The following is a 115,343-nucleotide window of genomic DNA, read 5'->3' on the forward strand; positions in this document are numbered from 1 at the left end:
TCCTGAGGTACGCGACCCCGACCGCAGGAGCTGACGGCGACCACTTGCTGATGGTGGTCACGCCCTGGGCCCAGGGCCCGCACAGCGGCATGGCGGTGTGGATCGCGCTCGTCCCGGAGACCGCTCCACCCGAGACCACCGACGCACTGCTGACCCGGGAGCCGGGGATCACACTGGCGGATTGACCAGGTCGCAGGAAGCCTGCAGGTGACCGGTCCGGCGCTAGCCTGTCGCGGAGGTGTCGATGATCTGGCGCGGTCGGATCGGTCAGGAGGGGCCATGCTTCGGGTCGAGGTGCGCTGCGCCGGACTGTCCACCGTGGTGCTCGGCTCCCAGGAGACGTTGGTGTTCGGGCGCGCGCCGCACGCGATCCTGCCGGAGGAGGAACCCGACACGACGCTGCAGGTCACCACGTTGTCGCTGCCGCACAGCACCCCGCACACCTCCCGAATGTTGGGCGAGCTCATCGTCGGCGACGACATCGTCCGGTTGCGCTGGCACGGTGGCATCGAGGCGCAGTTGGCCAGCCTGTTCGAAGCGCCCGGAGGGGCGCGCCGGGTGACCCTGGTGAAGGGCATGACCGCGCTGCTCGACGAGGGTGAGAACACGGTCACGGTCCTCCGCGGGCGACAGGGGCTCATGCCCGACCAGTTCGACGACCTGACACTCGAGGTCACCGTCCGCCCGATGCAGGCCGAACCCGCCTATGTGCCGGTGCCGGCGGCCGAGGAACCGAGCGACGGGGATGAGGACCTCACCGCGCCTGCGCCGACGCTGAAGCCGGGCTGCAAGGAGTGGTTCGTCGCCCTCGCGCTCGCAGAGCCCTGGCTCGTGGGTCACGACTCCTATCCGCGGCCGCCGTCCAACCGGGAGATCTATGAACGTGTCCTGGCATGGCATGGCTATGCCTGGAACCTCGTCCGGCCCCAGCGCGTGGACGACGCCATCCGGGTCATCTCCCGCATTGCGTTCGGCCCTCGCGACGATCCGTTCGCCGAGATGAGCGGGCGCCGTGTGCAGAACGTGCGGTTCGCGATCGGGCGTCGGGCGGCTGAAGTGCGATTGGTCACCGCGGAGGATCTCGCCGACGCCTATTCCGGCGCGCACGAGCTCAGATGATGGGTGGAGGCCGCGGGCGTACCGCACCCCGTCCCCGACCCCGCCGGTTTCCGATCCCTGAAACGGGATTCACAAATTACGATTTGGTCAACAATGATGCAGTCAGGCGCCATATGCCCCCCAACTCATGGCGCCGAGGAGAGTCACAGTGCAGAGCCCTTTGACGCACCTCGCCCATTTGGTGAGTCGCGCGCAGCCGAAGAAGATCGCCAACGCTTCGGCTGTTTCGGTCATTGCACTGGGGCTGGTCGGGGTGGTGATCGGCTCCGGCGTCGCCAGCACGGCGATCGGCGTGAGTGACGGGGTCACTTGGCTGTCGGATGTGGCGCGCGGTGAGACCTTGCAGTACAACCCGAGCACCAAGCGGGTGGAGCGCGCCTATCAGGTGGGGCAGCCGGGCGAAGGACTTGATGTCGCTCAGGGGAATGGCGTCGTGGCGCTGCGCAATGAGCGCACCGGCGGGATCATGACTGTCGACATGAGCCGCATGCTCGCCAGCGGTTCCCGCTCCGCACGGGGCCAGTCCAAGGTCGTCGTTGCCCGCGGGATGATGCTGGTCCTCGACGGTGAACGGAACACGCTGACACGCGTCGACCCCGTGCGGGCGAGCGACGTGGGGGAGTCCTGGGTGACTCCGAAGAACGTGCCGATCGCCGACGTCGCGGCGGATGAGCAGGGCACGGTTTGGGTGTTCGATGCGAGCGGCCTCCTGCGGGCCTTGGACTGGGACGTTCAGGGCGGCCGTTTCGTGGAGCGGTCGGCCAAGCGTGTGGACTTGGTCGGGGAGGACGCGATCCTCAGCGCACATGAGGCGGGGGTGACGGTGTTCGGTCCCCGCGCCGGCGTCATCGCGCAGGTCGGGACCAAGAACGACGGCTATCGGCACGACCCCCTCCTCGTCGGTCTCGACCCCGCCCATGTGAGTGGGCCCGCCGACCTTGTGCCAGGTGCGCTGCCCGATCGTGCCGCCGTCGTGATCCTCGACCGCGGCGAGGCACGTGAGGTGTCCACCGGAGCTCTCGGTTGTCCGCGACCCGTCCGGCCGGTTGCGTTCAACGACACCATCTATGTCGTGTGCGAGGGCAGCAGCCGGGTGATCCAGCTGACCCGGGACGGGCAGGTCGCCGGACCCGCCATCACCACACCGGGCGATGCCGACCCCGAGCCCGTCACCGATGAGGGTCGGCTGCTGTTCAACGTCAGCGGTGCCCCCGAGGGCATCGAGATTGACCGCGGTGGCCGCGCTGAGCGGTTCGATCGAGTTCCGTTGGGCGGGGCACAGCCGATCCGACTCGACTCGGAGACCAATTCGGCGGGCGCGCTGCTCGCCGGGCGTGACCAAGCGCGTGAGGATCTTGCTTCGGCACCGGCTCCGGACCCCGGCGCTGTCCAGGAGCCCGCCCGCACCAGCGTGGGTGAGAGTGTCGTCCGCGAAGAGGCCGCGCCGACCAGCGGCCAAGAGCCGGTCAGCGGGCCGTCGGAACCCGTCGTGCCGCCGGCTGACCCCGTGATCGCGCCCACTTTGCCGGAAACGCAGCCGACCGAACGCTCCCCCGAATCCGCCCAAGAGCCCTGGTCACCGGTTCAGCCGCAGGCGCCTGTTCAGCCTCAGGCGCCGGTGCAGCCGACGTCGGCACCGCCCGCCGAGCCTGCCCCGAGCGAGCAGCCACCCGCTCCTCGTCCGGAACCGCCCCCTCCGCTGGTGGTCACACCGAGCGAGCCGCAGGCTCCCGCTGAACCCCCGCGGACGAGTGCTCCGGGCCCCGAGCCCACCCGCGCTGAGCCGCCGGTTATCGAGGGCACCGACCCGCAGCCCGTGCCGACGCGCGACCCGCAGCCCGTGCCCACGCGCGCACCGGCTCCGCCTGTGGACCCGCGTCCGACCCAGGACCCGGAGCCGACCAGCGATCCGCGGCCGACCGAAGACCCGCGTCCGACGCAGGAGCCGGCGCCCACCCAGCTTCCGACGCGGGATCCGCGTCCGACTGAGGGCCCGCGTCCGTCGCAGGATCCGCGTCCGACTGAGGACCCGGTCCCGACGCAAGAGCCGACTCGGGACCCGCGTCCCACTGAGGATCCGCGTCCGACCGACGACCCGGCGCCGACCCAGGAACCGACTCGGGACCCGCGGCCCACGCAGGATCCGCGTCCGACCGAGGACCCGGTGCCGACCCAGGAGCCGACTCGGGATCCGCGCCCGACGGAGGATCCGCGCCCGACGGAGGACCCGCGCCCGACCGAGGATCCGCGTCCGACCGACGATCCGGTGCCGACCCAGGATCCGACTCGGGATCCGCGTCCCACTGAGGATCCGCGTCCGACGGAGGACCCGCGCCCGACGCAGGATCCGCGCCCGACGCAGGATCCGCGTCCGACCGACGATCCGGTGCCGACGCAAGAGCCGACTCGGGACCCGCGTCCTACGCAAGAGCCGGCGCCGACCCAGGAACCGACTCTGGATCCGCGTCCCACTGAGGACCCGCGCCCGTCGCAGGATCCGCGTCCGACCGACGATCCGGTGCCGACGCAAGAGCCGACTCGGGATCCGCGCCCTACGCAAGAGCCCACCCAGGATCCGGCGCCGACCCAGGAGCCGACTAGGGATCCGCGGCCGACCGAGGACCCGCGTCCTACGCAAGAGCCCACCCAGGATCCGGCGCCGACCCAGGAACCGACTCGGGATCCGCAGCCGACCGAGGATCCGCGGCCGACGCAGGAACCGACTCGGGAACCGCAGCCGACGCAGGAACCGACCCGCACCACTCAACCGCCGACGCAGAATCCTCCGCCACGTGTGGACCTTCAGCCACCGGTGATCGTGGGCGCGAGCCAGGACGGCACGACGGGCACCCTCTCCTGGCTGGCGGTTGACGGGGCGACGGACTACACGGTCCTGTGCGAAGGCGGCGGACAAACATCGACGACCGCGCTGAGCGCGAGCGTCGCCTGCGGTGGCCAGGGCGGCGAGGTGGCCCGCATCGGGGTCCGCGCCAACGGAGCGCATGGAAGCTCCAGTGTCGCGTGGGCAGTTCTCGGCCGAGGCTGACGAACATCCTGCCGGTGCTGTCGCACCCGGCTGAATCAATGAGGAGACGAGCTTGAGTCACGTCGTGAGCCAGCATGCGCCCGCACCTCCGACGGAAGCGGTGATCAGCGACTTCCGGGGCCTGCACGGCCGGTTGGGTGATGCGGTCGAGTCGGTTCTGCATGGGAAGCGGGCGGTGATCGATCTCGTGTTGGTCGCCCTGTTCGCCGGCGGACACGTGTTGCTGGAGGACGTCCCGGGCACGGGCAAGACCACGTTGGCGCGGGCCCTCGCGCGGGCCCTGGGCGGCGAGTCCCGCCGAGTCCAGTTCACGCCCGACCTGCTGCCCGCCGACGTGACCGGGACGGCGGTGTTCAATCCCGGCGACGGCCGGATCTCGTTCCGGCAGGGACCGGTGTTCACCAACATCATGTTGGCCGACGAGATCAACCGCGCCGCCGCGAAGACGCAATCCGCGCTGCTCGAGGTGATGGAGGAGCGGACGGTCACCGTCGACGGGACGACCCACCGTGTGCCCGAGCCCATGCTCGTGGTCGCGACCCAGAACCCCATTGACCTGGACGGCACCTATCGCCTCCCCGAGGCCCAACTCGACCGGTTCCTGATCCGCATCGCGATCGGCTACCCGGACGTTGAGCACGAGTTGGCGATCCTGCGCCCCGGATCCCGGGCCGGTCACACCGATGAGATCGAGCCCGTGACGAGACCGGGGCAGATCGTGGAATTCTCGCGGCACCTGGCCGGCGTACATGTCGCCGAACCCATCCTCCGCTATGCCCACGCGATCGGGGCCACGGCTCGCGCCGACGAACGGCTGCGGCTGGGCGCCTCCACCCGCGGCCTGCGGGCTCTCGTGCGGTGTGCGCAGGTGTTCGCGGCGACCCACGGGCGCAACTTCGTCATGCCGGCGGACATCCAGTTCCTCGCCGGTCCCGTGCTGACCCACCGCCTGATCCTGACCAGGGAGGCGGCGATGGCGGGTGACACCCCGGCGTCGGTGCTGGCGGACATCGTGGGTGGGGTCGAGGTACCTCAGCCGGGCCGCTGACATGCCCACCACCCTTGACCTGCGCCGCGGCATCGGCCCCGTGAGCCGATGGGGCCTCGTGATTGGCCTGACGGGTGCGGTGTTGCTGGTGTTGGGTCTGTGGTGGCAGTACGCCACCCTGCTCGGCATCGGCGTAGCGCTCCTTGCTGCTCTGGCGCTGGACGTGGCGATGGTGGTCCGGCGGCCGGATCTGGAAGTGCACCGATCGGTCGAGCCGAAGATCGTCGAACGCCACGGCGACTGCTGGACCACGTTGCAGGTCGCCGGTCGACGCCCGAAAGGGGCCCGCATCGCGCTGTCCGACCGGGTCGGCTCGCACACCGAGCAGGTGGCCGTGACCGGCGACATGGTCCGCTACCGCGTCCCGACCGCCCATCGCGGTCTGCTCACCGTCGGCCCGCTGTCGGTCCATCGCGTGGGCTGGTTCGGGCTTGCGGTGGCCACGGTTACCCAGGGCGCGACCGATCACGTCCGTGTCCTGCCACGCCTGGTTCCGGTGCACCACCTGCCCCGGGGGCGCCGGCGTTCGGCGGTCGGCGCCGATGAATCGGCCGAGCACGGCGGAACGGATCTGGTGGGCCTGCACGAATATGTCGCGGGCGACGATCTCCGCCGCCTGCACGGCCCCACCTCTGCCCGCACCGGGCAGCTGATGGTCCGTGACGATGCCGAACCCGCCATGCCACACCTGACGATCGTTCTGGACGACACGGCCGCCCACTATGTCGACCACGGCGCCGGGGACCACCACTTCGAGGACGCCGTCGAGGTCGCGTTCGCGTTGTGTCGTCTCGCCGAGGAACTCGACCAGCCTGTGCACCTGGTGACGATGTCCGGCGTCGTCGACGAATCGGTCGCCGAAACCGTTCACGCCGGCCCGGACCGGCAACGCGTTCGCATCGCGCTCGCCGAGGTCCGCCCGAGCACGGGCGACGCCGAGGTTGCGGACGAGGCCGTCCGGGGGCTGCGCCTCGCCCGTGGGCTCGACACAGTGGCGGTCATCAGCGGTGCCGAGGCTCCCGTCGAGGTGTTCGCCGGCATCGCTGCGCGCGGGACGACCGGCGTGCTCCTCCTGCTCCATCCCCACCCGCCGACCGCCGCCACCGTCGGCGCGGTGTCGATCCTCCGCGCGCCGGGGTCCGTCGACCTCACCCGGCTTTGGGATCGGGCGGTCGGATGAGTACGCAGCCGGTCCGGCTTCCGCCCACGGCGCGGGTGGCGGGGCGAGAACGTGGGGGCTTCGCGGCCGGCCGGGTCGGCGTGGCCGTCGCGCTGTTGGTCCTCGGGACGCTCGCGCTTCGCAGCGCCTGGGTCGGGTTCGCCGCGTGGCCGTTCCTGCTGGCTGCCGGAATCCTCGGTCTGGGCGTCCTGTGGCTCGCTCGACGGAGCGGTGTCTCGTTCGCGATCGCGGTGCTCCTCGCAGTCGCCGTGCCGCTGGTTGCGCTCGTTGTTCTGGGCCGTCGCGACGGCCTCACGTTGGTCGCATCCGTTGCTGACAGCGTGCCCATCCTGCTCACGTCCACCTATCCGGCGCCGGTGACCGGGATGCTGTTGGGGCCCGGCCTGGTCATTGCGTGGGCGGCCGGCGCCGTGCTCGGCTTCGGCCTGCACAGCCGCCGATTCCTCGGGCATCCGCTGGTCGCCGCACTGGTGCTGTTGGTGAGCGCCGCGCTTCTCACCGCAGGCCGTGCGGACCCGTGGGGCCTGATCGCGTTGGCGGTCGTCCTGGTGCTTCTCCTGCAATGGGCCTGGGTTGCGCGGGTCGGTGGTGGCATGGGCTCGGCCGGTCAGCCGGCCCGGGCCGGAGGTGTGCCCAGGGCAGCGGTGCCTGCCGCCGCGTTGGCAGTCCTGGCGCTGCTGTTCGCGTACCTTCCTCTCGGCGCCCCCTTCCAGCCCCGCGAACTCGTGCAGCCCCCGGTCACGCATCTCGAGGAACCCAACCCACTGCCGATGCTGGGGCACTGGGCGCGCAACCCGGAACTCGAGGTGCTGCGCCGGACCGGTGACAACGCCCCGCTGCGCCTGGTCGTGTTGCCGGATTATGACGGGGTCAGTTTCGGCTCCCGGTCGTCCTATCTCCCGCTGGGCACCACCGAACAGCCGGTCCTGCCCCCGGGCCGCTTCCAGGTCACCGTCGATGCAGGGGTGACGTGGACAACGACCACGCGGTGGCTCCCCAGCCCGGGCCAACCCGTGGCGGTCTCAGTGCCCGAGGCCCTCGGCGAACCGGTGGTCGACATCGACAACGGATCGATGCTCGTGCGGAACCTGCCGGCGGATGGTGTGGTCAGCTATGCGGTCACGGGTCGCATCGATGCGGCCCGAATGGCGGAGGTCGAGGGGGCCGGCGTCGCCGAGGAACCCCGCTATCTCGCGCTGCCGGCGCTGCCGCCGGAGTTCGTCGGGTACGCCCGCGAGGTCACCGCCGGCTCCGAGAGCTATCTGCAGATGGCGCAGGCACTCGAACGTGCCGTCTCGAGCGGCCGGGTGTTCGACGCGAACGCTCCTGGGGGCTCGTCCCTGGGCCGGCTGTCCGAGTTCCTCTTCGCGCCGCGGGAGCGGGGCGGGCGGGCGGGGACCTCGGAGCAGTTCGCGACCGCGTACGCACTCCTCGCCCGTTCCGTCGGCCTGCCCACCCGTGTCGTGGTCGGTTTCGGTGACGGCCAACCGCTGCCGGGTGACCCGGACACCCGCGTCGTGCGCGGCAGTGATGCGCTGGCGTGGCCGGAGGTGTACTTCGTCGGCCACGGCTGGGTCGCCTTCGATCCCACGCCCAGTCCGGACGGCGCCCAGACGCCGCGACCGGGCCGCGTCGCACCACCCACGCCGCGAGCGGACCGCACCGTCCAGCCGACCCCGCCCCCGTCGGCGGCCACCGATCGTCCGGACGGGGGAGCGGTCTCCCCGGCCGCGTGGTCGCTGTTGGCGCTCCTCCTCGTCCTCGTGCCCGTGGCCGGGCTTCTCATCGCGCGGCGACGCCGGACGCGCGCACAGCGTGATCTGGGCACAGTGGGCGCCTGGTTGCGGGTGGAAGACGCGATGACGCTGGCCGGATGGCCACCCGACCGCACCCGCAGCGCGACCGAACGGGCAGCCGCCCTCGGCGTACCACCCGCCGTCACCCTCGCCACCCACGCCGAAACCGCCGCCTTCGCGCCCGGTCCCGTCCCTGCCGCGCAGGAGTCTTCGGAGTTGGCGGACGAGGTGGTACGCCGGCTCCGTGCCGCCGCCAGCCCGTGGCGGCGAGCGGTCTGGGCGATCAGCCCGGAAGTGTGGTGGCGCCGTGACCGCTGATCGATCTGCGGGCTGATTTGGTGTTTGGCCCACGGTGCCGGGGCATGGCGCGTACGATCGCACAGAAGATGCATCGCTGATGCGGATCGCCGCTGGCGGTTCGCACTCGATAACGGCGCAAAGGAGCACCGAATGCGCATCGTGATCATCGGCGGCCACGGCAGGGTAGCCCGGCTGTTGGCTCCACTTCTCGTCAATGCAGGTCATGAGGTCGAGGCGCTCGTGCGCAGTGCGGATCACATCGACGAGGTCGAGGCCGCCGGGGCCGCGGCCCGGTTGGCGGATCTTGAACGGCACGACACCGCCGGATTGGTCGAACTCCTGCGCGGCAGGGACGCCGTCGTGTGGTGCGTCGGGCCCGCCATCGACGACCCGGAGCGAAACAAGTCGGTCGACCGCGACGCTGCGATCCGATCGATCGACGCGGCGGCGGCCGCCGGGATCGGGCGATATGTCATGGTGTCCCACTCGCGCACCGGCAGGGTCCCGGGCGGGCCGGGCGACCCCGACGGCCCGTATGCCGAGGCACTCGCGGCAGCCGATGCACACCTGCGCTCGTCGACGCTGAACTGGACCATTCTCGGACCCGGCGTGCTGACCGACAATCCCGGCACCGGGATGCTCGAGGTCGGCGACCACGTCACCTGCGGCGACACCTCGCGCGCCAACGTCGCGCGGGTCATCCGGCAGGTCGTCTGCAGCACCGATCTCGGTGGGGTGACGCTCAACTTCCGGGACGGTCACATGCCGATCGCCGAGGCCCTCCAGGTCGCCACGATGGTGTCCAGCGGCTGACGCGTCGCGATCAGCGCGGCACGCACTCCTGCGTGCCGCCCAACTGCCCGTCCCGCATGCCGACGACGGTGAAACACACTTGGACCCACTCCGGATCGACGCTGGTCTGCGCCCGTCGCTCGCTGGGGAGGTTCAGCCGGGCGATCGACACGTCGTCCTCGGGTTGAGCGGTCACCCCCCACCCATAGGTCTCCGGCTCCTCGGCTGCACGCTGCCACGTGGCGGTCGCGGTGTTTCCCGAGATCGTGACCTGCAGGTTGCGCGGCGCCAGATTCGGGTTGTGGCTGCCGGCTGCGGGTTCGGTGGGCGCAGAAGTGGGCGCGACCGTCGGCGGCACCGCGAGCGTCCGTTCCGGATCGGAATTGGCCAGCGCGAGCGCCCCCACCACGACGAGCAGCGCCCCGGCGGCGATGCCGGCCAGCATCACCCCGAGCCGAGACGGTCCGGACCATCGCGTTCTGGCGCCCAGCCCCGCTGTGGCGACGACCGGTGGCTCGGAGGTCGAGTCCGCCGAGTCTGCCGACCGTGCCGAACCCAGCCGCACGGCCGTCAGGTCCTCGGTGCCGCGCACCTGGCCACGGGCGATGCCCCACTGAGGACCGGACTCCTGGCGGGCTGGGGCGAAAGTCGGCTGCGCGGGGCGGTTCGGGCTCTCGGGCCAATGAGTCGGAAGCATCGCGAGGTGATCCCTGACTTCGCCGGCGCTGCGGAAGCGCTCGGCGGGATCCTTGCGGAGGCACTTCGCGATCAACGCGCTGAGCTCCGGCGGCACGTCGGGTCGGTTCAAGGGGCGTGGCTCTTCGAGGCGGACCCGCTTGATGTACGCCAGCGCCGAGTCGGGTTCCTTTGTCGTGGTAGTGAAGGGCGGCTTGCCGTCGAGCAGGTGGAACATCGTGGCGCCGAGGGAGAAAATGTCGTCGCTCTCGCTCGCCTGGAAACCATCCAGCACCTGAGGTGAGGCGTGCCGATAGGAGAATCGGTCGGCACTGGAGGTGTTGGCCGAGTCGATCAGCCGTGCGATGCCGAAATCGGCCAGCACATAGGACGTGGGCAGGATCAGGATGTTCTGAGGCTTCACGTCCCTGTGGAGCACCCCGTTGTCATGGGCGAAATCGAGCGCATCGGCGATCACCGTGCCGACGCGGATGACCTCGTCGGCGCTGAGCGGGCCGCTGCGGGACAGGCGCTGGTCCAGGGAGCCGAGCTCGTAGTACTCCATCACGATGCAGGGCCGGCCCAGACTGCTCGTCCCGATCTGGATCACCTTGGCGATGTTCGGATGCCGGCGGCCGAGCGAGACCATGAGCCGGACTTCCCGTTTGAAGCGACGCACCGACTCGTCGTCGTCCAACGTGAGGACCTTGACCGCAACCTCGCGACCGAGGGAGTCCTGGATCGCGCGATAGACGTTCGCGTCGCCGCCGCGGCCGATCTGATGCCAGTTGGAGAATCCGTCCAGCGTTTCCCCGGTGTGCGCGCGCTCGCGGGACTCCTGGGCGGACTCCCAGCTCTCGGTCACGCGGCACCTGCTCTCATCTTGTGCTGTGACCAGTCTGCCCCACATTCTCAGGGGCCGTTTCGTGAACATCCGCGACGCAGGGGCGGGCCCGCCATGGAATCAGTTCGACGCGAGGGAAAAAAGGACCTACACTTCCTGTCTTGGTGGCAACGCCGCGCTTGGGGCGTGTCCACCGGACGGCAATAGCTCAACTGGCAGAGCATCGGTCTCCAAAACCGAAGGTTGGGGGTTCAAGTCCCTCTTGCCGTGCGACACGACCTGACCGCGTTCGCCATCGGTCCCCGAGCAGCGAGCAGCAGGCCGGAGAACGCCGGACGAGACGACGAGGCGACGACGAAGGATCCAAACCAGTGGCAGATGAGAAGCTCCCCGATTCGGCCGACGAGTCGGACGAGACGACCCCCACTGAGCTGAACCAAACTCCCGATCCGTCCGCCGAGGTTCCTGCCGAGCTCACGGCCGATGCCGAGATCGACGACCCGCGGGACACGGCGGATGACGATTACGTCGATGACCCGAGCACACCCGACATCAACGAGGCAAAGCTTGATCGGGCCACCGATGAGGTTGCCGATGCGGACGATGCTGTCGCGGTTGATCCCGCGCCGCGGCGTCGGCCGCGGGCGAACCGGCCCGTGCGGCGCAGCCGGACCGTCGAGTCCGAGGCCCACACCGATCAGGACCTCGCCGCTGACGACGAGACCGCAGAACGTGCTGAACCCGCGGAATCGGTCCGAGTCGGGGCCGGGCGCGTGCGGAGCACGGCGCCGGTGCGGCGGGAACGATCGGCCGCAGCCGACAGCGACACCGACCGGCGGACGACGCCGGGCAAGTTCGTGGCCCAGTCGGTCGGCGAACTGCGCAAGGTCGTGTGGCCCACCGGCAACCAGGTCCAGCAATATTTCGTTGTGGTGCTGGTCTTCGTCCTGTTCATCATGACCATCGTCAGCCTCTTGGATCTCGGCTTCGGCTGGTTGATCCTTAAGATGTTCGGCTGACAACGACTGGAGGCACCCTGTGAGCGACAATGACTTCGACCCCGCCGAGGAGAACGACGTCACCGTCGAGAGCCTGCTGGCCGGTCTCGAGGCCGACATGGCGGACGATGACGACATCGAGATCGACTTCGGCGCCGACGAAACCGTTGCAGCCGACGAGGACGACACCGAGCTGAACCTGGACTTCGGTGGCGATGCCGACGACGCCGATCAGGCCGAGGACGACGTAGCACTGAACTTCGGTCCGGATGCCGAGGCGGAGACCTCTGCCGGCGAAGAACTCGACGTCGAGGCCGAGGAAGCCGACGAGACCGCGGACGAAGCGGTGGAGAAGGCGCTCGAGGAGCTTCGCGCCGAGCTGCGCGCCAAGCCTGGGGAGTGGTATGTGGTGCATACCTATTCCGGCATGGAGAAGCGCGTCAAGCAGAACCTCGAGTCCCGGGCGCAGTCGCTCAACATGGAGGACTACATCTTCGAGGTCCGGGTGCCGACGGAAGAGGCCGTCGAGATCCGCAACGGCAACAAGAAAACCGTGACCAGGACCGTGCTCCCCGGCTATGTCCTGGTCTGCATGGAGATGACCGACGAATCCTGGGCGACCGTGCGGCACACGCCGTCGGTGACCGGCTTCGTCGGCCACGCGACCCAGCCGGTGCCGCTCAGCATGGAAGAAGTCGAGCAGATGCTTGCACCGGCGGTCATCGCCGCCGCCGCGGCCAAGGTGGAGGGCACGCCCAAGCAGGCCCGCCGCAAGAAGATCGAGGTCGCGGACTTCGCCGAGGGCGATTCGGTTCTCATTACCGACGGCCCGTTCGCCGGCGTCCATGCCTCCATCACCGAGATCAACGCCAACAGCCAGCGGCTCAAGGCGCTCGTCGACTTCATGGGTCGCGAGACCCCCGTCGATCTCACCTTCGCCCAGGTGGAGAAGGTCTGACACGACGCTCCCCGGACGGGAGCGTCCGCCCGCGGACCCGGTTCCGCGCCCCGGCTGTCCGGCCGATCCGGCGGCACCGATTTGGTCTCTGACCGCTCGCGGGTGAAAATGTCATCTTGGGCTCAGCCAGCCCTGGGTGCGCCTTTGTGCGTGCCCATCACAACCACAACCCAACAGAGGACCCGAACATGCCTCCCAAGAAGAAAGTAGCGGCGCTCGTCAAGGTCGCCCTCAATGCCGGCGCTGCCACCCCGGCGCCCCCGGTCGGCACCGCGCTCGGCCCGCACGGCGTCAACATCATGGACTTCTGCAAGCAATACAACGCTGCGACCGAAGCCATGCGCGGCAACGTGATCCCGGTCGAGATCACGATCTATGAGGACCGCACCTTCAGCTTCATCACGAAGACCCCGCCCGCCGCGGAGCTGATCAAGAAGGCCGCCGGCGTGAAGTCCGGTTCTGCCGCTCCCCACAAGGACAAGATCGGCAAGATCACCCGTGACCAGGTCAAGGAAATCGCCGAGACCAAGATGCCGGACCTCAACGCGAACGATGTCGAGGCCGCCATGAAGATCGTCGAGGGCACCGCCCGCTCGATGGGTGTCACCGTCGAGGGCTGATGCTCGCCGAGGAGAACTCCTCGAACGCGGACGGTGACTGACCGCCGCACCCCGTGGGAGGGGAGCGCTAGCCCCGCACCACGACTGACACACACAAACAGATCGCAAAGGAAGTCAGACATGCAGCGCAGCAAGGCCTATCGCGCGGCCGCTGAGAAGCAGACCGCCGACAAGCTGTACGCCCCGACCGAGGCACTCGGTCTCATCAAGGAAAACGTTTCGGCCAAGTTCGACGAGACCGTCGACGTGGCCATGCGCCTCGGGGTCGACCCCCGCAAGGCGGACCAGATGGTGCGCGGCACCGTGAACCTTCCGCACGGCACTGGCAAGACGGCACGGGTCCTCGTCTTCGCCACCGGTGAGAAGGCAGAGCAGGCGCTCGCGGCCGGTGCCGACGAGGTCGGTTCCGATGAGCTCATCGCCAAGGTCCAGGGTGGCTACCTGGACTTCGACGCAGTCGTCGCCACGCCGGATCTGATGGGCAAGGTCGGTCGCCTGGGCCGCGTGCTCGGCCCGCGCGGTCTGATGCCGAACCCGAAGACCGGCACGGTCACCCCGGACGTGGCGAAGGCCGTGACCGACATCAAGGGCGGCAAGATCGAGTTTCGCGTGGACCGGCACGCCAACCTGCACTTCATCATCGGCAAGGCCTCGTTCACCGATCAGCAGTTGCAGGACAACTACTTCGCCGCACTCGACGAGGTGCTGCGACTCAAGCCGTCCAGCTCGAAGGGTCGCTACATCAAGAAGATCACCTTCTCCTCGACGATGGGTCCCGGCGTGTCCGTCGACCCCGGCAAGCTGAAGGCGGAAGCCGCGGAGTGACCTCCTTGGGCTCCGCGCGCAGCGGAGTCACGAACGCATTCGCGCCCGGCCGTTCAGGATCTTGGATCCGACGGCCGGGCGCGGCCGTTTCGGCGTCCTGGCGGTGCGCCCAGGTGCGGATGGCTCGTGAACGAGCTGCTGCCTGCGCGCTCCACCCGGCGCGTTGCGAGATCAGCCTCATCGATGATGAGGAGCCTCAATTCCTTGCGGTCGTTCCCTGCCCCTAGGGTGGTTAACCGTTCATCTCGACTGCTGGGATCAGCAGGCGGTCAGATTTGTTCGGAATGCCTATCAGGGCTGCCGAATCTCGTATTCCATGACACGCATCGGCAAGGCGGGTTCCGGCTGGGGCAGTTCTTCGGCCGTGTCCCCGGGAGCGATCCCGGCGGTCGCTCGGGGCAGGATTTTGCCGAGGCGGGAGCCATGCCTTAGAGTTGCCCGAGCCGAAGACCGCTGGTTGATCGGGCTTGTCCCGATCCGAAGTTCCGCCGCAGGCGGAGGCCCGCGCAGGTGACACGCAAGCTGACTTGAGCGCCTTCGCGCGCGCTCCTCGCCAGCCCCGTGCGCCCTGCGCATGGGGCTTTTTTCATGCCCGCGGGACTCGGCGGGCCACCACTGTGGTGGTCACCAGGAGAAGTGGGAAGGAGCACCATGGCAAGGCCGGACAAGGCAGCCGCGGTGGCTGAGTTGGCGGACAGGTTCACCAACTCGCAGGCCGCTGTGCTGACCGAGTATCGCGGACTTTCCGTGGCGGCACTCAAGGAGCTGCGCCGCAGCCTCGGTGAGGACGCCACCTATGCCGTGACGAAGAACACTCTGACCCAGATTGCAGCCAAGAATGCCGGCATCGAGGGGCTCGATGAGCAGCTCGCCGGTCCGACTGCGATCGCGTTCATCACCGGCGACATCGCGGCGGTGGCGAAGGGTCTGAAGAACTTCAGCAAGGACAACCCGCTTCTGGTCATCAAGGGCGGCGTCATGGAGGGCAAGCTCCTCGACGCCGACGGCGTGAAGAAGCTCGCGGACCTCGAATCCCGCGAGGTGCTCCTGGCCAAGCTGGCCGGTGGCATGAAGGCCAACCTCAACAAGGCCGCGTATGTCTTCGCAGCGCCCGCGTCCAAGCTCGCTCGTGCTCTGGGCGCGCTGGAGCAGGCCGCGCAGGAGGACCCCAGCAAGATCGGCGGCGCCGGTGTTGCGGACCAGAAGCCTGAGAACGTGTCGGCCGAGGCCGGCGAACCCGAGGCAGCGCCCGCTGCGGAGGACACCGAGGAATCCGCGGCCACGGCTGCCGGGACCGACTCTGCAGCCGGCGCTGCAGAGGAGAACTGAGAAAGGACGCCCATCATGGCGAAGCTGAGCAACGACGAGCTCCTTGACGCTTTCAAGGAGATGACCCTGATCGAGCTCTCCGAGTTCGTGAAGCTGTTCGAGGAGACCTTCGACGTCACCGCTGCCGCTCCGGTGGCCGTGGCCGGCGTGGCTGCTCCGGGTGCTGCCGGTGGCGACGCCGGTGGCGACGCCGCGGAGGAGAAGGACGAGTTCGACGTCATCCTCGAGTCCGCGGGTGACAAGAAGATCCAGGTCATCAAGGAGGTGCGCGCTCTCACCTCGCTCGGCCTGAAGGAAGCCAAGGAGCTGGTGGAGTCCGCTCCGAAGGCGATCCTGGAGAAGGCCAAGAAGGACGAGGCCGACGCCGCCAAGGAGAAGCTCGAGGCTGCGGGTGCCACCGTCAGCGTCAAGTGATCGCATTGTTTGACTAGGTCGTAAGGTGGGCTCCATGCGCCACCTAGGATCTGTTGCAGCCGGGCTCCCGTGGGAGCCCGGCTGCGGCAATTCCGGCACCTTTGCAGGCAACCGTCCGAACCCTGAGCACCCTGGGTCAATCCTAGGGTATTGCCCGGTGTGGCCAGGGTGGGTTACCGGCAGAGTGTGAGCGTATATCCGGCCGCAATCCGGCGTGTCGGACAGTGACAGAGTCGCCACTGGAGGGCTACATGACTGCGCACACCGATCTGGACCAGCTCCTCATTGAGGATCATGAGAACGGCGTCTTCCGCGCCAATCGTTCGATCTTCACCAATGAAGAGCTCTACGAGCTCGAGATGAAGCACATCTTCGAAGGCAACTGGATCTACCTGGCCCACGAGAGCCAGATCCCCAACCCCGGCGACTACTTCACCACGTGGATGGGACGTCAGCCGGTCGTCATCACGCGGTCCAAGGACGGCACGCTGAACGCGATCATCAACTCGTGCTCGCACCGCGCCGCCATGCTGTGCCGTCGCAAGACGGACAACCGCATGACCTTCACCTGCCCGTTCCACGGCTGGACCTTCCGCAACGACGGCAAGCTCCTCAAGGTCAAGGATCCGGACGGCGCCGGCTACCCGGACAGCTTCAACGTCGAGGGCTCGCACGACCTCACCCATGTCGCGAAGTTCGATTCCTATCGCGGCTTCCTCTTCGGCTCGCTCAACCCCGACGTCCTGACGCTCGAAGAGCACCTCGGTGACGCGACCAAGGTCATCGACCTCCTCGTCGACCAGTCGCCGGAGGGCCTCGAGGTGCTCCGTGGCGCGTCGACCTACACCTACGACGGCAACTGGAAGGTGCAGGCCGAGAACGGTGCCGACGGTTACCACGTGACCGCGGTTCACTGGAACTACGCCGCCACCACCGCCCGCCGTGGCATGGGCGAGTCCAAGAACACCACCAAGACCCTCAACGCCGGCTCCTGGGGCAAGCAGGGTGGCGGCTACTGGTCCTTCCCGCACGGTCACCTGTGCCTGTGGACCTATGCGGCCAACCCGGAGGACCGTCCGCTGTGGCCGGTCGTCGACGAGCTCGTCGAGAAGCACGGCAAGGCCAAGGGTGAGTTCATGGTCAAGGGCTCGCGCAACCTGTGCCTCTATCCGAACGTGTATCTGATGGACCAGTTCTCCACCCAGATCCGTCACTTCCGTCCGATCTCCCAGGACCAGACCGAGGTCACCATCTACTGCATCGCCCCCAAGGGCGAGAGCGACGAGGCACGCGCCAATCGCATCCGTCAGTACGAGGACTTCTTCAACGCCTCCGGCATGGCTACCCCGGACGACCTGGAAGAGTTCCGCGCCTGCCAGTTCACCTTCAAGGCTGCCGCTGCTCCGTGGAACGACATGTCGCGCGGCTCCACCCAGTGGATCGACGGCCCGGACCAGCTCGCCAAGGACCTCGGCATGGACGGTGTCATCTCCTCCGGATCCACCAACGAGGACGAGGGTCTCTACCCGGTTCAGCACGCCTACTGGCTGCAGGTCATGAAGGCTGCCCAGGCCGGCAAGAACCCGGCGACGACGGTGCGCGGCGCCGAGCATGTCCTGCCCCAGGACATGTGATCCGAAATATCCAGAGCCGACACAACGACGTCAAGGACTCATAAACAATGACCAATACCGCTGTTGACACCCAGGTGAACATCGACCAGACCACCATCGAGCAGTTCCTCTATCGCGAGGCTCGTTATCTCGACGATCGCGAGTTCGAGACCTGGCTGGAGTGCTACTCCGAAGATGTTGTCTTCTGGATGCCCACCTGGGCCGACGACGACAAGCTGACCAGCGATCCCAACCGTGAGGTCTCGCTCCTCTACTACCCCAACCGGGGTGGCCTCGAGGACCGCGTCTTCCGAATCCGGACCGAGCGCTCGAGCGCGACCTCCATCCCGGAGCCGCGCACGTCGCACAACATCTCGAACGTCGAGATCATCGAGCGCCGGGGCAACATGATCGATGTGCGCTTCAACTGGCACACGATGTACTACCGGTACAACAATGTTGACCCGTACTACGGCACCTCGTTCTACACGATCGACTTCGGCGGCGAGCAGCCGGTCATTCGACGCAAGACGGTGATCCTGAAGAACGACTACATCCACCACGTGGTGGACATCTACCACATCTGATCCCCGGACAGCTCACCCAAAGGAGAGAGGTCCAATGGCGGACTACAAAGTGGCACTGTCCTTCGAGGACGGTGTGACGCGATTCATTCGGGTCAAGGAAAATCAGACCATCGCGAATGCGTCGTACCAGCAGAAGATCAACATCCCGATCGACTGCAACGACGGCGCATGTGGTGCCTGCAAGTGCTTCAACGAGTCGGGCGAGTACGACATGCCCGAGAGCAGCTATGTCGAGGACGCGCTGAGCGCGGCCGAGCGTGCGGATGGCTATATCCTGACCTGTCAGGCGAAGCCCCGTTCCGACATGGTGATCCAGGTGCCGACCTCGTCGGCAGTCGCCAAGACCACGTCGGCGAACTACACCGCCACCGTCACCGAGATCCACAAGTTCCCCGGTGACCTGGTGGTGCGGATGAAGGTCAAGATCCCCAACCGGGAGGATCTTGCCTTTCTGCCGGGTCAGTATGTGAATATCGCGGTTCCGGGTTCCGATGACACCCGTGCCTACTCGTTCTCGAGTGGCCCGGACGACGAGGAACTGGAGTTCCAGATCAAGATCGTCCCTGGTGGTCTGATGTCGACTTGGCTCGACAAGACCGCCAAGGTCGGCGACACGTTCGAGTTCAACGGCCCGCACGGCTCGTTCTTCCTGCGCGAAGCGATGCGTCCGGTCCTCTTGGTCGCCGGTGGCACCGGCTTGGCCCCGATCATGTCGATGCTGCGGCATGTGAAGGCCACCGGCAGCGCCCGTGTCTTCCATCTTGTCTACGGTGCCAACACCGACGAGGACATCGTGGAGACCGACCTGTTGGATCAGTGGGCCAAGGAACTGCCGAACTTCTCCTGGGACTACTGCGTCGCCGATCCCAATGCGAAGGCCGCCAACAAGGGCTTCGTCATGGGGATCATCGAACCCGAGCACCTGCACGCGGGTGACGCCTCCATCTATCTCTGCGGTCCGCCGCCGATGGTGGAAGCTGTTCGCGAGCATGTGAAGGGCATCGGCGTCGAGCCGAACGGCTTCTTCTACGAGAAGTTCACCTCCTCCACCCCGGCCAAGACGGCCGTGGACGTCGCCGCTACCGGCGAGCCCGCGGTCCCCGCTCTGGCTCCGGAGGAGACCGTTCGCAAGGTCGCGGCGAACATGGCCCGAGGCGCCAAGCGGGAGCTCATCCTCGCCGGCGAGGGCGGCCGTTCGATCATGGGCCAGGAGATGTTCGACTCCACCGAGATCGGCGCTGCCCCCGGCGGCGCCCCCGCGGTGGCGGCTCCCGGACTTGTCCGCACCGTCATGGGTCAGTTGATTCTGGCCGATGAGGGCGAGGCGACCGGGACTGTCGAGGCCGATGCGTCGATCGCGCCGGTGCAGGCGACCCGCACCATCATGGGTCAGGAGATCTTCGGTGAGTCCGACATCGAGTCGCTCGCCGGTGCCGAGATCTCGGGCATCGCGGCAACGTTCCTGCCGGATCAGACCGATGAATACGAGATCGGTGAGGAGCACCCGGCGATTCAGAAGTCCGATGCGATCTTCGAGGCCCGCCAGGCTCTCGAGCTGGGTGCGATCGAGCTGGTGCTCGGCCGCCTGAACTCCCAGCAGATCGCGGCTTATCGGATGCTGGCCGAGGCGACTGTGCCGTATGTCAAGGGTGATCAGTTCACCGATCCGTTGGGCTTCACCGAGACCAACGCGGCGTTCCACGATTACCTGTTCAGCATGACCAACAACCAGCACCTGCTGCAGGCCTATCAGCGCCTGGGCGTCAAGGGTGAAATGGAAGAGGTCCTGAAGAACGCGCACTGGTGCCACCCGTTGATCGCCAAGGACCATCTCGACATGGTCGACGCGATCGAGGCGGGCGACCGCCAGCGGGCTCGCGACCTGTTCATCGCTCACGCCGACCGGTCCAAGCTGACCATGCGGCGTGCGATGCGGGATGCGCAGACCACCCCGTTCGTCAGCCCCGGCCGGTTCGCCGGCAAGGTTGTCGTCATCACGGGTGCGGCCCAGGGCATTGGCGAAGCGGTGGCCAAGCGGATCCACGCCGAGGGCGGCAAGCTCGTGCTCGCCGACCGCTCGGACCTCGTGGAAAGCGTGGCGAACAACCTGGCTCAGACCGGCAGCGAAGCGATTTCCACCCTGGTGGATCTCGAGACGATGGCTGGTGCCCAGCAGGTTGTCGATGCCGCGATCGCTAAGTTCGGTCGGATCGACGTGGCCATCCACGTCGTCGGTGGCACCATCTGGCGCAAGCCGTTCGATGAATACACCGAGGACGAGATCGTCAAGGAGATCAATCGCTCTCTGTATCCGACGATGTGGTCCTGCCGCGCGGTGCTCCCGCACCTCTATGAGCGTGGCAAGGGCACCATCGTCAACGTGTCGTCGGTGGCGACCACCGGTCTCAACCGTCTGCCCTATGCGGCGGCGAAGGGTGGCGTCAACGCGCTCACCCGCTCGCTCGCCTGGGAGGCGGCGGAGCACGGTGTCCGCGTCGTCGCGACTGCGCCGGGTGGGACCGACGCACCTCCGCGGAAGATTCCGCGGGGTGGCGAGCCCCAGAACGAACGCGAGCAGGGCTGGCACCAGACGACGGTCGATCAGACCATCGAGTCGTCTCTGCTGAAGCGTTACGGCTCGCTCGACGAGCAGGCCGCAGCGATCTGCTTCCTGGCATCCGATGAGGCTTCCTACATCACCGGCACCACCCTGCCGGTTGCTGGCGGAGACCTCGGCTGACCCTCAACCCTCCAGTGGGATGCGCCCTGTCACCTGTGGTGGCAGGGCGCATCCTCGTTTCGGCCCCGAAAGGTATCCTCCCCGGACATGGAGCGTTTCGAGCACAACGGTGAGCCGCACAACGATGGTGCGACACGGTCAGTGCCCCAATTGGTGGACGCCGCGCTCGGCGGCCGACCCACCGTCCTTCTCCTGCTCGGACGCAACGGCGACGACGTCCACTCCGTCATCGACACTCTGGTCCGACCCGTGGCTGCCGCTCGAGGTGTCCGGGACGCCGATGTCCTCGAGGTGACTGGCCTGTCCTGGGAACAGGGTCTGGAATTCGGGATCCTCGATCGACTGGGCTTCGACCGCGACGAGCCGGCCAAGTCGCTGATGAAGCTGGCCTCGTCGCCGACCGTCATTCTGATCACCGAGGCCGCCGACGCCGACTCGGCCTCCCTCCGCGCTCTCTCGTCCGCGGTTCATCGGTTGCATGATCAGCCGCTGCTGGTCCTCATGGCCGGCACGGTGGACGACCCGACGCAGGAGGACCAGGCGCCCCTGAGCGAGATCCGGCGAGCGCATCGGCGGACTACCTCCATCGTCGAAGCCCTGGATGCCCACGGCGTCCGGGAGTTCGTGTCCCGGATGGGCGTCGCCCTCGACGAGGGCGTGGCCCGGCGCCTGGCCCGGCACACGGATGGGTCTCCCTCGGCGATCGCGGAATTGCTGGCCCACCACGATCCCGCGGCCTGGAAGGCTCCCGATTTCCAGTTGCCTCCGACCCGCTCCGCGCTCGCTCGCATGCGCGCCACGCTCGCTGCGACGACACCCGACGTCGCGGCCCTGGTCGAGGCCTGCGCGATCATCGGCCGCTGGGTGCCGATCGAGGAAGTCGGTGAGGTCGCGGGTCTGGCCGAGCCACTGGCGGTGCTCGATGCAGCGATCGAGCAGAACCTGCTGCGTGTTCGGCGGGCGAGCCTCCGCCTGCTCGTGGGCTTTCCGAGTCGCATGGCGCGCGCGGCGGCGTACGAATCGATGGGCGTTGCCCGCCAACGACTGCTCCACGAACGCGCCGCGACGCTCATGTCCGACGAGGGCTTGGCCCTGCGGCAGAAGTCGATGGCCGCCGGTGGTCCCGACGAGGAGGTGGCCGCGCTGATCGACGCCTATGCCGAGAAGTGCGCCGCCGACGGCGTCTGGGACACCGCGGGCGAAGCCTGGCTGGCCGCCAGCAGGCTCTCCGTCACCCCCAGCGACCAGACCCGGCGGCTGGTTGCCTGCGTCGACGCGAAGGTCAGTGCCGGCAACCTCTATGACGCGCTCGCCCTGATCCCGGAACTCGAGCGGACCGAGGTGTCGGCTCAGCGCGACGGGGTGCTCGGCTACCACCAACTGCTGTTGGGGCACCGCGACGAGGCGGACATGCTGCTGAAACGGGCGTGGGCCGGAGCCCAGCACCTGGAAGATCGCGACACCGGAGCCGTGATCGCGCACCGACTCGCGCTGCATGCCCTCGTCGACTGGAACTCGGAAGGTCTCGTGCACTGGTGCGAGGCCGCAATGGCCGACCCAGAAAGCGTTCCGGGTCTGGAAGCACTGACGATGCTCGGGCTCGGGCTGGGTGGCTGCGGCCGCGTCGAAGAGGCACTGCAGGTGTGTGCCGAGGCCACCGGGCGAATGCGCACCGGAGCGCAGGGACAACGTGCGCTCATGGGCCAGGGCTGGCTGCACCTAGCGCTCGACCGCGTGCCGCTCGCCGCGCACGAGCTGGAGACCGCAGCCCCGACCTCCACCTGGCGGGGCTCGTCCCGCATCTCGCTGTGGTCGAACGCCTGGCTCGCCCAGGCCCGGATCGCGCTCGGTGACCTGCGCGCAGCCCAGTCGGCAGTCGACAGGGCGATCCCGATGATGGAGGAATCGGGCCAGAACATCATGATGCCGCTCGTGCACTGGGCGGGTGCCCAGATCGCGTCCCTGCGCGGTGACCTGGACACTGCCGAACACCATGCCGCGAAGGCCTCCTCGGTGCGCACCGACTATCAGAGCATGCAGATCGCGGCCGCGATGGCGCGGGTGGCGGTGGCCATGGCGCGCAGCGACTACACGGGGGTGCTGCGGGCGTTCGAGCAGTTGCGGATCGACGAGCTCTATCCCGGGATCAACGAGCCGGGATTCTGGCCGTGGCACGATTCGTACGCGATCGCTCTCGTCGCCACCGGTGAACGCGACGCGGCCGATGCGTTCCTCCGGCCGCACGAAGAGCGCGCCGCGCAACGGCAGCACCGCTCGACCATGGCCCGACTCGGAGGCGCTCGGGGTCGGCTCAGGTTCTCCCAGGGCGACACCAACGGTGGCCGCGAGGCCTTCGAAACCGCGCTCGGCCAGATCAGCGATCTCCCGCTGCCGCTGGTCCGGGCGAGGCTGCACTTCGAATACGGTCAGGCCCTGCGCCGCATCGGCAAGCGCCGGGACGCCGAGGCCGAGCTCTATCGGGCACGGCGCGGATTCGCGGCGATGGGCGCGACCGGTTACGTCGACCGCTGCAACCGGGAGCTCAAGGCCGGCAGCCGGACCCGGGACGCCGACTCGTTGACCGACCTGACCCCGCAGGAACAGGCGGTCGTGGACCTGGTGCTGCAGGGGATGACCAACCGCGAGGTCGCAGCCACGCTGTTCATCTCGGTGAAGACGGTGCAGTACCACCTGACCCGCGTCTATTCCCGCCTCGGCGTGCGATCCCGCGCCGAGCTCGCGGCGCTGCGGATGAACAACTGAACCGACCGGCGGGGACGACGCACGATGACGCAGATGACGCGGCACAACCGCTGGCCGGACGTGCTCCCGCTGCTGGGGCTGGCGCCCGTGGTGATTCCGGCAGGCCTGGCGCTCGGCAACAAGCCGTTGGGCTTGTTGCTGGCGGTGGCCGCGCTCGTGCCCCTGTGGTGGAGGCGCAGGCACGCTGACACCGTCCTCGCCTGGCTGACGGTGCTGGCCGGGGCACAACTCCTTGCGACGGACTCACCGTCCGCGATCAACCTCACCTATCTCGTCGGGCTGTATTCAGTGGCCCGACACGGGGCCCAGCGGTTCCGGTGGGTGTGGCCGACGGTCGCGGTGCTTGGGGCTCTCGCCGGCGCGCTCGATTGGACCAAGGACGAGATCGGCCACGTCTCGAGGGCCGTCTATGCCGGGGATCTGGCGATCGCCTTTGTGCTGGCGGCCGCGTTGGCGTTGCTGGCGTGGGGCGCAGGCCGCTATGTGGGTCAGTGGCGCAGCCTGCAACGCAGCCGGGCCGACGCCGAGAGCCAGCGACTCCGACTGGCAGTGGCCGCCGAACGGTCCGACCTCGCCCGCGACGTGCACGACGTCATCGGCCATTCGCTGGCCCTGATCGCGGTTCGGGCGGAGAGCGCCCGCTATCTCGCCGAGGCGGGGGATGAGGTCGAGCTGACCCCGGAGGAGAAGCTCGCGGAAGCGAGTCGCGCGCTGGCCGACATCCGGGTGACCGCGCGTGCGGCGCTCGACGACACGCGATCGCTCGCGGCCATGTTCCGCAGCGCTGCGCGAGCCGATGAGGCGCCGGACGAGCCCGCCCACGCCCCGGCGCCCTCGCTGGCAGACATCCCGGCGCTCGTGGAGCGCTGGCAGGCCACCGCTCACCGTGTCGATTTCGCCCAGTCCGACGACCTGCCCGCCCTCTCCGGACCCGCCGGGGTGGCCGCCTATCGGGTCGTGCAAGAGGGCCTCACCAAAATCGCCAAGCACGCGCCGGGCGCCACCTCGGTCACGGTCACCGTGCTCGCGGCCGGCGACGCGGTCGAGATCCGCGTCGCCAATGACGGTGCGACCGCGCCGCGGGACGGGGTCGGCACCGGCCTGGCCGGGTTGCGCGAGCGGGTGGAGGCGGTGGGCGGCCGTTTTAGTGCCGGGCCGTCGGCGAGCGATCGGTTCGAGGTGTACGCCCACCTCCCGGCGCGAACGGAGATCCTCTCATGACGATCCGTGTGGTCATTGCCGACGACCAAGCCCTCGTGCGCACGGGCTTCGGAGCAATCATCCGTGCCCAGCGCGACATGACGCTCGTCGGGGAAGCCGCCGACGGCGCAGCGGCCGTCGACCTTGCTCTGCTGTTGCGCCCCGACATCGTGCTGATGGACGTCCGGATGCCCCGCATGGACGGCATCGCCGCCACGCGGGCAATCGTCGCCCGGGCCCCGGAGACCCGCGTGCTCGTTCTCACCACGTTTGACCTCGACGAATACGTCTTCCGGGCGCTGTCCGCGGGGGCGGGCGGATTCCTGCTGAAGGACGCCGACGCGGGGGAGTTGCTGCGGGCGATCCGGGCCGTGTGCGCGGGCGACGCCGTGGTGGCCCCGTCCGCGACGCGACGACTGCTCGACCGCTACGTCACGGGGACGCCGGATGCCGCGCCCGGGGGCGCCGCCGACCAACTCACCGAGCGCGAACGTCAGGTCGTTGTCCGGGTCGCGCAGGGACTGACGAACGGCGAGATCGCGAACGCCCTCCACCTCGCGGAGTCGACGGTGAAGACGCACATCAACAGGATCCTCGCCAAGCTGGAACTTCGTGACCGGGTCGCCCTGGTGGTGTTCGCGTACGACGCCGGTCTCGTCGCTGCCCGCACCGATCCGGAGCGCGACTGACGCGTTCGTTCCACCCACGGGTGGAACCTCGGGCGGACCATTCCACCCGGCGTACCCTCCCGGCCGCCACCGCTGGCCCGCACCATCGGGCCTCGGCAGGGTGGAGGACATGAACACCCGTTACCACTTCCTCGATGTGCTCCGCGGCTTCGCGATCGCCGGCATCCTGCTGGTCAACACGGCGGACATCACCCGATTGGGCTACGACGTACCCTTCGGCAGCGGCGCCAGTGCCGGTCCCGCCGAACCGTGGCTGCACTATCTCGTGTCCGGCCGGTTCGTGCCGATCTTCGAGTTGCTCTTCGGCGTGAGCCTGGCGCTCGTGATCGCTTCCGTCCGCAACCGTGGCGCGCAACCGGCATGGGTGCTGGTGCGCCGGTTCGGCGCGCTGTTCGTGATCGGGCTCGCCCATGCGCTCGTTTATCCGGGGGAGATCCTGCGGATCTATGCGGTCGCGGGGTTGGTCTGCCTGCCTGTGGTGCTGCTGGTTCCCAGGGCGATCGTGCTGGGCCTCGGCGTCGTGGGGACGGCGGTGGGGTTCGGGGTGTTCGGGGGCGGTATTCCGGCCACCCCGGGGCTCTTCCTCCTGGGAGCGGCTGCGGTCGCGTACGGCCTCCTCGACCGACTCGAACACCCGACCCGCGGCATCCGGATCGCGGTCGCCGTCGTCGCGCTGGCCGCCGTGCCGGCGCTCTGGTGGCAGAGCCAGCACCCGGGCGACCCCCGCTTCACGACGGCCGGCGGGGTGGCCGGCGGGGTGGCCGGCGGGGTGCTCGCGCTGCTGTATATCGGCCTGCTCGCCCTGCTCACCGCCAGCCCGGTCGGTCGCGTGCTGCGGGCAGCGTTCGAGCCGCTGGGTCGGATGGCGCTCACCAACTACGTGACCGCCAGCCTGATCGTGGCGCCGCTGGGGCTGTGGCTCGGGTTCACACGCACCCGGGATCTCGCTCCCGGGCTGGTGATCGCGGTCGCGGTGCTCCTGGTCCAATCGCTGGTGTCGAGGTTGTGGCTGCACCACTTCCGCTATGGCCCCATCGAGTGGCTGTGGCGCATGGTGACGTGGCTGCGCCCGGTGCCCCTGCGCAGGAGTTCACCAGCCGTTCACGGGGGTGTTGCGCAGCATGCACCGGCGATTGGGGAGACTCAGGCGTGCGCGTGTGGAACCGATGGTGGCGATGGATCAGTTGGTCGGCGCTCGTTGTCGCGCTGACCGTGCTCGTCCAGGTCGGTGGCAAACGGTTGCTGACCCGGCAGGCCGCTGCGGCTCGTGAAGTGATCTTCGCCCACGACATCGGTGAGGAGACGCCCAACGGCGAGAAGATCTATCGCCGCAAGGCGTCGGGTCGGCTCGAACTGCTGGTCGTCGGGGACTCGATCGCCGCCGGCCTGGGGGCAGAGCGGCGCCGGGACACCATCGGCGGTCGCCTGGCGAAGGAGGTCGCGAGGCGCACGGACACCTCGGTCCACCTCTTCACGGCCGCCGTGGTGGGCGCTCAGACCAGCGAGGTGCTGGATCAGATCGACGGGCTGCCCGGCGAATACCGCCCCGATCTGGCGATCGTCATCGTCGGCGGCAACGATGTCACCCACCGGGTCCCGATCTCCCGTTCCGTCTCCGCTCTGGTCGAGGTGATCACCCGGCTGCAGGACCGCGGAGCCGATGTCGTCGTGGCCACGTGTCCGAATCTGGGAGCGATCCGCCCGCTCCGACAGCCCCTGCGGACGATCGCCGCCCGCCGCAGCGCGCTGCTCGCCACGGCCCAGCGCAAGGCGGCACTGGCCCACGGGGCCCGCACGGTTTCACTCGGCCGGGTTGTCGGCCGCATTTTTCTCGCCGAACCCGAGACCATGCTCGGGCTGGACATGTTCCACCCGTCGCCCGGTGGCTATCGGCGGATCGCCCAGGCGATGCTGCCGTCGGTGCTCGCCGCGGTGGGGGAGACGCAGGATCTGCCGCGCGGGCACTATGTCCCCCGGTCGGTCCGTCGGGCGGAGCGTGAGGACTCTGCAGGAGTACGCGAGTTGGCCGGTCGGTCCGGTTAGCCGTTCAGCCGGGCCTGGCGATTCAGCCGGCCTGCCGGTCAGCTGGTCCGGTGGTTCAGCCCGTCACCTCGACCGACGGCGCTGCGCGCCAGGCATCGGCGCGACGTGTCAGCTCGACGAGCACCGTCTGCGCGGACAATCCGCGGCCGGCGGCGAGACCGGCCACGAACGCGGTGACCGGCACGCCGGGCCGGAGCACACCGTGCGCCACCGCCTTGGCAAGGTCCAGGATCTCGCCGACGGGGACGTCGTCGGGATCGACACCGACCTCCGGCGCGATGGCAGCGACCCAGTCGTCGAGCTCGCTCAGGTCCTGGCTGCGGTCGTGGGGCATGGTTCCTCCATCACTGGTCGAGGCGGGGACTGGGGACGGCGATCCCGAGGCGCGCCGCCGTGGCCGGGTCGTCGACATCGTCGAGCAGGTCGTCGGGGAGCGTGACCGACCGGGTGCGCAGCCCGGAGACGAGTCGCCGGACCGAGACATCGCGGCCACCATCGCACGCGGCCAGGGCGGCCGCCAGCGCGGCCCGACGATAAAGCGCGAACAGGGTCTGCCGGTGCCCGGTCGAGTCGGTCGGGGTGATGAGGTCGACGTCGTTGCGATCTGACCCGTCCTGCGGGTCAGAACACGAGCGCTCCGATTCTGATCCGCTGGGCGGGTCAGAACACAAGGACGCGAACAACTCCACCACGGCCTCCGCGGCGCGCGGGTGATCGCACGCGGTGATCAGCAGCCACTCCGCGTCACAACCGATTCGGTCGAGCTCCGCGAGACCGGCCGCGATGCCGGCAACGGGGCCCCCGAACGGCGGGTCCTCGCGCACGAGGCTGCGTACTCCCGCATCCCCACCGACCGCCAAGTCCGGCGGCCCGACGACGACCTGGTGGCACGCGTCGCGCCCGGCCACCATCGCGTGGGCCAAGAGGGTCCGGTCCTCGAACACGAGGTCACATTTGGGGACCTTTCCTAGGCGGCGCGATCGCCCGCCTGCAAGGATGACATGGGAATGCGTGAGCTTGACCACAGCGGCAGCCTAGGCGGCGGCGCAGGATAGCGATAAAAGACTCGGAACAATAGGGTGAATGTCATGACGGAGAAGTCCACGCCCACCCGTCCGATCGGTCCGGACGGACCCTTCACCGATGCCCTCCTCGGGCTCGGCCGGTTTTTCAGCAGGGCTGAAACCACGGACGACAAGCGCGCGGTGTTCCACCACGGCGGCCGCGAAGGCGATGTGTTCTATCGCGATCGCTGGAGCCACGACAAGGTGGTGCGCTCGACCCACGGCGTGAACTGCACCGGTTCGTGCTCCTGGAAGGTCTATGTCCGGGACGGCATCATCACCTGGGAGGCGCAGCAGACCGACTATCCGTCGACGGGTGCCGACCGCCCGGAGTACGAGCCGCGCGGCTGCCCGCGAGGCGCTGCCTTCTCCTGGTACACCTATTCGCCGACGCGGGTGAAATATCCCTATGGCCGTGGCGTGCTCGTCGACATGTATCGCGAGGCCCGCAAGCAGTTCGCCGATCCCGTCGAGGCCTGGCAGTCGATCGTCAACGACCCGGAGAAGCGCCGGACCTATCAGCGGGCCCGCGGCAAGGGCGGTCTGGTCCGCCTGAGCTGGGACGAGGCACTCGAGCTCACCGCCGCCTCCTATGTCCACACGATCAAGACGTGGGGCCCGGACCGGCTCGTCTCCTTCTCGCCGATCCCGGCCATGAGCCAGGTCTCCCACGCGATCGGCACCCGCTTCACCCACCTGCTGGGTGGGGCGATGACGAGCTTCTATGACTGGTACGCAGACCTGCCCGTTGCCTCGCCCCAGGTGTTCGGCGACCAGACCGATGTGCCCGAGTCCGGCGACTGGTGGGACGCGACCTATCTGATGATGTGGGGCTCCAACGTCCCCATGACCCGGACCCCCGACGCGCACTGGATGACCGAGGTCCGTTATCGCGGCACCAAGGTCGTCACGGTAAGCCCCGACTATGCGGAGAACACCAAGTTCGCCGACGAGTGGATGCCCGCCCAAGCGGGGACCGACGCAGCCCTGGCGATGGCGATGGGCCATGTCATGCTCAAGGAGTTCTTCGTCGACCGCAAGGTGGACTTCTTCCGGGACTACGTCACGACCTACACGGACCTGCCGCACCTCGTCCGCCTCGAGGAGCGCCACGGGCAACTGTGCGCCGGCAAGTTCCTGACGGGCGCCGATCTCGGCAACGACTCCGAGGACCCGGCCTTCAAGACCGTCGTGTTCGATGTCGGCACCGACGATGTCGCGATCCCCAACGGCTCGATGGGTTTCCGCTATGCGGAGACCGGCCAGGGCAAGTGGAACCTCGACCTCGGCGACGTGCAGCCCGCGCTGTCCTTGGCCGATGTCGACCACGAGGTCGCGGAGATCGCGATGCCGGCGTTCGTCGACCCGCGCGGCGAGGGTTCGGTGATCACCCGCGGCGTCCCCGTGCGCCGGGTCGGTGACCATCTGGTCACGACGGTGTTCGACCTGATGCTCGCCCAGTACGGCGTGCACAGGGACGGGCTCCCGGGCGAGTGGCCGGCGGGTTATCACGACGCGGAGTCGCCGTACACGCCGGCGTGGCAGGAGTCGATCACCTCGGTTTCGGCCGAGCAGTGCATCCGGATCGCCCGCGAGTTCGCGACCAACTCGGAGCAGTCGAAGGGCCGCACGATGATCATCATCGGCGCCGGCATCTGCCACTGGTTCCACGCCGACGTCACCTATCGCTCGATCATGGCGCTGCTCATGCTGACCGGTTGCATCGGCCGCAACGGCGGCGGCTGGGCGCACTATGTGGGCCAGGAGAAGTGTCGGCCGATGATCGGCTGGTTCAACCTCGCGAACGCCCTCGATTGGTCGCGCCCGCCGCGGACGATGATCGGCACGGGCTATTGGTATATGCACACCGACCAGTGGCGCACCGACGGCTATTCAGCCGACGTGCTCACGTCGCCGTTGTCGACCGGTTCGCTCGACGGCACCCATGCGGCGGACGCCATGGTCAAGTCCGCGCGGCTCGGCTGGATGCCGTTCTATCCCCAGTTCGATCGCAACCCGCTCGACCTTGCGGACGAAGCCAAGGCTGCGGTCGAGGCGGGTGAGGCCGACTCGGTCGGCGAGTGGATCGCGAACGAGCTCAAGGAAGGCCGGCTCAAGTCGGCGATCGAGGACATCGACGCGGAGCACAACTGGCCGCGCAACCTCATCCTGTGGCGCTCGAACCTGTTCGGCTCGTCGGCCAAGGGCAACGAATATTTCCTGAAGCACCTCCTCGGCACCCACAACAACGTGATGGAGAACAACCACGGAGCCGACCTGCGGCCCCAGGAAATCACGTGGCACGAGGAAGCGCCCGAGGGCAAGCTCGACCTGTTGGTGTCCGCGGACTTCCGCATGACCTCCACGACGCTGCTGTCGGACATCGTGCTGCCGGCAGCGACCTGGTACGAGAAGTACGACCTGTCCTCCACCGACATGCACCCCTATGTGCACGCGTTCACGCCGGCGATCACGCCGCCGTGGGAATGCAAGTCGGACTTCGAGATCTTCCGTCTGTTGGCGGAGCGGATCTCGGCGTACGCCCGAACCCACCTGGGCACCCGGTCGGACATCGTCGCCGTCCCGCTCCAGCACGACACCCCGGGCCAGATCGCCCAGCCCGGCGGTCACGTCTATGACTGGAAGGGCACCCAGCTCCCCGCCAGGCCCGGCAAGAACATGCCGAATCTGATGGTGGTCGAACGGGACTACACGGCCATTGCCGAGAAGCTGCTCTCGGTGGGTCCGCTCGCCGACCGGCTCGGGTTCACGATCAAGAACATCACCTATGACGTCACCCACCAGGTCAACCAGCTCGGGCAACTGCACGGGGTGTTCGACCGGGGTGTCGCCGCGGGCCGGCCGGTGATCAACACCGACGAACGCTTCGCCGAGGCGATCCTCATGTTCTCGGGCACGACGAACGGAGAGCTCGCGACGCAGGGCTTCCGGACGCTCGAGAAGATGACCGGCCGCCGGCTCGCGGACCTGTCCGAGGGCTCGGAGGAGCGGCGGATCTCGTTCGTGGAGACCCAGAACGCACCCCAGCCGGTGATCACGTCGCCGGAGTGGTCGGGCTCGGAGACCGGCGGGAGGCGCTATGCGGCGTTCACGGTCAACACCGAACGGCTCAAGCCGTGGCACACCCTGTCGGGGCGGATGCACTTCTTCCTCGACCACGACTGGATGATCGACTCCGGGGAGCAGCTGCCGATCTATCGTCCGCCGCTGAACATGACGCGGATGTATGGCGAGCCCGAGCTGGGCGACGTCACCGGTGTGAACGGCGGCCGCGAGGTCGCGGTCCGCTATCTGACCGTCCACAACAAGTGGTCGATCCACTCCGAATATCAGGACAACCTGTTCATGCTGTCGTTGAGTCGCGGCGGGCCGGCGTGCTGGATGAGCCCGGGTGACGCCGCCGCGATCGATGTCAACGACAACGACTGGGTCGAGTTGGTCAACGCGAACGGCGTGTTCGTCGCCCGCGCGATCGTCACCCACCGGCTCCCGGACGGGATCGTGTTCGTCCCGCACGCCCAGGAGCGGACGGTCGACACCCCGAAGTCGGAGGCGACCGGCCGTCGCGGCGGCATCCACAACTCCGTCACCCGGATCCTGCTGAAACCCACGCACCTGATCGGTGGCTACGCCCACCAGGCGTACGCCTTCAACTATCTCGGCCCGACCGGCGTCCAGCGCGACATCGTGTCGGTGGTCCGCAAGCGCTCCCAGGAGGTCCAGTACTGATGCGCATCATGTGTCAGGCCGCCATGGTCATGAACCTCGACAAGTGCATCGGTTGCCATACCTGCTCGGTCACCTGCAAGCAGGCGTGGACCAACCGGGCCGGCACCGAGTATGTCTGGTTCAACAACGTCGAAACCCGGCCCGGCCAGGGCTACCCGCGCCGTTATGAGGACCAGGAGAAGTGGAAGGGCGGCTGGACCCTCAACCGGCGCGGCCGGCTGCAGCTCAAGTCCGGTGGCCGGCTGTCGAAGCTTCTCGGCATCTTCGCCTCCCCGGTCCAGCCGGAGCTGGACGACTATTACCAGCCGTGGACCTATGACTACGCGACGCTCATCGACGCGCCGCTCGGTGACGACTTCCCGGTCGCCCGGCCGAAGTCGCTGATCACCGGCAAGGACATGAAGATCGAGTGGTCGGCCAACTGGGACGACGACCTCGGCGGTGCGACGCAGCATGCCCAGGAGGACCCGATCGTCGCGAAGCTCCGCGAAGAGGCGAACATCGAGATCCAGCACGCCTATGAGCAGACGTTCATGTTCTATGTGCCGCGCATCTGCGAGCACTGCCTCAACCCGTCGTGCATGGCGTCGTGCCCGTCCGGCGCGATCTACAAGCGCGCCGAGGACGGCATCGTGCTCGTCGACCAGGACCGCTGCCGCGGCTGGCGCCAATGCGTGACCGGCTGTCCCTACAAGAAAATCTATTTCAACCACCGCACCGGCAAGGCCGAGAAGTGCACGTTCTGTTATCCGCGGCTCGAGGTCGGGCTGCCGACCGTCTGCGCGGAGACCTGCGTCGGGCGCCTGCGCTATATCGGCGTCATCCTCTATGACGCGGACGCGGTGACGGCCGCGGCCTCGGTGCCGGATCCGCAGGATCTGTACGCCAGCCAGCTCGACCTCATGCTCGACCCCAACGACCCCGAGGTGATCGCCGCTGCGCGCCGCGAGGGCATCCCGGAGGACTGGCTCGAGGCGGCCCGGCGTTCGCCGATCTATGCGCTCGCCAAGGAGTTCAAGGTCGCGCTGCCGTTGCATCCGGAATATCGGACGATGCCGATGGTGTGGTATATCCCGCCGCTCTCCCCGGTCGTCGACATGCTGTCCCGCCAGGGCCACGACGCGGAGGACGCCGGGGTGCTGTTCGGTGCCCTCGATGCGCTGCGGATCCCGGCCGAATATCTCGCTGAGCTCTTCACCGCCGGAGATGTCGGGGAGATCGACCGCGTTCTGCGCACGCTGGCCGGGATGCGGTCCTATATGCGCGGGGTGACCCTCGGGACCGGCGCCGACGAGTCCATCGCCGAGTCGATCGGGATGAGCGGTGACGCTCTGCGCCGGCTCTATCGCCTGCTGGCGATCGCGAAATACAACGAGCGCTATGTGATCCCGAAGGCTCACTGGGAGCAGGCCCACGACCTCGAGGAACTGGGTTGTTCCCTGGACTACGAGGGTGGCGAGGGCATGTTCGAGTCCGGTCCGTTCGGCGAGGCTTCCGGCCGGCCGGTGCCGGTCGCGGTCGAGAACTTCATGGCGCTCAAGGAACGGCAGACCAGCACCCATGCCGCCAGCGACGACCAGATGTCCAAGCGCGTCAACCTCCTCAACTGGGACGGGCAGGGTTCACCGATCCAGAAGGAGCACACATGAGGTGGCCCGGACGAAAACGGTCGGGCGCTGCCGAGGGGGCGCGGAGGCGGCCCGACGAGCAGGCGACGAGTGTGTACGCCGCAGCCGCGCTGGTGCTCGCGTACCCCGATCAGGCGCTGGTGGACCGACTCGACGCGATCGCCGAAACCGCCGCCCGGGCGGGCGTGGGGGAGGAGTTCGCACCGCTGCTGGCGCACCTGCGCGGTGAGCTCACCGAGATCCAGGCCCAGCACGCGCAGGAGTTCGACTATTCCCGGCGTCATGCGCTGAACCTGACCTACTGGATCGACGGCGACACCCGTCGCCGCGGGGAATCGTTGCTGCGCTACAAGCAGGCGTACCGCGACTCCGGCCTCTTCGTCGACCTGGGCGGCGAGCTGCCGGACTATCTGCCGATGGTGCTGGAGTTCGCCGTCCACGACCCGGAGCGCGGGCGGGAACTGCTCAGCGCATCCCGCCCCGCGCTGGAGTTGCTGCGGTTCGCGCTGCGCGATGACGAGCTGCCGCATGCGGGCGTCATCGCGGCGATCTGCGCCACGCTGCCGGGCGACTCGCCCACCGACCGGCTGTCGGTCACCCGCATGCAGGGCTGGCAGCCCCCGACCGAGACCGTCGGGGTCGGCGGCCCGGTCGACATTGCCCTCGCGCCCTATTCGATGACCTCATCCGGGTCAGCGCCCTCGGTTCCCCATGGCGTACGCCTGCCCATCCTCAACTCCCAGGAGCTGTGATGACACCCCGCGACTACGGTGCCCTCGACATCATTCTCTGGGGCATCCTTCCCTACGTCTCCCTCGCCCTGCTGATCGGCGGCACCATCTGGCGGTGGCGCTATGACCAGTTCGGTTGGACCACCCGCTCGTCGCAGCTCTATGAGGGCCGCCTGCTGCGGATCGCCTCACCGCTGTTCCACTTCGGCATCCTGGTCGTGGTCGGTGGCCACGCGATGGGTCTGCTGATCCCCAAGCGGTGGACCGATGCGATCGGCATCAGCCAGCACAACTATCACCTGCTGGCGCTGAGCCTCGGTGCGCTCGCCGGCATCTGCACGCTCATCGGCGTGACGCTGCTGGTGGTCCGGCGCCGCCTGACCGGGCCGGTGTTCCAGGCGACGACCGCGAACGACAAGTTCATGTACATCTTCCTGGTCGGCGCCATCGTCCTCGGTCTCATCGCGACGTTCTTCGGCACCATCACCCCGGAGGGCCAGCCCGAGCACAACTATCGCGAGACCGTGTCGATCTGGTTCCGCTCGATCTTCATGCTCCAGCCCAACGTCGGAGTGATGACCGCGGCCACGCTGGTGTTCAAGATCCACGTGCTCGTCGGCATGCTGCTGTTCGCGATCTGGCCGTTCACGCGGCTGGTGCACGCGTTCAGCGCGCCCGTGACCTATCTGTTCCGTCCCTACGTCGTCTATCGCTCCGCCGACAAGAAGCGTCCCAGCGGCAGCTCCGGTGGGCGTCGGGGTTGGGAACCGATCGGTACGCCTGACCGCGAGCGGAAGCGCACTCGCACCTGACCCACCGCCCTCGGTCGAACCTCATCCGCCACCCCAAGCCACCCCGAAGCAGGATCCGCATGTCGAGCATGTCCGAAACAGTTCCTCCGACTACCCGTGAAGTGAAGGGCGCGGGCCGCGTCCTCGCACTGTCCAGCATCGCCTTCACCGTCATGTTCGCCGTGTGGCTCATGTTCGGCATCCTCGGCAAACCCATCCAGGAGGAGTTCGGGCTCACGGACGTCCAACTCTCCTGGATTTCCGCGGTCGCGATCCTCAACGGTTCGATGTGGCGGCTCCCGGCAGGCATGCTGGCGGACCGCTTCGGCGGCCGGAAGGTGATGCTCGTCATCCTGGCCTTCTCCGCGCTTGCGTCGGTGGCGGTGTCGTTCGCCCAGAGCTATCCGATGCTGCTCGTCCTCGCGTTCCTCGTCGGGTTCGCGGGCAACTCGTTCTCCGTCGGCGTCGCCTGGAACTCCGCCTGGTTCTCGAAGGACCGCCAGGGCCTGGCCCTCGGCATCTTCGGCGCCGGCAACGTCGGTGCCTCGGTGACGAAGTTCATCGGTCCGCCGGTCATCGCCGCCACCGCGGGGACGTTGGTGTTCGGCTTCATCCCCGGCGGCTGGCGGTTCATCCCGATCATCTATACGGTCCTGCTGCTGATCCTGTTCATCGCGATTCTCGTCGGCACCCCCGCGCAGGACCGGATGGCGGGCGCGAACAAGACGCTGGGGGAGATGCTGGCGCCGCTGAAGCAAGTGCGCGTGTGGCGGTTCAGCCTCTATTACGTGGCCGTGTTCGGCGCCTATGTGGCGTTGTCGGCGTGGCTGCCGAAGTACTACATGGACAACTTCGACGTGAACCTCACCGTCGCGGGTCTGCTGACCGCGACGTTCATCTTCCCGGCGTCCCTGCTGCGGCCCGTGGGTGGGTGGTTGTCGGACAGGTTCGGTGCACGCAAGGGGATGTACATCACCTTCGGCGTCATGCTCTTCACCACCGGCGTGCTGATGATGCCCAACGGCCACATCACGATCAATCACGCGGACGGGACGCAGAGCGAGCACCTGGCGTACACGATGGGGCTGGTGCCCTTCGTCATCCTCGTGTTCCTGCTCGGCTGCGCGATGGGCATTGGGAAGGCGGCGGTGTACAAGCACATCCCGGAGTATTTCCCCGGTCTCGTCGGACCCGTGGGCGGCCTCGTCGGCATGCTCGGGGGGCTCGGGGGGTTCTTCCTGCCGCCGCTGTTCGCGTACACCAAGGAATGGTCCGGCTTCCCGACCAGCACGTTCTTCGTGCTCTTCCTGCTGACCGCGATCTGCACCATCTGGATGCACCTGACGGTGGTCCGCATGCTGCACACCAGTTCGCCGGAGCTCGCCGATCACTTCGAGGAGCCGAAGCGTGAGGAGGCCCACGCATGACCACGACCCGACAGATTTCGTTTCATGAGCGCGCAATGGTGAAGGAGCGTGACCGATGAGCACAGACACGACGAAACCCCGCTCGAAGGAATGGCTGACCGAGTGGGACGCGAACGACCCCGAGAAGTGGGACAAGTCGCTGGCCAACCGGACCCTGGCGATCACGACGTTCTCCCTCACCCTGTGCTTCGTGGCCTGGTTCCTGCCGTCGGCGATCGCGCCGAAACTGACCAACCTCGGCTTCGACCTGACCAATGCCCAGCTCTATTGGCTGACCTCGATGCCCGGCCTGGCGGGCGGTCTGCTGCGGCTGATCTGGATGGTGCTGCCGCCGATCATGGGGACGCGCAAGATGGTCGCGGTCACCTCCGGCCTGCTGCTCATCCCGCTGATCGGCTGGGGTGTCGCAGTGCAGAACCCCAGCACGCCGTATTGGCAGCTGCTGGTCCTCGCCTTCATGGCCGGCATCGGTGGCGGCGCGTTCTCCGGCTTCATGCCGTCGACGGCGTACTTCTTCCCGAAGTCCAAATCCGGCACCGCGCTCGGCATCCAGGCGGGCGTCGGCAACTTCGGTGTGTCGCTGGTCCAGCTGGCCACCCCGTGGCTCATCGGTTTCGGCATGATCGGGTTCCTCGGCAGCTCGCAGTCGATGCTGGGTCTGCCCGGTCAGCCCGCCAAGGAAGTCTGGTATCAGAACGCAGGGTTCTTCTATGTGCCCTTCGTGATCCTGGCGGCGATCCTGGCCTGGACGATGCTGAAGTCGGTCCCGATCAAGGCCAACATCAAGCAGCAGTTCGACATCTTCGGCAACGTTGACACGTGGCTGATGACGTTGCTGTACATCATGACCTTCGGCACCTTCTCCGGCCTGTCCGCGCAGTTCGGCCTGCTGATGAAGAACCTCTATGGTGCCGGGAACCCCGAGATCGTCCAGGGCGCCGGGGCCGCCGCGACGGTCCTGGTCGCCGGCTATCAGGTCCCGGACCCGGTCAGCTATGTGTTCCTCGGTGCTCTGGTTGGCGCGGGCGCCCGCGTGTTGTTCTCCCCGCTGACCGACCGGATGGGGGGCGCGATCTGGACATTGATCTCCGGCATCGGGCTTCTCGGGTCGATCATCGTGACGATGTTCTTCCTGCGGCCCGACCCGGGCGCAGGGGCCGAGGCGCTGCAGGGGCAGTTCACCGGCTTCCTCTGGGGCATGCTCGCGATCTTCCTGTTCTCGGGCATCGGCAACGCCTCGACGTTCAAGCAGATGCCGATGATCTTCGAGCCCCGGCAGGCCGGCGGCGTCATCGGCTGGACCGCCGCGATCGCGGCCTTCGGTCCGTTCCTCTTCGGTGTCGGCCTCACCCTCATGAGCGCGTGGACGTTCTATCTCATCGGCGCGATCTGGGCGGTCATGTGCATCGTCATCACGTGGATTCGGTATGCACGACCCGGAGCCCCCAAGCCCAGCTGATTGTGGTTTCTCGTTCAGTCGACCCGGGTGCCCTGTGCGCCCGGGTCGACTTGTTGGCTCTGCCTCTTGGGTTTGTCTGCCGCCTGGGCCTCGCCCTGTGTGTCTGCACCAAGTGCTGTGTCGGACCGGCGTGTCAGCCGGCCCTGTGCCGCTGGGTCCTGTCGTGTCGCTCGGGCTCTGTGCCGCTTGACCCTTGTCGTGTCACTGGCCTGTGTGCCGCTCGGGGGCTCGTGCCACTTGGTCACTTTCCGTTTGTCCATCGTGCCTCTGCCACTTTTGGCCTCGTGGTCCTCTGCGCTTTGGCAGTGCGTGTCACTCAGCCCTGCATGTCACTCGGCCCTGCATGGCACTCAGCCCTGCGAGCCCCTTGGCTCTGTCCACTGGGACCTGCGTCTCTGCTACTTGACTGCGTCCCCGCTAGGTGACCTGACCCGCGTCCCCGCTACGTGACCTGTGCCTCTGCCAGCTGGACTGTGTGACGGGGTGGCCGTTCGTCCGAGCCGCTAGTTGCATCTCCCACAGGGCCGACCTCCTCCACGACACGCCGGCGCCAACCTGCACTTGTGCCATATGGCACAACAGCAGCCGACGACACGCGTGTCGCACCTGCACTCCTGCCATATGGCACAAGTGCAGACCGCTCTCGGCGTGTCGGCGGCCCTGGCTGGCGCTCCGACGGCTCGGCGGACGTGTCGGTGGTCGCTCGCGGCCGTGGCGTGGCACTGCTTGGCGGACGTGTCGGTGGCCGCTCGCGGCCGTGTCGTGTGGCACTGCTCGGCGGCGCTGTCGGTGCCGCTGGCCCGCGTCAGCGCTCGTTCGCTGCCTCGGTGGCTTCTGCGGAGCATCCACCCTGTGGAGAACGCCCCGCCCGGGCCGATCTGTGCATAACCGTGAACCGTTTCGGCCACAACCACGCAGCGTGCGGACATGACAGATTTCAGGGGTCCTTTCACACTCGCCCAGGCCCGCACGGCCGGGCTCACGCGAGGCCAGCTGCAGAGCTCGGCATATCAACGGTTGCAGCACGGCGTCTATGCACCCGCCGGCCCGGTGGATCTCGCCACCCGTGTCGCGGCCGCCCGCCTGGTGCTGCCGCCCGACGCCATTGCGACCGGGCAAACTGCATTGGCTCTCCGCGGCATCGACCTCGCGTCGGGGATCCCGTTGACGTTTGTGACCGAGCAGCGCGTTCGCGTACGCAGGGCCGGTCTGCGACTGCTGGTCATCGACGAACTGCCGAAGCACGCGGATCGCACCGCCCTGCTGGCCGACGCGTGTGCCTTCGTGCTCGACGACGAGCCGCTGTTGGCAGCCGTGACATTGGTCGACCACGTCTTGCAGCGGCGGCGACTGACTCGCGACCACCTGCTGACTGCTCCGCTCACACCGACCGCTCGCCGGGCGTACTCGCATGTCGATCCCGGCGCGCAGTCACCCCGCGAGACCCTGCTCCGTCTCGCGCTCACCCAGGCGGGCCTGCCGCGCCCGGTGACGCAGGCGCGCATCGTCGCGGACGGCCGACTGATTGGGCAGGTCGATCTGTTCTATGCCGAATACGGCGTGGTGATCGAGTACGAGGGCGGCCAGCACCTCACAGACCCGACGCAGTGGAGTTCCGACATCGATCGATATGCCGAGTTGACGCGCCGGGGCTACACGGTCATCCGCGTGACCGCCGCGCGAATGCGAAGGCCGGATGCTGTGGTCGCTGAGGTCCTCGCGGCTCTCCGCGCGCGTGGCTATCGCGGATCGGCGCCCCGGATCACCGCTGCCTGGCTCGCGGCCTTCTCCTGATGGCCTGGTGTGATTCCGCCAGGGCGAGTCACCGGGGCGAGTCACCAGGGCGAGTCACCCGGGCGAGTCACTAGGGCGAGTCACCGGCCGGCAGGCGGAGATGACCCGCGCGTGGAAACTTCACGCAACGGTGCTTGCCACCAACCCCGTGGTGAGTATGCTTCTGATCAAGCGATCAACCGCTGGGCTTCGGCCACGGGGATTTGACCGTGTTGCTTCTTGCTGCGCGCTTTGGCTTGCGTGATCCTTCATCTATGTGTATCGTCGGGCTTTGCCCCGCGTAGTTTTTCGACCCGTCGTCCCGATCTGAGGCCCAGATCTTGACATGGGTCGTTCAGCATGCACTGAACGCCTTCTCGGAAGGACCAAGCTGTTGGCCGCCTCGCGCACTGCCTCGAAGAACACGAACGTTATTTCTCCCACCGGGCGGATTTCCTTCGCCAAGATTGCCGAGCCGATGGAGGTGCCCGACCTGCTGGATCTGCAGGTGGATTCCTTCGACTGGCTGATGGGCAACCAGGTCTGGCGCGATCGGGTCGATACCGCGCTGGCCGAGGGTCGGACGGACATCAACACGAAGTCCGGCCTGGAGGAGATCTTCGAGGAAATTTCCCCCATCGAGGACTTCTCGCAGACGATGTCGCTGTCCTTCCGCGACCATCGCTTCGAGGACCCGAAGTTCACCGTTGACGAGTGCAAGGACCGGGACGTCACGTACGCAGCGCCGCTGTTCGTGACCGCCGAGTTCATGAACAACGAAACCGGTGAGATCAAGTCCCAGACTGTCTTCATGGGCGACTTCCCGCTCATGACCGACAAGGGCACCTTCGTCATCAACGGCACCGAGCGCGTGGTCGTCTCCCAGCTGGTCCGGTCCCCGGGTGTCTATTTCGAGCAGACGCCGGACAAGACCTCCGACAAGGACATCTTCACCTGCAAGATCATCCCGTCGCGGGGCGCGTGGCTGGAGTTCGAGGTCGACAAGCGCGACATGGTCGGCGTGCGGCTGGACCGCAAGCGCAAGCAGAACGTCACCGTGCTGCTCAAGGCGCTCGGCTGGACCACCGAGCAGATCCTCGAGGAATTCGGCCAGTTCGAGTCGATCCGGCTGACCCTGGAGAAGGACACCACGACCGGCACCGACGACGCGCTGCTGGACATCTATCGCAAGCTGCGCCCGGGCGAGCCGCCGACGCGCGAGGCCGCGCAGACGCTGTTGGAGAACTACTACTTCAACCCCAAGCGCTATGACCTGGCCAAGGTTGGTCGCTACAAGATCAACAAGAAGCTCGGGCTGGACGAGCCGTTCGACCAGCAGGTGCTGACCAAGGAAGACATCGTCGCGGCGATCCGTTTCGTCGTGGCGCTGCACGAGGGCCTGGAGACGCTGCCCGCGCCCAATGGTGGTGCCGACATCATTGTCGAAGAGGACGACATCGACCACTTCGGCAACCGGCGTCTGCGTACCGTCGGCGAACTCATCCAGAACCAGCTCCGCACCGGCCTCGGCCGCATGGAGCGGGTCGTGCGCGACCGGATGACCACCCAGGACATCGAGGCGATCACGCCCCAGACCCTGATCAACATCCGCCCGGTCGTCGCGGCGCTGAAGGAATTCTTCGGCACCTCACAGCTGTCGCAGTTCATGGACCAGACCAACCCGGTCGCCGGCCTGACCCACAAGCGTCGCCTGTCGGCGCTCGGCCCCGGCGGCCTGTCCCGTGATCGCGCGGGCATGGAGGTCCGCGACGTCCACCACAGCCACTACGGCCGCATGTGCCCCATCGAGACCCCTGAAGGCCCGAACATCGGCCTGATCGGTTCGCTCGCGTCGTTCGCGCGTGTCAACGCGTTCGGGTTCGTCGAGACTCCCTACCGCAAGGTTGTCGACGGTGTCGTGACCAACCAGATCGACTATCTGACCGCGGATGAGGAGGATCGCTACGACGTCGCCCAGGCGAACGCGATCCTCAACGACGACGGTTCGTTCGCCGAGGAGCGGGTGCTCGTGCGCAAACGTCACGGCGAGGTCGACACGATCCCGCCGGAGGAAGTGGAATACATGGACGTCTCGCCGCGCCAGATGGTGTCGGTCGCGACGGCTCTCATTCCGTTCCTCGAGCACGACGACGCCTCCCGCGCTCTGATGGGCTCGAACATGCAGCGTCAGGCTGTTCCGCTGCTGCGCAGCGAAGCCCCGTTCGTCGGCACTGGCATGGAATACCGCGGCGCGGTCGACGCCGGTGACGTGACCGTCAGCTCCGCTGGTGGCGTGGTGACCTCGGTCTCGGCCGATCTCGTCGAGATCGCTTGCGACGACGGCACCTATCAGACCTATCGGCTGCAGAAGTTCCGCCGCTCCAACCAGGGCACCTGCATCAACCAGCGTCCGCTGGTCGAGGCCGGACAGCGCGTCGAGATCGGGACGCCGCTGGCCGACGGGCCCTGCACCGACGGCGCGGAGATCGCGCTCGGCCGCAACCTGCTCGTGGCGTTCATGCCGTGGGAGGGCCACAACTACGAGGACGCGATCATTCTGTCCCAGCGTCTGGTGCAGGACGACGTGCTCACCTCGATCCACATCGAGGAGCACGAGGTCGATGCCCGCGACACCAAGCTCGGTGCCGAGGAGATCACCCGCGACATCCCCAACGTCTCCGAGGAGATGCTGGCCAACCTCGACGAGCGCGGCATCATCCGCATCGGCGCCGAGGTCGGCACCGGCGACATCCTGGTCGGCAAGGTCACCCCGAAGGGCGAGACCGAGCTCACCCCCGAGGAGCGGCTGCTCCGTGCGATCTTCGGCGAGAAGGCCCGCGAGGTGCGCGACACCTCGATGAAGGTCCCGCACGGCGAGTCCGGCACCGTCATCGGCGTCCGGGTGTTCGACCGTGAGGACGGCGACGAGCTTGCCCCCGGCGTGAACCAGCTGGTCCGGGTTTATGTGGCCCAGAAGCGCAAGATCTCCGACGGCGACAAGCTCGCCGGCCGCCACGGCAACAAGGGCGTCATCGCCAAGATTCTGCCCATCGAGGACATGCCGTTCCTTGAGGACGGGACCCCGGTCGACATCGTCCTCAACCCGCTCGGCGTGCCCTCGCGCATGAACGTCGGCCAGGTTCTCGAGCTCCACCTCGGCTGGATCGCCAAGACCGGCTGGGACGTGAACGAGGTCGACGAGCCGTGGGCCGAGCGTCTGCGCGACGTCGGGCTGGGCCTGGTCGGTGGCGATCAGCGGCTGGCGACCCCGGTGTTCGACGGCGCCAACTCCGCCGAGATCGCCGGTCTGTTGGAGAACGGACTGCCGAACCGCGACGGCGACCAGTTGGTCGACGGCACGGGCAAGGCGCAGCTGTTCGACGGCCGGTCGGGTGAGCCTTATCCGGATCCGATCGGCGTGGGCTACATGTACATGCTGAAGCTCCACCACCTGGTCGACGACAAGATCCACGCGCGCTCGACGGGTCCGTACTCGATGATCACCCAGCAGCCGCTGGGCGGCAAGGCGCAGTTCGGTGGCCAGCGCTTCGGCGAGATGGAGGTGTGGGCCCTCGAGGCCTATGGCGCCGCTTGGGCCCTCCAGGAACTGCTCACCATCAAGTCCGATGACGTGCACGGCCGCGTGAAGGTCTATGAGGCGATCGTCAAGGGCGAGAACATCCCCGAGCCGGGCATCCCCGAGTCGTTCAAGGTGCTCGTGAAGGAAATGAAGTCGCTGTGCCTGAACGTGGAGGTTCTCTCCGCCGACGGCACGGTCGTCGAGCTGAAGGAATCCGAAGAGGACAACTATCGCGCGTCCGACGAGTTCGGCATCGACCTCTCCCGTCGTCCGGGTGAGGGCTTCGCTGGAGTCGAGGAAGTCTAGTCAGTACGCAGGGTTGCGCGACCCGGGGCTTTCCCGGGCGCGCGCCTTCCCCCCGGGCGTACGCCGGCCCACCGCCGGCCACGCCAACCGATCAGCGCCAAAGGATTGGGAAACACACACATATGCTCGACGTGAACTTCTATGACGAACTCCGCATCGGTCTCGCCACTGCCGACGAGATCCGTGAGTGGTCGCACGGTGAGGTCAAGAAGCCGGAGACGATCAACTACCGCACGCTCAAGCCGGAGCGTGACGGTCTCTTCTGCGAGAAGATCTTCGGTCCCACCCGGGACTGGGAGTGCTACTGCGGAAAATACAAGCGGGTGCGCTTCAAGGGCATCATCTGCGAGCGCTGCGGCGTCGAGGTGACCCGCTCCGGCGTCCGCCGTGAGCGCATGGGCCACATCGAGCTCGCGGCTCCGGTGACGCACATCTGGTATTTCAAGGGCGTCCCCTCCCGCCTCGGCTATCTGCTCGACCTGGCGCCGAAGGACCTCGAGAAGGTCATCTATTTCGCGGCGTACATGATCACCTCCGTCGACGAGGAGGCCCGCCACCGCGACCTCTCCTCGCTCGAGGCGAAGGTCGACGTCGAGCGTCGCCAGCGGGAAGCTCAGCGCGACTCCGACCTCGACAACCGCATGAAGAAGCTCGAGGAGGACCTCGAGACCCTGGAGGCCGAGGGCGCCAAGGCCGACATCAAGAAGCGCACCAAGGACGCTGGCGAGAAGGAGCTCAAGCAGATCCGCGACCGCGCGACGCGTGAGCTGGACCGCCTGTCGGCGGTCTGGGACCGGTTCAAGTCGCTCAAGGTCCAGGACCTCGAGGGCGACGAGATCCTCTATCGCGAGATGAAGCAGCGGTTCGGGAAATACTTCGAAGGTTCCATGGGCGCGGCGGCGATCCAGAAGCGCCTCGAGGACTTCGACCTGGACGCGGAGGCCGAGTCCCTGCGCCAGACCATCCAGACCGGCAAGGGCCAGCGCAAGACCCGTGCCCTGAAGCGTCTGAAGGTCGTCTCGGCGTTCCTGAACACGAACAACTCGCCGACCGGCATGGTGCTCGACTGCGTTCCGGTGATCCCGCCGGACCTGCGTCCGATGGTCCAGTTGGACGGTGGCCGCTTCGCGACCTCCGACCTCAACGACCTCTATCGCCGCGTGATCAACCGCAACAACCGCCTCAAGCGACTGCTCGACCTCGGCGCGCCCGAGATCATCGTCAACAACGAGAAGCGGATGCTGCAGGAGGCCGTGGACTCGCTGTTCGACAACGGTCGCCGCGGCCGCCCGGTCACGGGCCCCGGCAATCGTCCGCTGAAGTCGATCTCCGACATGCTCAAGGGCAAGCAGGGCCGGTTCCGCCAGAACCTGCTCGGCAAGCGCGTCGACTATTCCGGCCGTTCGGTGATCGTCGTCGGCCCGCAGCTCAAGTTGCACCAGTGCGGTCTGCCGAAGGCGATGGCGCTCGAGCTGTTCAAGCCGTTCGTCATGAAGCGGCTCGACGACCTCAACCACGCCCAGAACATCAAGTCCGCCAAGCGCATGGTCGAGCGCCAGCGCCCGGTCGTGTGGGACGTCCTCGAAGAGGTCATCTCCGAGCACCCGGTGCTGCTCAACCGTGCACCGACGCTGCACCGCCTCGGCATCCAGGCCTTCGAGCCGCAGCTGATCGAGGGCAAGGCCATCCAGATTCACCCGCTCGTCTGCACCGCGTTCAACGCGGACTTTGACGGTGACCAGATGGCCGTGCACCTCCCGCTGTCCGCGGAGGCGCAGGCCGAGGCCCGCATCCTGATGCTGTCGACCAACAACATCCTCAAGCCCGCCGACGGCCGGCCGGTGACCATGCCCACGCAGGACATGATCATCGGGCACTACTTCCTGACGCAGGAGCGCGAGGACGGCGTGGGCGCGGGTCGGGTGTTCGGCTCGGCGGCCGAGGCGACGATGGCGTATGACCGCGGCGAGCTCTCGATCGGCGCGCCGATCAAGATCCGCTTCCGCAGCATCGTCCCGCCGGAGGGCCACGAGCTGCGCGCCAACGGCACGATCATGCTCGAGACCACCCTGGGCCGCGCGATCTTCAACGAGGCGCTTCCGGAGGACTATCCGTATGTGAACGCCGAGGTCGGCAAGCGTCGCCTGGGCGTGATCATCAACGACCTCGCGGAGCGCTATCCGAAGGTCGAGGTCGCGACCTGTCTCGACCTGCTCAAGGAGCTCGGTTTCCGCTGGGCCACCCGGTCCGGTGTCACCGTCTCGGTGTCCGACGTGCAGACCCCGCCGAACAAGCCGGAGATTCTCGCCGGCTATGAGGCACGGTCGTCGAAGATCGACAAGCAGTACGAGCGCGGTCTCATCACCGAGGAGGAGCGTCGCCAGGAACTCATCGAGATCTGGACCGACGCGACGGCGGTGCTGACGGCGGAGATGGAGAAGAACTTCACCCGCACGAACCCGATCTTCATGATGGTCCACTCGGGTGCCCGAGGGAACATGACGCAGATGCGTCAGATCGCCGCTATGCGAGGCCTGGTGGCCAACCCGAAGGGCGAGATCATCCCGCGGCCGATCAAGTCGAACTTCCGCGAGGGCCTGACCGTGGTCGAGTACTTCATCTCGACCCACGGTGGCCGCAAGGGCCAGGCCGACACCGCGCTGCGGACCGCCGACTCGGGCTATCTGACCCGTCGTCTGGTGGACGTGTCGCAGGACGTGATCATCCGCGAGGAGGACTGCGGCACCGAGCGCGGGCTGAACAAGGTCATCGCGACCGAGGAGAACGGTCAGCTGGTCGCGTCGGAGAACGTCGAGACCGCGGTCTATGCCCGCACGCTCGCCGTCGACGTGAACGATCCCGCGACCGGGGAACTGCTGATCCCGGCCGGTGTCGACCTCGGCGACATCAACATCGCCATGCTGGTCAACTCCGGTGTGACCACCGTCAAGGTCCGCAGCGTCCTGACCTGCGAGGCCGTCACGGGCACCTGCGCGATGTGCTATGGCCGTTCGCTCGCCTCCGGCAAGCTCGTGGACGTCGGCGAGGCCGTCGGCATCGTTGCGGCGCAGTCGATCGGTGAGCCGGGCACGCAGCTGACGATGCGTACCTTCCACACCGGCGGCGTCGCCGGCGACGACATCACGCAGGGTCTGCCCCGTGTGGTCGAGTTGTTCGAGGCGCGTACGCCGAAGGGCAAGGCCCCGATCGCCGAGTTCCCCGGTCGGATCCGCATCGAGGAGTCCGAGCGTTCGCGCAAGGTCATGCTCGTGCCGGACTCGGGCGACGAGGAGATCGAGGTCCTGGTCGGACGCCGCGCACGGCTGGAGGTCGAGGACGGCGAGCACGTCACCGTCGGCCAGCAGCTGACCGCGGGCACCCCGGACCCGCAGGACGTCCTGCGGATCCTCGGCGTGCGCAAGGTCCAGGAGCACCTCGTGGAAGAGGTCCAGAAGGTCTATCAGACCCAGGGTGCCGCCATCCACGAGAAGCACATCGAGATCATCATCCGCCAGATGCTGCGCCGCATCACCGTGATCGAGTCCGGTGACACGACACTGCTCCCGGGTGACTGGGCCGACCGGTCTGCGTACGAGGCCGAGAACCGCAAGGTCGTCGCCGAGGGCGGTCAGCCCGCCTCCGGCCGTCCGGTGCTCATGGGCATCACGAAGGCGTCGCTCGCGACCGAATCGTGGCTGTCGGCGGCCTCCTTCCAGGAGACCACCAAGGTGCTCACCGACGCCGCGATCCACGGCAAGTCCGACTCTCTGGTCGGTCTGAAGGAGAACGTGATCCTCGGCAAGCTCATCCCGGCCGGCACCGGTCTGGAGCGCTATCGCAACATCCGCGTGGAGCCGACCGCCGAGGCGAAGGCGAGCGCCTATTCGCTGAGCTATGACCCGTACGACTATGACTTCGGGTCCGGCTCCGGCGCCTCGGTGCCGCTCGACGATTACGATCTCGGCGAGTTCCGCTGATCCGCTGAGCGATTCGAGTACGCCAGGGGCGCCTCTTCGGAGGCGCCCTTCGGCGTTCCCGGCCCGGGCTGACGGGCTGCTCCTGTCCTGGTTGACCGGGCTGCTCGCGGCGCTAATCCTCGGGACCGTTCCTGCTCTGGTTGACCGGCCTGTTCCCGGCGCTAACCCTCGGGACTGTCCGGAAGCAGCGACGCGGCGAAGCCTGACGCGAGCAGATAGGCGGGCGCCCACTCGTCGACCGTCTCGTCAGGAGCGGACACCTGGTGCAGCAGGAGCCCGGTGACCAAGGCCAGCACCATGCGGGCCCCGGCCCTCGGCTCAGCCGAGCTCAGGGACGCGGCCGCCGCATCGACGAACCGTTCGCGACCGCGACGGATGGCCGCCTGCAGCCCTGGGTGGCGGCCTGCATGGAGATAGAGCTCGAAGCGCGCCCGCACGAGTTCGGGCTGTGCGATGACGGCGGCCCACGCCTCGCGGGCGGCCTGCCACACGGCGGGCGGCACCTGTCCGGTCGCGGCTGCTTGCGCGTGCTGCTCGGGCGTCACCCGCATCACGGCACGGATTTCGATGTCGGCCATGTGGTCGACGACGGCTTCGATGAGTCCGTCGAGGGAACCGAAGTGATATTTCACCAACCCCTGCGACACTCCGGCCCGCTGTTCCACCCTGCGGTGGGTGAGCCCGCGCATGCCCTCATGGGCCAACTGGCCGATCGCTGCCTCGATCAACCGCGCCCGCATCGTGGCAGCGGCTAGGCCTCTGCGATCCGCAGCGGCCCCGGCACGATCGGATGAGTCGGTGGGCTCGGGCATGCGCCCCAATCTAATCGATTCCACGACTGTGGAGTATTCTGGTCGCATGACTCCGGCGCCGCTCGTCCGCTATCCGCTCGCCGAATGGATCCTCGCCCGTTCCAGGCGGGGCGGCCCCTTTGCCCGGGGTTGGCTCGGCCAGCCCTACGCCTATCTCGTCGGCCCCGCGGCCAATGAGTTCGTCTTCGCCCACGACGATCACTTCAGTCAGCACGAGGCGATGAAGGCGCTCATTCCCGTCGACGGGCCCACCTCGGTGGTCGTCTCCGATCCGCCGGAGCACGCGCGGCGGCGCGCCTTGGTGCGGCCCGGGCTGCACCACAAACAGGTCGTGGGCTATGTGGACATCATGGCCCGAACGGCTGCCGAAGCACTGGACTCGGTGGTGGCGGAGGAGGCGTTTGATGCGTACGCGCTGTTCCGGGCGGCCATCCGCCGATCGACGATGCGTTGTCTCTTCGGTGAGCGGGTCGCCGCGCACGCGGACGACGTCGGCGATGCGTTGCAGCCGCTCATCGAGCTCGCGGGACTGATGCCGCAACTCATCGGCGTGCACGAGCGCCTCAACACCCCGCGCTGGCGCCGGGCGATGGCGGCTCGTGCCACGCTCGACAGGTTCGTGCTCGGTGAGATCGACCGGCTTGCGACGCAGCCGGAGCAACAGGAATCCCAGGTGTTGTCGGTCCTGGTCCACGGGCGCGACGGCACAGGATCCGGTCTGACCAGGGCCGAGGTGCGCGATCAGGTCGTGACGCTCATCGCCGCCGGCTATGAGACCACCTCCGCCGCGATGGGCTGGGCGCTCTACGGGCTCGGCGGCCGGCCGGACGCCTTGGCGCTGGCGCGCGACGAGGTGCGTTCGGTGGTTGGCGATGGCCCCGTGACTGCCGAGCACCTCACGCACCTGCGGTGGGTGAACGCGACGATCAGCGAAGCCCTGCGGCTCTATCCGCCCGCGTCGATCAGTGCCCGGTGGGTCAAGCGCGAGCTCACGTTCGCCGGGCATCGGATTGCGCCGGGGACGATGATCGTCTATTCGCCGTACGCGACGCATCGCTCGCCCGAGGTCTTCGCCGATCCGGGGGTCTTCCGGCCGGAACGCTGGCTGGAGGATCGGAAGCCGGGGCCGGGGGAGTACGTTCCCTTCGGAGGTGGTGCCCACCGCTGCCTCGGCTCGACCATGGCCACCACGGAACTCGTGGTCATGCTGGCGACGCTCCTCGCTCGGGGTGGTTATCGGCTGGAGCCGCAGCGCGTCCGCGCCACCGGCATGACCTCCATGCGCCCGCGGGACGGCGTCCGCATCCGGCTGACCGATGTGGTGCCGCACTCTTGGCCCGGAGACTCCGCCGCTGGTTAGGGTGGGGCCCGTGGCAAACGAACTCGCGGTGTTCCTGCACGGCCTCGGACAGACCCCGCAGACGTGGCAGGACCAGGTGCGCGACCTGCCGAGTGATCTGCCGGCGGCAGCGCCGTGGCTCCGCGGGCTGCGGCCCGGTTCGCAGAACAGGTTCTCGCTGCGCGACTCGGCTGCGGAGGTCAGCTCGGCGCTGACGATGCACGGGGCGGGGCGGGCCTATCTGATCGGGCTGTCGCTCGGCGCCATGGTCGCGCTCCAGACCGCGGCCGATGACGAGCGGGTCGCCGGGCTCGTGCTTTCGGCGCCGCAGGTGAACCCCCCGCGCTGGCTGATGAAGATGCAGGGCGCCGCGCTGAAGCTCGCCTCCCGTCGCCGCCTGGCGGATCGCGGTCTCAACAAGGACGCCATGCAGGACGTTTTCCACGCGATGGCGGAGACCGATTTCGCCGACCGCCTCCACGAGATCACCCAGCCGGTGCTGATCCTCTGCGGTGATCGCGACCGCGCCAATCTGCAGACCGCCAAGCTGCTGGCGGACCAACTTCCGCACGGCCGCCTGGCAGTCGTGCCCGGCGGCCACCAGCTCAACACGGACAACGCGGCGGAGTTCAACCGGTTGACCTATGAGTTCCTGGCCGAGCTCCGCCAGCTGTGACAACTAGCCCGTGAGGGCCCGCAACCGATACCCCATCCCCCGCACTGTCTCGATGCGCTCGGAGCCGATCTTGCGGCGGACCGTGCGTACGCAGACCTCGACCACATTCGAGCCCGGGTCGAAATCCACCCCCCAGACGTGGCCCAGCAACTGCTCGCGGGACAGGACCTGCTCGGGATGAAGCATGAACACTTCGAGGAGCGAGAACTCCCGGGCCGTGAGGTCGATCTGCTCCTCGCCGACCTTGACCCGGCGGCTGCGCAGATCGAGCACCATGCCCCCTCCCTCGAGCACGTGAGCGGGTGCCGCCGGCTGGGGGGAGTGCTCCCGCAGCCGCAGCCGGACCCGGGCCAGCAGTTCGGCGAACTGGAACGGCTTGGTGACATAGTCACTCGCCCCACCCTCCAGGCCCGCAACCGTGTCGATCACCGAGTCGCGCGCGGTGAGGATGATGACAGGCACCGCCGCCCCCGCCTCCCGCAGTTGCTTCAACACCTCGAAACCATCCATCACCGGCAGGCCGATATCGAGGATGACCAGGTCGAATGCGCCGGTCTTGGCCATCAGCAGGGCCGTGGAGCCGTCGGTGACGACGGTGGTGCCATACCCGGCAGACTGCAGCCCGCTCTCCACGAACGACGAGATCGAGGCATGGTCCTCGGCGATCAGGATGTGACTCATGGGGTCGCTCTCTCGGCGGGGGTGTAGCGGGCGGTCTGTTCGGGGTCGACATGGACAGCAGCGTCGTCCCCGGGGTCGGCCGGGGTGGGCTGTCCCGCAGGGAGCACGGTCTGTTCGGGGTCCTCGGCGGGCTGCTCGGCGGTGTCCCCGACCGGCACGGTGATGCTGAAGATCGCGCCGGATCCCGGCGTACCTCCGACTGTCACCATCCCCCCGTGCCCCCGCGCGATCGCCGACACGATCGCGAGCCCGAGCCCGGCGCCGGTCTCGGCCGTGCCCGGCGATGCGCCACGGGCGAACCGTTCGAAGATGTGCTCCCGTTCCGCTTCGGGCACGCCGGGGCCGGTGTCGGTGACGGTGAACTGGACATAGGGCACGCCGCCGATGTCGATGAAATCGCTCGACAGCCGGATCTCGTCGCCGGCCTCGGTGTGCTGGACCGCGTTCTGGAGCAGTTGGAGCACGGCCTGGGTGATGCGCTGCTCGTCGAGAACTGCGGGACCGTCGGCGATCCGGGTCAGCATCCAGCGGCGGTCGGCCAGGGCCTGCGCGAGCGCATCGAGGTGCAGGGTGAGCTCGGCGATATCGGTCTCTCGCGGCTGCACGAAGTCCGGCTGATCGGCCTTCGCCAGGGCGAGCAGATCGTTCACGATCCGGCCCATTCGATCGAGTTCGCCGGTGAGCAGTGCGATCGTCTGCGTCTGCTGCTCGGGGGTCTTGGTGTGCAGCAACTCGAGGTGGCCGCGGATGGCGGTGATCGGCGTACGCAACTCGTGCCCGGCGTCATCCACGAAGCGCTGTTGGGTGTTGAACGCCCCCTCGAGGCGGTCCAGCATCGAGTTGAACGTGCGTGCGAGTTGGGACACCTCGTCGCTGCCGTGCACCGGGATGCGTGTGGTGAGGTCGCGGTGGGACACCTCGCGGGCGGTCCGGTGCAGCAGCCGCAGCGGCTGCAGGATCTGCCCGGCGGCCAGGAAGGCGATGAGCACGCTGACGAACATCGCCACCAGCGCGACCAGCGTGAGGACCCGCACCGTGTCGGCGACCCGCGCCTCCTCGACCCCCGTGAAATGCAGCACGATGAGGGTGCCGTCCACGCGGCCGTTGACCTCGACGTCGGCCTTGCCCCAACGGATCTGTCCGACGCTGCTCTCGTGGATGCCGCTTTGTTGGTTGTCGATCGCGGTCATCAGCGTTTCGTCGGCGAGAGCGTCGTACGTCTCGTAAGCGGGGACGTGGGTTCCGCGCTGTTCGTACGCGGACGCGTAGGCAGGCAGGTGCCCGAGCAGGAGTTCCAGGTCGCCCGCACGCTGCCGGGACAGATGCACTTCGAACAGGCGTGCGGTGCTCGTGAACGGCTGCCCGGTGCCGGGCTCCACGCCCTCGGACGCGAACGAATAGAACTCGTTGATCTCCTGGTTCACGTCGTGGTTGGCACGGTTGGCCAGATCAGTGAGGAGCAAGCCGCGCACCGAGATCACGACCACGGCGAAGCTCACGGCCATGGTGAGGATCATCCAGGCGACGATCCGCCAGCGGACCGAGCGGCGGATGTTCTGCAGCAGGTTCCTCAACCCCGCACCGCCTCAGTCGTCATCGTCGTCCCAATCGTCGTCGTCCCAATCGTCGTCATCGTCATCGTCGTCGTACTCGTAATCGTCGTCATCGTCGTCGTCATAGTCGACCGCCGGAGGCCGCGGTGCGGGACGCTGGGCGGGGCGCTGCTCCTGCGGCCGGATGCGTTGGGTGGGCACGCGGGGGGCCGGCGGTTCGGTCTGGAACTCCACCTTCCCCAAGGGGGCGACCTCGCCACGGGGCGGTGCTTCCGGTGGTTCCGCTTCGCTGCCGGCGGTGCCGCCCGGGTTCTCGCTCCCCGCTGCGCCGTCCGGGTTCCCGCCCTCCGTTGCGCCGACCGCGTCGGGGTTGCGTTCCTCCACGGTGATGCGCACCGGATCCTGCTGCTCGATCTGTGGGGCGCCGGGAGAACTCACGAAAGCCAGCGTCACCAGGACCGCGATGACGGGCAGGGCGATGATGGACATCAACGCCGAGATCCTGCGCGCGGGCTGGGTCATGTGGGGGCCTTTCGACTTCACGGGGGATGGTGAACGGTCTGAATATCGAACAGCCTAGGTACCAGTCATGACCTATAGATGAGGCGAAGATGATGGATCTTTCATCTTGCCTAGCAGGCGCCGAGCACCTTTGGGTCGACGAGACGGCACGATTCCAGAACGAAAAACGCCGAAAAACACTAGTATCGTAGGTGAGTCGCGCCGATGCTCGGAGGCTTTCCGATATCGGCCGCCCTGATTCCTAAGGAGCATTCGACACGTGACCGAGAAGTCAACTCCCGCCCAGGGTTCCGGCCTGGATGATGTGAGCGCCAAGAAGCCGCTGTTGTCGGACGAGCAGGCCGAGCAGTTGGACCGCACGATGCACGTCAGCCTCGCGAAGCTCACGGGTGGCATGTCGCCCGCGGCGATCCCGCTCGCTTACTTGGATTGGCTGATCCATCTTTGGATGGCCCCGGGCAAGCGCGGTCTGCTGCTCGAGCAGGGCATGCGCAACTGGAGCAAGCTGGCGAAGTACACGCTCGAGGCCGCCATGGGCAAGAACCCCGAGCCGTTGGTCAAGCCGTCCCGTTCCGAGCGTCGTTTCGGATCCGAGGCGTGGCAGCGATTCCCGTTCAACGTCATGTCGCAGCAGTTCCTGCTGAGCCGTGAGTGGTGGGAGTCCGCGACCAGCGAGGTCCTGGGCCTGGAGGCCCCGCAGCAGCGCCTGATCAACTTCGCGATCATGCAGATGGTCGACGCGACATCGCCGAGCAACTCGCCGATCACCAACCCCGACGTTCTCTCCACCACCAAGGAGCAGAAGGGCAAGAACCTCGTCGAGGGCATGTGGAACCTGGTCACCGACTGGCAGCAGTCGGCGCTGCGCCAGGCGAACCCGAACCCGGACGGTCTCGCCGTCGGCCAGGATCTCGCCGTCACCGAGGGTGAGGTGGTGTTCCGCAACGAGGTGATGGAGGTTCTGCAGTACAAGCCGACCACCGAGAACGTCTACGCGGAGCCCGTCCTGTTCATCCCGGCGTGGATCATGAAGTACTACATTCTGGATCTCCGCCAGACGAACTCGCTGTACAAGTACTTGGTCGACCAGGGCCACACGGTCTTCACGGTCTCGTGGATCAACCCCACCGAGGAGCACCGCAACTTCGGCATGGAGACCTACCTCAACGAGGGTGTGCTCAAGGCCATCGAGGTTGTGCAGTCGATCGTTCCGAAGCAGAAGATCCACACCGTCGGCTATTGCCTCGGCGGCACGATCCTGTCGATCGCGAACGCCTACCTCGGCAAGCAGAAGGACAACCCGGTCGCCTCGCAGACGATGTTTGCCGCGCAGACCGACTTCACCGAGCCGGGCGAGCTCGGCCTGTTCATCACCGAGGCCCAGGTCGCGTTCCTGGAGAGCCAGATGTGGAAGAAGGGTTATCTCACCGGTGAGCAGATGGCCGGCACCTTCTCCGCGCTGCGCTCCAACGACTTGGTGTGGGGCAAGATGGTCGAGGAATACATGCTCGGCAACAAGTCGACCCTCAACGACCTGATGGCGTGGAACGCGGACACCACTCGGATGCCGTATCGCATGCACTCCGAATATCTCCGCACCATGTTCCTCGACAACGAGCTGGCGCGCGACCGCTACAAGGTCAAGGGCGAGACGGTGTCGCTCAAGGACATCCGCATCCCGCTGTTCACCGTGGGCACCGAGACCGACCACGTCGCCCCTTGGAAGTCGGTCTTCAAGATCAACTTGCTCACCGACTCCGATGACATCACCTTCGCGCTGACCAGCGGCGGTCACAACGCCGGCATCGTCAGCCCGGTGGGCCACCCGCGTCGCTCGCACCGGATCTCCACCAGCACCTCGCAGGATCTGACCCGCGACCCGGAGGAGTGGGCGTCCAAGCAGGAGCGTGTCCAGGGCTCCTGGTGGGGCCCGTGGGAGAAGTGGCTTGCCGATCACAGCTCCAAGGAGAAGGTCGCCGCGCCGGCGATGGGCTCCAAGGAGTTCCCGACGATCGAGCCAGCGCCGGGGCAGTACGTCCTCGGCTGATTCCAGCACCCAGAAGCCCCCGTCAGGTCCGCCTGGCGGGGGCTTCGGCCTTACTTCCGGATCAGGGTCGGCGCGCTACGGATCTGATACAGAATCTGGATCAGATCTGCAGCGCTCGAACCCCATGCCCCGGACGGTCCCAACCGGGACCTCAGGTGAAATCCACTTGCCGCCACGCTTCGTACGCCGCAATCGCCGCCGCGTTCGCCAGATTCAACGATCGGCGGCCCGGCAACATCGGGATCTTCACCTGACCCGTCACCCGAGGGTCGGCCAGCACCGCCTCGTCAAGACCTGTGGGTTCGGGCCCAAACAGCAGCACGTCCCCGGGCCGATAAGCCACCGACGTGTACTCCACCTCCGCATGCGTCGTGAACGCGAACACCCGCGCGGGCAGCAACTCCGCGTACGCCCCCTCCAGGTCCTTGTGCACGCCGACGTGCGCGAGATCGTGATAGTCGAGCCCGGCCCGCTTGAGCTTGGTGTCGCTCAGCTCGAACCCCAGCGGCCCCGCCAGGTGCAACTCGCACCCCACCGCCGCTGCGAGCCGGATCGTCGTGCCGGTGTTCTGGGGGATGCGGGGGGAGTGGAAAAGGAGACGTACGCCGAGAGCCATGGCGTCCAGTCTTCCGCTTGGCCTCGCCCGCCCGCGGAGGGTGTCCAGCCAGCGCACTCCGCAAGAACCAGTCGTTCGACCGGCACGGCTCCCGGCATTGCCAGCTATTCGGGGCGTTCCGGCGGCGGGTCCGGCCACGCCAGCGTGCGTTCGGAGACGAAGCGGCACTCGCGCCCGTCGACCGGGTCGGTGAACTCCAGCGATTCGGCCAGCAACCGCAGCGGCGTCGAGAAATCGTCGATCGACACGTCGAGAACCTCCGGATAAAGGGGGTCGCCGAGGATCGGCAGGCCGAGCGCGTTGAGCTGAACGCGCAGCTGGTGGGTTCGCCCCGTGGCAGGTGTCAGGCGGTAGTCCGCCCACCGGCCCTTCCAGGCGACCAACTCCAGCAGGGTCTCCGCATTGTCCGGCGCCCCGGGGACGAGCTCCGCCTGCAGGGACCCGCGCCGCTTCACGATGTGGCCACCCAACCGGCGCGGCAGCTCCAGCGACGGGTCGAACGGGGCGATCGCGCGATAGGTTTTGCGCACCTCGCGGCGCTCGAACAGGCCCTGATAGGCACCCCGCCAGCGCTTCGCCGTCGTCAGCAGCACCACGCCCGCGGTCAGTCGGTCGAGTCGGTGGGCAGGCCCCAGCTCGGGAAGCTCGAGGCGGTTGCGGAGGCGTACCACCAACGACTCCACCACATGCCGACCCCGCGGGATCGTGGATAGGAAGTGCGGTTTGTCCGCGACGACAATCCGCTCATCGCGGTAAAGGACCTTCTCGGTGAACGGCACAACCGGCTCCTCGCGAAGCTCGCGGTGGAACCAGATGAACGTATGCGGCTGATAGGGCTCCGCCCCCGTCCACGGCCGGCCCGTCGCGTCGACGAACCCGCCCTCGGTCAGCTTCCGGTCGACTCCCTCGGGGCCCAGGGGAGTGAGCCGGGCGACCAGGAAGTCCCGGATGGTCGCCCAGGGAGGGGGCGGGGTGGTGCGGTCGGGGGTACGCAGCCAGGCCGCCTCCAGCCCATGCCGACGCGGCAGCGGTGACCTCGGCGGCAACTAGACCCGTGCCCGGTCGAGGTTGCTCAGGATGTCCGCAACGGTCTCCTCGGGGGTCTGGCTCGACGAGTCGAGCCAATAGCCGATGCGGGCCGACTCCTTGCGGAGAGCGGCGTCCATGACTTGGGCGGAGAAGTGGACGTACCCCTCCTTGCGCCGGTGCTTCTGCTCGCGCCACTCGAGCACGCTGACGCTCGGGGAGAGGACGACGAGGAACCGATCCGGGGTGCGGATGCGGGCGATGAACGGCTCGAGCTCAGCGCCGATGATCACGTCCTGGACGACCGCGTCGAACCCGTGCGCCGCATAGGTGTCGGCAGTGACCGCCGCCAACTGATAGCGCAGATGCAACTGCTCGATCGCTGCCGGGGACGGGTCGGGCGTCATCGCCACTTGGCCGTTCACGATCATGCGACGGAAACTGTCCCCCCGGACATGGACGGAATGCGGGAGGTGCTGGGCCAACAATTCGGCCACCGTCGACTTGCCGGCCGCCATGGCTCCGGTGATGACCACGACCCGGCCCTGACGCATCGCACCGTCCATCGGGGGAACCTCGGACGTCAGGGAAGGGCGCATGACTGCATCCTGATGGTGTATGTGTCGGGGTACGTCCCCAGCCTAACCGCCGAGACGAGAGGTGCGACATGAGAATCGCAATGGGAGCAGACCACGCCGGGTTCGGCCTGAAACAGGAACTGGCGCAGCATCTCGCCGCTCTCGGCCACGAGATCGTCGATGTGGGCACCACGAGCACCGAACGGACCGACTATCCGGTGTGGGGTGCGCGAGCGGCACGCGCGGTCGCGACGGGCGACGCGGAGTTCGGCGTCCTCGTGTGCGGGTCCGGCATCGGCATCTCGATCGCGGCCAACAAGGTGCCCGGTGTCCGGGCCGTGGTCTGCACGGAGCCGTACTCCGCAGCCATGGCCCGCCGCCACAACGACGCGAACATGGTCGCCGTCGGTGAGCGGTTCGTGGGCGTGGACATGGCGAAGGCGATCGTCGACGCGTTCCTCGGCGCGGACTTCGAGGGCGGCCGGCACGCGGACCGGGTCGCCCTGTTCAGCCGCATCGAGGCCGGCGAGGAACTCTGACACCGTGCGGGTCAGGGAGGAACGGACGTGGCCGCTGTTCATCGGCGGCTTCCTCGGGCCGTTCGGCGGTTCGCTGGTCACCACGATGCTGCCCGAGCTCGCCAGTGAGTTCGAGGTCAGCGTCGAGGTCGCGAGCACGACCCTGACCGCCTACCTCGTCCCGTTCGCCGCCACGATGCTCGTGTCCGGGACCTTGGCCGAACGGATCGGTCGGCGGCGGACCGTGCGGGCGGCGTACTTGGTCTATGCCCTCGCTTCCCTCGCTGCCGTCTTCGCCCCGAGCTTCGAAATCTTCTTCCTCGCGCGCATCCTGCAGGGCGCGTCGAACGCGTTCACCACGCCCGTCCTCGTCGGCGCGATCACCGACGCGGTCCCGGCCCATAGGCTCAACAGGTCACTCGGGGTGTTCGGCTCGCTGCAGGCCTTGGGCATGGCGGCATCGCCCCTCGCCGGCGGTCTGGCGGCAGCGGTGGACTGGCGCTGGGCGTTCGTGGTGTGCGCGGTCGTGGCCGGCGTACTCTTCTTCCTCCCACCCCCTGACTCCAGCCGCGCCGCCCAGACCGACTCGCGCTCGCGCTGGCGGGCGCTGGCCAACCGCAAGCTGGCGCTGGCCGGCTTCGTCGCGGGATTCGCCTATCTCACGACGAGCGGGATCCTGGTGTTGACGGCGTTGTACGCGCGAGCTCAGTTCGGGCTCACCCCCGGGCTCGCGGGCGTCCTGGTCGCGGTGTTCGGGGTGGCCGGGTTGTTGACCGGTCGCCGGACGGGCGGCTGGATGGACCGCTTCGGCGTGCTGCCCGTCGGGCTCGTCGTTCACGTGGTGATGGGCCTCGCGTGCGCGGCGATCGCGCTGACCGCCGGGCTGCCCCGCACGATCGGGGTGGGGGCCGTGGTCGTGCTCGTCGGCCTCGGCGGGGTCGCCGGGACTGCCTGCCGGTCCACCACCCAGAACCTCGCTGTCACCTCAGCCCCCACGAACCGTGCCGGGGCCAGCTCGGTCATGCTGGCCTGCCAGTTCGGTGGCTCCGCACTGGCACCGATCCTGTGGGTGCCGGTCTTCATGGGCCCGTCGCCGTGGTTGGCGCTCGTGCTGGCCGGCGTACCCGCGATCATCGCCGCCCTCGCCCTCGCCCTCGCGTGGCGCACCGTGAAGCGACGGTGACCCAGGCTCAAGGCGCAGAGGTGAGAGGCGGGGCGGGGCCGCGGGGGACGGGCTCGACGTGATCGCCCATCGTGACTGGATCGCTTATATGGACCCTTTTTGACCCAGCGACACACAGCGGATAACCTTGATCCTTGTGTTCGGGATGCCCGGACTCTCGTGCGTGCCCAGCGTTCCTGTCCGAGGACACGGGTGTGGCAAGCACATGCAGCGAACTGCCGGCCTGAGCGGACTTGTTCGGCCGTGGTGACCTGTGCCCGACTCCCCGTCGATGTCCTCCGCAGAGGGCAACCGACAGACTCGACAGAACGAACGAACGGAAAGAGATACCAGCCGGTGCCCACAATCCAGCAGCTGGTCCGCAAGGGCCGGACCGACAAGGTCAGCAAGAACAAGACGCCCGCGCTCAAGGGTTCTCCCCAGCGCCGCGGCGTGTGCACACGTGTGTACACCACGACCCCCAAGAAGCCGAACTCCGCGCTGCGCAAGGTGGCTCGTGTGAAGCTGTCCTCCGGCATTGAGGTGACCGCCTATATCCCTGGCGTGGGTCACAACCTGCAGGAGCACTCGATGGTGCTCGTGCGCGGTGGCCGTGTGAAGGACCTTCCGGGCGTGCGCTACAAGATCGTTCGCGGTTCCCTCGACACCCAGGGTGTCAAGAACCGCAAGCAGGCTCGCAGCCACTACGGCGCGAAGAAGGAGAAGTAATGCCTCGAAAGGGACCCGCCCCGAAGCGCCCGATCCCTGTCGACCCGGTCTACGGCTCGCCGCTGGTTTCCCAACTGGTGAGCAAGATCCTCGTCGATGGCAAGAAGACCGTCGCGCAGAACATCGTTTACACCGCACTCGAGGGCACCCGGGCCAAGACCGGCGTGGACCCCGTGCAGACCTTCAAGCGCGCGCTCGACAACGTCAAGCCCAGCCTCGAAGTCAAGTCCCGCCGCGTCGGTGGTGCGACCTATCAGGTCCCCGTCGAGGTGAAGCCGGGCCGCCAGACCACCCTCGCCCTGCGCTGGCTGGTCACCTTCGCGCGTCAGCGTCGTGAGAAGACGATGGCTGACCGCCTCATGAACGAGATCCTCGACGCCTCCAACGGCCTCGGTGCCGCTGTGAAGCGCCGCGAGGACACCCACAAGATGGCCGAGGCCAACCGGGCCTTCGCTCACTACCGCTGGTGATCATTCAGTCGGGGTACGCCCAGCGCGTGCCCCGACTGATCGCCGTCCGGGGGCTTGCCGTGACGTGGGTCCCCACCCCGTGTCGCCCGGAACGGGCGGCGGAACTCTCGTGAGATCCGAACCGAAACAGACAAGGACGATCCGTGGCCATCGACATCAAGACCGATCTGGGCAAGGTCCGCAACATTGGCATCATGGCCCACATCGACGCGGGCAAGACCACCACGACCGAGCGCATCCTGTTCTACACCGGCATCAACTACAAGATCGGTGACACCCACGATGGCACCGCCACGATGGACTGGATGGAGCAGGAGCAGGAGCGTGGCATCACCATCACCTCCGCCGCGACCACCTGTCACTGGAAAGAACACCAGATCAACATCATCGACACCCCGGGGCACGTCGACTTCACCGTCGAGGTGGAGCGCTCGCTCCGCGTGCTCGACGGCGCGGTCGCGGTGTTCGACGGTGTCGCCGGTGTCGAGCCGCAGTCGATGACTGTGTGGCGCCAGGCGGACAAATATCACGTGCCGCGGATCTGCTATGTCAACAAGCTGGACCGCACCGGCGCATCCTTCACCCACGTCGTGAAGACCATCGTCGACCGCCTGAAGGCCACCCCGCTCGTCCTGCAGCTGCCGATCGGTGCCGAGGCCGACTTCCTGGGTGTCGTCGACTTGGTCAAGATGCGCGCGCTCACCTGGCGCGGTGAGACCGCCATCGGCGAGGACTATGAGGTCGAGGAGATCCCGGCCGATATGAAGGATGCCGCCGAGGAGGCCCGCCAGACCCTCATCGAGCAGCTCGCCGACGTCGATGACGAGATCGCCGAGAAGTTCCTCATGGAGGAGGAATTGACTGTCGAGGATCTGCAGCATGCGATCCGCCGTGCGGTCATCTCGACCAAGGTCACCGCGGTGATCTGTGGCACCTCGTTCAAGAACAAGGGCGTCCAGCCGCTGCTGGACGCGGTGATCGCGTACCTCCCCGCCCCCACCGACGTCCCCGCCATCGAGGGCTTCAAGCCGGGCAATCCGGACGAGCGGGTCGAGAAGCACGCCGACGCGTCGGAGCCGATGGCCGGGCTCGCGTTCAAGATCGCCGCCGACCCGCACCTCGGCAAGCTGACCTATGTCCGCATCTATTCGGGCGTGCTCGAGGCCGGCACCCAGGTGCTGAACTCCGCGACCGGCAAGAAGGAGCGGATCGGCAAGATCTATCAGATGCACGCGAACAAGCGTGAGGAGATCGCGTCGGTCGGTGCCGGCCAGATCGTCGCCGTGATGGGGCTGAAGCAGACCACCACCGGTGAGACCCTCTGCGACCCGCAGGCGCCGGTCGTGTTGGAGTCCATGGACTTCCCGGCCCCGGTCATCGAGCAGGCCATCGAGCCGAAGACCAAGTCCGACCAGGAGAAGCTGGGCACCGCGATCCAGCGTCTCGCCGAGGAGGACCCGACCTTCCGCGTCCACACCGACGAGGAGACCGGTCAGACCATCATCGCCGGCATGGGCGAGCTGCACCTCGAGGTGCTGATCGACCGCATGAAGCGCGAGTTCAAGGTCGAGGCCAACATCGGCAAGCCGCAGGTCGCCTATCGCGAGACCCTGCGTCGTCCGGTGGAGAAGGTCGAATACACCCACAAGAAGCAGTCGGGTGGTTCGGGTCAGTACGCGAAGGTCATCATCGCTCTCGAGCCGCAGGAAGCGGGCGCGGGCTATGAGTTCGTCAACGCCGTCACCGGTGGCCGCATCCCGCGGGAATACATCCCCGCTGTGGACCAGGGCATCCAGGAGGCCATGACCACGGGTGTGCTCGCCGGTTATCCGGTGGAGGACATCAAGGTCACGCTTCTCGACGGCGCCTATCACGACGTCGACTCCTCGGAGCTGGCGTTCAAGATCGCCGGTCTGCAGGTGTTCCGTGAGGCCGCCCGCAAGGCTGATCCGGCTCTCCTCGAGCCGATGATGAAGGTCGAGGTGACCACCCCGGATCAGTACCTGGGCACCGTGATCGGCGACATCAACTCCCGTCGTGGCCAGATGCAGGGCACGCGCGAAGAGCACGGCAACCAGGTCGTCGAGGCGCTGGTGCCGCTGTCGGAGATGTTCGGCTATGTGGGTGATCTGCGTTCGAAGACCTCGGGCCAGGCCTCCTACGCCATGGAGTTCGACTCCTATGCCGAGACCCCCAGGACCGTGTCGGACGAGATCATCCAGAAGGCACGCGGGGAATGACATACGCGCGCGGTTGAAACGGTTTGACTACCGGGCAACTGTGCAGAACACTTGGCTGGGTCGACTGGGCCCAGCCAAGTCCAGCAAGACCGTCCATCAGGAACGATGCCGCGCAACCGGCCCGGCATTACACACGAAGGAGCCCACGTGGCAAAGGCCAAGTTCGAGCGGACCAAGCCGCACTGCAACATCGGCACCATCGGGCACATCGACCACGGCAAGACCACTTTGACCGCGGCGATCTCGAAGGTGCTCCACGACACTTACCCTGACCTCAACCAGGCGTCGCCGTTCGACATGATCGACAAGGCCCCGGAAGAGCGTCAGCGCGGCATCACGATCTCGATCTCGCATATCGAGTATCAGACTGAGGCGCGCCACTACGCGCACGTCGACTGCCCGGGTCACGCCGACTACGTCAAGAACATGATCACCGGTGCGGCCCAGATGGACGGCGCGATCCTCGTGGTCGCCGCCACCGACGGCCCGATGCCGCAGACCCGCGAGCACGTGCTGCTGGCGCGTCAGGTCGGTGTGCCGGCGATCGTCGTCGCGCTCAACAAGTGCGACATGGTCGACGACGAAGAGCTCATCGAGCTCGTCGAGATGGAGGTCCGCGAGCTGCTGGCGTCCCAGGAGTTCGACGAGGACTGCCCGGTCGTCCGCGTGGCTGCCTTCCCGGCGCTGAACGGCGACGAGAAGTGGGCCGATTCGATCCGCGAGCTCATGACTGCTGTGGATGAGTACATTCCGCAGCCCGAGCGCGAGGTCGACAAGCCGTTCCTGATGCCGGTGGAGGACGTCTTCACCATTACCGGTCGTGGCACCGTCATCACCGGCCGCATCGAGCGTGGCATCGTCAAGACCGGCGAGACCGTCGACATCATCGGCATCCGTCCGGAGAAGCAGACCAGCACCATCACCGGTGTTGAGATGTTCCGCAAGATCCTCGACGAGGGTCAGGCGGGCGAGAACGTCGGTCTGCTGCTGCGTGGCACCAAGAAGGAAGACGTCGAGCGCGGCATGTGCGTCATCAAGCCCGGCTCGACCACGCCGCACACCGAGTTCGAGGCCCGCGTCTACATCCTGAACAAGGACGAGGGTGGCCGTCACAAGCCGTTCTTCTCGAACTACAGCCCGCAGTTCTACTTCCGCACGACGGACGTGACCGGCACCATCAAGCTGCCCGAGGGCACCGAGATGGTTATGCCTGGCGACAACACCGACATGACCGTGACGCTGATCCAGCCGATCGCCATGGAGGAGGAGCTGAAGTTCGCCATCCGCGAGGGTGGTCGCACCGTCGGCGCCGGCCGTGTCACCAAGATCCTCAAGTGATCCTGCGTTAACGCACTGAGAGAGCCCCGGACCCAAGTGGTCCGGGGCTCTTCTCGTTTCGTGAGTGGTGTCCCCGGCGTACGGATCTGATCCGGAATCTGGATCAGAACGCGACTGTCGGAAGTGGTGTCCCCGGCGTACAGAACTGATCCGGAATCTGGATCAGAACGCAACTGTCGGAAGTGGTGTCCCCGGCGTACAGAACTGATCCAGAATCTGGATCAGAACGCAATTGCTCGCACCCCTTCTCCCGGACTCGATCGATCAGGACGGGAGTTGCGGCGCGGACACTCGAATCGGACCGTGGTCGGCGCCGGTTTGATTGACCTGAACAAGCACAGGAGGCGCATGATGGTCGAGCTCGGGTTGGATACGTTCGGTGATGTGACGGTGCGCGAGGACGGCGCTCCGGAGACGGCTGCCCAGGTGATCCGCAATCTTGTCGACCAAGCAGTCCTCGCCGACGAGACCGGGGTCGACTTCCTCGGCGTCGGCGAGCACCACCGGGACGACTTCGCGGTTTCTGCCCCCGAGATCGTGCTCGCCGGCATGGCCACGCGGACCGAGCGCATCCGGCTGGGTTCGGCGGTGACGGTGTTGAGTTCGGATGATCCGGTACGCGTGTTCGAGCGCTTCTCCACGGTCGACGCACTGTCCAACGGCCGGGCCGAAGTCATCCTCGGGCGAGGCTCATTCACCGAGTCGTTCCCGCTGTTCGGGTTCGACCTGCAGGACTACGAGGAATTGTTCGCAGAAAAGCTCGACCTGTTCGCGCACCTTCTCACGGAGGAGCCCGTCACCTGGCAGGGGCGCCTCCGGGCGCCGCTGCACTCGGCCGACGTCTTTCCGAAGACCGAGGGCGGCTCGCTCAAGACCTGGATCGCCGTCGGCGGCTCACCCCAGTCCGTCGTCCGCGCCGCGTCCTATCGTTTGCCGCTCATGCTCGCGATCATCGGGGGCCCCACTGACCGGTTCCGTCCGTTCGTCGACCTCTATCACCAGGCGCTCGACCAGATCGGTGCCGGGCGGCTGCCGGTCGGCGTACATTCCCCCGGCCACATCGCACCGACCGATGAACAGGCGCGAGAAGAACTCTTCCCGCATTTCAAGGCGAACCGCGACCGCATCGGCGCAGAACGGGGCTGGCCGCCCGTCGGCCGCGGTGAGTTCGACCGCGAGATCGAGCGCGGCGCCCTCTACGTGGGCTCCCCGGACACCGTGGCGCGGAAGATCGCCGACACGGTTGGGTTGTTGGGGCTGGATCGGTTCGATCTGAAATACAGCAATGGCCCGATGCCGCACGCGCAGTCGATGCGCGCTGTCGAGCTCTATGGCACCCGGGTGATCCCGCTCGTTCGAGACCTGCTGGCTGGGTGAGGCGACCCGGCTGGGTGAGGCGACCCGGCTGGGGAGGCGACCCGGCTCGGTGAGGCGACCCGGCCGCGCTGCTCGGGGGTCGGCCACGGCCGGGCCGCACTTCGATCGTACGTCGCAGACGGAGGCAAGTCTCCACCCCAAAGGGGATATCTATTTGTCGATATGCGGTTAGGCTGATGGAGTCCAGATCCGGGCAGCCGCCCGGCGCGGCTGCCACGACTCGATGGAGAGTGCCGTGACAGATAAGTCCAACTTCGTCCCGGGAGCCCCCGGCAGCGAGGCCCCGAGTGTCGCCGAACCCACCGACCCGCGTGAGCCGCTTCCGCCCAAGCCGGACCAGTCCGAACCGGCGGCCGTCAGCGCCACCGGCGCGAAGGCCGGTGAACGCCAGCAGCAGGGTCCCACCCTGACCACCGCCCAGGGCGCACGTCTGCGGGACACCGATCACTCGCTCAAGGCCGGCCCGCGCGGCCCCGTGCTCCTGCAGGACCACCACCTGCGCGAGAAGATCATGCACTTCGACCACGAGCGCATCCCTGAGCGCGTGGTTCACGCCCGTGGCGCCGCGGCCCACGGCACCTTCGAATCCAACGGCAAGGCCAGCAAGCTGACCAAGGCCGCATTCCTGGCCGGCGGCGTGAGCACCCCGGTCTATGTGCGCTTCTCCACCGTCGCGGGCTCCCGCGGGTCCTCGGACCTGGTGCGGGACGTGCGCGGGTTCGCGACGAAGTTCTACACCACCGAGGGCAACTACGACCTGGTCGGCAACAACATCCCGATCTTCTTCATCCAGGACGCGATCAAGTTCCCCGACCTCGTCCACGCCGTGAAGCCCCACCCGGATCGGGAGATCCCGCAGGCCCAGACCGCGCACGACACCTTCTGGGACTTCGTCTCCCTCCACACCGAGGCGCAGGCGATGGTCATGTGGGGCATGTCGGACCGGGCGATCCCGCGGTCCTTCCGCATGATGGAGGGCTTCGGCGTCCACACGTTCCGGCTCGTCAACGACGCCGGCGAGACCTCGCTGGTGAAGTTCCACTGGAAGCCCAAGCTCGGCGTTCACTCCGTCGTGTGGGACGAGGCACTGCTCACCAACGGTCTTGACCCGGACTTCCACCGCCGCGACCTCGCGGACGCGATCGAGGGCGGTGCGCTGCCCCAGTGGGATCTCGGCGTCCAGGTCTTCCCCGACACCGAGGACGAGATGTTCGAGGGCATCGACCTGCTCGACCCGACGAAGTTCGTCCCCGAGGAACTCGCCCCCGTCGAGATCATCGGCACGATGACGCTGAACGCGAACCCGACGAACTATTTCGCCGAAACGGAACAGGTCGCGTTCCACCCCGGCCACCTGGTGCCGGGCATCGACGTGACCAACGATCCGCTGCTGCAGGGCAGGTTGTTCTCGTACCTCGACACCCAGATCATCCGCCTGGGCGGTCCCAACTTCAGCCAGATCCCGATCAACCGTCCGGTGGCCCCGGTCAACGACATGCTCCGCGACGGCTACCACCAGCAGGCGGTGCACGCCGGCGCGGCGCCCTATCGCCCGAACTCCCTCGACGGCGGCTGCCCGTTCACCGCGGCCGACACCGAGGCGTTCATCGACGTGCCCCAGGCCGTCGAGGCCTCCCGGATGGTGCGGGAGAGCCCGGCGACGTTCGACGATCACTACAGCCAGGCGCGGCTGTTCTATCGCTCGATGTCGCCGGTGGAGCAGGAGCACATCATCGGGGCGTACACCTTCGAGCTCAGCAAGTGCTATGAGGAAGCGATCCGGATCCGCCAGCTCCAGAACCTCGCCGAGATCGACGCCGAGCTGTGCTCCGAGGTCGCTGCCGGCCTCGGTCTGGAGGCGCCCGAGCCGAAGCTCGAGCACAACGACACCGCCGACCCGGCGACGTCGGCCGCGCTGAGCCAGGTGGGGAAGACCTTCCCGGTCGACGGCCGCCAGATCGGCATCCTCGTTGACGACGACACCGATCCCGGTGCAGTCGCGGGTCTCGTGAGCGCGCTGGACGACGCCGGCACGGTCCCGCTGCTCATCGCCCCGACGGGGGGCAAGCTCGGGGGTGCGGTGCCGGTGCAGCGGTCGTACACCACTGCCGCCTCCATCGAGTTCGACGGTCTCGTGATCGTCGGCTCGGGCGCACCGGGCCCGGACATCGGCAAGGCCCGCGACGCGCGGTCCTGGCAGGGTGCGCAGACGATCGACCCGCGGGTGGAGACGCTGCTCGATCAGATGTACCGCCACGCCAAGGCCATCGCCGTCGTCTCCGGTTCGGAGAGCGTCGCGGAGGCTGCGGGGATCGATCTCCAGGCCCCCGGTGTGCTGGTCGGCGAGGTCGGCGGTCTCGCGGACGATCTGCTCGCCCTCCTCGGTGGTCACCGGGCGTGGGAGCGGTTCGCCTGAGCCGGTCCGACTTCGAGTACGCAGGGCACGGCGGCGTGACGACTCACGCTGTGAGTGCGGTGTGGGTCGTCGTGCCCGCCCGCAACGAGGAACAGCTCATCGGAGCGTGCCTCGCCTCGCTCCGCCGTGCCATGGACCGGGTTTTCGTCCCGGTCACCGTGACCGTCGTCCTCGACGACTGCACCGACGCAACGGCCGCCCGCATCCCGTCCTGGGTGCGGGCGGTCGAGGTGCGTCACCGCAGCGCGGGTGCGGCCCGGCGGGCGGGGTTCGAGGCCGCGCCGACCGGGCCGGGCGTCTGGTACGCGACCACCGACGCCGACTCCATCGTCCCGCCCGACTGGTTCGCGGGCATCATCACATCGGCGGCGTATGGCCACGACGTCCGCGCCGGCACGATCGTCGTAGCGGACTGGCTCGGCCGCGACCCCCGCGTCGGCGGCAGGCACGACGATGCCTATCGGCAGGGCGCCGGCCACCGCCACATCCACGGCGCGAACCTCGCCGTGTCGGCCGAGGCCTATCATGCGGTCGGCGGCTTCCGCGCCCTGCGCGAGCACGAGGACGTCGACCTCGTCGCCCGCTGCCTCGCGGCGGGCCGGTCCGTCGACTGGGCCGCGACCACGCCCGTCATCACCTCGGCCCGGCGGGACAACCGGGTGCCCGGCGGGTTCGGCGGACACCTCACGCGGTTGGAGGAGGAACTCACCCCATGACCCCGGACATTCCCGCTCTCGTGTGCGCGCGCCTCGCGGCGGCCGGTGACCTGCCCCTGCCGGGGAGGGGCCGCACCGGGGAGCGGTGGCGTACCCTCACCACCTGGTCCCACGACCACCTCGTCGCCGGCCGCCTGCTCGAGGCCCACGCCGACGCGACCGCGATCCTGACCGAGCTCGGCCACGCGCCCCCGGAGCCGGGGCAGTGGTGGGGGGTGTGGGCGGCGGAGCCGCCGCGGCCGCAGGTGGTGGGGGTACGCAGGGACGCCACCACCTGGATCCTCGACGGGACCAAGCCTTGGTGCTCCGGGGCCGGTTGGTGCTCCCATGCACTCGTCACCGTGCGCGACGCCGACGCCCCCGATGAGCGCCACCTGGTCGCGGTCGACCTCGCCCACCCCGGCGTCCGCAACGAACCCCGGTGGGCGAACGCCGGGATGGCGGACAGCCGCACCTGGTCGGTCCACTTCAGCAGCGTCCCGGCGCGCCACGTAGCGCCCGGCGCGGGGTACCTCGATCGCCCGGGCTTCTGGCACGGCGGGGCGGGGGTGGCGGCGTGCTGGCTCGGGGGTGCGTACGCCGTCGCGGACGCGCTCCTCACCACCGGCCGAGACGACCCGCTCACCCGCGCGCACGCGGGCCGGGTGGACGCCACGCTGACGGCGGCCCGGTGGGCCATGACGGCTGCCGCCGCCGAACTCGACGCGGACCCCGACGACCTCCTGGCCGCCCGCATCCGGGCCCTCCAGGTGCGCGCCCTGGTCGAGCGCACGGCCGCCGCGGTCATCGACGACGTCGGCCGGGCACTCGGGGCCGGCCCGCTGTGCCAGGATCCCGGGCACGCGGCGAGTGTCGCCGACCTGAGTGTGTATGTCCGCCAGAGCCACGGCGACCGCGACCTCGCGGCCCTCGGCGCGCTCGTGCTGGGTCAGGAACCGTGAGCGCCCCGGAGACCGACGCGCCGGGCGGCCACGCGCCGAGCGGCCACCCCCTGGACCTGGCCGCCGCGGCCAGCCTCGACGGCGACGACGGCGACCGGGGGTTCGTGGTGGGGGAGGAGGACCGCGGCACACCCGCGTCCACCTGGCAGGCCTGGCGCCCGGACCTGCCCGAGCTCGCGTTCGACGACTGGCGCCGGGTCGTCGTGATCGCCGCCCATCCCGATGACGACGTCCTCGGCGTCGGCGGCCTGCTCGCCCGCCTCGCGGACCGGGGGACCGAGGTCATCGGCGTCCAGCTCACCGACGGCACGGCCGCGTACCCCGACTCCCCGACCCTCAGCCCCTCCGAGCTGGGCCGGGTGCGGGTGGCGGAGGCCCGGCGGGCGTACGCGCGACTCGGGCTCGCCCCGCCGCTGCGCTGCGAGCTGCAGGACGGCCGCCTGGGGGAGCACGAGGACGCGATCGCCGAGCGGCTGCGTCCGCTGTTCCGGCCCGGGGACCGGTGGCTCGTGCCGTGGCGGCACGACCAGCACCCCGACCACGAGGCGGCGGGCCGGGCGGCGGCCCGGGTGTGCACGCGGTCCGCGGGCGGGGAACTGTGGGAGTACCCCGTCTGGATGTGGCACTGGGCGCACCCGACCGGGTCCGGGCTCGGCTGGGACTCCGCGTACCTCCACCACCTCACCCCCGCCCAGCGCGACCACAAACGGCGCGCGGCCTGCGAGTTCCGTTCCCAGCTCCGGCCGCTGTCCCCGCACCCGGCCGACGCTCCGGTCGTGCCACCGTTCGCGTTCGAGCGGCTGGTCTCCCCGCGGGAGCTGGTGTTCCGTGGGTGATCGGTGGCTGTGCCAGCAGTACGCGGAGTCGGCGGACCCGTGGGGGTATGCGGAGCGGTGGTATGAGCAGCGGAAGTACGCGCTCACTCTCGCCGCCCTGCCGCGCCCCCGCTATCGCCGGGTGTTCGAACCGGGTTGCTCCATCGGGGTGCTGACCGAGGGGCTCGCCGAGCGCGCCGACCACGTGCTCGCGTGCGATCTCGTGCCGGCGGCGGTGGAGCGCGCACGCCGGCGGCTCGCGGGCCGGCCGGGGGTGACGGTGACCGAGTGGGACGCGCGGACGGATTGGCCGGCGACGGACTTCGACTTGGTGGTGGTGAGTGAGGTGCTGTACTACCTGACCACCCACGAGGCCCGTCTCTTCTGCGATCGCCTCGGGACGCACCTGGCGGACGACGGACACGTCGTGGGCGTGCACTGGCGGCGGCCGGCGGATCCGCACGTGCTCACCGGGGACGAGGCCGACGGCATCTTGCGGGACACCGGGCTGCCGGTGCTCGCGACCTGGCGCGACGAGGACTTCGTGCTGACCGTTCTTGGGCGGGATGCGCGCTCGGTTGCCGCCCTGGGCGGTCTCGCCTGAGGTCCTTCCCGAGCGCCGCGGCCGCCGTGAGGTGTTTCGGTGGGGCGTGGCCAAGGAGCCCGACGCGCAGCGTCGCTAACTTCTGTCGGTCGTCGCCGGCAATCCCCTGAAGCTGTCAGCCCGGTTGGCTAGCCTCGGAGGTGAACGTGCACTTCAATGGAGGAGGCTGGCATGAACAACGAACAAGCGCAGCGGATGACCAACGACCAGGGCTTCATCGCGGCACTGGACCAGAGCGGCGGCAGCACGCCGAAGGCGCTCCGCCTCTATGGGGTTGAGGAGAGTGAATATTCCGGGGAGAAGGAGATGTTCGACCTCATCCACGAGATGCGGACCCGGATCATCACCAGCCCCTCTTTCACTGGTGACAAGATCCTCGCGGCGATCCTGTTCGAGCAGACGATGGACCGTTCGATCGAGAACGTCGAGACCGCGACCTATCTGTGGGAACAGAAGCGCGTTGTCCCGATCCTCAAGGTCGACAAGGGCCTCGCCGACGAGACCGACGGCATGCAGTTGATGAAGCCTATGCCCCAGCTCGAGGAGCTCCTCGACCGGGCCGTGGCGAAGGGGATCTTCGGCACCAAGATGCGCTCGGTAATCTCGGCCGCTTCGCAGTCGGGGATCAAGGCCAACGTCGCCCAGCAGTTCGAGGTCGGCTCGGTCATTCTCGACAAGGGCTTGGTGCCGATCATCGAGCCCGAGGTCAACATCAAGGCCGAGGACAAGGTCCAGATCGAGAACCTCCTCCTCGAGGAGCTGGCCGACCACCTCGACAGGGTGCCCACCGATCGTCAGGTGATGCTCAAGCTCACGATCCCGACCCAGGCGAACCTCTATGCGCCGCTGATCGCCCATCCGCGCGTGATGCGTGTGGTGGCGCTCTCGGGTGGGTACAGCCGCGACGAGTCCAACCAGCTCCTCTCCGAGAACAAGGGCCTCATCGCGAGCTTCTCGCGGGCCCTCACCGAGGGGCTGAGCGCACAGCAGAACGACCAGGAGTTCGACGCGGTCCTCGCGGAGTCGATCGACTCGATCTATCAGGCGTCGATCACCTGATCCGTCCCGGCGGGCGCGCCGGCCGCTCGCGCCCCAGCGGCGCTTGTCTCTGGCGCGCCTGTCTCAGCGGCGCTTGTCTCTGGCGCGCCTGTCTCCAGCGGCGCGTGTCTCAGGCGCGCCTGTCTCCAGCGGCGCGTGTCTCAGGCGCGCTTGCCTCAGCCGCGCTTGCCTCAGGCGTGCCGGGTGACCCGGACCTCGCCGAGCTCGATCGGCAGCGCCCGCGTGACGGTTTCCGCCGCGGCGCGCACCTCGGCGATCCGGGGCCGCCGCGTGCGGGGGAACCAGAAGGCGGTCAGGCTCCGCGTACGACCCGAGCCCTCCAATCGCCAATAGCCCGTGATCCGTCCGTCCACCAACAGCGGCGGTCGGATCAGGCCGTTCGCGGACTGGAACAGGATCCGGTGGTGCTCCGGGTCGATGAATCGGGTCCGGCCCGCCGGATCGTAGGCGCACAGCAGGCTGTCGAACTCCGGCAGCAGCACGACTCCGGGCAGGTCGCGTCCGCTGGCGGGCGGGTGCACGAGATCGTGGTACGCCCGCCCGTCCGGCCCCGTGCGCGACGTCAACTCCGCGCCGAGCGATTCCACGGCCGTGCCGACCTGCCGCAGCCCGAGGCCGGCCCACCACGCGATGTCCTGCGTGCTCGACGGACCGTGGCAGCGGAGATGGCTGCGGACCGCGGAGCGGATCGCGCCCTCGGGATCGGCGAGCACGGCCGATCGGTCGCCGAGCAGGGCTGACGCGGCGCGGTACCCCGGCGCCCCCTGTCCCTCCCAGCCACCCTTCAACGGTCGGCGGATCAGACCACCGTGACCGAACGCCAAGTACTTCCCCACGTGCCCCAACGTCGCCTCACTCGCGTCGGCCGACTCGTGCTCGGTGAGCCAGCCGAACATGAACGCGCGCAGGTCCGCGACGGTCCGCCATTCCTCGGCCGCGTACCGCTCCAATCCCGCCCACAGGTCCTCCGGCGACGAGCGCTCGAAGGGCAGCCACTGCCGCCAGCGGGACCCGATGCCCGAACGGGTCAGGGAATCCAGGACCGGGTGCGCCTCGGCGGTGCTCGTGTGGACGGTCCCGCGGATGCTGCTCCCGCGGACGATGGCGAGCGACTCGTACGCCGCCGTGATCGCTGCGTGGTCCACGACCCCCTCGGGGTCGCGGGCGCAAATGGCCACGAACGGTGCCCTTGCGGCTTGGGCCTGAATCGGGCCCATCAGGTGGACGAGGGCGTGAACGAGATCCTCGCTGGTGGCCCGCACGCCGCTCGCCGCGGGGAACTGCCGCGCCAGGGCTCGTGCGGCCAGCTCTTCCCACGTGATCATCTCGCCGTCTGCCGGACTCACCAATCCTCGCTCTCTCCCGGACCCGCCTCACTCGCCAACCGTCGGTCTCTCCCGGATCCGCCACACCCGCCAATCGTCGCACTCCCGGATGCGTCCGACTCGCCAATCGATCGTAGGCCTCCACCTGGGCGCACCGGCAGCCTCGTCCGGTATCTCGGGCGGGGTCCATTTCGGCGGATCGCTCCAGTGGGGTGGTCGCTCCTCGCCCCGGACCTCGCACCCACATGCGCAGCCGGGCACGCAGTGGTCGGCAACGAAACACGGGTCCTGGCACTCACACTCGGGATCGGGCCGCACGGACTGCCGAGCTCGCCACCTCGCGAGCCAGCGACGTTGGTGGGCGCCTCGTTGCCACTCCATTGCCCACACGAACTCGTCAACTTCCGCCTGGTGCGGGTGGTCATGGGGGACGAACCCTTGTGCCTTCCGCCGGTGCCAGTCACGCTCCCCGCGGCCCGGCACCCACCAGTGCCGGCCGGGGTGACCGCCGGACGGGGGCGCATGGTTGTGAGACATCTGCACGTCCAAGTGCGCGGGACAGCGTCGGCCCTGCCGGTCCCGCACGGCGTGCGGGCTCATCGACGCCGGGAGGTCGTTCTTGTCGTCCATCACCTCCAGATCCCACTCGGCCAGCGCCAGCAGGCGCCGGAACGTCGAGATCGACGGTTCGATCTCCCCGGTCTCCCACCGGGCGACGGTCGCCTGGGACACGCTCATCCGCAGCGCGAGCTCGCGTTGGCTCAGGTCGCGGACCCTGCGTACCTTCCGGATATATCCCGGCACGTCGAACGGAGTGTTCGGATGCATGATCGGGTGCTGGTTGCGGGGGATCTCGTCCATGAGTCAACGCTCGCAGGTGCCTCTGACATTCTTGGTCGTCGCTTGCCTGCAGCTCGACAGCCACTTGATGCCAGTCGGTTTTGGCAGTCGGTGGCTGCACGCCGGCGCCGCCGGCCGGATCGTTCGGCGCCGGCTTCTCGCGGGGTTCTGGAGGTGGGTGCCAAGGCGTACGGATCTGATCCAGATTCCGGATCAGATCGCAAGCGCTCGAACACTTCCCCCGAGGGACAGGAAGGGGGTACGCCGGGCGCGACGACCAGCGCTGACCCGGGCGATTTGTCGGCCGGTGAGGACCTGGTGATGCCCGCACGGCTGATCACGGCGTGGGTGGTTCAGGAAAAGCGCCTCTAGCCAAGGCGGATTGGCGCGCTCTAATCTGCACGCGGCAGGCATCGGCTTGTCGACTTTGTTTTCAGGGCACATCGTGCCCCGCCCTATCAGTCAAGGAGGACTGGTATGCGTTCCAAGCCACTCGCGGTAGTCGCCGCCAGCGCTGCCGCAGGGTTGGTGCTGACTTCGCTTACGGCCGGTCACGCCGTTGCGGCGCCCAACCCGAACAACTCTCAGAAGATGCGCCAAGCGGTCACCACCGAAGCGATCTTCACCCACCTGCAGGCATTCCAAGGCATCGCGGACGCCAACGGCGGCAACCGCGCAGCGGGCAGACCTGGTTATGAGGCGTCCGCTGACTACGTGGAAAAGACGCTGCGGGCCGCTGGCTACAGCCCCACGCGGCAGTACTTCGACTTCACCTATGTCGGTCCCGCCACCCTCGAACGCGTGACGCCGAATCCGGCCACGCTCGAGACCTTCACCTTCACGGGGTCGGGCAGCGGTGACGTCAAGGCAGCGGTCACGGCCGTGGATCTCAACCTCGAAGGTGACCGGAGCAGCACGTCCGGGTGTGAAGCGAGCGACTTCGTCGGCTTCCCGAGTGGCGACATCGCGCTCATCCAGCGCGGCACCTGCCCGTTCTCCGACAAGGCACAGAACGCTGAAGCGGCTGGAGCGAGCGCGGTCATCGTGTTCAACGACGGCGCGGGGCCCGATCGCATGGGTGTGGTCGCCGGCACGCTCGGTGACAATTCCGGCGTCACCATCCCGGTGGTGGGTGCCTCGTTCGATGACGGCGTGTCACTTGCGAGCGGCGCGACTGCCCGTGTCATGACCCCCGAGCCGGAAACCCGCACCACCTTCAACATCCTCGCCGAGACCAAGAGTGGTCGAGCGGACAACGTCGTCATGCTCGGCGCGCATCTGGACGGCGCGGAAGAAGGTCCCGGCATCAACGACAACGCCACCGGTTCGGCAGCGATCCTCGAGACTGCGGTCCAGCTGGCGAAGGTGAACAAGCTCAACAACAAGGTCCGCTTCGCCTGGTGGGGCGCGGAGGAACTCGGGCTGCTCGGCTCCAACTATTACGTCAACGATCTGGTCGAGAACGATCCCGCTGAGCTTCGCGAGATCGCGACCTACCTGAACTTCGACATGGTCGGTTCGCCGAATTACATCATCGGGGTCTATGACGCCGACGAGTCGACCTATCCGGCGCCCGTCGCGGTCCCGCCGGGCTCGGCGCAGACCGAGGACGTCTTCACGGGATACTTCGACAGCGTCAACCAGCCCTGGATCGACACCGAGTTCTCGGGGCGGTCCGACTATGCGGCGTTCATCGAGAACGGTGTCCCCTCGTCCGGCCTCTTCACCGGTGCCGACGGCAACAAGACGGCCGAGGAGGTCGCGCTGTTCGGTGGGACCGAGGGGATCATGTACGACCCGAACTACCACACCGCCCGCGACACCATCGCCAACGTGAACCGGGAAGCGGTCGACATCATGAGTGACGCGATCGCCCATGCGACGATCACGTTGGCCCAGGACACCTCGTCCATCAACGGCAAGCGCAGCGCCGGCAAGTCCGGCAAGGTGCATCCCAAGAAGGAGCTCAAGCCCGCCGCCTGATGTCGTGTGGACCGTTTCGGTCAAACGGCATTCGGATCACCCGATCAGGCCCGCCCATCGTCGTCGACGGTGGGCGGGCCTGCGGCGTTCAGCGCGCTCTGCGCCTGTGCGGTTCCGGCGTGCAGGTTTCGGCGTTCGGCGGGCCAGCGTTCAGCGGCCCGCAGATCAGTGGACTCAGTGCGATTCGCGGGCGGACTTTCGGTGGACGGTGAGCTTGTCAGGGCCCACCCCGTCCAGACCCACGCCTGCCTCACCAGCCTCGACCTGCGCGGCGTGGTCGGGCACTTCGTGCTGGAGTTCCTTCTCCATCCGCTGATAGCCCGTCGACGGCGGCCGCTCCGGCAGCTTCAACTCGGGCGTCTCGATCTCCTCCCAGGCGATCGACTCGAGCAGGTGGGAGATCATGTTGACCCGCGCACGCCGCTTGTCCTCCGACTCCACGACGTTCCAGCGCGCCTCCGGGATGTCTGTGTGAACCATCATTTCGTCCTTGGCGCGGGAGTACGCTTCCCAGCGCGTCAGCGACTCCAGGTCGGTGGGGGACAGCTTCCACCGGCGCATCGGGTCGGTGAGCCGCGAGCGGAAGCGGTTCTCCTGTTCCTTGTCGGAGACGGAGAACCAGTACTTGCGGAGGAAGATCCCGTCCTCCACCAGCAGCCGCTCGAAGATGGGGCACTGGTGCAGGAACCGGCGATATTCCTCGGCGGTGCAATAACCCATGACGCGCTCGACGCCGGCGCGGTTGTACCACGACCGGTCGAACAGCACGATCTCTCCGGCAGCGGGGAGGTTCTCGACATAGCGCTGGAAATACCACTGCGTCTTCTGCCGTTCGGTGGGCGTCGGCAGCGCGACGATCGACGCGATGCGCGGGTTGAGATATTCCGTCACCCGCTTGATCGCCCCACCCTTGCCGGCCGCGTCACGCCCCTCGAACACGATGACAACGCGCTGGCCCGTGGCCTTGACCCACTCCTGCAGCTTGACCAACTCACCCTGGAGGCGGAAGAGCTCCGCCTCGTAGAGGTCCTTGTTCATCCGCTTGGCCTTGTGTCCGTTCCCGCTCTTGTTGGAGCTGTTCTTGTCGTTGTGCTTGTCGTCGCCCTTGCCGCCCATTTCTGCAGCGTACCGCCGTCGAGTCGACACCGGCGACAGCAAACGGCGTCAGTCCCGCACGAGCAGCGCCACCGGGAAGTGCTGGAACAGGTCCGCCGGTCGCGCGGGCCCGTTGTGTTCGACCCCGGTGAGCACGTCCCGCCAGACCCCGTCGAGCGGCAATTGGGTGTCGCCCCACCCGGCATGGTCGGTGGAGAGCGTGTAGGGGAACCGCGTCACCGCCGTGATCGCCCCACCTCGGTCGAACGCCAGCAGATGGTGGCCGGCCGTGCCGGTGGCGAGCACCGGGGCGTACGAACCGAACAACTCCGGTCGCTCCCGCCGCAGCCGCAACGCCTGCCGGACCACCCAGAACTTCGCGGCGCCGGTCTCGTCCACCCACGGCGGCTCGGTCATGCCGAGCAGGCGCCGTCGGGCCTCGAAGTCCACGGGACGCCGGTTGTCGGGGTCGACGAGGGAGTCCTCCCAGAGTTCGGTGCCCTGATAGACATCGGGTACGCCGGGCATGGTCAGCTGCACGAGCTTCTGCCCGAGCGAGTTGGCCCAGCCCGGCTGCTCGATCTGCGTCCACAGCCGCTCGAGTCCGTCGCGGAGGTTCTCGTCGTCGTACGCGAGGTCCACCGCGGCGTGCACGCGGCGCTCGAATGCCTCGGCGGGGTGCGTCCAGGTCGTCCCGTCGGCGGCTTCGCGCATGGCCTTTTCGGCGTACGCATGCAGCCGCTCCCGGTCGATCGGTCCCGCGCCGAGCAGTGTCTGCCCGAGGAGGTTCGCGAACGAGCGATTCGGGATGCCGGACGACTCGATGAAGGTCTCCAACCACGGGGTCGCCAGGTCGCCGAGTTCCGCGAGCACCGCCAGCCGCGCCCGGACATCCTCGCCGCGCTTGGTGTCGTGCGTCGACAGGGCGGTCATCGAATCGGGCAGTCGCTCCTGGCGGCGGGCCATGGCGGTGTGGAAGTCCTTGAGATACATGCCGAAGCCCGCCGGGTTGCCGCCCACCTCGTTGAGGGCGATGAAGCGGTTCGCGCGATAGTACGCCGTGTCCTCCACACCCTTGGCCATAACGGCACCGGAGTACTGCTGGAAGCGCCGCGCGATCTCCTGATCCGGGTCCGCCAGCAGCGCCACGAGCGCGTCCATGGTCGCGCGGGTGAAGGGCTGGTTGCCGTCGCTTGCCCCGGGCTGGCCCCCGTCCCTTGCCCCAGGCTGGCCGTTGCTGGTCCCGGGCTCGCCGTCGCTTGCCCCGGGCTCGCCGTCCCGCAGCGCAGCGTCCGCCGCGGCTCGGAGATGGTCGACCCCGTCCGGCACATAGGACCGATAGACCTCGAAGTGGGCCGTGAGCGCAACGAGCGCCTCGCGTACCTCCACCGCCGGCAATCCCGGCACCAACGCCACGAGGCGATCCAACTCTGCCGGGAGCAGGAGCGTGCCCGCTTGGGTCTTGCCGAGCAGAATGTGGTCGGCGAGATCCAGCTGGTCGCCGACCACGTCGCGCTGGAATCGGGTGAACGTCTCCTCGGCCGCGGGGTCGACGAAGACCTGGTTGGCCTCGGTCATGGCGTCATAGCCGGACGTGCCGTGGATCGGCCAGTTCGCGGGGAGCTGTTCGCCGTGTTCGAGGATCTTCTCCGCGATGAGCCACTTGCCGGGGGCGACGTGGGCGAGCCACTCGAAGTACCCCTTCGGATCCACCAGGCCATCCGGATGATCCACGCGCAGCGCGTCGACGTCGCCCTCGGCGATCATCTGCAGGATCCGGGCGTGGGTGGCGTCGCGGACCTGCGGATCCTCCTGGCGCACGCCGGCCAGGGTCGTGACCGCGAAGAAGCGTCGGTAGTTCAGCTCGGTCGCGCCGGTCTCCCAGTGTGCGAGACGGTAGTGCTGCCGTGCGTGGACGTCGGCGACGGAGTCCCCTTCGGCGTACGTCCCCTCCGCCACAGGGAACCGGTGTTCGTGGTAGCGCAGCTCGTGGGTCGTCCCGTGCGCACCCGTTGACGTCTCGAGCGTCACGGCATCGAGCCCGTCGTCGCCGAGGACGGGGACGAGGATCGGTGCGCGGTTCCAGTCGATATCGAACCAGGAGGCGTACGCGGAATCCCTGCCCTGTGCGAGCACGCTCCACCAGGCCGGATTCTCGGCGGGGACCGAGATCCCCAAGTGGTTGGGCACGATGTCGAGCACGATCTTCAGGCCCTTGGCACGTGCCGCGTCGACGAGCGCGCGCCACCCTTCCTCGCCGCCGCGGGCAGGGTCAATGGTGGTGGGATCGACGGTGTCATAGCCGTGATCGGAGCCGGTGGTGGCGGTGAGGACGGGGGAGAGGTACACCGCATCGACCCCGAGCTCGACCAGATAGTCGGTCAGCTCGGCTGCGTCCTGCAGGGTGAGGGAGGGCCGGATCTGGAGTCGATAGGTCGAGGTGGGTGCGATCACAACCCCACCCTATGCGTCGTCTCCCGTCCCGGCCGGACCGTCCTGCGAAGCGTCAGCGGCGCCCCGGCCCCGCGAACAGCCGGGACACGGCGACGGCGTCATCGAACAACTCCGACAGCGTGCCCAGTGCCTCGAGGTGGGCTCGGGTGATGTTCGGCGCCGCATCGAGCAGTGCCGTGCAGGTCTCGGTGCCTGCGTCGGGGAATTCCTCGTGGAGTTGGTCCAGCACGCGGTCGCGCACGATCGGGGGGTTCAGGGAAGTGAGTCCGTCATCGAGCTCGTATGCCGCGCGCGACCACGCGGCGCCGTCCCAGCCGTAGATGAAGCCCACCCACGGCATGTCCCCGCGCAGCGCTTGGTCGCGGACCACACCGGCCCACCAGTCCGGTGCGCCGGCGAGGAGGTCGGTGGCGGGTTCCTCGAAATACTCGGCGGCCTCGGCGAAGTATGTCTCCGAGTACTCATGATCGTGCCCGATCAGCACCGCCCGCCCGTCGGCGAAGCGGAACAGCTTGCACCAGTTGCCGCCGCCGTCGTGAAACCAGAAGTCCCCGCCGAGCGCGTTGCAGTCGTCCTCGCCCCAGCCGCGCAGGGTGTTCAGCGCAGCCGCCACGGCCCACGGGGCGGCCATGGTGTCGGGGGAGGGCATCTCGACCGGTACCAATTCGTTCATGACCCCAGCCTCTCAGCTCGAGGTGCGAGGATGGGCGGGTGTGGGCGACGCAGCTTCCTGAGGCAAGTTATCTGACGCGAATGGCGGACGGGACGGTCAAGCAGATCAACCCGTTCACCGGCTCGGACGTGTGGACGGTGCCTGGTCGGGGCAACCGGCCGCTGGGGATCGTGCGCCCGGACCGTCGGCCACTGGCCCCCGGCCAGCACGCCGTGCACTGCGCGTTCTGCTCCGAGCGCTATCTCGAGACCCCGCCGGAGAAGGCGCGGGTCGTGCGGGCGGGCGAACGCTGGCGTACGCTCCGTCGGCTCGGTGCCGAGGAACTCTTCACCACGACCGCGGAGTTCCGGCGCATTCCGAACCTGTTCGAGATCTTGTCGTTCGACTATTGGCATGAGAACTACGGATACGAGATCCCCGACGACATCCGCCGCCGCCAAGCTGCCTATCTCGCCACCGACGCGGGCCTGGAGCATGTGTGTGCGGTCGTGAAGCAGCGTCTCACCGCGGCGGGGGTCAGCGAGATCGAGTGGGATCGCATGTCGACGACCGACAAGTTGGAGCGCGCGACGGGCTTCTTCGGGGGTACGCACGACGTCATCGTCGCCCGTCGCCACTTCGTCGACGGCGCCACACACGACGACCAATTGGCGTCCTCGGGGACGCTGACGCCGGAGGAGCACCACGCGTACATCGCGTTCACCGTCGAGTCCATGCGCTCCCTCTATGAAGCAAACCGTTATGCCCGTTATGTCGCGGTCTTCCAGAACTGGCTCAAACCCGCGGGGGCGTCGTTCGATCACCTGCACAAGCAGTTGGTGGCGATCGACGAACGCGGGGTGCAGATCGAGCTCGAGCTGTCGCGGCTGCGGGTGAACCACAACCTCTTCAACGAGGCTGCGGTGAACTACGCGGCGTACCAGAACCTGATCGTCGCCGAAAACGAGCACGCGGTCGCGTTCGCGGGATTCGGGCACCGTTATCCGACCCTCGAGATCTATTCCAAGTCCGCCGCGGCCGAGCCGTGGCTGCACAGCGCTGACGAGCTGCGGGGCATGTCGAACCTCATCCACGCCTGTCACGCCGCGACTGGCGTGGACGTGCCTAGCAATGAGGAGTGGCACCACAAGCCGCTCGATGTGGACATGCCGATGCCGTGGCGGGTCATGTTGAAGTGGCGGGTGTCGACGCTCGCCGGGTTCGAGGGCGGCACGAAGATCTATCTCAACACGATCGACCCGTGGATGCTGCGTGATCGAGTCGTGCCCAAGCTCTTCAAGCTGCGCGGCGAGGGCCTGATCGCCGCTGACACTCGGATCGCCACCGAGTGCGAATGCCGGCCGAACTGCCTGCGATACAACCCGCTCCTGCGCTGAGCGCCCGTCCGGGGCGCCTTGCCGGGATGGGGTCGGAGTAATTGCGATCTGATCCGGAATCTGGATCAGATCCGTACTGCCGGAGGAGGGGTCGGAGCAATTGCGATCTGATCCGGAATCTGGATCAGATCCGTACTGCCGGAGGAGGGGTCGGAGCAATTGCGATCTGATACAGAATCTGGATCAGATCCGTACCGCTCGACACGTACCCCCGAAACCTCGCGGCGACGGGACCCGCCGGCGGAAACGGCTCAATAGCCCAACCGCTGCGGGCGTACTTCCTGCCACGCGAGCGCATCCCGAATCCCCTCGGCCAACGTGTGTTCCGCACGCCAGCCGATGAGGCGCTCTGCGTTGTCCGCCGACGCATAGACGCCCGCCACGTCGCCGGGTCGCGCCGGACCCTCGCGCACGTCGAGCGTCCGGCCCGTCGCCTCCTCATAGGCGCGCACCAGGTCCCGGACGGTGGAGGGCTTTCCGGTGCCGATGTTGATGGGCACGTAGTTCTGCTCCGCGCACACCCCGTCGATCTTCTCCAGCGCCGCGACGTGCGCGAGCGCGAGATCCCACACGTGGATGTAGTCGCGCAATCCCGAGCCGTCCGGCGTCGGCCAGTCACAACCGGTGATCGTGAACGTTTCGCCGTTCAGGTCGGCGTTCATGATCCGGCCGAGCACGTGGCTCGGATCGGCGATCTGCTGACCGGTGCGGAGCTTGGGATCGGCGCCGAGCGGGTTGAAATAGCGCAGCGGGAGCACTGACAGGGCGCCCGTCGCGGCGACGTCCTCCAGCACCCACTCCATCATCGCCTTCGTCCGCGCATAGGGACTCCCGGGACCGAGCGGCGAGGCCTCGGTGACGAGGAACTGCTCCGCGCCGGTCCCTTCGGTGACGACCGGTGCATAGACCGAGGCCGAGGACGAGAACACGATCCGCCGCACGCCGTGGCGCACCATCGCGTCCGCGAGTTCGATGCTCTTGGCGACGTTGTTCCGGTAGTAACCGAGCGGATCCGCCACCGACTCCGGCACGATGATCGACGCCGCGCAGTGCACGACCGCGTCGATGTCACCGCCCCCCAGCACCCGGTCCAGCACCGCGGGGTCACCCACGTCGCCCTGGACGAACTCGCGGCCCTCGGCGTACTCACGTCGACCCGTCGACAGATCATCCAGCACCACGACCTCATGACCGGCGTCCAGGCAGGCGGAGCCGATGGTGGCGCCGATATATCCCGCGCCGCCCGTGATGAGCACCTTCATTGGAACGTCCCTTTCGTGGCAGGAGGGCGTGGGCCGCAAGGCCGCTCGCAGTCGCCCTGTTCTGTGGTCAGATCCTTGCAGGTACGCTGTCCCCGTCCTCAATCGGCTTCCCATTTTCCTCGCCACGCCCGACCGCGGGGGCCGAAATTTGGCAGCGCCCCACCGTTGTGTCTAAGATTGACGGGTTGCCTCGACGGGGTCGCTGGGGCGTGCTGTGGGTGAGATCGGCAAAGGCCGGTTCGTTCCCTGGTCGCCGAACCTGAGACCTCGCCACGCCAGGCGGGCAGCGCCGGGCACTCCACCTGCAGGTCCAAATTTCTGCAGAGGTGCGCTCAAAAGGTGCGACACGCCCGACCGCGTGGGTCGGAGGTCCGGCACGGCCGGGACTCATCGGGGCAGCGGACGGACCAATAGGGACGAGAGAAGGACGAACTGTGGCGGGACAAAAGATCCGCATCAGGCTCAAGGCCTATGACCATGAGGTCATCGACTCCTCCGCGCGCAAGATCGTCGACACGGTCACGCGGACGGGTGCGAAGGTCGCCGGCCCGGTGCCGCTGCCGACTGAGAAGAACGTGTTCTGCGTGATCCGTTCTCCGCACAAATACAAGGACAGCCGCGAGCATTTCGAAATGCGCACCCACAAGCGGCTCATCGACATCATTGATCCCACCCCGAAGACGGTCGACTCGCTCATGCGTCTCGACCTGCCGGCGGGCGTGGACATCGAGATCAAGCTCTGAGGGAGGTGGCACAGATGAGCTCCACGAAGACCAACACCAACGAACGGACCGTGAAGGGCATCCTGGGCACCAAGCTCGGCATGACCCAACTCTGGGACGAGAACAACCGCGTCGTTCCGGTCACCGTGATCAAGGCCGGCCCCTGCGTCGTGACCCAGGTCCGGACCCCCGAGGTCGACGGCTACAACGCTGTCCAGCTCGGCTTCGGCGCGATCAAGGCCAAGAAGGTCACCAAGCCGTCGGCCGGCCACTTCGACAAGGCCGGGGTCACCCCCCGTCGCCACCTCGTCGAGCTGCGCACCGCTGACGCATCGGAATACACGCTCGGCCAGGAACTCGGCGCCGACGTGTTCGAGGCCGGACAGGTCGTCGACGTGACCGGCGTCAGCCGTGGCAAGGGCACCGCGGGTGTCATGAAGCGCCACGGCTTCGCGGGTCTGCGCGCCTCCCACGGTGTGCACCGCAAGCACCGCGCCCCCGGCTCGATCGGTGGCTGCGCCACCCCGGGTCGCGTGTTCAAGGGCCTGGCCATGGCCGGTCGCATGGGCGTGGACAAGGTCACGGTGCAGAACCTGACCGTGCACGCCGTCGACGCCGAGCGTGGCCTGATCCTGGTCAAGGGCGCGATCCCCGGCCCGAAGCACGGGCTCGTGGTCGTGCGCACCGCTGCCAAGAAGGGTGAGAAGGCATGAGCAACCTGACTGTCGACGTGGTCGACGCCAAGGGCAACAAGGCCGGCAGCGCTGAGCTGCCCGCCGAGCTGTTCGGTGTCGAGCCCAACATTCCCCTGATCCATCAGGTTGTCGTGGCCCAGCTGGCCGCGGCCCGTCAGGGCACCCACGCCACCAAGACCCGCGGTGACGTCCGCGGCGGTGGCGCGAAGCCGTGGCGTCAGAAGGGCACCGGCCGCGCCCGCCAGGGTTCGCGCCGTGCTCCCCAGTGGACCGGCGGTGGCGTCGTCCACGGCCCGCAGCCGCGGGACTATTCCCAGCGCACCCCCAAGAAGATGATCGCGGCCGCTCTGCGTGGCGCGCTCTCCGACCGGGCTGCCGATGGGCGGGTCCGCGTGCTGACCGGTCTGGTCGACGGCGACGTGCCGTCCACGAAGCAGGCCCTCGCCGCATTGGCCAACGTGACCGAGACCGCCAAGGTCCTGGTCGCGCTGCACCGCGATGAGGATCTGGCGTGGCTGAGCCTGCGCAACGCGCTCAACGTGCACGCGCTCAACGTGGACCAGCTGAACGCCTATGACGTGCTGGTCGCCGACGAGATCGTGTTCACCAGCGCCGCGCTCGACGCTTTCGTGAACAAGGGCAAGTCGGCCGCGACCGAGACCGCCGAGGCGAACGAGAACGTTGAGGAGGAGTCCAAGTGAGCGACGCCCTGAAGATCCGCGACCACCGCGACATCCTGCTCGCGCCGGTCGTCTCTGAGAAGTCCTACGGGCTGCTGGACCAGAACAAATACACGTTCCTGGTCGCCAAGGACGCGAACAAGACCGAGATCAAGATCGCCGTGGAGAAGGTCTTCGATGTCAAGGTCACCAATGTCAACACCGTGAACCGGGTCGGCAAGACCCGCCGCACGCGCGCGGGCCTGGGCAAGCGCCCCGACACCAAGCGCGCGATCGTCACGGTTGCCGACGGACAGCGCATCGACATCTTCGGCAGCGCGGGCGCCTGAGGCGCTGGCTGACCTTCGAAAGAGGAAGAGAACCCATGGGAGTCCGTAAGTACAAGCCGACAACTCCGGGCCGTCGCGGCTCGTCTGTTGCCGACTTCGTCGAGCTGACCCGCTCGACCCCGGAGAAGTCGCTGCTGGTCCCCAAGACCAAGACCGGTGGCCGCAACAACTCGGGCCGCATCACCACCCGTCACATCGGTGGTGGCCACAAGCAGGCCTATCGCCTCATCGACTTCAAGCGCTATGACAAGGACGGCGTGCCGGCCAAGGTCGCTCATATCGAGTACGACCCCAACCGCACCGCCCGCATCGCGCTCCTGCATTACGCCGATGGTGAGAAGCGCTACATCATTGCGCCGCACAACCTGAAGCAGGGCATGACCGTCGAGGCCGGCGAGGGCGCTGACATCAAGCCGGGCAACAACCTGGCCCTGCGCAACATTCCGGTCGGCACCACGGTGCACGCCGTCGAGCTCCGCCCCGGTGGCGGCGCGAAGATGGGCCGTTCGGCCGGTGCGTCGATCCAGCTCGTCGCCCGCGAGGGCAAGATGGCCACCCTGCGCATGCCCTCGGGCGAAATGCGCATGGTCGACGTTCGCTGCCGCGCCACCATCGGCGAGGTCGGCAACTCGGAGCAGGCCAACATCAACTGGGGCAAGGCGGGCCGCAACCGCTGGAAGGGCAAGCGCCCGACCGTCCGCGGTGTCGTCATGAACCCGGTCGACCACCCGCACGGTGGTGGCGAGGGCAAGACCTCCGGTGGCCGTCACCCGGTGTCGCCGTGGGGCAAGCCCGAGGGTCGCACCCGTGACAAGAACAAGGCGAGCAACCGTCTGATCGTCCGTCGCCGCAAGACCGGCAAGAAGCGCTGATCGGGAACTGAGGAAATATGCCACGCAGCCTTAAGAAGGGTCCTTTCGTCGACGACCACCTGCTCAAGAAGGTGGAGGTCCAGGCGGAGAAGGGCACCAAGAACTCTGTGATCAAGACCTGGTCGCGCCGTTCGATGATCATCCCCGACATGATCGGGCTGACCATCGCCGTGCACGACGGTCGCAAGCACGTGCCGGTCTTCATCACCGACGCCATGGTGGGTCACAAGCTGGGCGAGTTCGCGCCCACGCGCACCTTCCGTGGTCACGTGAAGGATGACCGCAAGTCCAAGCGCGGACGCTGAGAATAGGAACGAGAATCTGATGAGCACTCAAGAGAAGGCCCGGCCCAGCCGCCGTGCCGCCCTGCTCGGGGATCGTCCTGGCTCGTACGCCATCGCCCGGCACGTGCGGATGTCGCCGACCAAGGTCCGTCGCGTCGTCGACGTCGTGCGTGGGCTCGACGTCAACGAGGCCCTGGACATCCTGAAGTTTGCCCCGCAGGCCGCCTCCGAGCCGGTCTACAAGGTTGTTGCGTCCGCTGCCGCGAACGCGCAGCAGACCGAGAACCTGCGCGCCGACGCCCTGTTCATTTCGCAGGTCTTCGTCGACGAGGGCATGACCATGCGCCGCATCCGTCCGCGGGCCAAGGGCTCCGCGTCGCGGATCATGAAGCGCTCCAGCCACATCACCGTGGTCGTGGAGCCGCAGGAGGCCCGCGAGGCCGCGCGCACCAAGAAGAAGAACACGAAGACCGAGAAGGAGGCCTGAGCATGGGGCAGAAGATCAATCCCAACGGCTTCCGTCTGGGCATCACGACTGACCACAAGACGCGGTGGTACGCCGACAAGCAGTACTCCGACTTCGTCGGCGAGGACATCAAGATTCGCGACTTCCTGACCTCCAACCTGGAGCGCGCGGGGATTTCGTCGGTCGAGATCGAGCGTCGTTCGGAGCGGGTGACCATCTACTTGTACGCCGCCCGCCCGGGCATCGTCATCGGTCGCAACGGCGCCGAGGCGGAGCGCGTCCGCGGGGAGCTCGAGAAGCTCACCGGCAAGCAGGTGCAGCTGAACATCCTCGAGGTCAAGAACCCCGAGATCGATGCCCAGCTCGTCGCCCAGGGCGTGGCCGAGCAGCTCGGTCAGCGTGTCGCCTTCCGTCGCGCGATGCGCAAGGCGCAGCAGTCCGCGATGCGGGCCGGCGCCAAGGGCATCCGGATCAAGTGCTCCGGCCGTCTCGGCGGTGCGGAAATGTCGCGTGCGGAGTTCTATCGTGAGGGCCGCGTGCCCCTGCACACCCTCCGTGCCGACATCGACTACGGCTTCTTCGAGGCCCGCACGACCTTCGGCCGCATCGGCGTGAAGGTCTGGATCTATAAGGGTGACGTCTCCGGCACCCGCGCCGAGCGCGCTGCCCAGAAGGCTGCCCGCCAGAACGCCCCCAGCGGGCGCGGTGGCCGTCCGGGCCGTGGCGGTCGTCCGGGCCGTGGGGATCGTCCCGAGCGCGGCGGTCGTCGTCGCGGCGGTGACGCCCCGCGTCAGGAGGCCACCGACAGCGCAGCACAGGCCCCGGCCGAGGCTGCGTCCGCAACCGAGACCGCAGGAGCCTGATCATGCTGGTACCTCGTCGCGTCAAGTTCCGCAAGCAGCACCACCCCAAGCGCTCCGGCGCCGCCAAGGGTGGCACTGAGATTGCGTTCGGTGATTACGGCATCCAGGCTCTCGAGCCGGCGTACGTCACCAACCGACAGATCGAGTCCGCTCGAATCGCGATGACTCGTCACATCAAGCGTGGCGGCAAGGTGTGGATCAACATCTATCCCGACCGTCCGCTGACCAAGAAGCCGGCCGAAACCCGCATGGGTTCCGGCAAGGGTTCCCCCGAGTGGTGGGTGGCCAACATCAAGCCCGGCCGCGTCATGTTCGAGCTGGCCGGCGTCCCGGAGGACGTCGCCCGCGAGGCCATGCGTCTGGCGATCCACAAGTTGCCCATGAAGGCGCGCTTCATCAAGCGTGAAGGTGGTGATATCTGATGGCGAAGCAGACTGTTTCGACTGCCACAGAGCTCCGCGGCCTCAGCCGCGATGCCCTGAACGCCAAGGTGACCGAGCTGAAGGAAGAGCTCTTCACCCTGCGATTCCAGGCCGCCACCGGTCAGCTGGAGTCCAACGGCCGCCTGCGCAATGTCCGCAAGGACATCGCACGGATCTACACCGTGCTGCAGGAGCGCAACCTCGGCATCGTGCCCGAGCCCGAGGTGACCGCCGAGCCCGAGAAGTCCGACAGCAAGAAGAAGGCCTGACATGAGTGAGACCACCGAGAACGTCGGGGCCCCCGAGCAGACGGAGGGCCAGGAGCGGTCGGCCCGCAAGGTCCGCACCGGGTACGTCGTCAGCGACAAGATGCAGAAGACCATCGTCGTCGCCGTCGAGGACCGGGTGAAGCACCGCCTCTATGGCAAGGTCATGCGCCGCACCATCCGGCTCAAGGCCCACGACGAGAACAACGATGCCGGCATCGGCGACCGCGTGCGGATCATGGAGACCCGCCCGCTGTCCGCCACCAAGCGCTGGCGCCTCCTCGAGATCGTCGAGAAGGCCAAGTAATCCAAGTAATCCCGCGGAACGGTTCCGTTCGCCGGTATCCCGACGAGGTGCGCGAAGGAACCGTTCCACTCTGCGGAGCGGTGTGGGGCGTACGCCACAGCACGGCTTAGAGTTGAAACATCGGTTCAAGAGACCGATAACCCCCCTCACGAGGGCCGAGAATCCGGGCAATCCCTGGACCGGCCCTCGTGGCAATTCCGGGCGAAGCCGGCGGGGTCAGGGCCGCAGCGGCCGCCCCTGCGCATCGCGAGAATTTCCGGCGAGCATGATGATGCCGTCGATCAGACCCCAGAGGGCGCCGAATCCCAGGGTCACGATGGTGACCACCAACTGGGCGACCCCTATGCCGATGTGCCCGGTGTAGAAGCGGCCCACTCCGGCGCCGCCGAGCAGGATGCCGAGGAGACCGGCGGTGAGCTTGGTCTTGTCGGAGTACGGCAAACCTGTCAGCGGGTCGATCCCGAAGGGCGCGTGCGGATAGCCCTGTTGGACCGGGTAGTAGCCCTGCGGGGCGTAGCCGTGCGGCTGTCCGTATCCCTGTGCCTGTCCGTAATCCTGCCCATAGCCCTGCTGGCCGAAGTCGTGCCCGACGTAACCGGACGGCTCGGAGGGATGCCCGGGGGGCTCGGAGGCGCTGGTGCGCCCATACGGATCCTGGGCCGAATACGGATCACTGGCCGAGTAGGGATTCTGCGCCGAGTAGGGGTCCTGCCCGGACCCATAGGGCTGCCAGGCGGAGCCGCTGGAATCGGAACCGTGCGGTTGGTGGGGCATGGCGGGCCTCCTGGATCGACGCCTGATGGATAATCAATCTACTCCCGCGAGGTCCGGTGTGCCGGGCGGCGACGGGTCGTGGAAGGCGCTCGTTCCGGGGATGGTGTGCGAGCAGTAGCGATCTGATCCATTCTGCGTATCACTTTCGGAGCACTCGGGCCCCTTCCTGGGAACCACCGGCGCCCTGATCCGCTTTCTGGATCAGTTCCGGAGCGCTGATCCGCTGTGCGTATCACTTCCGGAGCGCTCCGGACCCCTTCCCCGGAACGGGCACGCGGAGCGCGCTCAGCGGTGCCGCAGGTCCCGCAACCACTCCTCGGCCGCGCGATAGCTCTCGTCCGAGTGGCCGTTCCCGACTTCGGGGCGGAGTTGGTCGGCGCGGGGGTACGACCCCAGGAACGTCACCTCACGCGACGTGCGCTTGAGGCCCTTCATCGCCCCCGCCAAGCGGTGATCGTTGATGTGGCCCTCGGCGTCGATCGAGAAGCTGTAGTGCCCGCGTACCAACCGCGACGGCCGCGACTCGATCCGCGACAGATTCACCCCACGCGACGCGAACTGCTCCAGCATCCGCAACAGCGCGCCGGCCTCGTCGTCGCGGAGGAAGACGGTGAGGGTGGTCTTGTCGGCGCCGGTGCGCTCCGGCGGCGGCCCCGGCTTCGCCACCAGGATGAACCGAGTCACCGCCTCCTTGTTGTCCGCGATCGCCGTGGCGATTGCTTCGAGCTTGTGCAGCTCCCCGGCGGGCGCCGAGCAGATCGTCGCCTGGAACCGCGAGTTCGGATCGGCGACCTCGGCCGCGCCCGCCGCCGTCGAACCGCCCTCATGGACGGTCGCGTGCGGGAGGTTAGTGTTCACCCAGTCCCGGCACTGCGCGGCGGCGTGCGGGTGCGTGACGATGCGCTTGACGTCCTCGAGCCGGGTGCCCGGCCGCCCACAGAGGTTGAACTCCACCGGGAGCAGGACCTCGCGGGTGATCATCAGCGGTCGACCATAGGTGAGGTTGTCCAACGTCGCGGACACCCCGCCCTCGATGTTGTTCTCGATCGGCACGAGCGCAGCGGCCACATCCTCGTTGCGCACGGCCTCCAGCGCCGCGACCACCGACGGATAGGGCCGCAGGTGGCCGGGCACGTCCGGCACGGTCAGCAGTGCCTCGTGGCAGAAGGTTCCTGCCGGTCCGAGATAGCCGTACGCCGAGGTCTTGCTCACAATCTCTCCTCATCGAGGGGGTACGCCGACACCGCAGGCTATCGCCCAGCTCAGCGCTGGGCGTACACCTTCCGCGCCACGACCACCGCGATCAGCGAGAACAGGCACAGAACCGAGTAGTAGAACCCCGGCACGGTCAGCACGTTCGTCACCCCGACGAGCCAGGACAGGATCAGCGGTGCGAAACCGCCGAAGATGGCGACGCCGAAGGAGTAGGCGATCGTCATCCCCGAACCGCGCACCTCGACGGGGAAGAACTCAGACAGCAGCGCGGGCATCGGCGCGAAATAGAAGCACATGAAGATGCCGACGATGACCTCGCAGATCGTGAGCATCGCGATCGACGGATTGTTGGTCAGCAGCAGGAAGATCGGCCAGCCGGCGATGATGCCGGCGACCGCGGCGGGAATCATGATCGTCGTCGGGCCGACGCGGTCCGCGAGCATGCCCACGAACGGTGATCCGACGAGCGTGATGACGCCGGCGACAACGGCGCCGGGGAAGGCGGCCCAGGGCGCGAGACCGAGATTCTGGACCGCGTACTGCGGCAGGTAGGTGATCAGGTACACCGAGATCGTCGCCATCGCGATGATCGCGAATGCCGTGACGACCCGGCCGAAGTGCCTGCCGAACAGCGTCGCCACCGGGCGCTCGAGCGGCGTGACGGCCTCGAACTCGGGGGTGTCGGACATCTTGGAACGGATGTACCAACCCACCGGACCGATCAGCAGACCGATCGCGAACGCGATCCGCCAGCCCCAGCTGTGCAGGGTCTCCGTCGACATCGTGGAGGTCAGCAGCCACGCGATGCCGGCGGCCATGAACATCGCCACGCCCTGGGTGGCGACCTGCCAGGAGGCATAGAACGCTTTGCCGCGCTTGGCGTTCTCCGTCAGGAACGCCGTCGCGGACCCGAACTCGCCGCCGGCGCTGATGCCCTGGATGACGCGGGCGATGGCCAGGATGACGGCGGCGCCCACCCCGAGGGTGTTCGCCCCCGGGAGCACGACGATGATGAACACACCGAGCGTCATGAGCAGGATCGTGAGGCTGAGGGCGGCCTTGCGGCCGTGGCGGTCGGCATAGTTGCCGATCAGCACGGCGCCCAGGGGGCGCACGACGAATGTGATCGCGAACGTCGCCCAGGTCATGAGCGTGTTCGCGAGGCCGGTGCCCGGATAGAACACGGCGGTGATCGTGCTGGCCATGAAGCCGAAGAGCACGATGTCGTACCACTCCAGGGCATTGCCCAACGACGCGGCCACGACGGCCTTGCGCGCTCGGGCGCGTTCGGCGGTGGATTCGAGAGTCACAGCGGACATATGGGGGGACCCTTCGTCAGGGGTCGCGTGGGCGCGGCCCATCGGAACCATCTCTACTCCCATCGGGAACGGCAATGTCCACGCGTCCATTCCCTGACCGGGTGGTTGGATTGGCCGAATCGGATAACGGGGCCCGTCCAGCGGTGGTCTGGCGATGGTCTGATGGGTCAAAGCCGCCGGGGTATCCCGCGAAGATACGTCTACAGCCGGGCCGTGTGGATTATCCCCTCCGCCCGGCTGTGGACGGATTTTTCCGGGTATCCACAGGCCATGATCCAGCCTGAACCGATCGGGATGCTTCCTCGCACTGTCCCGGCATGGAAATCCTTCTCGAAGAACACCATGGGGTCGTGAGCACAGCCCAGTTGCTGGCATTGGGGATCGACTCGGAAGAGATCAGGAGGCTGGTGGCCGTCGAGGCGTTGCGACCGCTGCGCCGTGGCTGGTATGCCGGTGCCGACGCCGACCCAACCGTCGAACGCGCCGTCAAGCTCGGCGGCGCCCTCAGCTGCGTCTCGGCGCTTCGCCTGCACGACTTCTGGGCACCGGGGAAATGGCCCAACCGCAACCTGCACATCCGTCGGACCCGGCACTTTCACGGAGTCAAGCTGCCGAAGGACGTCACCGGCTGCCGGGTGCCCGGCCATACCGAGGCGACGGTCAAACGCTCTGTCGATCCGATGGGCACGGCGCTGGCGTGCGCGGTCGGATGTCTGCCTGCCGAAGCGGCCGTGACGCTCATGGATTCGGCGCTGAACAAACAGCTGTACTCGCCCGAAGAGCTCAGGGCCCTGATCCAGCCGCTTCCTTGGCGGGCGAGCCGATTGCTCGAGCGCGTCGATCCCGGCGCGGAGTCGGGGACGGAGTCCTTGGTCAGGCACCGCCTTCTCGTGCTCGGCGTCAAGTTCCGGACACAGGTCCACATCGGCGACGTCGGGCGGGTGGACCTCCTCATCGGGGATCGTCTGGTCATCGAGGTGGACAGCAAGGCCTACCACTCGGATTCCGACGCGTTCCACAACGACCGGCGACGTGACCGGCGACTTGTCGCGATGGGATATCTCGTGATCCGCCTCACCTACGAGGACGTGATGAACAACTGGACCTCGATTGAGCCAGACCTTCTCGCCGTGATCCGGGAGAGGCGCCATCTTTGGCCGCGCCAGCGATGACCTTGAGCAGTGAGCCGGGGAGAAGCGCCAACTTTGCCCGCCAGCGATAGCGTTGAAAGTCGCTTTGCTCCCGAAAGAAACGTCTACGGCTGGGCGGAACGGATAATCCACTTTGCCCAGCTGTAGACGCTTTTTCCGGGATCACTCGGTGGATTCGGAGCCGGATCGCTCGCGTCCCGGTGCAACGGACCGCGAACGCCGATCGCGCGGCGCATCGTCGCCGCGCTCCATGCCCAACAGGCGCCGCTTGACCTCGATCCCGCCGGCATAACCGATCAGCGCGCCGTCCCGGCCCACGAGCCGGTGGCAGGGCACGATGATGGACCATGGGTTCCGTCCGGTCGCGGCGCCCACAGCCCGGGACGCCGTGGGGCGCCCGATCGCCAGTGCGAGCTCGCCGTAGGTCATGGTTTCGCCGTACCCAATCCCGCGCAGCGCCGCCCAGACCTCGGCTTGGAATGCCGTTCCCCGCGGCGCCAGCTCGAGATCGAACTCGGTGCGTGTGCCGGCGAAGTACTCCGACAGCTGGCTCACCACGTTCTCGCCCACGGAGTCGTCCCGTGCACCGAGCATCTCCGGCGCCGGCCAATGCTTCTGCCCCTCGTTGTAGAGCCCCACCAGTCGCCCCTCGGGATCAACCACGACCGTGATCTCGCCGACGGGCGATTCCCAGACACGATGCCGATTCGAACTCACGATGCCTCCTGGTTCCCCGGGCCGCTCCCCGGCAGACGGTTGATGGCGTGTTGGGCGTCGCTGGCCCAGAGGTACTGCACGGCATAAGCCCGCCACGGCCGCCATTGCTCCGCCGCCGAGGGATCGAGCCCGAGGTGCTCGAGCCCCTTCCGCACGCCCAGATCGCTCCCGGGAAACGCGTCCGGGTCACCCAGCCCGCGCAGCGCGATCACCTCGACCGTCCACGGGCCGATGCCGGGCAGCTCAGCGAGCCGGGCCCGGGCCCGGTCGCGATCACAACCGGGGGAGAGGTCCAGCGACCCGTCCGCGAGGTGCTGCGCGAGACCCACGAACGCACGACCGCGGGCCCGGGGCATGGGCAACTCCGCGGGATTCAGGTCCGCAAGCCGTTCAAAACTGGGAAACAGCCGCGACAGTCCGCCCCGCGGATCGACGATCGGGTCGCCCAACTCTGTGACCAGCCGTGCGGTCAGGTTCGCTGCGCGTGCGACGGAGATCTGCTGCCCGAGCACCGCCCGCAGGGCGAACTCGCCGGCGTCCACCGAGCGCGGCACCCGCCGGCCGGGCGCGTCCCGCCATGGGCGTCCGAGCGCCGGATCCGCGCCCAGCACCGCCCCGATCGCCTCGGGATCCGCATCCAGATCGAGCAGCGCACGGCACCGCGCAATCGCCGGCGCGAGGTCGCGGGGGTCCGCGAGCATCAACTCCGCCGCGACACAGCCCGACCGAGGCGTCAACGCAGCGAGGCCCGCGGCCACCGGCAGGCGAAGCGTGGTCCGGTAGGCCCCGTCCCGCCACTCCTCGATCCCCGGAACCGCGGTCGCCGCCAGGTGCCCGAACAGGTTGTCGGCCACGAAGGGGTCGCGGCGGGGGAGCCGGAGGCGCACGACCATGGCTCCCGCGCCAGCCTCCACGGCCGGGGAGCCCGGAGCGAGTCCCGACGCCCCAACCCGTCGACCAGGACCCTCGGCCCCCATCGCCCAACGCTGGGGTCGTGCGCTGGCGCAGCTGGCAGAGGCCTTGACGCTGCGTGCTCTGAGCTCGGTCGGCGTGGTCGCGTACACCTGCGCCACTGCCTCGTTGAACGCCCGGATGGACGAGAACCCCGCGGCGAACGCGACGTCGCCGAGCGGCAGGCCGGTGGACTCGATGAGCAGTCGAGCGGTGTACGCACGCTGCGCCCGCGCCAACGCCGCCGGACCGGCACCCAGCTCGGCGAGCATGAGGCGTTCGAGCTGGCGGGCGGAATACCCCAACCGCCCCGCCAGCCCCGGCACGCCCTCGCGATCGACGACTCCGTCGCGCACCAACCGCATCGCCCTGGCCACCACGTCGCCACGCACATCCCACTCCGGCGACCCCGGACTCGCATCCGGGCGGCAGCGGCGGCAGGCCCGATAGCCGGCGGCCACCGCTGCCGCGGCGCTGGGATAGAACGTCATGTTCGCGTCCTTCGGCGTGACCGCGGGACAGCTCGGGCGGCAATAGATGCCCGTGGTCCGCACGGCGGTGAAGAACACGCCGTCGAAGCGGCTCTCCCGACTGCGCACGGCCCGCAGGCAGGCCTCCCGATCCGGCATCACCCGTCCATCATGACCCTCCCGCGCCCGGAGCACTAGCGGAAATTCGACATGGACGTGAGGGTGAAGCGCGGCTTCGAGACGCCGCTGCGCGGCTCCTCAGCCGGCGTTCGCGCGGCTTCGAGACGCCGCTGCGCGGCTCCTCAGCCGGCGTTCGCGCGGCCAGGCCGCGCTCACCCGACTCGCGCACCCATCACGAGCAGCACCCCCGGCAGGACCTCGGCCTCGAGGACGGAGCATTCACCGCCGGTGTCCCCGTCCACCTGATACGCATCGACGCGGTCGCTCTCGATCCTGACCCGCGTACCCTGCACCAGATCCATCCGATCATCCTCACCCCGCCGGCGCGTGAGGACCTTCGCGGTCAACCGTGCCCAGTCCGCCGCGGTCCGCGGGGACGCGATCATCACGTCGAGGAGCCCGTCCATCGCGCTGGCGCCGGGAATCAACTCGATGTTCCCGGTCACCACGCCGACGTTGCCGATCAGCACCACGGCGGCCTTCCGCCGGAACGGCGGCCCACCGTCGACCCGCACCGTGACCGGCAGCGCCGGATGGTTGGCGTTCTGGGCGGCCGCGAGCACATAGGCGGCCGGTCCGACGGTCCGCTTCAGGTCCGGGTTCGTGTGCTGCATGATCGCCGCGTCAACCCCGATGCCGGCCATGACCCCGAACACGTGGCTCTGCTCGCGATCGGTGCCCGGATCGGCCGTCAGCCGCACGAGGTCGGTCGGTCTCGGTTCCCCGTCGAAGGCGGTGCGGAGGGCGAGGGATTCGTCGAGGGGTACGCCGAGATTGCGCGCCAACAGATTCCCCGTGCCCGCCGGCAGCAGCCCCAGGGGAATCCCGGACCCCGCGAGCCCCTCGCACACCGCGCGGATCGTCCCGTCCCCGCCGGCGGTCAGCACCAGATCGGCCTGCTGCTTCACCGCCAGCGCGGCCATCCGATAGCCGGGGTCGTTCCGGGTCGTCTCCAGCCACAGCGGTGGCTCCCAGCCGCGGTTCCGCAGTTCGTATTCGACATGCCGCCGGAACGTGGTCACGTCCAGCACCTTGGTCGGGTTGAAGATCACCACGCACTGCTTCCCGGTCTGCGTCACGGGCCGCGGCAGCGCGAGCTCCCAGGGGTTGTCGGGCAGCACGTGCACCCGCGCGACGACCAGACAGGTCGCCGCCACGAACGCCCCGAGCAGGACCCCGCCGACCAGATCGCTGAACCAGTGCGCCTGCAGCACCCACCGGCACAGACCGACGACGACCACCGCCGCCGCCCCGAGCCCCCACGCCAGCCACCGCGCGAACCGCGACTGCCGCGTCACCAGCACCGAGGCGATCAGCATGGCCGCGACGACGGTGGCGGTGGTCATGTGCCCGGACGGGTACGCCCACCCATGCCCCGTGACCAGCTCCAACACGGCATCCGGCCGCGGCCGGCGCACGATGGCCTTCACCGCGAGGTGGGACCCCCACCCGAGCGGAATGGCGAGCCAGAGCGCGTACGCCAAATTCCGCAACCGCCGCCGAAACGCCCAGAAACCGACGACGAGCAACGCGAAATACGGCACCCCGGGCCAGGTGAGGATCGCGATCGCGGACCAGATCTCCGCGGCGGCGGAGCTCGGCGCGAACCCCCGGGCGACCGTGCCCCGATCGAAGTCGTCGAAGACCCCGGCCACCACCGACCACGTCCAGGCGACGAACGCCGCCGCCAGCCCCACCGTGGTCCACACGGAGAATCGGCTTGGGCGTGAGGTCGACATGCGCGCAGTCTAGGGTGGGCCTTGTGATTGACCCGAAGTTGCTGCGCACGAACCCCGACGTCATCCGCGAGAGCCTGGTCGCCCGGCAGGCGGATCCGGGTGTGGTGGACCGTCTTCTCGAGGCCGACGAGGCCCGGCGCAGCTCGATCGCGACCTTCGAGGCCCTGCGGGCCGAGCAGAAGGGCATGGGCAAGCAGGTCGCGCGGGCGCAGGGGGAGGAGAAGCAGGCGCTGCTGGCCCGCACGAAGGACCTCGCCGCGCAGGTCAAGGAGACCGAGGCCGCGTCCAAGCAGGCCGACGTCGACTTCGAGGAACTCCTCAGGACGATCCCCAACCTCATCATCCCGGGCGTGCCCCACGGCGGCGAGGAGGACTTCGAGATCCTCGAGCACATCGGCACCCCGCGCGATTTCGCGGCGGAGGGCTTCGAGCCGAAGGACCACCTCGAGCTCGGCGAGATCCTCGGCGCGATCGACGTCGAGCGCGGCGCGAAGGTGTCCGGCAGCCGCTTCTATTTCCTGACCGGCCAGGGCGCGATGCTCGAGCTCGCGCTGGTCAACCTCGCGATGAACAGGGCCCTGGAGTGGGGCTTCACGCCGATCCTCCCGCCGGCGCTGGTCAAGCCGTCCGCAATGGAGGGCACCGGGTTTCTGGGCCAGGCGGCGCAGGACGTCTACTACCTCCCCGCCGACGATCTCTATCTGGTCGGCACCGCGGAGGTCCCCCTCGCCGCCTATCACTCCGACGAAATTCTCGACGTCGCCACCCTCCCGCGCCACTATGCGGGCTATTCGCCGTGCTATCGGCGTGAGGCGGGCTCCTATGGCAAGGACACCCGCGGCATCTTCCGGGTGCACTGGTTCGACAAGGTCGAGATGTTCGTCCACTGCGATCCGACCGAGGCCGAGGCGCAGCACCAGAAGCTGCTCGGCTGCGAGAAGGAGTTCGTGGGGCTGCTGGATCTGCCCTATCGCGTGATCGACGTCGCCGCCGGTGACCTCGGCCTGAGCGCGGCGCGCAAGTTCGACTGCGAGGCGTGGATCCCGACGCAGGGCAAATATCGCGAGATCACGTCGACCTCCAACTGCACCGACTTCCAGGCCCGCCGGCTGGGGATCCGGGGTCGTTTCGAGGAGGGGGTACGCCCCATCGCCACTCTCAACGGCACCCTCTGTGCGGTGCCGCGCATCATCATCGCGATCCTGGAGAACCATCAGCAGCCGGATGGCTCGGTGCGGGTGCCGGAGGCGCTGCGACCGTATCTCGGTGGCCGCGAGTTCCTCACTCCGGTGAACGGTTAATCTCGATCACATGGCTTCCTCTGCGGCGAAGCGTTTCTTCGGCGGTGGCCCCGACCCCGACTGGCAGCCGCGACTCGTCGCACTCGACATCGACGGGACGCTCGTCGATCACGCCGGAGTGATGCCGGACGCCGTCTATGACGCCGTTCAGCGTGTGCTGGCCGCAGGGAGTCACGTGGTGCTGAGCACGGGTCGCAGTTGGCATGCGACGAAGCCGATCTTCGACATGCTCGATCTGCCGCCGGGACATGCGGTCAGTTCCAACGGTGCGGTCGTGGTGACCTATCCGCCGTCGGAGGTCATTCGCGAGGTCACCTTCGACCCGACCGATGTGCTGGACAAGGTCGCGCAGTTCGCGCCCAACGCGCTGGTTGCGACCGAGGAGGTCGGTGTCGGCTATCGGGTGTCGGACCTGTTTCCGGAGGGCGACCTGCACGGACAGATCACGAAGGCCACCCCGGACGAGCTGCGGTCGAAGCCGGTGACCCGCGTGGTGGTGCGCGACCCGAACAGTTCGGTGCCCGACTTCCTCGCCTTGGCGCAGCAGTTGGGTCTGCACGGGGTGAGCTATTTCATCGGCTACACGGCGTGGCTCGACATCGCCCCCGAGGGCGTCCACAAGGCGACCGGGCTAGGTGAGGTCTGCGCCCGTCTCGGCGTCGACCGCGAGGACGTGCTCGCGCTCGGCGACGGCCGCAACGACATCGAGATGCTGCGCTGGGCGGGCCGCGGGGTGGCGATCGGTGATGCGCCGGATGAGGTGAAACGCGCCGCCGATGCGGTGACGAGCAACTTCGCCGACGGCGGCACTCCGAACGAGCTCGCGCGCTGGTTCTAGATCAACTGCCTTATAGGTCTGGAAGGACGCCCCCTGCGGGGTGTACCTATGTGACATCTCCCACGAGAGGTCGCCATGCCTGTCACCCCGCGCAGCGCCGCGCCCGGCCGCCCGGCCGCACCGATGAGCGAGACCGTGTTGCCCGCCTTGGCCTGGCGCGCCGGTCTCACCCTCACCCTCCTCACCGCCCTCGTCCTCCTGCTCAGTGAGATCGACCGGTTGAGCGGGCAGATCCCCGCCGTCCTCGACGGGCGGATCCATCCGTTCAGCGAACTCGTCGGCCCGCGCCCGTCGGCCGCCGCGTGGTCCGCGGTCCTCACCAGCCCGACGCGGACGTTCTGGCAGTTGCTGTGCGCGCACGTGGTGGTGGATTCGGCTTTCGTGGGGGCGTACGCGGGACTCGCGCGGTGGCTTGCGCGCGGTTCTCGGGTGGCCACAGCGCTGCTGGTGACCGCGGTGTTCGACCTGGGCGAGAACGTCCTCATCGCACTGACCTGGTTCGCCCGTCGCGATCCGGTCGGCGCCGGACCGCTCGTTGCGGCCATCATGGCCTTCACCGCGCTGAAGTGGCTGGCCGCCCTCGGCGCCGCGATTCTCGCCTTCCGGGGGCTTCAGCGCCGGTGGCCCGACGTCCGGGCGTGGCTCGGCACGGCCCGTTTCGCAGTGCGCATCCAGCGGTTCGGCGCGCTGCTCCTCGCGATCCTCGTCCTCCTCTCGCTGGTCCCACGCGACGGGGTGTTCGATCAGCTCCCGGACGTGCAGCGCTCCTGGCCCGAGTCGGCCGCGGGCTGGTTGCAGTTCGGCGCGTCGGTCGCGGTGCTGTTGGTCATGGCGGCGGCGCTGTTCGTCATGGGTCGGCTCCGGACCCAGCACCTGCTGGACGAGCAGGCACGGGGGCGGCGGGCACGGCCCGCGTACCCCCTGCTCTTCTGGCTCATCGGCCCCGTTGTGCTGTGGGTGCTCGCTCTTGCGCAGCCCCACGACGTCCTGTGGGACCGCTTGGGGCTCGTCACCGGCGGGCTCGCCGCGATCGCGCTCATCTCGTTCGTGCTGCGCCAGGGCCGCCAGCCGCCCTGGCTCGAGCCCACCCGGGCACTGGGGCGGGACCGCATCCACGCAGCCGCCCGGCTCGGTGATCTGCTCGCGATCGGCGCGATCGCGGCTTCGGGCGTCGGCCTCGCCCGCGCGTTCATCGGACCGCTCGTGCTGGGGTTGTCGCCCGCGATCAGCGCTGGTCTCACGCTCTTCGGGCTCGTCGCTGCGCTCGGCGCCTGGCCAGTCGCCGCCCGGCTGATCGACCGGCTCCACGCTTCGCGGTCGACGAGCAATTGGCGGCACCTCCTGATTCCCGGCGAGCACACCACCTGGGGCCTGCGCACAGCCGAGGGCGAGGGTGACGCCGAGCGTGACGGCGGTGCCGTGCGTGACGGCGGTCGCGTGCGCAAGGGTGCTGCCTGGCGCAAGGCCGTGATCCCGGTGGCATCGTTCGTGACGGGCCTCGCGATGCTGGCCGTGGCGGGTCTGCCGGGGCTCGGCGTCATCGGCGTCTCCGCGACCGTGCTGCTCGGGACCGGGATCATCGCGCTCTTCGTCGGCGGCATGGTCGTGCTCGGTCAGGATCTCCGCCCGCCCGAGGCGCTGGAGCGGCTGGGGTTCAGGACCACACCCGTGGTGCTCCTCCTCATCACCATCCTCCTCATCACCAACCTTTCCCCGGCGAGCACGCGGATCCACGGCCTGCGCCAACTCGCCGATCCGGTCCCGGACCGGCCGGACCTGCAGGCCGCGTTCAATTCGTGGCTCGCCGCGACGGCGGGGTGTGGGCGTGAGTCGGCGGACGGGGTGCGGTGGCGGCCGATGCTGCTGTACGCCGCGGAGGGCGGCGGGATCCGCGCCGCCTATTGGACCGCGCGGGGGATCGATCTCATCGGTGACGCCGATCCGCGGTGTGCGGCGGCGTTCCTGTCCGGGGGAGCGTCGGGCGGCGCGGTCGGTCTCACGGTGGCCCAGGTCACCGAGCCCGGTCGTGCCGCGGACGCGGTGACCGAGCTCAGCCGGTCGCAGGCGTTGGCGCAGGCATCGCTGGGGATGTTCCTCCGTGATGTGCTCCGCGCCGGGACAGGGTTGCCACTGACCCTCGGCACCGAGGGGTGGCAGGACCGTGCGGCGCTCATCGAGCAGTCATGGGAACAGGCGGTGCCCGCGCTGGCGTCGGCGTACCTTCCCGCCGAGACCCCCGACTCTCCGGACGCGCCCGGATCTCCGGACGCTCGCGACGACCTCGACCAGCGCGCGCCGGCCGATCAGCCCGAGCCCACGGCCCAACCTGGCCCGACCGCGTCGAATCCACCGGGCCAACTGGTGCTGAACACGACGGCGGTGAGCAGTGGGTGTCGGACGTACCTGAGTCAGATCACCCTCCCCACCAGCCCCACGCCGCTCGCCGATGCTCGCCCGGGGGACTGCGACGGGGACCAGGTCCCGGGCGGGCGGAGCGTGGACTTTTTCGCGGAGAGCACCGCGCACTGCGTGGAGGCGCTGCGGGCGTCGACGGTGGCGCTGACGGCGAGCAGGTTTCCGTATGTCACTCCCGCCGCCGCCATCGGCTGCCCCGGCGGTGAGATCGAGCAGCTCGTGGACGGCGGCTATGTGGAGAACACAGGGCTCGGCACGATCCTGGATCTGTGGCCGGCGGTCTCGTCGCTGGTCGAGCAGCACAACGAGACGGCGGCCGGGTCGGGACAGGACTTGGTCGTGCCGATGGTGGTCTATCTGACCAACTCACCCGGCGCCGACCTCGCCCCGCCGGGGCGCCCGGTGACGGAGGAGTTGTTGGTGCCGCCGGTGGCGTACCTGCGCGCCAGCGGCGCACAGAACAGCCCGTCGGCCCTGTTGCAGAGGTTGCGCGGGGCGACGGGCGATTTTGTGGTGGGTACGCCGCAGCAGGCCTTGCCACAACGCCGGGTGTTCGTGGTGTATCCGGCGACGCGACCAGCGCTGACGGCACCGTTGGGGTGGACCCTGTCCGAGATGAGCCGTGCCTCGATGGACGACGCCTTGGCCCAGCAGGAGAACGCTCGCTGCGGGAACCGGGGCGTACCGGACGGGACGCGACGTGCCGACAGAGTCTCGGCAGGTCTGATCTGTGAACGTGGTTACGGAACGCTGGGGGATCTCGTCGGCGCACTGCGGGGGTGAGGTCCGGCGCCGGGGGGATGAGTCGCGCCGACGAGATCCGGTCAGGCGGCCCGGCCGAACGTGGCCGGGGCGACCACCGCGCGGAACGCGGCCAGGACCTCCGCCATCGAGGGCAGGGGCCGGGGCTGGACGTGCGGGCGGTGGGCTTCGTTGCGATGTCGGCGCAGGTGGCGCTTCACCGTGGACAGCGAGCAACCGAGACGATGTGCCAAGGTCTCGAGGCTCTCGTGGGGATTGGCATAGCGGAGGCGGACAACCTCGTCGTGGTCGACGTGGCGGTTGCGCGCGGTGATGCCGGCGAGGGTGTCGAAGTCCTCGGGGGCAACGGTGATGCCGAGGCGGCTGCGGATCTCGACGCGCTGGCGTGCGGTAGTGCCGCCTGCATATCCCGCCACATCGTGCTTCACCACCGCCGCATAGAGGCACTGCTGCATCAACGGGCAGGCGTGGCAGAGGTTTTCGGCCTTGCGGGTGAGCATGGAGTATTCGCGCTGTTGGTCACTCGGAGCGGATCCCGTGGGGGGCTCCTCCAGCAAAGGATGCTGGAACAGGGAGGCAAACTCGTGGCATCCCTGGGTCGCCGACTCCGGGTGGGAGGTGAAGGTCGCGCTGCTCATGGTTGCTGTGATCCCCTTGTCTGATTCAGTCACTTCGCAAGAACGGACGGGGCGCAACGTCCCGTTGGTTCCACCCAGCGCCCACTATTTGAAGGGCGAGGTATGCACGGCTAAAGAGTTTCATCCCTGACCATGCGGAAGGCTGTTACGAGATAGGCGGAGCTACCCGACTTGCGCTGGGTGCTCGGCCCTAGGGGTGTGTGAGTACGAATACTCACACATCCATGACTATTGTCATGATCCCAGCACGAGGGGTCATGTGGGTCAAGGGACGGGTCAAAAGACCAAGTCAGGGCGGGAATGGGCGCGCGATGTCATCAGTTCCGGGGTACGCGCCAGAGCTCTGCTGGCTTCGGACGCTGGTGAGTGATTCTGGTGGGGGTATACCCCCACTAAATCCACTCACCAGGTTCAGGCGGGGCAGCCCGGGAGCTTCTGTCGACAGCCGCTGGCCGGTGGCTGCTGCCCAGGTGTCGGGGTGGTGCGGCATCGATCGGCGTGCTGCCGCCGCACATGCCCGGGGTCTCCGCCGATGTGCATGTCCCTGTCCTTGTGTTCTGACCCGCTGGGTGGATCAGAGCACAAGGACACGGACACCTTCCCTGAGAAGCTCGTCCCCGCCTGGTGCGGCGGCTGTACCCACCACCCCTTGCCTCTGACGGTCCGCGGTCACGCCCCAGATCTCTCTGGCAGCTCCGGAGTTGCTGACGCCCGCAGCTCTATTGCCGCGCGTGCCTCGCGAGCGGACTTGGTGGACGGGCTCGGGCCTGTCCAAACTGGCGAGTGAATCTAGTGGGGGTATACCCCCACCAAAGTCACTCACCAGAGCAGCGACTGCGGAACCGGGCCGTCAACGCCTGTCTGCATCCGGACCGGCCGCCTCAGGAGAGCCGCCGACAGCATTTGCATCCGGACCGGCGGTGCCAGAACCGGCAACGGCCTGATCGTCACCAGAATTGTCCTCCGGCGCATCGGTGAACACCACATACGCATCATTGAGCAGGAACGAGCTCGCCGTGATCGGGGTCTCCACCGCACTGGGCACCGGAATCCCCTTCTTCGACGGGTCCGGCGATCCGCCGGGCGTGATCGGGCGCACTGATTCGCCCATCGCCTTCTCCACCGCCGCAGCGATGAGTCCACCGCGCCCGGGGGTGACCTTGCGTACCTCTGCCATGACCCCAAGCCTAGACGCCACCCAGCCCTCCATAGACTGCAACGCATGACTGAAGAGCGCCCCGAAGAGAAGCAGAGCGACGACGAGCGCGCCCGCGTGGTGGCAGGTCAGACCTCGGATGGGCAGGTCTACGTCGTCAGTCCGCAGGGCATGGCGGTCGAGTCCGCGCCCGATGGTGACGGCAACAACCCCGATTCGGTCACTGACATGGTCCCTGAGCCGGACAAGGTCATGCGCATCGCGACCATGACCCAGAAGCTCCTCGACGAGATCAAGTCCGCACCCTTGGACGATCCGTCCCGCGCCCGCCTCGGGCACGTCTATGCGACGTCCATCGAGGAGCTCAAGTCCGGTCTCGATCCGAAACTCGCCGACGAACTCGAGCGGATCACCGAGCCGTTCGCAGAAGGCGCTACTCCGAGTGATGCCGAACTCCGCATCGTCAAGGCGCAGCTCGTGGGCTGGCTCGAGGGCCTGTTCCACGGCATTCAGACCGCGCTGTTCGCGCAGCAGATGGCTGCCCGCGCCCAGCTCGAGCAGATGCGTCGCGCGCTGCCTCCGGGCGTGCAGATCGGCGGCCAGCAGCAGCCGCCGGGTCCGGAACAGGGCGGGCCGGGCGGGAAGCCGGGCGGTTCGGGGATGTACCTCTAAGGGCTTCCCCGCCCAGCCGACCAAGAGTTGGGACGGATCGACCCCGAGTCGCGCGCGGTGGCGTGCCCTCACGCCGAGCGGCGCAGATGCGCCGCGGCTCTGCACTTCGGCCCGCAGGCGACGAAGTCTCCGCGATAACCCCGGCTGCGCTGGGTGGCGAAGATGTCGGCGGCGAGTTGGCATTCCTCGAAGTACACATCCACCCATTCCGCCCGCAACGTCACCAGCCCTCCGGCCGCTGCTGACCGGTCCCGCCTCATGTCCGCACTGCGGCGCCCTTCGTGGGCTACCCGCCCGTCGATCTCGACCACGACACGGTGCGTGTCATCGACAAAGTCCCTGCGGATGGAGAACCGGCCGAGCCAATCAGGCGCCGCCATGCGCATCTCGGGAAGCCCGTGCGCGCGCAGCACGCGCAGGACGAAATCAACCTCCAGCACACTCTCGGCACCATCGGCGACGATCCCCAACGTCAGTTCGAGCGCCCTGCGGTGCCGATGCTTGTGGCGCTGTCCGAGTTCGATCCGCAGTTGATCGACCGTCACCTTGCGCCGCTGCACCGCTCTGGCCGCGATCGCGATCGCATCCTCCCGGCTGGCGTCGGCCAGGTCGGCGAGATCGATGACCGTGTACGCCGGCGCCGTCACCCGCATCCCTCGCCGCAGCACGGTCTCCAGGCGTCGCCGGCGACGTACGCGGACCAGCGGCCGCTTCTTCCGTTGGATCTCGATCGGGACATCGACGTGGACCAGAGGTGGTGCTTTGGGCTCGATCCCCAGCACGTATGCCGCCGACCCCAGCGACAACGCAGCCCTCTCCCCATAACACAGCAGGGCGGCATGCGCCCAGGCGTGCCAGTCCAGCGGCTGCGAGTGCAGCGCATAGACACCCGGGTGGACCCTCTGCCATACGCCATGGGCGAGTTTCCAACGGAGGCTCTCCTTCGTCACCGCGCCCAGCGCCTGCGCGCGGGACACCACGCCGCACTGCCGCCTGGCGAGCTGCTCGAGATCCACACCTCACACTTTGCCTACCCGTGCACCCGCGTGGAGCGGTTATCCACAGGCGCCAAGCGCCCGGGCTCGAAGATTCCTCCTCAGTCCCGGCCCGGATCGCCCCGTCCTAACTTTGGTGAGTGAATTCAGTGGGGGTATACCCCCACCAGAATCACTCAACGGCATTTCGAGGCGCCGGGTTAGCGGTGAAACACCGCCGGCCGTAGCTCGGCAGCACACAGCTCAACGCGGTTGATGCGCGGCCAGTGGCCTGCCACCCCGGCGCGCGGTGAAACACCCCCAGAGTGACCACAACTGGTAAGTAGTCTTCGCAATTGACCACAACACCGGCTGACAATCTCGTTGTCCCAACCGCGGTCGAGCCGATCGCGGGCGGGTTACGACCGGCCTCATCGAGGCCACACCGGCGCGGTGAAAGTGGCGAGCTGAAACACAAACAACTCGGGGGAGTTATGAACAGTGCTGATGTGAGGATCGCGGTCGTCGGTCTGGGTTATGTCGGTCTGCCGTTGGCGGTGGAGTTCGGCAAGCAGCTTGAGGTGTTGGGCTATGACATCAAGCGCGAGCGGGTCGAAGAACTCCGTGGTGGTGAGGACCACACCCTGGAGGTCTCTGCCGAAGAGTTGGCCGAGGCCACGGGTCTGCGGTTCAGTGATGACCCGGCGGATCTGTCGTGGGCGAATGTCTACATCGTGACCACGCCGACGCCGATTGACGAGAACAAACGCCCTGATCTGGGGCCGGTGCTGTCGGCGTCCCGGGCGATCGCGGAAGCGCTGAAGCCCGGTGATGTGGTGATTTATGAGTCCACGGTTTATCCGGGGGCGACGGAGGAGGATTGCGTACCCGTCCTCGAACAGGTCTCCGGGCTCACCCTCAACGAGGATTTCTTTGTCGGGTACAGCCCCGAGCGGATCAACCCGGGGGACAAGGAGCACCGGGTCTCGACGATCGTGAAGGTGACTTCGGGGTCGACGCCGGAGGCGGCGGATTTCGTGGATGAGCTCTATCGGCGGATCATCACGGCGGGCACGCACAAGGCGCCGACGATCAGGGTGGCCGAGGCGGCGAAGGTGATCGAGAACACGCAGCGGGATGTGAATATCGCGCTGATCAACGAGTTGGCGGTGTTGTTCAACAAGCTCGGGATCGATACCGAGGATGTGCTGCTGGCGGCGGGCACGAAGTGGAACTTTCTGAATTTCCGTCCCGGTCTGGTGGGTGGTCACTGCATCGGGGTGGATCCTTACTACCTGACGCACAAGGCCCAGGCGGTCGGGCATCATCCGGAGATCATTCTGGCCGGTCGGCGGTTGAACGACTCGATGGGTGCCTATGTCGTGTCCCAGTTGGTGAAGCGGATGACGCAGGAGGCGATTCGGGTACGCGGCGCCCGCGTGCTCGTGCTTGGGTTGACGTTCAAGGAGAACACCCCGGACCTGCGGAACACCAGGGTGGTGGACATCATCGCGGAGTTGGAGGACTACGGGATCGAGGTCGACGTGCATGACCCGTGGGCGGACGCGGCGGAGGCGAAGGACTATTACGGGATCGATCTCGTCGCCGAGCCGGCCGAGCAGGCGTACGACGCCGTCATCCTCGCCGTCGCCCACCGCCAGTTCCGCGAGGGGGGCCTGGCAGGGGTCCAGCGGTACTGCTCCCCGGACGGCTCTGTGATCTACGACCTCAAGTACGCGCTCCCCAACGAAGGCACCAGCCTGCGCCTCTGAGCCCCCGGGTCAGCCCCCCCGGTTCAGCCCCCCCCCGTTCAGCCCCCCGTCCCCAGGGTCAGCCCCCGGTCACCCCTCGGTTCGCGCCAGCGGCTCGGAGGTTGTCGGCCGGGCCTGCCGGCGTACGCCGACGAGCACCCCGACGACCACCGCAGCGACGAGCGTGATCGCACCGCCGACGAAGAACCCGGCACCCCAGCCGAACCCGTCGATCGCGATCCCCACGGCCGGCGCAGCCAGCGCCGACCCCGCAGTCAACGCCGACCCGTGCCAGCCGAATGCCTCCCCGCGCGAGCGCTCCGGCACCAACCGGGACAACGCCTCGGTCGTTGCGGTGAAGCTCGGCGCGCAGAACAGCCCGGCGACGAACAACAGCCCGGCCATCGACAGATCCGACCGTGCGAACAGCACCGGCATCGTGAAGAACCCCAGCGCCACGACGACCAGCCACGGCGGGACCTGCCGCTGCATCGCGCCGAACAGCAGCCCGCCGATCGCGGATCCGAGACCCCAGATCGCCAGCACCCAGCCGATGGACCCGGCCTGCTCCAACGACCGCAGCCCGGCGACGACCGAAAGGTCCGTCGCGGTCAGGGCGATCGTGGTGGCGATGGTGAGCGCGAAAATGCCGAGCACGCCGGGCGTCACCCAACGCGACGTACGCCGCCCAGCGGACGCCGACTCGACCGCCGGCCCGGATTCGTCCGCAGCCGCCGAGCCCGCATGCCGCAGCGGAGGATTGACGATGAACAACGCCGCCCCACCGGCGACACAGAGCATTTGAAAGACCGTGAGGGTCCAGGCGGTGCCCCAATAGTGCGCTACCCATACCGCCAAAGCCGGCCCCGTCATGAAGGCCATCTCCGCGAGGACCGAGTCCAAGGCCAGCGCCGGCTTCCGTTGCGCAGGCTCGATGACGCCGAGCAGCGCCTGCCGCACGAGCGCGAACACGGGGATCGCGAACAGCCCGGACACGACGACGAGGATGAGCAGCAGCCAATACGACCCCCACGGCGCGAAGAGCCAGCAGGTGGGGACGATGATGAGGGAGGACAGGAGAGTACGCCGCAAACCGTGCCGATCCAGCAACCTGCCGCGCCACGGCCCGGAGACCCCGACGGCGATCGTCGCGGCCATGCTGATCACGCCGGCCGCGGAATAGCGCGGGTCCAGCCGCTCGACCACGTGCAGGGTGAGCAGCACCATCGCCCCGAACAGCGGTGCGCGACAGATCAACCCCAGGACGAGGATCGTCCGGGCCGTGGGGACGGCCCAGACCGCGCGATAACCGGCGAACGCTGACACCCTTGCAGGCTATTCGCCGCCACCGACAATCGTCGTGTCAGTTTCCGCCCAGCCCCAGCCGCGGGGCCACCTCGGCGACGACCGCGGGATCGCCCTCATACGGCCACGACCCCCGCGGCCAGGTCGTCACGACATCGGTGAACCCCAACTCCTCGGCCCGCCCGAGCTGATCGAGGAAGAATTCCGCACTGTCCAACGAAAACCGCGGCGCGGAGTCGAGATAGAGATAACGCTCAATACCCGCGCCGCCGGCGTCGTCGACCATCCGGGAGAGCTTCGCGAGATTCGCCCACCACTCATCCACGGTCTCCCCGCCGAGCCCCGTGGTCGCCCAAGCACCGTGCTCGACGGCCAGCGCAATCGCTTTCGGCCCGGTCGCCGCGACGATCATCTTCGGCGGCGTTGCCTCGACCCCGGCGACATTGCGGTAGTCCACGACCCGATAGAACTCCCCGTCGTGGTCGACGTGATCCTCGGCCAGGCTGCGCCCGAGCACGTCCAGGAACTCCCGCAGTCTCCGCGTACGTTCTCCGCGCGACAACTCCGCCCCCAGCACCTGCGCGTCGGGCTCGCCACCCGACCCGACTCCGCAGAGAATCCGGCCGCCCGACAGGTCCTGCAGGCCGACGAGCTCGCGCGCGAACGCGGTCGGATGCCGGAAGTTCGGCGACGTGACCCAATAGCCCAACGGGATCTGCGAGGTCACCGTGGCGGCGCCGGCGAGGGTGACGACGGTGGAATACCAGGCATGGTCACGCAGCGGACCCCACATCAGGTGGTCATAGGTCCAGGCGTGATCGAACCCGAGTTGCTCGATCTCTCGCCACACGGGCGCGGCCTCCGCCCAGGGCAGATCGGTCAGGACACAGACACCAACGCGCATCGGAATCTCCTCGGATCAGAAGGTCAGCACGATCTTGCCGCGGTGGTCGCCGGAATCGAAGTACGCATGCGCGTCCGTCGCCTCCGCCGCCGCGAACGTCTTCGTGGGTGCGGTCTTGATGCGGCCATCGGCATACATCGGCCAAATCGTCTCGACGACCGCTGCGCAGATCTCCGCCTTCTGGTCCGCGGGCCGTGACCGCAGCGAGGTCGCGATGACGTGGTTGCGCTTGCGCAGCAGTGCGCCCAGATCGAGTTCCGCCTTGCGGCCACCCTGCAGCCCGATCACCACGAGCCGGCCGTCCGGCTTGAGGACGCCCGTGTTAGCCGCGAGATAGCGGGCGCCCTGGTTGTCCAGGACCACATCAGCACCGCCCGCCTCGCCGAATGCAGCCGCCCAGTCGTCGTGATAGTCGACCGCGAGATCCGCGCCCAGCTCACGACAGAAGTCGAGCTTCCCAGCGCTGCCTGCCGTGGTCCAGACGGTGCAGCCGAGGGCGGTGGCGTACTGGATCGCGAACGACCCGATCCCACCCGCCCCGCCGTGGACCAGGAACGTTTCCCCCTGGTTCAGGTTTGCGACGCGGGCGTTGGAGTGGACGGTGGCGGCGACTTCGAGTACGCCGGCCGCGGTCACCAGATCCACCCCTGGAGGTGGCGGGATGACCTGGGCGGCCTCGACCGCCGCGTACTCCGCATAACCCCCGCCCGCCAACAGCGCCACGCACGGTTCTCCGACCTGCCAGGTCGTGACCCCCTCGCCGATCGCGGCGATATGCCCGGACACCTCGAGCCCGATGATCTCGGAGGCGCCCGGCGGCGGGGGATAGAAGCCCTTGCGCTGCATCACGTCGGCCCGGTTGAGGCCGGCGGCGGTTACCTTGACCAGCACCTCACCGGCCCGCGGGGTGGGCGTGGGCGCTTCGCCGAGGGAGAGCACTTCCGGGCCGCCGTCGCCGGAAGCGAGCACGGCGCGCATGGTCGTCGGGACGTCATCGCTCATGTTGTGAGCCTATGCGGCTAGCATGTTCAGGCGTGAGGGGCCTCCGGGCTGACGATGCGCCGTGATCCTGCGGGCACGACGCAAGACCGCCGAAGCCACAAGCCCCACACTGGCGAGATCGCATAGTGGACTAGTGCAGCCGCCTTGAAAGCGGCCGAGCGGGCGACCGTTCCGTGGGTTCGAATCCCACTCTCGCCGCTCCTTTCGCTCCGCGCCGGCGGAGACGCGCAGCGCAGCCACAGGAGGATGCATGACGGACGCCCACGATCCGGCACAGGCAACACCCGCTACCGATGTGACGGTGCATGTGCTGCGGGCAGCCCCACCCGTGCGGGCCCTCGGCATCGCCGCGGTCGGCAGCGTGCTGGGTGCAATCCTCATCGTGCTCTCGGCGGCCAACAACTGGTCCGCGATCGTCACGACGTTGGGCGTCATCATCCTGGTCGCGGGACTGGCACTCCTCGGCCTGGCCGTCTGGACGATGCTCAAGATGCGGGTGCAGGCGGAGCTGACGCCGACCGGTTATGTGTTCCGGACTCCGGGCGGCGTGCGGACCGGCAACTGGGCGGATACGCGCAAGGTCACCGCGTCGGAATCCGGCCGGCGGCTGAGCCTGCACCGCAAGGACGATTCGATCCAGGACGTGCTTTCACCGGTGGGCACCGAGGACGCCGCGATGCGGCGCCTCGTGGCTGATCTCACCGAGCGGTTGCAGCGCCCACGCGACTGACCTCGGACCCGAAGGCAGGAAACGACGAACGACTCACTGCTCCCACGGCGGCACGGGAGGCTGGGCTTCGGCGAGCTCGGGCTTGTAGGCACACGAGTCCGACAGATCCTCCGCCGGCAGCGGCGCCATCGGCGGCGCTGGATCGGCAGGCCCGTCCGGTCCGGCCGGCTCGGCAGGGGCAGGTTCCGCAGGACCCCCGGGCTCGGCCGGAGCAGCAGTCTCGGCGGGCGCAGCGGGAGACGCGGGCGATGCGGGTTTCGGCGGAGCGATCGCACCGGCAACCCGTGCGCGGATCCGATCGAAGTCGGGGTCACTGGAGACGAAGCCGTCCTCGCCGTTGCGCAGGACGATGCTCGTGGTCGTGCCGGCCTTGACCCGCAGGGAGAGGTCGACGACCGCCGGCAGGATCTCCTGCGGGATGTCGGTCAGCACGATGTCCTTGCCCTGTCGGGCGATCGCTTCATAGCGCGTCAGCACGTTGGCGGGATTCGCCTGCTTGATGACGGCGTCGATCACGCAGCGCTGCCGGTCCATCCGCTGGAAGTCGTCGGAGCCATAGCGGCCCCGGGCATACCAGAGCGCTTCGGCCCCGTTGAGGTGCTGGTTGGGACCCGGACGGAGCGCGGCCGTCGGCTTGATCCCGGCGCTCGTGTCGCCACCGATCGCGACCCACGTGTTGATGTTGACCGTGATGCCGCCGAGCGCGTCGATGAGTTTGTGGAAGCCCTCGAGCTCGACGAGCATGTAGTAGTCCACCTTCAGCCCGGTCGCCTCACCGACCGAAAGCTTCAGGACGTCGGCGCCGAGGTTGTCGGTGGGGCCGAGGATGTCCGGGGGGACGTTGTCGGGGACGCTCTGATACATCTCCGTGAGCATGAACGCGAGGCTCTCACCCCAGCCGTTGGTGAAGCCGTTGGGATAGTACTCATGCAACGGCGAATCCGCCGGGAACGGCATCCGCGCCGTGTTCCGCGGCAGGGAGATCAGCACGGTGTCGCCGGTGCGGGTGTCGATGCTGGCGAGGATGACCGTGTCGGTCCGCGTGCCCCACCGGTCGGCCCCGGCGTCACCACCCAGCAGCAGGATGTTGACCCGCGGCTTGTTCTTCCACGGGTTGCGACGGTCGAGCTGCGGCGCGGTGCCCGAGTTGAGGTCGGAGCCGTCTTTGAAGATCGTGTCGAGGAGTCGGGACTGGTCGAACGAATAGCGTGCGGCCACGGCCATCGGCGTGGTGATGGTCAGGACCAGTGCACCGACGAGGACCGAACCGATGGCCCGTTCGGCCTTGGTGAGCGGGCGCGGACGCAACTGGAGGTGGGTCACGACGATCAAGCCGGCCCAGGCGAGCGCGATCAGCGGGATCAGCACCACCAGGACTTTGAGCAGCAGCGAGTTCACGCCGAGGCCGATGAACGAATTCGGCGCGATGAACAGCCAGAACACCAGCCCGACCAGCAGGATCCCGAACGTCGCCAGCGCCACATAGCCCGGCTTGCGCAGACCGGATCGCACCAGCCCGGCGCCCGGCAGATAGGTCCCGAGGATGGTCCACACCGCAGCGCCGCGGAAACCGATGCGTCCGTGGGCCGACCGTTTGGGTCGTCGGGTGGCGTTGGACCAAGCTGCGCGTGGGGTGGACATCAGCTCGGGTACTTCGCCACGTATTCAGCCATCCGATCATCCCGCAGCGCCTCCGCGAGCTCTGCCATCTGTGGCTCGTCGACGACGGCGATGGACTGACCGTCGCTCGAGGTGCCGAAGCCGGTGATCGGCGCCTGCAGGGAGTGGACCGCGCTGCGTTCGCGGATCTTCAGCCCATAGACCAGTCGCTTGACCTCGCTCGACGGCAGGGTCTGGTCGACGACGACCTGCTGTGACAGCAGGTCGAGCATCTCGCCGAACTTCACGGGGTTGGCGAGGGTCTCGGGCGAGGTGGCCTTGTTGATGAGCCCCACGAGGACCGCGCGTTGGCGCTCGGCGCGGTCGAGGTCGCCGTTCGGGAGGCCATAGCGCTGGCGTACGAACGCGAGGGCTTCCTCGCCCTGGACGGTGATCTCGCCCTGCGGGAACGTGTAGCCGCCCGGTGCGGTCGACGCGTGCTTGTTCTCCACCGTCACCCCGCCGAGCTGTTCGGTCATCTCCACGAATCCACCGAAGTTGATCTCGGCGGTGTGGTCGATCTTGGTCTGGGTCAGCTCCTCGACCGTGCGGACGGCGAGGGGGGCGCGTCCCCAGGAGTACGCGGCGTTGATCTTCGCCTTGGCCCGGCGCGGGACGTACTGGTTCTCCGCCACGTCCACCCACAGGTCGCGAGGGAACGAGACGAGATAAATGTTCTCCCGGTCGCCGCTGACGTGCGCGACCATCAGCACGTCCGAGCGGCCGTCGCTGCCGTCGTCGTTCTTGTCGGCCCCGACGAGGAGGACGTTGAGGGCCTCGGAGGTCTTGACCGGCTGCCCCTCATAGGGAGCGGGCAGCAGCGAATCCTGCTCGAGGCCGCCCAGTGCGGAGTCCACCCGGCTGAAGTAGTAGCCGATCACTGCGGCGATCAACACCACCGGAATCAGCAGGGCCGCGACGGCGATCCACAACGCGCGCCGATTCCGGCGCTTGCGCCCGCGGGAGGACCGTGACGAGCCACGCGGTGCCGCGTAGTTCGCCTGCTCACTCGGTTCCGGGCGCTGGAGACGCTTGGGTGCGGTGTCGGTACGCGTGCCTGCGCGATCGGTCGACTCAGGCCCGTCCTCGTCTTCGTCGAAGAACGGAAAGTTCGACTCGCGCATGGACAACTCCTCGAGCATGGCCGGATCGGCCATGGGTGGCCTGCGCAGATTCTAGTCGCCACGCCGGATGGTTCCGAAATAGTTGTTCTTTGATTGTGATCAGCCACCCGGCCGATCGAGCAACTGCAGGAGGTACTTCCCATAGCCCGACTTGGCGAGTTGCTCGCCGCGAGCTCGGAGTTGCTCGTCTGTGAGGAACCCGCGCCGCCACGCCGCCTCTTCCGGGGACCCGACCAACAGTCCTTGGCGCCCCTGCAGGGCGTGCACGAAGCTCCCGGCGTCGTGCAGGGACGCGAAGGTCCCGGTGTCGAGCCAAGCCGTGCCGCGGGGCAGAACGGACACCTGGAGTTGGTCGCGTGCCAAGTACGCCCGATTGACGTCC

Annotated in this window: 97 protein-coding genes and 2 tRNA genes (2 of these 99 cut by a window edge); 68 read left to right on the forward strand and 31 right to left on the reverse strand. The window is 67.9% G+C overall.

From position 1 onward, the window contains the following. From ACQ260_RS13610 to ACQ260_RS13640, 7 genes are all read left to right on the forward strand, one after another. Positions 1-185 carry the 3' portion of a hypothetical protein gene (locus tag ACQ260_RS13610; protein ID WP_432560003.1) on the forward strand. Its footprint begins 748 nt before the window's first position, so 185 of the gene's 933 nt are visible here — the last part of the coding sequence; its start codon lies beyond the left edge, outside the window; its stop codon occupies positions 183-185. Between the two features lie 94 nt (positions 186-279). Beyond that, positions 280-1,119 carry a hypothetical protein gene (locus ACQ260_RS13615; RefSeq protein WP_432560004.1) on the forward strand — a complete coding sequence of 280 codons (840 nt, stop codon included), beginning with the start codon at positions 280-282 and terminating at the stop codon, positions 1,117-1,119. A gap of 148 nt (positions 1,120-1,267) precedes the next feature. Next, entirely contained in the window at positions 1,268-4,165 is a 2,898-nt protein-coding gene (locus ACQ260_RS13620) for a hypothetical protein (RefSeq protein WP_432560005.1), read from the forward strand. 52 nt (positions 4,166-4,217) lie between these two features. Continuing rightward, entirely contained in the window at positions 4,218-5,213 is a 996-nt protein-coding gene (locus ACQ260_RS13625; protein ID WP_432560006.1) for an AAA family ATPase, read from the forward strand. 1 nt (position 5,214) lies between these two features. Continuing rightward, positions 5,215-6,393 carry a DUF58 domain-containing protein gene (locus ACQ260_RS13630; RefSeq protein ID WP_432560007.1) on the forward strand — a complete coding sequence of 393 codons (1,179 nt, stop codon included), beginning with the start codon at positions 5,215-5,217 and terminating at the stop codon, positions 6,391-6,393. Further along, positions 6,390-8,507, forward strand: coding sequence for a transglutaminase-like domain-containing protein (locus ACQ260_RS13635; RefSeq protein WP_432560008.1), 2,118 nt, complete (start codon positions 6,390-6,392; stop codon positions 8,505-8,507). Before ACQ260_RS13630 ends, ACQ260_RS13635 begins: the two co-directional genes overlap by 4 nt. A 132-nt stretch (positions 8,508-8,639) precedes the next feature. Then, positions 8,640-9,302, forward strand: coding sequence for an NAD(P)H-binding protein (locus ACQ260_RS13640; RefSeq protein ID WP_432560009.1), 663 nt, complete (start codon positions 8,640-8,642; stop codon positions 9,300-9,302). 10 nt (positions 9,303-9,312) lie between these two features. Here the strand turns inward: ACQ260_RS13640 and ACQ260_RS13645 are convergent, their stop codons facing one another. After that, positions 9,313-10,821 (reverse strand): serine/threonine-protein kinase, encoded by a 1,509-nt coding sequence (locus tag ACQ260_RS13645; protein WP_432560010.1) that lies wholly within the window; start codon positions 10,819-10,821, stop codon positions 9,313-9,315. Between the two features lie 176 nt (positions 10,822-10,997). On the opposite strand from ACQ260_RS13645, the gene ACQ260_RS13650 reads away from it, so the two are divergent. The 15 genes from ACQ260_RS13650 to ACQ260_RS13720 all read left to right on the forward strand — a co-directional run bounded on the left by ACQ260_RS13650 (position 10,998) and on the right by ACQ260_RS13720 (position 27,579). Next, a tRNA-Trp gene (locus ACQ260_RS13650) sits at positions 10,998-11,070 on the forward strand. A gap of 101 nt (positions 11,071-11,171) precedes the next feature. Next, positions 11,172-11,819 (forward strand): preprotein translocase subunit SecE, encoded by a 648-nt coding sequence (secE, locus tag ACQ260_RS13655; RefSeq protein WP_432560011.1) that lies wholly within the window; start codon positions 11,172-11,174, stop codon positions 11,817-11,819. 97 nt (positions 11,820-11,916) lie between these two features. Further along, the gene (gene nusG, locus ACQ260_RS13660; protein WP_432560138.1) at positions 11,917-12,756 is read left to right on the forward strand and encodes a transcription termination/antitermination protein NusG; all 840 of its coding nucleotides are present in this window, start codon (positions 11,917-11,919) and stop codon (positions 12,754-12,756) included. A 188-nt stretch (positions 12,757-12,944) separates the two neighbouring features. Beyond that, entirely contained in the window at positions 12,945-13,376 is a 432-nt protein-coding gene (rplK, locus tag ACQ260_RS13665; RefSeq protein ID WP_432560012.1) for a 50S ribosomal protein L11, read from the forward strand. Between the two features lie 120 nt (positions 13,377-13,496). Next, positions 13,497-14,201, forward strand: a complete 705-nt coding sequence (gene rplA / locus ACQ260_RS13670) for a 50S ribosomal protein L1 (RefSeq protein WP_432560013.1) — start codon at positions 13,497-13,499, stop codon at positions 14,199-14,201. A gap of 651 nt (positions 14,202-14,852) precedes the next feature. After that, entirely contained in the window at positions 14,853-15,530 is a 678-nt protein-coding gene (gene rplJ / locus ACQ260_RS13675) for a 50S ribosomal protein L10 (RefSeq protein WP_432560014.1), read from the forward strand. A gap of 15 nt (positions 15,531-15,545) precedes the next feature. Further along, complete coding sequence (rplL, locus tag ACQ260_RS13680; protein ID WP_432560015.1) at positions 15,546-15,944, forward strand: 50S ribosomal protein L7/L12; 399 nt, start codon at positions 15,546-15,548, stop codon at positions 15,942-15,944. Positions 15,945-16,195: 251 nt separating this feature from the next. Then, on the forward strand, positions 16,196-17,578 hold the full coding sequence (benA, locus tag ACQ260_RS13685; protein ID WP_432560016.1) for a benzoate 1,2-dioxygenase large subunit: 1,383 nt from the start codon (positions 16,196-16,198) through the stop codon (positions 17,576-17,578). Between the two features lie 47 nt (positions 17,579-17,625). Beyond that, positions 17,626-18,144, forward strand: coding sequence for a benzoate 1,2-dioxygenase small subunit (benB, locus tag ACQ260_RS13690; protein WP_432560017.1), 519 nt, complete (start codon positions 17,626-17,628; stop codon positions 18,142-18,144). Positions 18,145-18,178: 34 nt separating this feature from the next. Continuing rightward, complete coding sequence (gene benC, locus ACQ260_RS13695) at positions 18,179-20,884, forward strand: benzoate 1,2-dioxygenase electron transfer component BenC (RefSeq protein ID WP_432560018.1); 2,706 nt, start codon at positions 18,179-18,181, stop codon at positions 20,882-20,884. Positions 20,885-20,971: 87 nt separating this feature from the next. After that, complete coding sequence (locus ACQ260_RS13700; protein ID WP_432560019.1) at positions 20,972-23,647, forward strand: LuxR C-terminal-related transcriptional regulator; 2,676 nt, start codon at positions 20,972-20,974, stop codon at positions 23,645-23,647. 33 nt (positions 23,648-23,680) lie between these two features. Then, the gene (locus tag ACQ260_RS13705; RefSeq protein ID WP_432560020.1) at positions 23,681-24,868 is read left to right on the forward strand and encodes a sensor histidine kinase; all 1,188 of its coding nucleotides are present in this window, start codon (positions 23,681-23,683) and stop codon (positions 24,866-24,868) included. After that, positions 24,865-25,536 (forward strand): response regulator, encoded by a 672-nt coding sequence (locus ACQ260_RS13710; RefSeq protein WP_432560021.1) that lies wholly within the window; start codon positions 24,865-24,867, stop codon positions 25,534-25,536. Before ACQ260_RS13705 ends, ACQ260_RS13710 begins: the two co-directional genes overlap by 4 nt. A 109-nt stretch (positions 25,537-25,645) precedes the next feature. After that, positions 25,646-26,746 (forward strand): DUF418 domain-containing protein, encoded by a 1,101-nt coding sequence (locus ACQ260_RS13715; RefSeq protein WP_432560022.1) that lies wholly within the window; start codon positions 25,646-25,648, stop codon positions 26,744-26,746. After that, positions 26,686-27,579, forward strand: coding sequence for an SGNH/GDSL hydrolase family protein (locus ACQ260_RS13720; RefSeq protein ID WP_432560023.1), 894 nt, complete (start codon positions 26,686-26,688; stop codon positions 27,577-27,579). The genes ACQ260_RS13715 and ACQ260_RS13720 overlap by 61 nt, the downstream gene beginning before the upstream one ends. Before the next feature lie 55 nt (positions 27,580-27,634). On the opposite strand, the gene ACQ260_RS13725 is transcribed toward ACQ260_RS13720, so the two are convergent. Together ACQ260_RS13725 and mobA are read right to left on the reverse strand one after the other, a co-directional pair. Then, entirely contained in the window at positions 27,635-27,913 is a 279-nt protein-coding gene (locus ACQ260_RS13725; RefSeq protein WP_432560024.1) for a DUF6457 domain-containing protein, read from the reverse strand. Between the two features lie 10 nt (positions 27,914-27,923). After that, the gene (mobA, locus tag ACQ260_RS13730) at positions 27,924-28,604 is read right to left on the reverse strand and encodes a molybdenum cofactor guanylyltransferase (protein WP_432560025.1); all 681 of its coding nucleotides are present in this window, start codon (positions 28,602-28,604) and stop codon (positions 27,924-27,926) included. 63 nt (positions 28,605-28,667) lie between these two features. Between mobA and ACQ260_RS13735 the strand changes: the two genes are divergently transcribed. The 9 genes from ACQ260_RS13735 (at position 28,668) to ACQ260_RS13775 (ending at position 48,065) form a co-directional block, all read left to right on the forward strand. Beyond that, positions 28,668-32,393, forward strand: coding sequence for a nitrate reductase subunit alpha (locus ACQ260_RS13735; RefSeq protein ID WP_432560026.1), 3,726 nt, complete (start codon positions 28,668-28,670; stop codon positions 32,391-32,393). Continuing rightward, positions 32,393-34,042, forward strand: coding sequence for a nitrate reductase subunit beta (narH, locus tag ACQ260_RS13740; RefSeq protein WP_432560027.1), 1,650 nt, complete (start codon positions 32,393-32,395; stop codon positions 34,040-34,042). Before ACQ260_RS13735 ends, narH begins: the two co-directional genes overlap by 1 nt. Continuing rightward, positions 34,039-34,773 carry a nitrate reductase molybdenum cofactor assembly chaperone gene (gene narJ / locus ACQ260_RS13745; RefSeq protein WP_432560028.1) on the forward strand — a complete coding sequence of 245 codons (735 nt, stop codon included), beginning with the start codon at positions 34,039-34,041 and terminating at the stop codon, positions 34,771-34,773. The genes narH and narJ overlap by 4 nt, the downstream gene beginning before the upstream one ends. Beyond that, positions 34,773-35,564, forward strand: a complete 792-nt coding sequence (gene narI, locus ACQ260_RS13750; RefSeq protein ID WP_432560029.1) for a respiratory nitrate reductase subunit gamma — start codon at positions 34,773-34,775, stop codon at positions 35,562-35,564. Before narJ ends, narI begins: the two co-directional genes overlap by 1 nt. Positions 35,565-35,623: 59 nt before the next feature. Beyond that, entirely contained in the window at positions 35,624-36,970 is a 1,347-nt protein-coding gene (locus tag ACQ260_RS13755) for an MFS transporter (RefSeq protein WP_432560030.1), read from the forward strand. A gap of 55 nt (positions 36,971-37,025) precedes the next feature. After that, positions 37,026-38,429 carry an MFS transporter gene (locus ACQ260_RS13760; protein ID WP_432560031.1) on the forward strand — a complete coding sequence of 468 codons (1,404 nt, stop codon included), beginning with the start codon at positions 37,026-37,028 and terminating at the stop codon, positions 38,427-38,429. A 927-nt stretch (positions 38,430-39,356) separates the two neighbouring features. After that, positions 39,357-40,223, forward strand: a complete 867-nt coding sequence (locus ACQ260_RS13765; protein WP_432560032.1) for an endonuclease domain-containing protein — start codon at positions 39,357-39,359, stop codon at positions 40,221-40,223. Positions 40,224-40,596: 373 nt separating this feature from the next. Continuing rightward, entirely contained in the window at positions 40,597-44,088 is a 3,492-nt protein-coding gene (gene rpoB, locus ACQ260_RS13770; protein ID WP_432560033.1) for a DNA-directed RNA polymerase subunit beta, read from the forward strand. A 122-nt stretch (positions 44,089-44,210) separates the two neighbouring features. Then, positions 44,211-48,065, forward strand: coding sequence for a DNA-directed RNA polymerase subunit beta' (locus tag ACQ260_RS13775; RefSeq protein ID WP_432560034.1), 3,855 nt, complete (start codon positions 44,211-44,213; stop codon positions 48,063-48,065). A gap of 161 nt (positions 48,066-48,226) precedes the next feature. Here the strand turns inward: ACQ260_RS13775 and ACQ260_RS13780 are convergent, their stop codons facing one another. After that, positions 48,227-48,877: a TetR/AcrR family transcriptional regulator gene (locus ACQ260_RS13780; protein WP_432560035.1), complete on the reverse strand. Its 651-nt coding sequence runs from the start codon at positions 48,875-48,877 to the stop codon at positions 48,227-48,229. Between the two features lie 46 nt (positions 48,878-48,923). On the opposite strand from ACQ260_RS13780, the gene ACQ260_RS13785 reads away from it, so the two are divergent. Then, entirely contained in the window at positions 48,924-50,237 is a 1,314-nt protein-coding gene (locus ACQ260_RS13785) for a cytochrome P450 (protein ID WP_432560036.1), read from the forward strand. Positions 50,238-50,247: 10 nt separating this feature from the next. Then, entirely contained in the window at positions 50,248-50,892 is a 645-nt protein-coding gene (locus tag ACQ260_RS13790) for an alpha/beta fold hydrolase (protein ID WP_432560037.1), read from the forward strand. 3 nt (positions 50,893-50,895) lie between these two features. Here the strand turns inward: ACQ260_RS13790 and ACQ260_RS13795 are convergent, their stop codons facing one another. Genes ACQ260_RS13795 through ACQ260_RS13805 form a run of 3 tightly spaced genes read right to left on the reverse strand, consistent with a single transcriptional unit; the run spans position 50,896 to position 53,648 of the window. Beyond that, positions 50,896-51,573: a response regulator transcription factor gene (locus ACQ260_RS13795; RefSeq protein WP_432560038.1), complete on the reverse strand. Its 678-nt coding sequence runs from the start codon at positions 51,571-51,573 to the stop codon at positions 50,896-50,898. Continuing rightward, the gene (locus tag ACQ260_RS13800) at positions 51,570-53,147 is read right to left on the reverse strand and encodes a sensor histidine kinase (RefSeq protein ID WP_432560039.1); all 1,578 of its coding nucleotides are present in this window, start codon (positions 53,145-53,147) and stop codon (positions 51,570-51,572) included. The genes ACQ260_RS13795 and ACQ260_RS13800 overlap by 4 nt, the downstream gene beginning before the upstream one ends. Positions 53,148-53,159: 12 nt before the next feature. Beyond that, positions 53,160-53,648 carry a hypothetical protein gene (locus ACQ260_RS13805; protein ID WP_432560040.1) on the reverse strand — a complete coding sequence of 163 codons (489 nt, stop codon included), beginning with the start codon at positions 53,646-53,648 and terminating at the stop codon, positions 53,160-53,162. A gap of 259 nt (positions 53,649-53,907) precedes the next feature. Between ACQ260_RS13805 and ACQ260_RS13810 the strand changes: the two genes are divergently transcribed. Next, positions 53,908-55,695 (forward strand): PHA/PHB synthase family protein, encoded by a 1,788-nt coding sequence (locus ACQ260_RS13810; RefSeq protein ID WP_432560041.1) that lies wholly within the window; start codon positions 53,908-53,910, stop codon positions 55,693-55,695. A 151-nt stretch (positions 55,696-55,846) separates the two neighbouring features. Here the strand turns inward: ACQ260_RS13810 and ACQ260_RS13815 are convergent, their stop codons facing one another. The 3 genes from ACQ260_RS13815 to ACQ260_RS13825 all read right to left on the reverse strand — a co-directional run bounded on the left by ACQ260_RS13815 (position 55,847) and on the right by ACQ260_RS13825 (position 57,936). Continuing rightward, entirely contained in the window at positions 55,847-56,311 is a 465-nt protein-coding gene (locus ACQ260_RS13815; protein ID WP_432560042.1) for a tRNA (cytidine(34)-2'-O)-methyltransferase, read from the reverse strand. A 104-nt stretch (positions 56,312-56,415) separates the two neighbouring features. Then, positions 56,416-57,261: a pseudouridine synthase gene (locus ACQ260_RS13820; protein ID WP_432560139.1), complete on the reverse strand. Its 846-nt coding sequence runs from the start codon at positions 57,259-57,261 to the stop codon at positions 56,416-56,418. Between the two features lie 96 nt (positions 57,262-57,357). Further along, positions 57,358-57,936, reverse strand: a complete 579-nt coding sequence (locus ACQ260_RS13825; RefSeq protein ID WP_432560043.1) for an AAA family ATPase — start codon at positions 57,934-57,936, stop codon at positions 57,358-57,360. Positions 57,937-58,004: 68 nt separating this feature from the next. Here ACQ260_RS13825 and rpiB point away from each other — a divergent pair, with 68 nt between their 5' ends. The 13 genes from rpiB (at position 58,005) to ACQ260_RS13890 (ending at position 72,300) form a co-directional block, all read left to right on the forward strand. Further along, positions 58,005-58,454, forward strand: a complete 450-nt coding sequence (gene rpiB / locus ACQ260_RS13830) for a ribose 5-phosphate isomerase B (RefSeq protein ID WP_432560044.1) — start codon at positions 58,005-58,007, stop codon at positions 58,452-58,454. Positions 58,455-58,458: 4 nt separating this feature from the next. Next, complete coding sequence (locus ACQ260_RS13835; protein WP_432560045.1) at positions 58,459-59,616, forward strand: MFS transporter; 1,158 nt, start codon at positions 58,459-58,461, stop codon at positions 59,614-59,616. 336 nt (positions 59,617-59,952) lie between these two features. Next, a complete protein-coding gene (rpsL, locus tag ACQ260_RS13840; protein WP_432560046.1) occupies positions 59,953-60,324 on the forward strand; it encodes a 30S ribosomal protein S12 in 372 nt (123 codons plus the stop codon). Continuing rightward, positions 60,324-60,794: a 30S ribosomal protein S7 gene (gene rpsG / locus ACQ260_RS13845; protein WP_432560047.1), complete on the forward strand. Its 471-nt coding sequence runs from the start codon at positions 60,324-60,326 to the stop codon at positions 60,792-60,794. Before rpsL ends, rpsG begins: the two co-directional genes overlap by 1 nt. Before the next feature lie 194 nt (positions 60,795-60,988). Further along, positions 60,989-63,034 carry an elongation factor G gene (gene fusA / locus ACQ260_RS13850; protein WP_432560140.1) on the forward strand — a complete coding sequence of 682 codons (2,046 nt, stop codon included), beginning with the start codon at positions 60,989-60,991 and terminating at the stop codon, positions 63,032-63,034. A gap of 147 nt (positions 63,035-63,181) precedes the next feature. Next, positions 63,182-64,372: an elongation factor Tu gene (tuf, locus tag ACQ260_RS13855; RefSeq protein WP_432560048.1), complete on the forward strand. Its 1,191-nt coding sequence runs from the start codon at positions 63,182-63,184 to the stop codon at positions 64,370-64,372. A 348-nt stretch (positions 64,373-64,720) separates the two neighbouring features. Continuing rightward, positions 64,721-65,749: an LLM class flavin-dependent oxidoreductase gene (locus ACQ260_RS13860; protein ID WP_432560049.1), complete on the forward strand. Its 1,029-nt coding sequence runs from the start codon at positions 64,721-64,723 to the stop codon at positions 65,747-65,749. 235 nt (positions 65,750-65,984) lie between these two features. After that, positions 65,985-68,165, forward strand: coding sequence for a catalase (locus tag ACQ260_RS13865; protein ID WP_432560050.1), 2,181 nt, complete (start codon positions 65,985-65,987; stop codon positions 68,163-68,165). Between the two features lie 35 nt (positions 68,166-68,200). Beyond that, positions 68,201-68,881, forward strand: a complete 681-nt coding sequence (locus tag ACQ260_RS13870; RefSeq protein ID WP_432560051.1) for a glycosyltransferase family 2 protein — start codon at positions 68,201-68,203, stop codon at positions 68,879-68,881. Then, positions 68,878-69,822, forward strand: a complete 945-nt coding sequence (locus ACQ260_RS13875) for an acyl-CoA dehydrogenase family protein (RefSeq protein WP_432560052.1) — start codon at positions 68,878-68,880, stop codon at positions 69,820-69,822. The genes ACQ260_RS13870 and ACQ260_RS13875 overlap by 4 nt, the downstream gene beginning before the upstream one ends. Beyond that, entirely contained in the window at positions 69,819-70,658 is an 840-nt protein-coding gene (locus ACQ260_RS13880) for a PIG-L deacetylase family protein (protein WP_432560053.1), read from the forward strand. Before ACQ260_RS13875 ends, ACQ260_RS13880 begins: the two co-directional genes overlap by 4 nt. After that, a complete protein-coding gene (locus tag ACQ260_RS13885) occupies positions 70,651-71,241 on the forward strand; it encodes a class I SAM-dependent methyltransferase (RefSeq protein ID WP_432560054.1) in 591 nt (196 codons plus the stop codon). The genes ACQ260_RS13880 and ACQ260_RS13885 overlap by 8 nt, the downstream gene beginning before the upstream one ends. Before the next feature lie 171 nt (positions 71,242-71,412). Then, positions 71,413-72,300 carry a fructose bisphosphate aldolase gene (locus ACQ260_RS13890; protein WP_432560055.1) on the forward strand — a complete coding sequence of 296 codons (888 nt, stop codon included), beginning with the start codon at positions 71,413-71,415 and terminating at the stop codon, positions 72,298-72,300. A gap of 170 nt (positions 72,301-72,470) precedes the next feature. On the opposite strand, the gene ACQ260_RS13895 is transcribed toward ACQ260_RS13890, so the two are convergent. Next, entirely contained in the window at positions 72,471-73,646 is a 1,176-nt protein-coding gene (locus ACQ260_RS13895; RefSeq protein WP_432560056.1) for a DNA glycosylase AlkZ-like family protein, read from the reverse strand. 27 nt (positions 73,647-73,673) lie between these two features. Further along, complete coding sequence (locus ACQ260_RS13900; protein ID WP_432560057.1) at positions 73,674-74,486, reverse strand: helix-turn-helix domain-containing protein; 813 nt, start codon at positions 74,484-74,486, stop codon at positions 73,674-73,676. Between the two features lie 456 nt (positions 74,487-74,942). Between ACQ260_RS13900 and ACQ260_RS13905 the strand changes: the two genes are divergently transcribed. Next, positions 74,943-76,448, forward strand: coding sequence for a M28 family metallopeptidase (locus ACQ260_RS13905; RefSeq protein WP_432560058.1), 1,506 nt, complete (start codon positions 74,943-74,945; stop codon positions 76,446-76,448). Positions 76,449-76,622: 174 nt separating this feature from the next. Here ACQ260_RS13905 and ppk2 read toward each other — a convergent pair whose 3' ends face one another. From ppk2 to ACQ260_RS13920, 3 genes are read right to left on the reverse strand one after another with little or no spacing between them, the layout of a single operon-like run. Next, complete coding sequence (gene ppk2, locus ACQ260_RS13910; protein WP_432560059.1) at positions 76,623-77,564, reverse strand: polyphosphate kinase 2; 942 nt, start codon at positions 77,562-77,564, stop codon at positions 76,623-76,625. Positions 77,565-77,612: 48 nt separating this feature from the next. Beyond that, positions 77,613-79,997: a malto-oligosyltrehalose synthase gene (treY, locus tag ACQ260_RS13915; RefSeq protein WP_432560060.1), complete on the reverse strand. Its 2,385-nt coding sequence runs from the start codon at positions 79,995-79,997 to the stop codon at positions 77,613-77,615. 52 nt (positions 79,998-80,049) lie between these two features. After that, complete coding sequence (locus ACQ260_RS13920) at positions 80,050-80,670, reverse strand: hypothetical protein (protein ID WP_432560061.1); 621 nt, start codon at positions 80,668-80,670, stop codon at positions 80,050-80,052. Positions 80,671-80,750: 80 nt separating this feature from the next. On the opposite strand from ACQ260_RS13920, the gene ACQ260_RS13925 reads away from it, so the two are divergent. Next, on the forward strand, positions 80,751-82,046 hold the full coding sequence (locus ACQ260_RS13925; protein WP_432560062.1) for a DUF4921 family protein: 1,296 nt from the start codon (positions 80,751-80,753) through the stop codon (positions 82,044-82,046). 251 nt (positions 82,047-82,297) lie between these two features. Here the strand turns inward: ACQ260_RS13925 and galE are convergent, their stop codons facing one another. After that, positions 82,298-83,308, reverse strand: coding sequence for a UDP-glucose 4-epimerase GalE (gene galE / locus ACQ260_RS13930; protein ID WP_432560063.1), 1,011 nt, complete (start codon positions 83,306-83,308; stop codon positions 82,298-82,300). Between the two features lie 434 nt (positions 83,309-83,742). Here galE and rpsJ point away from each other — a divergent pair, with 434 nt between their 5' ends. From rpsJ to rpsQ, 11 genes are read left to right on the forward strand one after another with little or no spacing between them, the layout of a single operon-like run. Next, on the forward strand, positions 83,743-84,051 hold the full coding sequence (gene rpsJ / locus ACQ260_RS13935) for a 30S ribosomal protein S10 (protein WP_012923688.1): 309 nt from the start codon (positions 83,743-83,745) through the stop codon (positions 84,049-84,051). 14 nt (positions 84,052-84,065) lie between these two features. Continuing rightward, positions 84,066-84,743, forward strand: coding sequence for a 50S ribosomal protein L3 (rplC, locus tag ACQ260_RS13940; RefSeq protein WP_432560064.1), 678 nt, complete (start codon positions 84,066-84,068; stop codon positions 84,741-84,743). Next, positions 84,740-85,426: a 50S ribosomal protein L4 gene (gene rplD / locus ACQ260_RS13945; protein WP_432560065.1), complete on the forward strand. Its 687-nt coding sequence runs from the start codon at positions 84,740-84,742 to the stop codon at positions 85,424-85,426. Before rplC ends, rplD begins: the two co-directional genes overlap by 4 nt. Next, a complete protein-coding gene (gene rplW / locus ACQ260_RS13950; RefSeq protein WP_432560066.1) occupies positions 85,423-85,734 on the forward strand; it encodes a 50S ribosomal protein L23 in 312 nt (103 codons plus the stop codon). Before rplD ends, rplW begins: the two co-directional genes overlap by 4 nt. Positions 85,735-85,769: 35 nt before the next feature. Next, complete coding sequence (gene rplB / locus ACQ260_RS13955) at positions 85,770-86,606, forward strand: 50S ribosomal protein L2 (RefSeq protein ID WP_432560067.1); 837 nt, start codon at positions 85,770-85,772, stop codon at positions 86,604-86,606. 17 nt (positions 86,607-86,623) lie between these two features. Then, positions 86,624-86,911, forward strand: a complete 288-nt coding sequence (rpsS, locus tag ACQ260_RS13960; RefSeq protein ID WP_432560068.1) for a 30S ribosomal protein S19 — start codon at positions 86,624-86,626, stop codon at positions 86,909-86,911. A gap of 19 nt (positions 86,912-86,930) precedes the next feature. Beyond that, positions 86,931-87,377 carry a 50S ribosomal protein L22 gene (rplV, locus tag ACQ260_RS13965; protein WP_432560069.1) on the forward strand — a complete coding sequence of 149 codons (447 nt, stop codon included), beginning with the start codon at positions 86,931-86,933 and terminating at the stop codon, positions 87,375-87,377. 2 nt (positions 87,378-87,379) lie between these two features. Then, on the forward strand, positions 87,380-88,219 hold the full coding sequence (rpsC, locus tag ACQ260_RS13970; protein ID WP_432560070.1) for a 30S ribosomal protein S3: 840 nt from the start codon (positions 87,380-87,382) through the stop codon (positions 88,217-88,219). A 2-nt stretch (positions 88,220-88,221) separates the two neighbouring features. Next, on the forward strand, positions 88,222-88,641 hold the full coding sequence (gene rplP / locus ACQ260_RS13975) for a 50S ribosomal protein L16 (protein WP_432560071.1): 420 nt from the start codon (positions 88,222-88,224) through the stop codon (positions 88,639-88,641). Further along, complete coding sequence (gene rpmC, locus ACQ260_RS13980; RefSeq protein ID WP_432560072.1) at positions 88,641-88,910, forward strand: 50S ribosomal protein L29; 270 nt, start codon at positions 88,641-88,643, stop codon at positions 88,908-88,910. The genes rplP and rpmC overlap by 1 nt, the downstream gene beginning before the upstream one ends. A 1-nt stretch (position 88,911) precedes the next feature. Further along, complete coding sequence (gene rpsQ / locus ACQ260_RS13985; RefSeq protein WP_432560073.1) at positions 88,912-89,214, forward strand: 30S ribosomal protein S17; 303 nt, start codon at positions 88,912-88,914, stop codon at positions 89,212-89,214. 216 nt (positions 89,215-89,430) lie between these two features. On the opposite strand, the gene ACQ260_RS13990 is transcribed toward rpsQ, so the two are convergent. The 3 genes from ACQ260_RS13990 to ACQ260_RS14000 all read right to left on the reverse strand — a co-directional run bounded on the left by ACQ260_RS13990 (position 89,431) and on the right by ACQ260_RS14000 (position 92,522). After that, positions 89,431-89,988, reverse strand: coding sequence for a TM2 domain-containing protein (locus ACQ260_RS13990; protein WP_432560074.1), 558 nt, complete (start codon positions 89,986-89,988; stop codon positions 89,431-89,433). A 285-nt stretch (positions 89,989-90,273) separates the two neighbouring features. After that, positions 90,274-91,200 (reverse strand): prephenate dehydratase, encoded by a 927-nt coding sequence (gene pheA / locus ACQ260_RS13995; protein ID WP_432560075.1) that lies wholly within the window; start codon positions 91,198-91,200, stop codon positions 90,274-90,276. Between the two features lie 50 nt (positions 91,201-91,250). Continuing rightward, the gene (locus ACQ260_RS14000; RefSeq protein WP_432560076.1) at positions 91,251-92,522 is read right to left on the reverse strand and encodes an MFS transporter; all 1,272 of its coding nucleotides are present in this window, start codon (positions 92,520-92,522) and stop codon (positions 91,251-91,253) included. A 317-nt stretch (positions 92,523-92,839) separates the two neighbouring features. Between ACQ260_RS14000 and ACQ260_RS14005 the strand changes: the two genes are divergently transcribed. After that, positions 92,840-93,694 (forward strand): DUF559 domain-containing protein, encoded by an 855-nt coding sequence (locus ACQ260_RS14005; protein ID WP_432560077.1) that lies wholly within the window; start codon positions 92,840-92,842, stop codon positions 93,692-93,694. Positions 93,695-93,835: 141 nt separating this feature from the next. Here ACQ260_RS14005 and ACQ260_RS14010 read toward each other — a convergent pair whose 3' ends face one another. From ACQ260_RS14010 to ACQ260_RS14020, 3 genes are all read right to left on the reverse strand, one after another. Then, the gene (locus tag ACQ260_RS14010) at positions 93,836-94,390 is read right to left on the reverse strand and encodes a methylated-DNA--[protein]-cysteine S-methyltransferase (protein WP_432560078.1); all 555 of its coding nucleotides are present in this window, start codon (positions 94,388-94,390) and stop codon (positions 93,836-93,838) included. Further along, positions 94,387-95,970, reverse strand: a complete 1,584-nt coding sequence (locus ACQ260_RS14015; RefSeq protein ID WP_432560079.1) for an AlkA N-terminal domain-containing protein — start codon at positions 95,968-95,970, stop codon at positions 94,387-94,389. Before ACQ260_RS14015 ends, ACQ260_RS14010 begins: the two co-directional genes overlap by 4 nt. A 173-nt stretch (positions 95,971-96,143) precedes the next feature. After that, entirely contained in the window at positions 96,144-97,730 is a 1,587-nt protein-coding gene (locus ACQ260_RS14020; RefSeq protein WP_432560080.1) for a bifunctional phosphatase PAP2/diacylglycerol kinase family protein, read from the reverse strand. Between the two features lie 23 nt (positions 97,731-97,753). Here ACQ260_RS14020 and serS point away from each other — a divergent pair, with 23 nt between their 5' ends. The 3 genes from serS (at position 97,754) to ACQ260_RS14035 (ending at position 103,067) form a co-directional block, all read left to right on the forward strand. After that, positions 97,754-99,031, forward strand: coding sequence for a serine--tRNA ligase (gene serS / locus ACQ260_RS14025; RefSeq protein ID WP_432560081.1), 1,278 nt, complete (start codon positions 97,754-97,756; stop codon positions 99,029-99,031). 10 nt (positions 99,032-99,041) lie between these two features. Then, positions 99,042-99,869 carry an HAD family hydrolase gene (locus ACQ260_RS14030; RefSeq protein ID WP_432560082.1) on the forward strand — a complete coding sequence of 276 codons (828 nt, stop codon included), beginning with the start codon at positions 99,042-99,044 and terminating at the stop codon, positions 99,867-99,869. Between the two features lie 75 nt (positions 99,870-99,944). Continuing rightward, complete coding sequence (locus ACQ260_RS14035) at positions 99,945-103,067, forward strand: hypothetical protein (protein WP_432560083.1); 3,123 nt, start codon at positions 99,945-99,947, stop codon at positions 103,065-103,067. 41 nt (positions 103,068-103,108) lie between these two features. On the opposite strand, the gene ACQ260_RS14040 is transcribed toward ACQ260_RS14035, so the two are convergent. Next, positions 103,109-103,684, reverse strand: coding sequence for a WhiB family transcriptional regulator (locus ACQ260_RS14040; protein ID WP_432560084.1), 576 nt, complete (start codon positions 103,682-103,684; stop codon positions 103,109-103,111). A gap of 850 nt (positions 103,685-104,534) precedes the next feature. Then, positions 104,535-104,861 carry a hypothetical protein gene (locus ACQ260_RS14045; RefSeq protein ID WP_432560085.1) on the reverse strand — a complete coding sequence of 109 codons (327 nt, stop codon included), beginning with the start codon at positions 104,859-104,861 and terminating at the stop codon, positions 104,535-104,537. Between the two features lie 45 nt (positions 104,862-104,906). Here ACQ260_RS14045 and ACQ260_RS14050 point away from each other — a divergent pair, with 45 nt between their 5' ends. Further along, the gene (locus tag ACQ260_RS14050) at positions 104,907-105,512 is read left to right on the forward strand and encodes a bacterial proteasome activator family protein (protein WP_432560086.1); all 606 of its coding nucleotides are present in this window, start codon (positions 104,907-104,909) and stop codon (positions 105,510-105,512) included. 68 nt (positions 105,513-105,580) lie between these two features. Here ACQ260_RS14050 and ACQ260_RS14055 read toward each other — a convergent pair whose 3' ends face one another. Continuing rightward, positions 105,581-106,528 (reverse strand): DUF559 domain-containing protein, encoded by a 948-nt coding sequence (locus ACQ260_RS14055; protein ID WP_432560087.1) that lies wholly within the window; start codon positions 106,526-106,528, stop codon positions 105,581-105,583. 467 nt (positions 106,529-106,995) lie between these two features. Between ACQ260_RS14055 and ACQ260_RS14060 the strand changes: the two genes are divergently transcribed. Next, positions 106,996-108,258 (forward strand): nucleotide sugar dehydrogenase, encoded by a 1,263-nt coding sequence (locus ACQ260_RS14060; RefSeq protein WP_432560088.1) that lies wholly within the window; start codon positions 106,996-106,998, stop codon positions 108,256-108,258. 69 nt (positions 108,259-108,327) lie between these two features. Here the strand turns inward: ACQ260_RS14060 and ACQ260_RS14065 are convergent, their stop codons facing one another. From ACQ260_RS14065 to ACQ260_RS14075, 3 genes are read right to left on the reverse strand one after another with little or no spacing between them, the layout of a single operon-like run. Further along, complete coding sequence (locus tag ACQ260_RS14065) at positions 108,328-109,563, reverse strand: MFS transporter (RefSeq protein WP_432560089.1); 1,236 nt, start codon at positions 109,561-109,563, stop codon at positions 108,328-108,330. A gap of 37 nt (positions 109,564-109,600) precedes the next feature. Next, complete coding sequence (locus ACQ260_RS14070; protein WP_432560090.1) at positions 109,601-110,446, reverse strand: LLM class flavin-dependent oxidoreductase; 846 nt, start codon at positions 110,444-110,446, stop codon at positions 109,601-109,603. A 15-nt stretch (positions 110,447-110,461) separates the two neighbouring features. Next, the gene (locus ACQ260_RS14075; protein ID WP_432560091.1) at positions 110,462-111,448 is read right to left on the reverse strand and encodes an NAD(P)H-quinone oxidoreductase; all 987 of its coding nucleotides are present in this window, start codon (positions 111,446-111,448) and stop codon (positions 110,462-110,464) included. A gap of 111 nt (positions 111,449-111,559) precedes the next feature. On the opposite strand from ACQ260_RS14075, the gene ACQ260_RS14080 reads away from it, so the two are divergent. Further along, a tRNA-Ser gene (locus tag ACQ260_RS14080) sits at positions 111,560-111,646 on the forward strand. A 52-nt stretch (positions 111,647-111,698) separates the two neighbouring features. Further along, on the forward strand, positions 111,699-112,178 hold the full coding sequence (locus ACQ260_RS14085; RefSeq protein WP_432560092.1) for a hypothetical protein: 480 nt from the start codon (positions 111,699-111,701) through the stop codon (positions 112,176-112,178). A gap of 33 nt (positions 112,179-112,211) precedes the next feature. Here ACQ260_RS14085 and ACQ260_RS14090 read toward each other — a convergent pair whose 3' ends face one another. From ACQ260_RS14090 to rfbA, 3 genes are all read right to left on the reverse strand, one after another. Then, entirely contained in the window at positions 112,212-113,819 is a 1,608-nt protein-coding gene (locus ACQ260_RS14090) for an LCP family glycopolymer transferase (protein WP_432560093.1), read from the reverse strand. Beyond that, on the reverse strand, positions 113,819-114,994 hold the full coding sequence (locus tag ACQ260_RS14095; protein ID WP_432560094.1) for an LCP family protein: 1,176 nt from the start codon (positions 114,992-114,994) through the stop codon (positions 113,819-113,821). The genes ACQ260_RS14090 and ACQ260_RS14095 overlap by 1 nt, the downstream gene beginning before the upstream one ends. Before the next feature lie 66 nt (positions 114,995-115,060). Beyond that, positions 115,061-115,343: the end of a glucose-1-phosphate thymidylyltransferase RfbA gene (gene rfbA, locus ACQ260_RS14100; RefSeq protein WP_432560095.1), read on the reverse strand. Its footprint extends 590 nt past the window's final position; only the last 283 of its 873 coding nucleotides appear in the window; the start codon falls outside the window, past its right edge; its stop codon occupies positions 115,061-115,063.

This window comes from Ammonicoccus luteus, assembly GCF_050880385.1.
GTDB lineage: Bacteria > Actinomycetota > Actinomycetes > Propionibacteriales > Propionibacteriaceae > Enemella.

What these genes read in the sequence shown, in the direction of transcription:
- rpsQ (WP_432560073.1), top strand. Translation starts at nt 88,912, where the DNA reads ATGAGTGAGACCACCGAGAACGTCGGGGCCCCCGAGCAGACGGAGGGC.
- ACQ260_RS13805 (WP_432560040.1), bottom strand. Translation starts at nt 53,648, where the DNA reads ATGACCCAGCCCGCGCGCAGGATCTCGGCGTTGATGTCCATCATCGCC.
- rplA (WP_432560013.1), top strand. Translation starts at nt 13,497, where the DNA reads ATGCAGCGCAGCAAGGCCTATCGCGCGGCCGCTGAGAAGCAGACCGCC.
- ACQ260_RS13640 (WP_432560009.1), top strand. Translation starts at nt 8,640, where the DNA reads ATGCGCATCGTGATCATCGGCGGCCACGGCAGGGTAGCCCGGCTGTTG.
- ACQ260_RS13860 (WP_432560049.1), top strand. Translation starts at nt 64,721, where the DNA reads ATGATGGTCGAGCTCGGGTTGGATACGTTCGGTGATGTGACGGTGCGC.
- ACQ260_RS13815 (WP_432560042.1), bottom strand. Translation starts at nt 56,311, where the DNA reads ATGGCTCTCGGCGTACGTCTCCTTTTCCACTCCCCCCGCATCCCCCAG.
- ACQ260_RS13635 (WP_432560008.1), top strand. Translation starts at nt 6,390, where the DNA reads ATGAGTACGCAGCCGGTCCGGCTTCCGCCCACGGCGCGGGTGGCGGGG.
- rplD (WP_432560065.1), top strand. Translation starts at nt 84,740, where the DNA reads ATGAGCAACCTGACTGTCGACGTGGTCGACGCCAAGGGCAACAAGGCC.
- ACQ260_RS13990 (WP_432560074.1), bottom strand. Translation starts at nt 89,988, where the DNA reads ATGCCCCACCAACCGCACGGTTCCGATTCCAGCGGCTCCGCCTGGCAG.
- rpiB (WP_432560044.1), top strand. Translation starts at nt 58,005, where the DNA reads ATGAGAATCGCAATGGGAGCAGACCACGCCGGGTTCGGCCTGAAACAG.
- ACQ260_RS14085 (WP_432560092.1), top strand. Translation starts at nt 111,699, where the DNA reads ATGACGGACGCCCACGATCCGGCACAGGCAACACCCGCTACCGATGTG.
- ACQ260_RS14020 (WP_432560080.1), bottom strand. Translation starts at nt 97,730, where the DNA reads ATGTCGACCTCACGCCCAAGCCGATTCTCCGTGTGGACCACGGTGGGG.
- ACQ260_RS14095 (WP_432560094.1), bottom strand. Translation starts at nt 114,994, where the DNA reads ATGGCCGATCCGGCCATGCTCGAGGAGTTGTCCATGCGCGAGTCGAAC.
- ACQ260_RS14050 (WP_432560086.1), top strand. Translation starts at nt 104,907, where the DNA reads ATGACTGAAGAGCGCCCCGAAGAGAAGCAGAGCGACGACGAGCGCGCC.
- rplL (WP_432560015.1), top strand. Translation starts at nt 15,546, where the DNA reads ATGGCGAAGCTGAGCAACGACGAGCTCCTTGACGCTTTCAAGGAGATG.
- narI (WP_432560029.1), top strand. Translation starts at nt 34,773, where the DNA reads ATGACACCCCGCGACTACGGTGCCCTCGACATCATTCTCTGGGGCATC.
- rplC (WP_432560064.1), top strand. Translation starts at nt 84,066, where the DNA reads ATGAGCTCCACGAAGACCAACACCAACGAACGGACCGTGAAGGGCATC.
- fusA (WP_432560140.1), top strand. Translation starts at nt 60,989, where the DNA reads ATGGCCCACATCGACGCGGGCAAGACCACCACGACCGAGCGCATCCTG.
- ACQ260_RS13725 (WP_432560024.1), bottom strand. Translation starts at nt 27,913, where the DNA reads ATGCCCCACGACCGCAGCCAGGACCTGAGCGAGCTCGACGACTGGGTC.
- ACQ260_RS13755 (WP_432560030.1), top strand. Translation starts at nt 35,624, where the DNA reads ATGTCGAGCATGTCCGAAACAGTTCCTCCGACTACCCGTGAAGTGAAG.
- nusG (WP_432560138.1), top strand. Translation starts at nt 11,917, where the DNA reads ATGGCGGACGATGACGACATCGAGATCGACTTCGGCGCCGACGAAACC.
- ACQ260_RS13715 (WP_432560022.1), top strand. Translation starts at nt 25,646, where the DNA reads ATGAACACCCGTTACCACTTCCTCGATGTGCTCCGCGGCTTCGCGATC.
- ACQ260_RS13905 (WP_432560058.1), top strand. Translation starts at nt 74,943, where the DNA reads ATGCGTTCCAAGCCACTCGCGGTAGTCGCCGCCAGCGCTGCCGCAGGG.
- narJ (WP_432560028.1), top strand. Translation starts at nt 34,039, where the DNA reads ATGAGGTGGCCCGGACGAAAACGGTCGGGCGCTGCCGAGGGGGCGCGG.
- ACQ260_RS13920 (WP_432560061.1), bottom strand. Translation starts at nt 80,670, where the DNA reads ATGAACGAATTGGTACCGGTCGAGATGCCCTCCCCCGACACCATGGCC.
- rpsS (WP_432560068.1), top strand. Translation starts at nt 86,624, where the DNA reads ATGCCACGCAGCCTTAAGAAGGGTCCTTTCGTCGACGACCACCTGCTC.
- narH (WP_432560027.1), top strand. Translation starts at nt 32,393, where the DNA reads ATGCGCATCATGTGTCAGGCCGCCATGGTCATGAACCTCGACAAGTGC.
- ACQ260_RS13925 (WP_432560062.1), top strand. Translation starts at nt 80,751, where the DNA reads ATGGCGGACGGGACGGTCAAGCAGATCAACCCGTTCACCGGCTCGGAC.
- rplJ (WP_432560014.1), top strand. Translation starts at nt 14,853, where the DNA reads ATGGCAAGGCCGGACAAGGCAGCCGCGGTGGCTGAGTTGGCGGACAGG.
- rplV (WP_432560069.1), top strand. Translation starts at nt 86,931, where the DNA reads ATGAGCACTCAAGAGAAGGCCCGGCCCAGCCGCCGTGCCGCCCTGCTC.
- rpsG (WP_432560047.1), top strand. Translation starts at nt 60,324, where the DNA reads ATGCCTCGAAAGGGACCCGCCCCGAAGCGCCCGATCCCTGTCGACCCG.
- ACQ260_RS13705 (WP_432560020.1), top strand. Translation starts at nt 23,681, where the DNA reads ATGACGCGGCACAACCGCTGGCCGGACGTGCTCCCGCTGCTGGGGCTG.
- ACQ260_RS14040 (WP_432560084.1), bottom strand. Translation starts at nt 103,684, where the DNA reads ATGAGCAGCGCGACCTTCACCTCCCACCCGGAGTCGGCGACCCAGGGA.
- ACQ260_RS13785 (WP_432560036.1), top strand. Translation starts at nt 48,924, where the DNA reads ATGACTCCGGCGCCGCTCGTCCGCTATCCGCTCGCCGAATGGATCCTC.
- ppk2 (WP_432560059.1), bottom strand. Translation starts at nt 77,564, where the DNA reads ATGGGCGGCAAGGGCGACGACAAGCACAACGACAAGAACAGCTCCAAC.
- ACQ260_RS14075 (WP_432560091.1), bottom strand. Translation starts at nt 111,448, where the DNA reads ATGAGCGATGACGTCCCGACGACCATGCGCGCCGTGCTCGCTTCCGGC.
- benC (WP_432560018.1), top strand. Translation starts at nt 18,179, where the DNA reads ATGGCGGACTACAAAGTGGCACTGTCCTTCGAGGACGGTGTGACGCGA.
- ACQ260_RS14030 (WP_432560082.1), top strand. Translation starts at nt 99,042, where the DNA reads ATGGCTTCCTCTGCGGCGAAGCGTTTCTTCGGCGGTGGCCCCGACCCC.
- ACQ260_RS14045 (WP_432560085.1), bottom strand. Translation starts at nt 104,861, where the DNA reads ATGGCAGAGGTACGCAAGGTCACCCCCGGGCGCGGTGGACTCATCGCT.
- ACQ260_RS13795 (WP_432560038.1), bottom strand. Translation starts at nt 51,573, where the DNA reads ATGAGTCACATCCTGATCGCCGAGGACCATGCCTCGATCTCGTCGTTC.
- ACQ260_RS14000 (WP_432560076.1), bottom strand. Translation starts at nt 92,522, where the DNA reads ATGTCCGCTGTGACTCTCGAATCCACCGCCGAACGCGCCCGAGCGCGC.
- rplP (WP_432560071.1), top strand. Translation starts at nt 88,222, where the DNA reads ATGCTGGTACCTCGTCGCGTCAAGTTCCGCAAGCAGCACCACCCCAAG.
- benB (WP_432560017.1), top strand. Translation starts at nt 17,626, where the DNA reads ATGACCAATACCGCTGTTGACACCCAGGTGAACATCGACCAGACCACC.
- ACQ260_RS14070 (WP_432560090.1), bottom strand. Translation starts at nt 110,446, where the DNA reads ATGCGCGTTGGTGTCTGTGTCCTGACCGATCTGCCCTGGGCGGAGGCC.
- rplK (WP_432560012.1), top strand. Translation starts at nt 12,945, where the DNA reads ATGCCTCCCAAGAAGAAAGTAGCGGCGCTCGTCAAGGTCGCCCTCAAT.
- ACQ260_RS13630 (WP_432560007.1), top strand. Translation starts at nt 5,215, where the DNA reads ATGCCCACCACCCTTGACCTGCGCCGCGGCATCGGCCCCGTGAGCCGA.
- rpsC (WP_432560070.1), top strand. Translation starts at nt 87,380, where the DNA reads ATGGGGCAGAAGATCAATCCCAACGGCTTCCGTCTGGGCATCACGACT.
- ACQ260_RS13700 (WP_432560019.1), top strand. Translation starts at nt 20,972, where the DNA reads ATGGAGCGTTTCGAGCACAACGGTGAGCCGCACAACGATGGTGCGACA.
- ACQ260_RS13615 (WP_432560004.1), top strand. Translation starts at nt 280, where the DNA reads ATGCTTCGGGTCGAGGTGCGCTGCGCCGGACTGTCCACCGTGGTGCTC.
- ACQ260_RS14005 (WP_432560077.1), top strand. Translation starts at nt 92,840, where the DNA reads ATGGAAATCCTTCTCGAAGAACACCATGGGGTCGTGAGCACAGCCCAG.
- ACQ260_RS13875 (WP_432560052.1), top strand. Translation starts at nt 68,878, where the DNA reads ATGACCCCGGACATTCCCGCTCTCGTGTGCGCGCGCCTCGCGGCGGCC.
- galE (WP_432560063.1), bottom strand. Translation starts at nt 83,308, where the DNA reads ATGAAGGTGCTCATCACGGGCGGCGCGGGATATATCGGCGCCACCATC.
- ACQ260_RS13710 (WP_432560021.1), top strand. Translation starts at nt 24,865, where the DNA reads ATGACGATCCGTGTGGTCATTGCCGACGACCAAGCCCTCGTGCGCACG.
- ACQ260_RS13735 (WP_432560026.1), top strand. Translation starts at nt 28,668, where the DNA reads ATGACGGAGAAGTCCACGCCCACCCGTCCGATCGGTCCGGACGGACCC.
- ACQ260_RS13760 (WP_432560031.1), top strand. Translation starts at nt 37,026, where the DNA reads ATGAGCACAGACACGACGAAACCCCGCTCGAAGGAATGGCTGACCGAG.
- rplB (WP_432560067.1), top strand. Translation starts at nt 85,770, where the DNA reads ATGGGAGTCCGTAAGTACAAGCCGACAACTCCGGGCCGTCGCGGCTCG.
- rpmC (WP_432560072.1), top strand. Translation starts at nt 88,641, where the DNA reads ATGGCGAAGCAGACTGTTTCGACTGCCACAGAGCTCCGCGGCCTCAGC.
- ACQ260_RS14035 (WP_432560083.1), top strand. Translation starts at nt 99,945, where the DNA reads ATGCCTGTCACCCCGCGCAGCGCCGCGCCCGGCCGCCCGGCCGCACCG.
- ACQ260_RS14090 (WP_432560093.1), bottom strand. Translation starts at nt 113,819, where the DNA reads ATGTCCACCCCACGCGCAGCTTGGTCCAACGCCACCCGACGACCCAAA.
- ACQ260_RS13825 (WP_432560043.1), bottom strand. Translation starts at nt 57,936, where the DNA reads ATGCGCCCTTCCCTGACGTCCGAGGTTCCCCCGATGGACGGTGCGATG.
- ACQ260_RS13780 (WP_432560035.1), bottom strand. Translation starts at nt 48,877, where the DNA reads ATGCCCGAGCCCACCGACTCATCCGATCGTGCCGGGGCCGCTGCGGAT.
- benA (WP_432560016.1), top strand. Translation starts at nt 16,196, where the DNA reads ATGACTGCGCACACCGATCTGGACCAGCTCCTCATTGAGGATCATGAG.
- ACQ260_RS13890 (WP_432560055.1), top strand. Translation starts at nt 71,413, where the DNA reads ATGAACAACGAACAAGCGCAGCGGATGACCAACGACCAGGGCTTCATC.
- ACQ260_RS13765 (WP_432560032.1), top strand. Translation starts at nt 39,357, where the DNA reads ATGACAGATTTCAGGGGTCCTTTCACACTCGCCCAGGCCCGCACGGCC.
- ACQ260_RS13900 (WP_432560057.1), bottom strand. Translation starts at nt 74,486, where the DNA reads ATGGACGAGATCCCCCGCAACCAGCACCCGATCATGCATCCGAACACT.
- ACQ260_RS13775 (WP_432560034.1), top strand. Translation starts at nt 44,211, where the DNA reads ATGCTCGACGTGAACTTCTATGACGAACTCCGCATCGGTCTCGCCACT.
- ACQ260_RS14015 (WP_432560079.1), bottom strand. Translation starts at nt 95,970, where the DNA reads ATGCCGGATCGGGAGGCCTGCCTGCGGGCCGTGCGCAGTCGGGAGAGC.